The organism is Streptomyces sp. NPDC048258 (genome assembly GCF_043201995.1).
In the GTDB taxonomy this organism is placed as follows: domain Bacteria; phylum Actinomycetota; class Actinomycetes; order Streptomycetales; family Streptomycetaceae; genus Streptomyces.
In genome coordinates this window covers 1-110,758 of the sequence record NZ_JBICZH010000008.1, presented here as the reverse complement: position 1 = coordinate 110,758, position 110,758 = coordinate 1, and the positions used below count along the sequence as shown (strand labels likewise).

Genomic DNA, 110,758 nt, shown 5'->3' with positions numbered 1-110,758 from the left:
TTGCCGTCGGCCCGGTCGAGCCACAGGTGCAGGAAGACGCTGCTGTCGAAGCTCGTCTCGACGAAGCGCAGCACGTGGTAGCCGGTCCGGGTGGTGACGATCAGGTCCTCGACGGGTGGGCCGGCGGACGTCCGGCCGGACCCGTCATCGGGTATCCGCTCCGGTTCCGCCGGGGCGAAGGACTCGTACTCGGCGGCCGCGCGGGCCAGCTCGGCGGTCTCGGCGGCGGTGGTCTCGTGGTCGCCCACGGGCGAGTCCCCCGCGGTGCCGAGGGCCAGTCCGCTGCTCCAGTCGACCAGCGCGGCCCCCCGCGCACCAGGCAGGGCCATGGCTTCGAGCAGGCATTCGTCGATCCCGGGCACGCGGGCTCCCCTCCCGGCCGGACGTGCGGGGTGCACGGTCGTACGGCGCGACAGGAGGGAACTTACTCAACTTCCACACTGCGGAAGGGGGTTCTGGCATTTTCCGCTGGAACATGCACGGATGCACGCGACAGCTTGGCCGGAACCCGTCGACTTTTGATCACGAAGCGAGCGGAAGATCGTCCGCGAGCCGGAACGAGCCGCCCTCGCGCTGCACATAGCCCTCATGGCTGAGGGTGCGCAGCAAGTGGTAGACGGTGGGCAGCGGGATGCCGGTGAGCCGCGCGAGCCGCTTGGCGGTCACCCCGCCTTCCGCGTACATCGCTTCCAGCAGGCGCAGCGCGCGCTGCACGGAACCGATCAGGGTGGGTGTGGTGTCCTTCTGGCTGTGGTGCTCGGTTCCCATGAGTGGTCCCCCTGCTCCGGTACGAGGCCTGGCGAACCCATCAAAGTCCCTCACCAGCCGCAAAACCAGCTGACTCGCGTAAACCTGAGCATAAGATCACCGCATCCCGGCCCTGGTACGGCGGGCGGGGCCCACGGCCGGTCAGCCCGCGGGCCGCTCCGGGAGGAGGCGCTCGGCCATCGTCTCGATGAGGGCGTCCACCGGGTAGGCCTCCAGCAGCGTCGGAACGGTCAGGTCGTCCACGATCAGGCCCAGCATCGCGAGGTAGAGCAGCACCACCCCCTGCCGGTCCCCGGGCAGGCCCGACTCCAGGTGCCAGGTGACGTTGACCTCCAGCTCCGCGCCCTGGAACCCGGCCAGTTCCGCCTGGAGTTCGGGGCGCCGGGTGCCCTCCAGCCGCAGCTCCAGCATCGCGATGTGCACGCTGCGCTCACGCCGCATCCGCTCCAGGAGCTGGCCGAGCAGCACCTTGGTGTCCAGCGGGCCCACCAGGTCGGCCGGGTCCGGGACCAGCCGCTCCCGCGTGCGGTGGAGGATCTGCACGAGCAGCTGGGCCCGGTTGGCGAAGTAGTTCGAGGCGGTGCCCGTCGGCACGCCCGCCTCGGCGTCCACCGCGCGCAGTGTCAGGCCGCGGGAACCCTCGCGCGCCAGGACTTCGATGGCGGCGTCGAGCAGTGCGGCACGGCGCTGCGGATTCTGGCGCATGAGCGGGTCCCTCTCGGGGTCGTCGGTGGCGGGCGGTGCGTCGCTTCGGTCACGGCTGACGGTGAGCGGCGAGCGGTGAGCACTGCAAGTGCAGTGATCCGCTCACGGTAGCGGATGCGTACACAGATCCGGATGCGGCCGGTCCGGGCCCTCCCCAGCGCCCCCTCCCCCGTGTCAGGCTGCCCGTCATGGAGCGGATCATCGAGGAGATACGCGAGGACCTGACCCGCCGGATCGCCGTGGCGGCGGACCGGCTCGCCGACCGGACGCTGGCCGAGGATCCCGCGTACGCCGCCCTGCTCGGCCGGGCCGAGCTGCGCGAGCGGATCCACCACATCCTCCGCCAGGCCGTCGAGGGCCTGGTCCGCAATTCCCGCGGCCTGCCGGTGGAGCTCGCCGACGCCCGGGCCGCCGGCACGCTCCGGGCCGAGCAGGGGCTGCCGCTCGGCTCGCTGCTGCGCACCTACCGCAGCGGCGGGCGGCTGCTCTGGGCGGCCCTCACCGAGGCCGTGGCCTCGCACGACCGGGCGGCGCTGCCCCGTCTGCTGCCGGGTGCGACCGCACTGTGGGACGTACTGGACCAGATGACGGACGCCGCGTCCGAGTCCTACCGGCGCGCGCAGGCCACCCGCACGGACCGCGACCGGGAGCGCCGCGCGGCCCTGCTGGACGCCCTGCTCGGCGGCGCGGGCGGCGCGGGCGGCGCGGGGGACCCGGGCGGCGCAGCCACCCCGGACGGTACGGCCGCCCCGGCCGGTCCCGCCGCCCCGGAGGCCGCGGCGCGGTTGGGGCTGCCCGAGCGCGGCCGCTTCGCGGTGGTCGTGGTGGCCGCCGACGGTTCCGCCCCGGCGGCGGAGAAACCCGGCGCGGTGGAGAGACCCGGCGCGGTGGAGAGACCCGGCGCGGTGGCCGGGGAGCTGCGCGTGCTGTGGCGGGTCCGTGCCGACGGGGAGATCGCCCTGGTGGAGCTGGGCCATCATCCGCTGGAGTCCGTACGGGAACTGCTCGCGCCGCTCCGGGTGCGCGCCGGGGTCAGCCCGGTCGTGGAGGCCCCCGCCGAACTGGCCCGCGCGCACCGGCTGGCCGCCCTCGCGCTGCGTACCGCCCCGGAGTCCGGCGGCCCGCGCACCGCGCTGCTGGACGAAGGACTGCCGGCGGCGCTGGTCGCGGGCAGCGCCGAACTCGCCGGACGTCTGCGGCAGGTGGTGCTGGGCCCGGTGCTGGCCCTGCCCGCGGAGGACCGCCGGCTGCTGCTGACCACGCTGGGCACCTGGCTGGCCTGTCAGGGTTCGACGACGTACGCCGCGCAGCGGCTGTACTGCCACCGCAACACCGTCTCGAACCGGCTGCGCCGCGTGGAGCAGTTGACGGGCCGCTCCCTGTCGGACCCGCGGCACGTGGTGGAACTGGCGCTCGCGCACGCGGCGGTGGTCCAGCGGGCGGCTCCGAAGTGAAGGGCCGGGCGAGCAGTACGGGTTCCCCTGCCCGGGCGGTTCCGGCGCTGCGGCAGATCACTTGGGAGTGACCGCGGCGGCCGGGGTGTCCGCGGACTTCGCCGACTCCAGCAGGTACGGCACGTCGATCACCGCGACCCCCGGGGTGAACAGCAGCCGCGCCTTCAGCCGCAGCGCGTTCTGGTTGTGCAGGGGCTGCTCCCACCAGTGGCCGACCACGTACTCCGGGATCACCACCGACAGCATGTCGGTCGAGCTGTCCGCCGCCAGTTCCTCGACGTGGGTCAGGATCGGGCGCACCACCTCGCGGTACGGCGAGTGCAGGATCTTCAGCGGGAGGCCCGGGTCGTGCTCGGCCCAGTCCGCGCGGAGCCGGGCCGCCTCCTCCTCGTCCGCCGCGACCGTGACCGCCGTCAGCGTGTCGGGGCGCAGGCCTGCGCGTAGCCGAGGGCCTTCAGGGTCGGGGCGTGCACGGCGGCGACCAGGACCAGTACGTGGTGGCGGGCGGGCTTGCGCGGCTTCGCGCCGGGGGCGGCGGCGACCTCCTGGATGACCTGGTCGTAGTGGCGGCGTACGCCCTTCATGCCGAGGAAGAGCAGAGGCATGGCGATGACGACCAGCCAGGCGCCGTGCGTGAACTTGGTGATCAGGACGATGACCAGGACCAGCGCGGTCAGGGTGGCGCCGACCGCGTTGATGGCGAGCCGGCGGTGGATGTGCACCCGCTGCTCGCGCGGGGTGGCGGGCGAGGCGAGCTCTCCGCGCCAGTGCCGGACCATGCCCGCCTGGGAGAGGGTGAAGGAGACGAAGACGCCGATGATGTAGAGCTGGATGAGGCGGGTCAGTTCGGCGTCGAACGCGACGATCAGGGCGATGGCGACGAGCGCGAGGAGCACCACGCCGTTGGAGTAGACGAGCCGGTCGCCCCGGTTGAAGAGCTGGCGCGGCGCGTACCGGTCCTTGGCCAGGATCGAGGCGAGCATCGGGAAGCCGTTGAACGCGGTGTTCGCGGCGAGGATCAGCACTCCGGCGGTGACGGCCTGGAGCAGGTAGAAGAGGAAGTGCCAGCTGCCGAAGGTGGCACGGCCGATCTGGGCGAGGGCGGTGGAGGTCGCGGTGCCGGGGGGCAGGCCCAGTTCGGTGGGGTCGGCCGCGACGTGCACCTCGTACGTCATGGCGAGCGCGGTGATGCCCATGAACATGGTCACCGACAGCACGCCCATCGCGGCGAGGGTGGTCGCCGCGTTCTTCGCCTTGGGCTTCCGGAAGGCGGGGACGCCGTTGCTGATCGCCTCCACGCCGGTGAGGGCGGTACAGCCGGAGGCGAAGGCGCGCATCCCGAGGAGCACGAGCGCGAGGCCGGTGTAGGTGCCGACCGCGGTGATCGGCAGGTCGGCGGACTCGGCGCGGATGGTGTCGCCGGTCGCCAGCCGGACGGCGGCGCAGGCGAACATGAGGTAGATGACGAGGACGAAGCCGTAGGTGGGGATGGCGAAGACGCGCCCCGATTCGCGTACGCCGCGCAGGTTCATCAGGGTCAGCAGCACCACGAACCCCACCGAGAGGGCGACCTCGTGGTCGTTCAGCGCGGGGATGGCCGAGGTGATCGCGGCGACACCGGCGACGACGGAGACGGCGACGGTCATCACGTAGTCGACGAGCAGGGCGCTGGCGGCGGTCAGGGCGGCGGTCTGTCCGAGGTTCTCGGAGCTGACGATGTAGGCGCCGCCGCCTCCGGGGTAGGCGTGGCAGGTCTGCCGGTAGGAGGCGATGACGACCACGAGCAGAAAGACGATGGCGGCGGCCGCGTACCAGGTGAGGTGGAGCAGTGCGACGCCGCCGAGGGCGAGGATCAGCAGGATCTCCTGGGTGGCGTAGGCCACGGAGGAGAGCGGGTCGCTGCAGAAGATCGGCAGGGCGAGCCGTTTGGGCAGCAGGGTCTCGCCCAGGCGCGCGGTGTCGAGGGGTTCACCGACCAGCACGCGTTTCGCATTGATACGCCTCATGGAGGAATGATCGTGCACGTTTTGCACTGATCATCCCTTTTGCGGCCTGTGTCACCCGGCGAGCTCCTCCGCCCGCTGCGCCAGCCACAGGTCGTGACGGGCGCTCGGGGACTGGAGCAGGGAGCGTTCCAGCAGCGCCTCCACGCGGGACAGCCGCTTGCGGGCGCCCGGCACGGAAATGCCCAGCGCCCCGGCGGCCGGGACGAGTTGGGCGTTGTGCGCCAGCCACACGCGGACGGTCTCGCGGGCGCCGGGCGGAGCGCCCGGTCCGGTCAGCGGGCCCAGATGGGTACGGGCCCACGCGGTCAGGCGCGGATCGCGCAGCACCTCGTCGAGGTCGGGGGCCGCCGCCGCGTCCGCGCCCGGCCCTCCGCCCGGTCCTCCCCCCGGCGCCCCGCCCGGGGTCAGCCGCAGCGCCAGCGAGAGCGCCGCCTGGTCCGCGAGGCGGGCCAGGTCCAGGCCGAGCAGCGTCTCGACCAGACGGAGCCTGGCGGCCAGGGTGTTGCGGTGGATCTTCAGCAGCCGGGTCGCGTGCGAGGTGAAGTTCAACCAGGCGTGGGCGGTGGCCCGTAGTTCCTGCGCCCCGGGGTCCTGGGGGCGCCGGGGCGCGTGCGCGTGCAGGGGTGTGAGCAGGGCCCCCGCCCAGCCGGTCCCGGCTCCGTGGGCGGCGAGCGCCAGTTCGGGGCCCGGCCCGAAGCGGGCGTGGCGTTCGCCCCGGCCGCGGGCGACGGCCAGGGCGTGGAAGGCCTGGGTGTAGGCGGCGGGGGCCTCGCGCAGGCCCAGTTCCCCGCTGACCCCGACCGCGCAGTCCGGGGCCACTCCCACCAGCGCCCCGGCGAGGGGGTCGTGGTCGGCCGAAGCCGCCGCCAGGTCGGCCGGGACGAGCACGATGAGGTGGCGTACGTACACGGGGCAGCGCACGATCCAGGCCCGGCCGCCCGTCAGCTCCTCGCACAGCCGGGCCACTTCACCGCGCCGGCCGGTCCGGCATTCCACGACGTACATCCGCATCGGCTCGGGCAGCGAGGGCCCCAGCGCCCCGGCGATCTGGTGGGCGGTGGAGAGCCGGCCGTTCATCAGCAGGTGCAGCACGGCCTCGCGGGCCCGCGCCTCGGCGAGCCCGGCCCGCTCCTCCCGCCGCGCGGCATCCTCGGCGCGCAGTACGAGGGCCAGCGGTACGGCGGCGTCCGCGAGCAGCGTGGCCGCGCCGGGGTGGTGCGGCTGTTCCAGTACGGCGGCCAGCGCGCGCCCGCCGTCCAGCGCGAACAGCAGCGTGGCGGAGCCGCCGTGGTGCAGGACGGCCGACCGTACGCCGCGCGCGCTCATCTCGGCGGCGCCCCGCACGGCGGACTCGGGCCCCCGCCCCCGCTCGTCGGCGTCCACCACACCGGCCCACCCGCCCAGGTGGGCGGCGAGCCACTCCAGCAGCGCGGCCGAGCCTCCGGTGTGGGCGAGCCGGTGGACCTTGAGGATGTCGTCGGACCGGGGCACGGCCGCATTCAACCATCCGCCGCACACTGTGCGCAGTGATACCCGTCTCGCCGCGTCACTGGGCGCAGCGAACCCTGCGCACGGCTCCTCACCCGCGTAGGTTGGGCGTCGAGCGGCTGGATCCCGGCGCGGCGCAATTCGTTGGGCGCGGGGGAAGCACCGGGGTCCGCCGTCGCTCACATCCTGGCGGCGGCGCTGCGGATGGCCTCCCGGATGCGGAAGTACGTTCCGCACCGGCAGATGTTGGCGATGGCGTCGATGTCCTCGTCCGTGGGCGTGCTGGTCCGCTTGAGCAGGGCGACGGCCGCCATGATCTGGCCCGGCTGGCAGAAACCGCACTGGGCGACGTCCTGTTCGAGCCAGGCCTCCTGCACCGGGTGCAGCTCGTCCCCGTTCGCCAGCCCTTCGATGGTGGTCACCGACTTCCCCGCGCAGGCGGAGACGGGCACCACGCACGGCCGGATGTCGGAGCCGTCGAGATGGCTGGTGCAGGCCTTGCAGACGTCCACGCCGCAGCCGTACTTGGGGCCGTTGACCCCCAGCATGTCGCGGAGCACCCACAGCAGGGGCAGGTCGTCGGGCGCGTCCACGGTGACGCTCCGCCCGTTGACGGTGAAGGTGTGGGAGGGCACGGCGTACTCCTGGCTCGGGAACTGTCGGGGGCTGTCGCGGACCGGCGGGGGGCTTATCGCGGGTACGGGGTGAAGTCGACGTCGAAGTCGAGGGGGAAGCTGCGCGGCTTGGAACCGGTCGCCCGCGCCCAGGCGTTGGCGATCGCGCCGACCGCGGCGGGCACCCCCAGTTCGCCCGCGCCGCCCGGCTCCTCTCCGGTGGCCGGCAGTACGTGGACCCGTACGTCACGCGGGGTGTCGCGCTGCCGCGCCCAGTGGAACTGGCTGTAACTGCCCTCCAGCGGGAGCCCCTTGTCCAGGTGCAGGCCGGCGCGCAGGGTGGTGGAGATGGCGTCGGTGAGGCCGCCGATCATCTGGGCCTCCAGCCCGCGCGGGTTGACGGGCAGGCCCACGTCCACGGCGATGACCGCCTTGGTGACCCGGACGTGCTCCGGGTCGCGGGTGTCGATCTCGACGAGGCAGGCGGTGCGGGACTTGTACTCCTCGTGGAAGGCGATGCCCTGCGCGCATCCGGCGGGCATCGGCCGCCCCCACTGTCCTTCCGTGGCCGCCTTGTCGAGCACGGCGCGCTGGGCGTCGGTCTTCAGGAAGGTGCGGCGGAAGCGGTACGGGTCCTTGCCGGTCGCCGCGGCGAGTTCGTCGACCACGATCTCCTCGGCCCCGCGGGTGTTGGCGGAGTACACCGAGCGCCAGGAACCGGTGGGGATGCCGGTCGGCACCTCGGTGAGGGCCTGGGTGGTGAGGCCGAAGTGGTACGGGGACTTCACCGTGGTCAGGAAGAGGGTCTGGGCCAGGGTCGCGTTGCCGATGCCGAGCGGCAGGCTCGCGGCGGTGGCCGTGATGATCTCGCCGAGCCCGTGCCGGAAGTCGGTCTCGGCGGCGGCGACGCGGTGCTCGAAGCTGAGCACCTCGCCCAGGAGGTGGGTGGCCCTGATCTTGTGGTGGGTGGCGGGGCGCATCCGGCCGTGCCGGGTGTCGTCCACGCGGGTCCACATGAGCTTGACGGGGCGGCGGCAGGCCTTGGATATCCGCGCCGCCTCCAGGGCGGCGTCGAAGAAGAGCCGTCGGCCGAAGGAGCCGCCGGCCTGGACCACGTGCACCTTCACCTTGTCCAGCGGCAGGCCGAGGTCGGCGGCGATGGTCTCGCGGGCCACGATGGGGGACTTGAGCCCGGACCAGATCTCGGCGCGGTCCTCCCGTACGTCGGCGACGGCGGAGTTGGTCTCCATCGGGGCGTGGCTGACGAACGCGAAGTCGAACTCGGCGTCCACGTGCGGGGTCAGCAGCGGCGGCACCAGCAGCGGCGGGGTCGCGGCGCGCAGCTTCGTCCGGATCTGCGCGTCGGACAGCGCGTCGGCGGGGCCGGGGCCCCAGGTGACCTGGAGGGCGGCCTTGGCGTTCATGGCCTGGCCGAAGGTCTCGGCGACGACGGCGACCCCGGTCGGGACGGTCACCACGTGCAGGACGCCGGGCATGGCCTGGACGGCGGCGGTGTTGGCGACGGACTTCACGCTGCCGCCGAGGGTGGGCGGGCGGCGCACCACGCAGGGCTTGGCACCGGGCACGTCGAGGTCGAGGGTGTAGCGCTGGGCTCCGGTGACCATGGCGCGGGCGTCGACGCGGCTGGTCGGCCGCCCCACGAGGGTGTGCTTCGCGGTCTTCTTCGGGGTGGCGCCGAGGACGATCAGGCCGGGGTCGGCGGCGGCCGCGGCGAGCGAGCCGTAGTCGGCGGTGCGGCCGTCGGGGGCGCGGACGGCTCCGTTCGCGGTGGTCAGCGTGGCCGCGGAGAGGCCCCAGCGGCGGGCGGCGGCCGCGACGAGGCGGGCCCGGGCGGTGGCGGCGCACTGCCGGACCGGCCCGTAGAGGGAGCGGATGGAGTTGGAGGAGCCGGTGAGCTGGTTGAAGACCAACTCGGGCCGCGCGTCGTCCAGTTCCACACGTACGGCGGCCAGCGGCGCGTCGAGTTCCTCCGCGACCAGCATGGCCACGGCGGTGGTGAGGCCCTGGCCGACCTCCTCGCGCGGCAGCCGGAAGCGGATGGACCCGTCCGCTTCGACGGCGAGCGCCAGCAGGGCGGAGGTGGGCGCGCCGGCCAGGATGAACAGGTCGCCGAGGTCGATGACATCGGCGATGGCGGGCAGGCTCGGCACGACCGCGTGGGCCGGCTGCGGGGCCAGCGCGTCGGCGCCGGCGCGGGTGACGAGGGCGAGGGTCGGCGCCGCGACGAGATAGGTGAGGAAGGAGCGGCGGCTCTGGCCCGCCGGGTGGTTCTGCCCGGTCATGTGTCGTGTCCCCACCCTGCACGGGTCCGCTGAAGCGGACCTTCCCGGCTCGTTACCGACACGTAGGGTAGCGATCAAGGGGTTGAGGGGGAAGCCGTGGGACGCAACCCGGGGTCATTCGTTCGGGGGGTACCGCGCTGGGGCCGTCGATCCGTGCCGTATCGCGCGGGGGCCTCGTACACCTCGGTCGTACGAGCGATCCGGCCCGCACGCAAGGCCGGTTTCCGGCCGCGGGTTCCAGCCCGGTTCGGCCCCCCGGACCCGGCTTCGCGCAGACCCGGGAGGCAGGCGCGCCGGAGCCGATCATGGGGCCCTGACCTCGGCTGACCGGATTCGTTCGCACGCGGGGGCACGACCCCGGAAGGCCTGCGGCATATGCCATGAGCAAGTCCGACGCGGATGTTGCCAAACGTCTTACAGGCCGTCGCCGCCTGTGCAACAGTCGTAACCGGTCCTTCCTTCAGACTTGGCCGTGCCGCGCCTGTATCGGAGTTCTCATGCCGTCCCACTTGTTCGCGGACCGTCCCGCGCAACCGCCCGAGCCGGGGTCGGTGGACGCGCTGATCTCGCAGACCCGGCGGCTTCGGGGTGAAGTGGACGCGGTCCGCCGCGACACCGTCGTCGACGACGACGACGCCCAGGGCCGCTGGCAGCGCGCTCTGTGCGACCTCGCCGTCCACCACCTCGACGACCTCCGCGAGCACCTGGGTCAGCTCAAGGAGGGCCTGCCGCCCGCCGCCGAGACCGTCGAGCTCCCGTCGGCGGCGCCCGAAGCCGGTCCCGACGCGCAGACCCGCGTCGGGAGTGCCGAGTGGAACCTGCTGACCGACGAGGTCAGTTGGTCCGACGAGCTGTTCCAGATCTTCGGCCGGTCCCCCGAGGCGGGCGCGCTCCCGCTCGACGAGCTGGGCTCCACCCTGTTCTCCGAGGACCAGCCGCTGCTCACCGCGTGGGTCACCGCCTGCCTGGTGGACGGCAAACCGATCGACGGCGAGTTCCGCATCGTCCGGGCCGACGGCCGGGTCCGGACCTTGCACATGAGGGCCGAGCCGGTACTCGACTCCGACGGCTGCACGGCCTCCATGTGGGCCGTGCTGCGGGATGTGAGTGAACTGCGCCGGAGCCAGCGGGCGGTGCGCGAGTCCCGTGACTCGCTCCAGCGCCGGCGGGAGATCGCGCAGACCGAGCACCGGCTGGCGGTCGAGCTGCAGGAAGCCGTGCTCCCCCCGTGGCGCGGCTCCCTGCGGTTCCCGCACAGCAGTACGGGCACGCTCGACGTGGCCGCGCACTACCTGCCGTCGGCGACCAGCGCACTGATCGGCGGCGACTGGTACGACGCCCTCGAACTCCCCGGCGGACGCTCGCTGCTGACGGTCGGCGATCTGACCGGGCACGGGGTCACCGCCACCTCCGGGATGGCGATGATGCTCGGCGCCCTGCGCGGGATGGCCATGGCCGGCATCGAGCCGGGCCCCCTCATGGGCTGGCTCAACCAGCTCCTGGAGACCTCCGTACAGCCCGCGCTCGGCTCGGCCGTGTGCTGCCGCTACGACCCCGCGCGCCGCGTGCTCTCCTGGGCGCAGGCCGGACATCCGGCCCCCCTGCTGTTCCGCCGCGGCTCCGGCCGCTCCCTGGCTCCGCCGGAGGGCGTCCTCCTGGGAGCCACCTCCGGAGCCTCGTACGGGCAGGCCGAGGAACGCCTGGAGGTCGGCGACGTACTCGTCCTGCACACGGACGGGCTGACGCCGCGCAGCATCGAGTTCAGCCGGGCCGACGGAACCGAGCGGCTGCTGGCGCTCGCACCCCGGTTCTCGGCGGCGCGGTCGGCGCAGGACTGCGTGCGGATGGTGATCGAGGAGTTCGGCGAGAGCGAGCGCGAGGACGACGCCTGTGTGCTGGTGGCCCGCGTCGGATCCTGAGCGGTGATCAGCCGTACGGGCTTCAGGGCCGCGCCGGAAGGCGCGGCCTTCCTCGTCTCCGTACGCCTTTCGCCACTACACCTCCGTGCCGCGCGGGCTGCGCGGTGCCGGGATGTCGGGGAGGGCCAGTTCGATCTCCTCGCGCAGGTCCTCGATGCGCGCGTACCCCGCGTACTGCCCGGTGAGCCGGTACATCTCGCGCAGCCGGTCCCATGTCCGGTGCGAGGAGGTCTCGTTCATCGACACCAGGGCCAGCCGGGCGTAGCGGTCGGCCTGTTCGGGGTCGTCGGCGATGAAGCAGGCCGAGGCCATCGAGATGTAGTCGAAGATCTGCGAGCGCTGGTAGCCGTCGCCGCGCAGCCGGAGGGCTTCCCTGGCGTGGCGGGCGGCGATCGGCGCCGCCGTGGCGTCGTGGTCGGCGAGGGTGCGGTACGCCAGGGCCTGCATGCCGTGCAGGTCCGCCTCGTCGAAGTGCTGCATCCAGCTCGGCGGCGGTACGTCGCCCTTGTCGGAGACGAACAGTTCCTCCGCCTCGCCCAGGGTGCGGCGCATGGCCTGGCCCTTGCCCATGGCGGCCTGCGCCCAGGCCTCGATGGTGTGCAGCATGGCGCGGGTGCGCGGCAGCGTCTGCTCGCCGGAGCCGGACTGGGCCAGCTTCATCAGGTCCAGGGCCTCGTTCGGCTTGCCGAGGTGGACCATCTGGCGGGCGGCGCGGGAGAGCGCCTCGCCGGCGCGCGGCCGGTCGCCGCCCTCGCGCGCGGCGTGCGCGGCGATGACGAAGTACTTCTGCGCCGTGGGTTCGAGGCCCACGTCGTGGGACATCCAGCCGGCGAGCACGGCGAGGTTGGCCGCCACCCCCCACAGCCGCCGCTGGAGGTGGTCGGGGTGGTGGTAGGCGAGCATCCCGCCCACCTCGTTGAGCTGGCCGACGACCGCCTTGCGCTGGAGGCCGCCTCCCCTGGAGGCGTCCCAGGCGCGGAACACCTCGACGGAGCGCTCCAGCGCCTCGATCTCCTGGGAGCCGATGGGGGCCGCCTCGTAGCGGTCGTAGCCCGCTGGGTCGGCCTGGAAGGACTCCCCGAAGCGCTGGGCCTCCTTGGCGTGGGCGGGGTCGGTGTGGAGCCAGTCGTACATGGCGTTGCTGAGGGCGGAGCCGGCGGTGAGCACGGCGCCCGCGCCCATCAGACCGCGACGGTTGAGCATGAGGTCCATTCCCGTGAATTCGGTGAGGACCGCGGCTGTGCGTTCGGGCGCCCAGGGCATTCCGTCGGGGTTCTCCTGCGCCCCGTCCGGCTGCCGTCTGTTGGTGCGCCGCTGCCGTACGAACCCGAGGTCCTCGATGGTCACGACACGACCGAGCCGCTCGGTGAACAGTGCTGCCAGTACCGTGGGCACCGGTTCGCGCGGGGTCTCCCCCATGTCGATCCAGCGCCGTACCCGCGAGGTGTCGGTGGCCAGCTGGGGGTGGCCCATGGCCGCCGCCTGCCTGTTGACCATCCTCGCCAGTTCGCCCTTCGACCAGCCGGCGAGGCCGAACAGGTCGTTCAAGCGGGTGTTCGGACCTTTGCTCACGTCAAGCCCCCAGGTTCTCGGCTGAGTTGACAGTAACCCGCCGTCAGATGCCCAGGGACTATTCGCCAGGCTTCGCCAGGGCACGCTCGATGATGCGCCACCCACGGCCGGGTGTGTGGTTGGAATGCGCCTCCCCGCCCCGGTTCACCGGCGGAACTCCCCAGGGTGAAGTACGGGATCCGGCGGGGCGGCGTACGTAAATCGTCGGCGCACGAAGGGATCCGTAACGCCATGTACGCAGCAACGTCCTCCGTGTCCGCCCCGGTCCGGCCGCACCGCACGCTCCAGGCGGGCGGCGGCCCCTACCTCGAACCCGGCCGCCCCGCCGCTCCGGCGCAGGGCGCCGTACGGGCACGGCGGATGCCGGGAGCCGGATCGCAGCCGCTCAGTGGAAGAATCGACCTCTCGGGGCCGCAAGGGGCGCAACTGCGCACCGCACTCGCCTCGGTGCAGCGGATCTGTCCGGAGTTCGCGCCGGTCCAGGTGCTGCGGCGCAGCGGCCGGTCGGTCCTCCTGGTGGGCACCACCGGACGGATGACCGCCGTCGCGAAGGTTTTACTGGACCATTCGCCCGAGTGGCGCGAGCGGTACCGGCACGAAATAGTGGCGTACCGGGCGTTCGTCCGGCATCGCCCGCCGGTCCGGGTGCCGCGGCTGATCGCCGCCGACCCGGAGAACTGCGTACTGATCGTCGAGCGGATGGCGGGCCGGGTCGCGGCGCTGCAGCGGCATCCCGTGGAGGCCCCGCCGCGGGTCGACCTGCGGGCGGCCCTGGGCGCGGTGTGCCGGGTCAACCAGTGGCGTCCGCCGACCGATCTGTTCGGGACCCCGCTGAACTATGCGCGGCGGATCGCCCGCGACTACGAGCTGGGCCTGCTGACGGACCGGGACCTCGGTGACCTGCAGAAGCTGCTGCACGGCGTGAAGCTGTCGGGCACGGCTCTGCAGTTCAACCACGGTGACGCGCTCCTGTCGAACCTGCTGCTGTCCCCGGCCGGGCCGGTGCTCCTGGACTGGGAGCACGCGGGCTGGTACCTGCCGGGCTACGACCTGGCCACCCTGTGGACGGTGCTGGGCGACGCCCCGGCCGCGCGCAGCCAGATCAGCCGGCTCGCGCAGTCGGCCGGACCGGCGGTGCGGGACGCCTTCCTGATCAACCTGATGCTGGTGCTCACCCGGGAGATCCGGATGTCGGAGACGGCGGTCCAGCGCTCCATGCTGGCGACCGCTCCGGCCCAGCCCCTGTCGGCGGGCGCCCTGTCGTCCGGCGAGGAGCAGCGGCTGCTGCTGCGCCGCCTGCACGACGACGCCGGGATGGCCCGCGGAGCGATCCGCGCGGCGGTCGGCACCCGCTGACGCGTCCCGCGTCCCCCTACGCGAAGTCCCGTGGCCCCCACCGCCACGGGACTTCGCTCGTACGCAGGTGCGTACGCGGGCTCGTACGCAGGTGCGTACGCGGGCTCGTACGCCGGTGCGTACGCCTCTGGACCGTCCTCGCGGCGGCTGCGTCTGCTACGCCCGCCGGTGCTGTGGGGCCCGCTGCCAGGCGTGGTGACGGTGGCGCACCGGAGGCGGCGACGCCGGATGGCTTGACATCACATGATCCCCCGAACACCTTTTCTGACTCAGCATCAGAATGCTGGAGCCGCCCTCTCCCTCCCCACGCCGCTGGAGCCTGCCCATGACCGCGAGCCCCGCCTCACCCAGCAGTTCCCCCTCCGCGCTCCCCTCCCGCCGGACGGTCCTCGCCGGGGCCGGAGCCGGGGTGGTGGCGGCCACCGTGCCGCCGGCCGCCGCGGCGCGCGCCGCCGGTGCCCAGGACGGGCCCTCGCTCGGTGAGTACGACGTCGTCGTGGTCGGTTCCGGTGCCGCCGGGATGACCGCCGCGCTCACCGCGGCCAAGCGGGGGCTGAGCGTCCTGGTGGTGGAGAAGGCGCCCACCTTCGGCGGGTCCGCCGCGCGCTCGGGGGCCGGGATCTGGCTGCCCAACAACTCGGTGATCCTGGGCGCGGGGGTGCCGGACACCCCGCAGAAGGCGGCGTCGTACCTCTCCGCCGTCGTCGGGCCCGAGGTGCCGGCGGACCGGCAGGCCGCCTTCCTCGCGAACGGGCCGCGGATGCTGGACTTCGTGATGGCCAACAGCCCGCTCAGGTTCCGCTTCATGGAGGGGTACAGCGACTACTACCCCAACCTGCCGGGCGGGCTGCCGAACGGCCGGTCCATCGAGCCGGACCAGATCGACGGGAACGTCCTGGGCGCCGAACTGGCCCGCCTGAACCCGGCGTACATGCCGGTCCCCGCCGGGATGGTGGTGTTCAGCCAGGACTACAAGTGGCTGAACCTGGCGGCCGTTAACGCCAAGGGCCTGGCCGTCTCCACCGAGTGCCTGGCGCGCGGCACGAAGGCGGCGCTGCTCGGGCAGAAGCCGCTGACGATGGGCCAGGCCCTGGCGGCCGGGCTGCGCGCCGGGCTGCAGCGGGCGGGGGTGCCGGTGTGGCTGAACAGCCCGCTGGTGGACCTGGTCCGGGAGGCCGGCACGGGAGGTCCCGTGACGGGGGTGGTGGTGGAGAAGGAGGGCGTACGGGGCACCGTACGGGCCCGGCGCGGGGTGGTCATCGGCTCGGGCGGCTTCGAGCACAACGCGCAGATGCGGGCGCAGTACCAGCAGCAGCCGATCGGCACCCAGTGGTCGGTGGGCGCGAAGGAGAACACGGGCGACGGGATCCGGGCGGGGCAGCGGGCCGGGGCGGCGCTGGCGCTGATGGAGGACGCGTGGTGGGGCCCGTCGATCCCGCTGCCCGGGGAGCCGTACTTCTGCCTCGCCGAACGGACCCTGCCGGGCGGGCTGATCGTGAACGGGAACGGCGCGCGGTTCGTCAACGAGGCGGCCCCGTACAGCGATGTGGTGCACGTGATGTACGAGAAGGACCGGGGCGCGACCGGTTCGCACATCCCGGCGTGGCTGATCGTGGACCAGAACTACCGCAACAAGTACCTGTTCAAGGACGTCCTGCCGACGATCGTCTTCCCGGACTCGTGGTACGAGGCGGGCGCGGCGAAGAAGGCCTGGACGTGGGACGCGCTGGCGGGCCAGATCGGGGTCCCCGCGGCGGCGCTGAGGGCGACCTTGAACCGGTTCAACGCGCAGGCGTGGAACGGGACCGACTCCGACTTCCACCGGGGCGACACGGCGTACGACCACTACTACACGGACCCGGGGGTGACACCGAACTCGTGCCTGGCGCCGGTCTGGGCGCCACCGTTCCACGCCTTCAAGATCGTGCCGGGTGACCTGGGCACGAAGGGCGGCATCGTGACGGACGCGCGGGCCCGGGCGCTGAGGGCGGACGGCTCGGTGATCCGGGGCCTGTACGCGGCGGGGAACGCGAGCGCGGCGGTGATGGGCCACAGCTACGCGGGAGCCGGATCGACGATCGGCCCCGCGATGACGTTCGGCTACGTGGCGGCGAACGACATCGCGGACGCGTGATTCCTGCGGATCGGCCGGATCAGCCCTGCTGGAAGAGCTCGGCGGGGAGCGGCTTCAGGAGGGCGTAGAGGTCATCGGTGATCGGGCGGTCCCAGCTGGCGATGGTGACCAGCACGTTGTCGCTGCGGTCGAACTGGACGCAGGAGATGCGGGACTCCGACAGCTTGATCTTCCGGACGATGAGGAGGTTGTCGCCCTGCATGACGGGGCAGTCCTCGACTCCGGTGACCTCGACGTCCTCGTCGTTCTCGAGGGCGTCGAGGAGCTGGGCCACCTCGAAGGGGATCTGGCCGTCGGCGAGCTCCCGGGCCGGGGAGCCCTCGGGAAGGTTGCCGATGATCATCGCGGGGCCGCGTCCGCCGAACAGGTCGTAGCGGAGGAAGACACCCTGGCAGCTGCCGTCGGGCGCGGGCAGCAGCCCGGCCCCGAGATTGCCCGGCCAGTCCCCCGGGTCCATGGCCAGGACGTCGAAGTCCGGGCCGGCGGGTGTGGCGGCGCGGTGGCGGCGGAGGAAGGACATGCCGCCATGGTACGTGGCCGGGCGAAGATTTCCGGCCCGGGGCCCTCATCCGGCCGCCCGCCCCCGGCCGGGGCGGGCGGCGGGACCGGGGCGGGTCACACGGGCGGTACGAGCGTGAAGTAGTGGGGGAGCAGGGTGGCGTCGCCGGAGACCCGCAGGGCCGTGGCCGGCAGGCGGTGCCAGAGGAAGAGGGCGAGGTCTGAGGCCGCCCCCGCGGCCTCGGCGTCCGCCGGGGCGGTCGAGCCGGGCTCCGGCAGGACCTCGTCGCCGTCGAAGACGACCGTCCAGGTTTCCGGGCCGTCCCTTCGCCGGAAGCGGTACCTCTCCCCCGCTCCCGCCGGGGCCGCCCGCCAGGAGCGGCGTGCGGGGGCCATGACCTCGAAGGTCTGGGCCACGGCGTCCGCCGCCAGGTCCGGATCCAGGGGCGCGGGGATCCCCGTCACGGATTGCGCGTCCCAGCGGTGGAGGGCCAGCTCGATCGTCTGCATCCGCAGCCAGAAGCCCGAGCTCTGCTCCGCCGACCAGGTCCAGACCGGTACGTCCGGCCCGAGCTCGCGCAGGAGCCCCTCCAGGTCCCGCGCGCCCTGCGCGAACCAGTCCGTGAGCCCCTCGGGCGCGGGGCCCGGGTTCGGGGCACGGTCGGGCATCGGCCAGGCGGCCCGTGCCGCCGGGTCGGCGGGCAGGCCGTACAGGGAGAGGTCCGTGGGGTCCGGTGCCTCGGTCAAGCGTTCCCGCAGGACGTGGATGAGGTAGCGGTGCACTCCCCCCAGGTGTCCCACGAGGTCGGAGACCGACCAGCCGGGGCACGAGGGGACCGGTGGCGCCGGCCCGCCGGGGTCGAGGACCTCGCGGACCGCCTTCTCGAATGCCGATGCCTCGCTCTGGAAGTGGGCGAGCCTGGAGTCGTGGTCCATGAGGTCACTCTTCCCGGGCTCCGCCCGATCCCCCCGGCTTGAGCTACGGGCGAACGCCGGCGGCTCGACCGGCGAGTTGCTCCAGGACGGCGACGGCCTCGGCGGCCCGGTCGGCGGCCACGAAGAGGTGGTCGTGGTGGTAGCCGGCGATGACGTTGCAGCTCAGACCGTGTGCACCGAGCTCGGTGGCGAAGGCGGCGGTGAGCCCGACGGCGTCGAGGGCGGAGTGGATCCGCAGGGTGATCCAGCCGGCCGTGTAGTCGTACGCCAGGCCGGCCGCGTCGGCGTCCTCCTGGCGCAGGACCAGGGTGAGGCCCTCGGGCTCCAGGACGGTGGCGACGGGTGCGGTGCCCGGGGGGACGGTGGTGCCGGGGACGGTGCAGAACACGTAGCGGCCCTCGTTCAACTCGGGCCGCATCCCGCTCAGCAGCTTCCACAGGTCGCTCTCTCCGCTCATGCGGCCACCCTAACGGTGATCCGCGTAGAGCCGCCGGTGCCACCAGGCGTACGGACCGCCGCTCCGGTCGGCCCAGTGCGCGGCGGGCGGATCGGGGTCGGGGAAGGTGCGGCGGCGGAACTCCTCGTCCAGCAGGCGCAGTACGCGGCCCAGCGCGCGCCGGGCTTCGGGCGGCAGGGCCCGGTAGTGGCCGGCCAGCTCATCCCTGACGACGGCGACGTCGTCCAGCGCGCAGCCGGGGCAGCCCGGGCACCCCGAGGTGACCAGCCACAGCCGGCGACCGGGCGTGCGCAGAAAGCGCCGGTACATGCTCAGCAGGCCCGCGACGTTTCCCGAGCGGGCGCCCAAGGCCCAGTGGACCTCCGCGCTCGGAGCGGGCGACAGGCGGTCCACGGACGGCAGTTCCCACGCCCAGGCGGGCGGTCGGCGCCCTTCGAACCCTCCTCGCTCGGCGCGCAGCGCGCCGGGCCGCTTACGCGGCATCGCCCTTTCGGCGGATGATCGTCATGAGGGTCATGATGCCGGGGCGCCGCACGCGCGGCAACGGTTTTCCGGAGGGCACGACGACCGGCCCGGAGGGCGCGGCGGCCGCCGTGCTCGGCCGGGCCGGCGCACCACGGGTCGGCGGCTCCGCGCCACCGGTGGTGCGCCGCGCACGGCGCGCGGGCGGGAGCAAACCTAGTGCTGTGACCGGCAAGGTTCACCGGGTCGCGACGCTCCCCCAGCTACCTCCCCCAGACTCCGTCCGGGGGGACCCCCAGGGAGGTACCCCCAGGCACGGCACCTCGCTGCGTTGTCGGACCGCGCAAGTACGTCCAGTACGAGCCGCGGCCCTCCGCCTTGCGATGCACCGCACCTGGGGGCACCTCCCAGCGGTAGCTGGGGGAGCCGCGCCCCGGCAAACCTTTCCGGCCACAGCACTAGGTCAGGTCGAACTCCCCGCCCCGCGCGTCCAGTACGAACCTGCGCCACTCGTCCGGCGCGAAGATCAGCGAAGGGCTTTCGGGGCGCTCGCTGTTGCGCATCGCGATGAAGCCCTCGACGAAGGCGATCTGGACGTCCCCCGCTCCCCGGCTGCTCGACCGCCAGTCCGCCTCGGTGAGATCGAGGTCCGGCTTGCCCCAGCCAGCGAGGGGCTGTGAAGTCATGCTCTCGGCCACGTGCGTGCTCCTCCCGGTACGTCGTCCGGGGGCCAGGTTAACCACCGCGGCGGGTACCGCACAGGGCACGGTGAGTCACCCGTGGCCGGTCCGGCACCCCGCGCGGCCCCGTCCGCGAGGGGCCGTCTCCGTTCAGGACGCGGGCGGCTCGGCCCCCACCAGCCACATCGAGAAGAACTGCGCGCCGCCGCCGTACGCGTGCCCCAGGGCCCGGCGGGCTCCCGGAACCTGGTGTTCCCCGGCTTGGCCGCGGACCTGGAGGGCCGCCTCCGCGAAGCGGATCATGCCGGAGGCGCCGATCGGGTTGGTGGACAGGACACCCCCCGAAGGGTTGACCGGAAGGTCCCCGTCGAGTTCGGTGACCCCGGCCTCGGTGAGCTTCCAGCCCTCGCCCTCCGCCGCGAAACCGAGGTTCTCCAGCCACATCGGCTCGTACCAGGAGAACGGCACGTACATCTCCACCGCGTCGATCTCCCGGCGCGGGTCGGTGATCCCCGCCTGGCGGTAGACGTCGGCCGCGCAGTCCTTGCCGGCCTGCGGGGAGACGAAGTCCTTGCCCGCGAAGAGGGTCGGCTCGCTGCGCATCGCCCCGCCGTGCACCCAGGCCGCGGGTTTCGGCGAACGGGCCGCGCCCTCCCGGTCGGTGAGGATCATCGCGCAGGCGCCGTCCGAGGAGGGGCAGGTCTCGGAGTACCGGATCGGGTCCCACAGCATCGGCGAGGCCTGGACCTTCTCCAGGGTGATGTCGTGCTCGTGCAGGTGCGCGTACGGGTTCTTCAGCGCGTTGCGCCGGTCCTTGTACGCCACCAGCGAGCCGACCGTGTCGGGGGCGCCGGTGCGCCGCATGTACGCGCGCACGTGCGGGGCGAAGAATCCGCCCGCGCCCGCCAGCAGCGGCTGCTGGAAGGGGACGGGGAGCGAGAGGCCCCACATGGCGTTGGACTCGGACTGCTTCTCGAAGGCGAGGGTGAGGACGGTCCGGTGGACGCGGGCCGCGACGAGGTTGGCGGCGACGAGCGCCGTGGACCCGCCGACCGAACCGGCCGTGTGCACGCGCAGCATGGGCTTGCCGACCGCGCCGAGGGCGTCCGCCAGGTACAGCTCCGGCATCATCACGCCCTCGAAGAAGTCGGGGGCCTTGCCGATGACGACCGCGTCGATGTCCGTCCAGCCCAGCCCGGCGTCGGCGAGGGCGCGCACGGCGGCCTCCCGGACGAGGCCGGCGATGGAGACGCCGTGGCGGGCGGCGACGTGCTTGGTCTGGCCGATGCCGACGACGGCCACGGGTTCCTTGCCCGACGTGCTCATGCGGGGTCCCCTTCCAGGACGGCGACCAGGTTCTGCTGGAGGCAGGGGCCGGAGGTGGCGTGCGCGACGGCGCGGTCGGACTCGCCGCGGTGGATGCGGGCGGCGGCCTCGCCGATCCGGATCAGGCCGGCGGCCATGACCGGGTTGGCGGCGAGCGCTCCGCCGGAGGGGTTGACGGCAACGCCGTCGCCGAGCCCGAGGGCCTTGCGGAGCACGACCTCCTGGGAGGAGAACGGCGCGTGCAGTTCCGCCGTGTCCACCGGGGCCTCGAAGACCCCGGCGCGCTCGGCGGCGATCCGGGTGGACGGGGAGTCGGTGAGGTCGCGCAGGCCCAGGCTGTGGGCCTCGATGCGGTGGTCGATGCCGGTGATCCAGGCGGGGCGCCCGCACAGCCGCCGGGCCGTGTCCCCGGCCGCGAGGATCACCGCGGCCGCGCCGTCGCCGATGGGCGGGCAGTCCCCGGTGCGCAGCGGGCGCACCTGGTAGTCGCCCTGGGCCACCGGACCGCTCAGCTGGGCGTGCGGGTTGGCCTCGGCGGCGGCGCGGCTGCGGGCCCCGATGGCGGCCAGTGACGTCTCGTCCGTCTCGCCCGCGTCGATCAGGGCCTGGGCCTGGAGGGCGGCCAGGGCCACCGAGTCGGGCCAGAGGGGGGCGACGTAGTACGGGTCGAGCTGCCGGGTCAGTACGTCGCGTACCGACCCCGGGGAGGACTTCCCGTACGAATAGACGAGCGCGGTGTCGGCCTCGCCGGTCTGGATCTTGACCCAGGCCTCGTAGAGGGCCCAGGCGCCGTCCATCTCCACGTGCGACTCGGAGATGGGCGGCCAGGCGCCGACCCCGTCGAGCGTCATGGTGAAGGAGAAGGCCCGGCCGGCCAGGTAGTCGCTGGAGCCGGAGCAGGTGAAGCCGATCTCACCGGCCTTCAGACCGGTCTGCTCCAGCACCTGGTGGAGGACCGGCATCACCATCTCGACTTCGCTGAGTTCGTCGGTGCGGCGCAGGTGGTCGCTCTGCGCGAAGGCGACGACGGCCACGTCGCGTGCGTGCCTGCTTGTCCTGGGCATCAGATGAGCTCCTTGTACGCGTCGTAGTCCGCGTCCGGCTCGCCGGTGGGGCGGTAGTGGTCGGGGTGGCGGCCGCCCTCGGTCCACACGGGCTCGACGCGCAGGCCCATGCGGACCTGGTCGTACGGGATGCCGCCGATCCGGCCGTGGAGGGCGAGGCCGGCGCCGTCGAGGGCGATGTGGGCGTAGACGTACGGGACTTCGATGTCGAGGCCGCGGGCCTTGATGTTGACGATGCAGTACGTGGTGACGGTGCCGGCCGGGCCGACCTCGACCTGGTCGGTGGTGGCGACCCCGCAGGTGGGGCAGGCGCCGCGCGGCGGGACGTACACCTTGTGGCAGGAGGGGCAGCGCTCGCCGATGGTCTTCTGCTCGGAGAGGCCGTTGATGTAGGCGGTCTGGGCGCGGCCGGGGCTGTACGTGTAGTCCAGGCGGGCTTGGGCGACGATGCCGGTGACGGGCTCCGCGAACACCCCGTCGTGCGGGGCGGCTTCGTGGAGGGCGGGACCCTCGTACGGCTCGAAGCAGGCGATGTCGGTGATCGCCCCGGTGCGCTCGGCGGCCCACCGCACGCGCACCCGCATCCCGGTTCGCACGGATTCGGGGCCGGGGGCGTCGAGGGCGTGCAGGAGGGCGGTGTCGGCGCCGTCGAGCCTGACCAGGACCCAGGCGAACGGCGTGCCCAGGGGCTGGTTCGGGCGGGGCCGGCCGTTCCAGGCCCAGGTGGTGACGGTCCCGGTGGCGCCGACCTCGACGAGCTCGCGGATCTCCTCGGCGGTGACGGGGTCGTACTCGACGGGCGGAACCATCACCGCGCCGCCGGAGGTCTTGACACCGAGCACCCGGCGCTCGCGCAACCCGGTGAGAAAGGCGGACTGCACGGGCCCGAGGGACCGGGTGAACGGAAACTCGACGACAAGTGGTGCGCGGAGCACGTCAGGCGAGGACGCGGTGGCTGTCACGGGTGCTCTCCGATTCTCGTTCTCGATTCGAGGGACGGACGTCTTCCAGCCCGGCCGGCATGTCCAACCCCGCCGGGCGCATCTCAACCCCGCCGGGCCCAACCCAGCCCCGCCGGGCTCAACCCAGCCCCGCCGGCGTTTGAGGCGCGGGGTCCGGGGCGGAGCCCCGATCTTCCAGCCCCGCCGGGCCCAACCCAGCGCCGCCGGCGCTTGAGGCGTGGGGTCTGGGGCGGAGCCCCGATCTTCCAGCCCCGCCGGGCCCAACCAGCCCCGCCGGCGTTCGAGGCGCGGGGTCCGGGGCGGAGCCCCGATCTTCCAGCCCCGCCGGGCCCAACCCAGCCCCGCCGGCGTTTGAGGCGCGGGGTCTGGGGCGGAGCCCCAGCAACGGCGCCGCACCCGAACCCCGCCCCCGGGCCCGGGCCGGCGACGGCCCGGCGGGGGCTACTCCCGCCGATACACCGCGGGCCGCTTCTCGGCAAAGGCCCGCGCCCCCTCCTTCGCATCAGCCGTGTCAAAGATCGGCCACCCCCGCAGCAGCTCGGCCGCCAACCCCTCCCGCTCCGTCAACTCGGCGGTCTCGTAGACCGACGCCTTGACCGCCTCCACAGCCAACGGCCCGCACGCGTTGACCCGCTCCGCGATCTCCAGCGCCGCCTCCAGCGCCGTACCGTCCGGCACCACCCGCCCGACCAGCCCGATCCGCGCCGCCTCCTCGGCGGAGTACGGACGCCCGGTCAGCAGCATCTCCAGCGCGTGCGTACGCGGGATCTGACGCGGCAACCGCACCGTGGAGCCGCCGATCGGGAAGAGCCCCCGCTTGACCTCGAACAGCCCGAAGGTGGCGCCCTCCCCCGCCACCCGGATGTCCGTGCCCTGGAGGATCTCGGTCCCGCCGGCCACGCAGTACCCCTCCACCGCCGCGATCACGGGCTTGCGCGGCCGGTGGTGGCGGAGCATGGCCTTCCAGTGCAGGTCTGGGTCGTCCTTGAGCCGGTCCCGGTACTGGTCGCCGGCCATCCCCTTCCCGGCCAGCGCCTTGAGGTCCATGCCGGCGCAGAAGTCCCCGCCCGCGCCGGTCAGCACCACGGAGCGGATCGCGTCGTCGGCATCCGCCTCCAGCCACCCGTCGTACAGCCCCACCAGCAGCGGCAGCGAGAGCGCGTTCTTCGCCTCGGGCCTGTTCATGGTGAGCACCAGCGTGGCGCCGTGCCGTTGCACGGTCAGGTGTTCCGTCCCACCCATTGCCGTCCTCCCGTCTCAAGACCTAGAACAGGTTGCAGTAGGGGCGGGTGCAGTTCAATAGTTTTCTGACACTCAGTCAGATTTCTTGAGCGGCTCCCTTCCCACTTGCCGTCGGCGGCGCTCTAATGACCGCCGGAGCAGACAGCCATGGGCCCAGCAATGGGTAAGTCCAGGGTCAGGAGGAACGGTGGAGTACAACCTTGCCGACCTGTTCGAGTCGGTCGTGGACGTGGTTCCGGACCGCGAGGCCCTCGTCTACGTGGACCACCCCGGGACCGGCGCCGAGCGCCGCCTCACGTACGCGGAGCTGGACTCGGCGGCGAACCGGATCGCGCACCACCTGCTGGACAGCGGGCTGAAGCCCGGCGAGCACCTGGGCCTGCACCTCTACAACGGGATCGAGTACCTGCAGACCGTGCTGGCCTGCCTGAAGGCCCGGCTGGTTCCGGTGAACGTCAACTACCGGTACGTGGAGGAGGAGCTGGTCTACCTCTACAACGACGCCGACCTCGCCGCGCTGGTCTTCGAGGGCGAGTTCACCGAGCGGGTGGCGGCCGCGCTCCCGCAGACGACGAAGCTGCGCCACCTGATCCGCGTCGGGGCGGCTCCCGAGGGCGCGCCGGAGCCCTCGATCTCGCCGATCGCGTACGGGGACGCCGAGGCGGCCGGCTCGCCGGAGCGCGGCTTCGCACCCCGCTCCCCCGACGACCTGTTCATCATCTACACCGGCGGCACGACCGGTATGCCCAAGGGCGTCATGTGGCGGGCGGAGGACCTCTTCTTCGCCGGGCTCTTCGGCGGCGAGCCGTCGGGCGAGCCGGTCAAGCGGCCGGAGGAGCTGGCGGAGCGGGTCGCATCGAAGGGCGCCGGGCTCACCTTCTTCCCCGCCCCTCCGCTGATGCACGGCACATCCACCCTCACCTCGTTCATCGCCTTCAACTACGGCCAGCGGGTGGTCATCCACCGCAAGTACGCGCCCGAGGAGGTGCTCCGCACGATCGAGAAGGAGAAGGTCTCCAGCGTGTCGCTGGTGGGCGACGCGATGCTGCGGCCCCTCATCGACGCGCTGAACGGCCCGCTCAAGGGGACCGACCTGTCCTCGCTGTTCAGCGTCTCCTCGTCGGGCGCGATCATGTCGGAGACGGTGCGCGCGGAGTTCCAGCGGCTCGTGCCGAACGTGCTGCTCCTGAACAACTTCGGATCCTCGGAGTCCGGATCCAACGGGCGGGCGACGAACGACTCCAGCCCGGAGAAGGGCTTCCGCCTGGAGGTCAACGACCGTACGCAGGTGGTGGACCCGGTGACGCACGAGCCCGTGCCGGTGGGCGAACCGGGCCGCCTCGCGCAGCGCGGCCACGTCCCGCTCGGCTACTACAACGACCCGGCCAAGACCGCCGAGACCTTCTTCCAGAAGGGCACGGAGCGCTGGGTACTGCTCGGCGACATGGCAACGGTGGACGAGCAGGGCATCGTCACCGTCCTCGGGCGCGGCTCGCAGTGCATCAACACCGGCGGCGAGAAGGTCTATCCGGAGGAGGTCGAGCAGGCCCTGAAGTCACACCCGGACGTGTACGACGCCCTGGTCGCGGGAGTCCCGGATCCGACCTGGGGCAGCCACGTGGCCGCGGTGGTACAGGTCCGGGCAGGCGCCCCGTCGCCGACCCTGGACGAGATCCAGTCCCACTGCCGCACCCGCCTGGCGGGCTACAAGATCCCCCGCCAACTGGTCATCACCCCCACCATCCAACGCTCCCCGAGCGGCAAGGCGGACTACCGCTGGGCCAAAACGGTGGCGACGGAGGCGGACACGGCCTGCTGACCGGCACCCCCGGGCCAAACCCAGCCCCGCCGACGCTTGAGGCCCGGGATCCGGGACAGAGCCCCAGACCCCTAAGAGGCTGTTGCCTTTCCGTACTTGATCGCTGACTTTCTGCTGGTCAGGCATGGTGTCGTGGGTTCCGTGGCAGACAGGACACGTCGTGTCGTCTCGGTGGTGGAGGTTCGGGGATGCCGTCGGTAGTCGGTTTGCTGGAGGAGCGGGAGCGGGGCGCCCGGCAGCGGGTTGGGGTGCTGCGTGAGGAAGCCGACCGGATCCTTGCCGAGCTGCGCGACGCGGAGCTCTTCTGGGAGCGGTTCGTTACTGCGCGGGAGGTTCTCGCCGAGGTTCTCGCTGGTCCGGGCAGTGGTGCTGACGCCCGGGAGGCTGCCGTGCCGGTTGCGGAGAACACTGCCCCGACGCCGAAGGGCGGGGCGATGCCGGGGTCGGTGATGCCGGGGTCGGTGGTGCCGGTATGGCGTGAAGGTCTTGAGGTGTCGGCGCTGTCACCGGACTATCAGCAGATCGTCGGGGCCCTGGCCGCCTCGGAGGCGGCGTTGACCTGCGGTGAGATTGCTTCGACGCTCGGCCTGGAGCGCGTGCCGGCGAAGATCGAGGGCGTCCGGTCGAAGGCGAGCCGGATGGCGGACAGGGGCTGGCTGGTCAAGGACCCGTCGGGGCGGTTCACGCTCGCGGCGGGGTTGCGAGGCGGCGGGTCATGAGCATGGTCATCGACCACAGGATCATCGCCTCGCTGGAGTCGGGCCGCCGCTCGTAGTCGCGGGCAAGCCGGCGCGAGCGGAGCAGCCAGCCAGCCAGCCAAAGGTGCGTTCCACCACCCATCGGCGCGGGAGTACGACGAAGCCGGATGTGTCGTCGCTGCGTTTGATCACAGTGACGGCCAGGTGCAGCACGGCCAGGGCCCAGGTGATCAGGGTTCCGGTGTAGCCGCCGTCGGCCCACAGTTTGGTGATCGTGGGGAAGCGCTTGCGCAGGGCGGGCAGCATGTCGGTGGCCGCCTGGCGGTCGGTGACGTCGCCCGCGGTCACGCTGATCATCAGCAGCAGGCCGAGGGTGTCGCAGATCAGGTGTCGCCGCCTGCCCATTGATCCAATGGGCAGTAGATGGAGCCGCTGAGGCATCAGTTCGACGCTGGCCGCCGGCGTCAGCACGACGTCCTGGATCGTGGTCCAAGCCCCCTGCGGGGCCTACCTCTTACGTGCTCGTGAGCCACCAGCTCCGGTCAAGACCGAGGACCCCGCAGGTCGCTGGGGTCATGAACGGCTAATCGGATGTCGGGCCACGGAGCCCTTCCATTAGAGAGACGCATGCCCTGCACGGCTGTGACCAGCCACAACACAAGTCTGATGAGAAGGCGTGAGTCGAGTGAGAGCGTTCTGCGGCATCGACTGGGCCAGTGACCACACGACATAGCCGTCGTCGACGAGACGGGCTCGCTGCTGGCCCGGGCTCGCATCGACGACACGACGGAAGGGCTCGACCAGCTGCTTCGGATGCTCGCCGAGCTCGGCGATGATCCCCAGGATCCAGTCCCGGTGGCCATTGAAACCTCCCGCGGTCTTCTGGTCGCCTGCCTGCGGGCAACGGGGCGCCCGGTCTACGCCATCAACCCAATGGCCGCCGCCCGATACCGGGACCGGCACACGGTCTCCCGCAAGAAGTCCGACCACCTGGACGCCATGGTGCTGGCGAACATCCTTCGCACCGATGCCGCAGCTCACCGCACCCTTCCCGCCGACTCCGAAGTGGCCCAGTCCGTCGCGGTCCTTGCCCGTGCCCAGCAGGACGCCGTCTGGGACCGAACTCAGGCCGGCAACTCGTCGGTGACGCTGCTGCGGCGCCTGAACAACCGGTCGCGGAAGAACCAGATCTACCAGGCGTTCCGAGAGGTCGGGCGTGCCGTACGCACCGTCGTACTGCTGCGCTATTTGTCGGATCCGGCGCTGCGGGAGCAGATCCAGCGGGCCACGAACAAGGCCGAGGCTTACAACGGGTTTACCAAGTGGCTGCACTTCGGCAACGCCGGCTGGCTGGCCAGCCGCGACCCGGAGCTGCAGGACAAGGCGGTCAAGTTCCTCGACCTCGTCGCCGCGAGCGTGGTCTTCTCCACCACCATCGACATGACCTGGACGCTGCGGCGGATGGCCCGCGAGGGCTGGACCCTGAATGCGGCCGATTTGGCGGTTCTCAGCCCCTACCGGCGCGAGAACGTGCTCCGTTTCGGCGACTACACCACCGACCAACTCCACATACCCCCGCCTGCCTACAACCCGACTCTCCACACCACCACCGAGGAAGCGGGCGGAGTCCGGCTGTACACCCATGACGAACTGGCGACAGTGGAGTAGGAGACCTCACCAGTACGAGACCCCGAACTCACACATCCATGTATGAGAGGGCACTCCTGAAGGAGCCCGCTGCGTGCTGGCAGACCACCGTTGCGATGAACGTCTGGGGCTGATTGGTCGGCCAGCGGCGGCAGGGCGGAGCGCAGCCTGTCATGCCGCCGGGGGCGGATGGGACCGCTCGCTGCACTTGGCATCGCCGTTCGGGACCCGAGGCGGGCAAGTCGCCTTACTTCCATCTCCCGTTTAACGGTATATCGCATGGGGGATCTTGCCGCAAGCCCCCCATATCGGGCGAAGATAGCCCTCCGCGTCACGAGGCGCGGCAAGAGTATGGGAGTGAACATGCGGGTGCTGCTGTCCACTATCGGATCGCGCGGAGAGGTCCAGCCGGTGATCGCTCTGGCCGTGCAGCTGAAGGAATTGGGGCAGGAGGCCGTGGTGTGCGCACCTCCTGATTTCCAGGCGTGGGCCAAGTCGCTGGGGATCACCTACGTTCCTGTCGGCCCGGAATTGCACGCCACAGCCAAGCGGCCGGCAGGGGCAGTGCCCACACCCGAGCAGCTGCGACAGATGATCGAGGGCACGGTTGCGGATCAGTTCGCGGCGGTGGGTTCGGCCGCCGAGGGATGCGGGGTGATCGTGGGAGGCGGTGCGCTGGCGATCGCCGCCCACTCGGTTGCCGAGCAGCGAGGTATCGGCTACGTGTACGCCGCGTTCGCACCGATCACGCTGCCCTCGCCGCACCACGCGCCGCCAGTGTTCGGATTGCTGGGAGAAAAGCCGACGGACAGCCCCGTCGACAACCAGACCCTGTGGGCCCAGGACGCACAGCGCTGGAATGTCATGTGGAGCGCGGCACTCAACGCACAGCGAGAGGCTGCCGGGCTCGCCCCGGTGAGCGATGTAAGCCGTCATATCTTCACCGACACCCCATGGCTGGCCGCCGATCCGACCCTGGCACCGTGGCCCGAGCCATCGGAGCTGAACGTGTTCCAGACCGGGGCGTGGACGCTGACGGATCACCGGCCGCTCTCGCCCGAGCTGGAAAAGTTCCTCGACGCTGGCGAGCCACCGATCTACTTCGGATTCGGCAGCGTACGCGCCCCCGAAGGCATCGCCCGGAAGATGATCGCAGCCGCCCGCGCACTCGGCCGCCGCGCGATCCTCGCCCGCGGCTGGGCCGAGCTGTCTCTCGACGAAGCCGCGCCCGACTGCCTAGCAATCGGAGACGTGAACCAGCAAGCGCTGTTCCAGCGGGTCGCCGCAGTCGTGCACCATGGTGGGGCGGGCACAACCACGACGGCCGCCGCAGCCGGGGCGCCCCAGGTGATCGTCCCGCAGATGCTCGATCAGTTCTACTTCGCCCGCCGCGTCGACCAGCTCGGAATCGGCAGCGCCCACGCGGTCAGCGACCCGACGGCCGACTCCCTCACCGCAGCGCTGGGCCGAGCCCTCGCCCCCCAGGTGGTCGAGACCGCACACACTCTGGCAGGGCGGGTGCGCACCGACGGTGCACTGACCGCAGCCCGCCGAATGATCGAGAGGCAGTAGCCCCCGCTCGCGCCCGCCTTCTCCGGCCAGCAGCACTCTCACCCCTATCATCACTGTCCGTATTCAACGGCGGCAAGACGATTCGTAAACAGACCGCTGGGCTTTGGAGGAGATATGCCCGAAGGGCGCCCCCGCGGGGGCGCCCTTCGGGCATATCTCCTCCAAAGCCCTACCTGGCCGCCGCCGGCCACCGACGTGAGGGCATCTACCACCCCATAGCCCGGGCTCTCCTGGCCGCGGCGCCCACCCCACGCCAAGCAGCCAAACTTACCCGGTCCCAGCTGCGGACCGTGCTGAAGAAGGCCGGTCGTAAGAACACCATCGACGGGGAGGTCGAGCGTCTGCACAACGCGCTCCGAGCTCCGCAGATGCACCATCTCCCCCTGGTCGAGGAGGCCATGGGCCGACAGGCACTTGCGCTGCTGCGGCAGCTGGAGGCGGCGTGCGCGAGCGCCGATGATCTCGCCGAAGCCTCAGTGCAGGCGTTCGAAGCCCATGCCGATGCCGAGATCATCACCAGCTTTCCCGGCCTGGGCCCGCTGAGCGGGGCTCGGGTTCTGGCCGAGATCGGCGACGACCGGACCCGGTTCGCCGACGCCAGAGGTCTGAAGGCGTACGCGGGATCCGCCCCGGTCACCAGAGCCTCCGGCAAAAGCGTGTCCCGTCGCGGCCCGCAGGGTCAAGAACCAGAGACTGGCCGGTGTCGGCTACATGTGGGCCTTCTCGGCGATGGCCCATTCGGACGGAGCACGGGCCCACTACGACCGCCGACGAGAGGCCGGAGACCGCCACACGGCCGCGCAGAGAAACCTCTTCAACCGGATGATCGGCTGCCTGCACCACTACCTGTCTCACCGCGTCCCGTTCAACGAGGCCGTGGCCTTCCCGAACGCTCAAGAGCCCCGTCTTGCCCTTGCCGCTTTACGTGTTCTTCGCATCGGATGTCTTCCTCCCGCCGTCGTAGCCCCGACTGCCGGCGCCGACGACCGCGTCGGCCTTCACGGACTGCGAGTCGGTGACCGCAGCCGTCGGCTCCGTTTCCCGACCCACCCTCTCGCGGACCTTCCCGCGCAGCCGGTCGTGGAACTCGGCGATCAGCCCGGTCTCCCGCCATCGGCGGAAGAAGGCGTGACCCGGTCCCAGGCCGGGAAGTCCACCGGCATCGCTCGCCACTTGATCCCGTTGTCCAGGACGTAGAAGACGGCGTCGAGCATCTGGCGGTGGCAGTAGCCCTCCGGACGTCCGCCCCGGCCCTCCAGCCATGCCGGCACCGGCAGCAGCGGACGGATCTCCTGCCACTCGGCATCCGTCAGATCCGTGCCGTACGCCGGCGCCCGGTCGGGCTGATCGGCCGCGTTCCCGAACCGGTGAGCGAGGCAATCGCACGACACGACGGACGAGTTGAGATCCTCGCCCTCGACCGCGTACAACATAGACAACCGGGCCTCCAGGTGCGATCGGCGTCTCAGCAACTCCGAACTGCGCCAGGGGCCCTGTCCTCATGCACGGTCACGACCAGGTTCACTCGCCCCGGCAGCCACTTTCGATCACATCGCACTCAAGATCGATAGGTCAACGCCGCGCTCGTCGTCGAAGCGGTGCGAGTGACGGCGCCGAGACCGCCGCTCGACGGTTGCTGCCGTGACTGTCAGAGCCGGCGTCTAGCCTTCCGGCCATGGGACTTCATATTTCGGTTGGCATGCTTCAGAACATGGCCGGCGTCGAGGAGCACGAGGCGCTCGTACGCTGGCAGGAGAGATTCGACCTTCTCAGCCGGGCCTTGGCCGATGAGGGAATCGTCTGGCAGGAGCCGGCGTTGGACGAGCCGTCACGTCTGCGTTTCATCAGTTTCCCCACCAGCCACCTGCACCACCTGCGCCGCGTCTTCGTGCTGGCGGCCCGGGGCGAGTCCGTCACGCCCGCATCGGCCACCAGCGCTGAGCAGTACGAACGCGACGAGGACAAGGTCTTCGACGAGTCAACGATGATGAGCTCCCACCTGCTGTGCCACTCGGACAGTGCGGGCTTCTACGTGCCGGTCGACTTTGACGATCCACTCTTCCTGCCGGCGGAGAAGCAGGTGGAGGGCGGCGGGATGGTCGGTTCCAGTCAGCAGCTGCTCGCCGAACTGTGCGGCTTCGCTCCCGCCATCGGAGTCCGGCTCGACCGGGACCGGCACCTCTCAGACGAGGAGAGGGCCCGCCTGGACACCGCATCCGATGACCTCTTCGACATGGAGAGGTCCGCCTGGCACCAGCTGTACCAGGTGTGCCGCACGAGCATCGCCACCGGTCGCGCCGTCGTGTTCCACTGACCGGACCGGGGACCGGCGCGGTGGTTGATGCTGCGGTTCCAGTCCCTGCCTGGCGTGAATGTCCTGTCGCGTTCGGCGCTGGTGTGGGCGAAGTGATCGTTTCCGCGGTGAATCCAGCCGCCCACACGGGTGAGTTGGCTGCTCACGCCCTGTCGCAGACCACGAGGGCCGCGCTAGACCCACTCATGTGATCAAGAACCTGATGAGGCGCGGCCTGCCCGCGTTCGTCCTCGCTGTCCTGTCTGTGCTCGGCGCCGCTCCCGCCTCCCACGCCCTGGACGCGCGGCCGGCCGCGGCTGCCACGCCCGTTTTCGACGCAGAACGGATAAGGCTCCCCGGCGGTTGAGCGAGACGTCTGACTCTCGACTCTTCCGCCGGGGAGCCTCGTTGGTGCACGGACCACGAACTCCTGGCGCACTCGAACGCCCTGGGCCGCAGGCTCCCTGCCCGAAGGAGCAGCAATTCCAGCTCTTCCATCGCTTCGGACGATGGGTCTGTCCCGTTGGCTGGACACGCCCGCTGCTCACTGACGGCAACCTCCCGGCGATGCCTTCACCCCCCGTGCGGAGATCGACACCTTGCGGGGTCGTTGTTACTGTGTCTCCCCGTTGAAGGCCCAGATGCTGAACGCTGCTCCCTGCGGGTCGCGCAGCGCAGCCAACGGCCCGACGGGGGTGTCGATCGGACCGTGAACGACGGCTCCGCCGAGTTTCCCGACGCGCTCGACGGCCTCGTCGACGTCCGCGACGCAGAAGTAGACGATCCAGCGAGGCTGGACGCCCTCGCGCTGCGGAGGGATGAGCCCGCCGATCATCTCCCCGCCCACCGTGAAGCCCGTGAAGGGGGTGCCGGCCAGATCGACGGTCGTCGTGGTGAGGCCGAAGACCTGCTCGTAGAACGCCGCCGCCGCCTCCGTGCGGGGGGTCATGAGCTCACTCCAGATGAAGGCGCCGGGCTCGTTGACCACCGTGGCGCCGATGTGGTCCTTCGCCTGCCACAGGCCGACCCCCACTCCGATGACATCCTCCCCGAACGCGACCCGGCCGGATTCCAGGGCATCGACCGGCGGCGTCAGCAGCCGGCCGCCGGCCGCCTCGAAGCCGGTCGCCGTGGCGTCGACGTCATCGACGGCGAGGTAGGTCCGCCAGGTCGCAGAGGTTTCCTGCGTCGCCGTGCCAGGGGCTGGAGAGACCAGGGCGGCGACCACGCCGTCGTTCATGACCGCCACCGAGCAGGCCGAGCCCCCGTACATCGGTCGCTCTTCGAACTCCCAGTGAAACAGCCGGCCGTAGAAGGACCGAGCCCCCTCCGGGTCGGTGGTCAGCAGTTCCACCCAATTGGGCGTGCCCTGGCGATAGGAAAGGCGGCGCGGCATCGCGGCTCCTCGTCGGTGTGGGGAAGCAGCACGGACGCGAACCGGTGAACGTCGGCGAGGAGTTCAGGGTGTTCGCGCGCCGGTGCGGGAGATCTGGGCGTGGAACCCCGGTCGGACCGCGGGGAGATCGGGCGGCGGGACCGGGTATCTGGGGCGTCGGACCGCTCGTTTGCGCAGCTCAAGGGGATAGGAGGAAGGGCGAGCCATGACTCGATCCTTTCATGGAATCGAGTCTCTACTGAACCCGGAACGGTTCACAAAGAGGGGCGGGTCTGCAGGTTGCCCTTGGTGAGGAAGTCGAGGAGGATCTGGCGGCTGGTTTGCGAAGTGAGGCTGCCGTAGGCGTCGTCGAAGGCGTGTTCGGCGAAGGGCAGTTCCTTGAATGTGGTGTCTACGCCGTCGGCTCGGAGTGATGCGGCAAAGCCCTTGATGGTTTCGGGACGGGCGCTGCGGTCGCGGTCGCCCACGACGAGCAGCGTGCGTTGCAGGCCTTTTCGGATGTCGGTGGTCGGGGAGACTTCGCGGTAGCGCTCGGGGTACTGGTCAGGGGTACCGCCGGTGAAGAGTTCTGCGGCCTCGCGGGAGCCTGAAACGTTGTCTTTCCACATCTGGGTGACGTCTGTGCCGGGGTAGAAGCCGACGACGGAGGACGGGGGCGTGGGGGTGGGGCCGTCGGTGGCATGGATCGTGCCGTTCTGGAGGCGGTAGGCGGTGTTCATGGCGAGAGTGCCACCGGCGGACATGCCGCCCATGGAGATGCGGGAGAGGTCGACGCTGTACTCGTCGGCGTGGTCCTGCACCCACCTCAGGGCGGATAGCAGGTCTTGCGGGGCGGCGTTCCAGGTGGGTCGGCTGGGGGTGGCCAGGCTGTAGTCGACGGCGATGGCCGCCACACCGTGGTCGGCCAGCCAGCGTCCCGTACCGCGCAGGTCGCTCTTGTCGAAGGTGCGGAAGCCTCCGGCATGGGCAAGGAGGATGGCCGGCACCTTGCTGTTCCGGCTGTGCTTGGGCAGGTACAGGTCAGCCTTGAGCGCCTGGCCGTCGCGGGCGGCGTACACCTGGGTCGTGTCCGGGGTGGCGTTGGGGTAGGCGAGCTGACTGAAGATCTCGCCGAAGGACACCTTCGTACCCGCCTTCTGTGCGGCACTGAACTGGATGCCGCCGATGGCCAGCGCGGCCACGATGGACAGCGTGGTGACCGCGGTGAGGACGCGGCTCCAGCGCGCCAGGCCGCTGCGCCAGGCCAAGGCTCCCAGGAGGACGCCGACTAGAGCGAGGATGGCTATGTGGAAGGGGTACTGGCCGCCGAGCACTGGACCGATCACACCGGCCTTGGGGATCGCCGGAAAGTATGCACCCAGCATTATCGTGGTGGTCACGAAGGCCACGACGGAAGCGATCAGAGCGACCACGACGCGCAGCGTCCTCTTGACCCTGCCGGGAGGGATGGCCGCCGGCAAAGCGGCCGGGCGTCGGTTTGTGAACATGGTGGTGTTCCTTGGGAATGGGTGTGCGGGAGGCGGACTAAGCCTCCGTGCTGGACACCACGAGATTGGCGTTCCGGGGCAGTCCTCTGCGTCCCCCGCAGGAGCCATCCTGCGGCGTAGCCCTCCAGAACTACGCGGGTCCGGGAGCAGCATGATGGAAATCCCTGAAATTCCGCCGGTTCCCATCACCCATGCGCGGGTGGGGCCTGGATCCGGGATGGCGTGGGCGTGTAGGGGTGCGCACGGGGCAATGCGGCGTTTTCAGCGGGGGGCGTTGCCGGGGGTGATCAGGCCGGTTTCGTAGGCGAAGATGGCGGCCTGGGTGCGGTCGCGTAGTTGCAGTTTGCGTAGGATGCGGCCGAAGTGGGTCTTGACCGTCTCTTCGGAAACGACCAGTTTCTGGGCGATTTCGGCGTTGGACAGGCCCTGGGCCACGTGTGCGAGGACTTCGGTCTCGCGGTTGGTGAGGGCGTCGATGCGCACCCCGGTCGGCCGCTTGGCGGCGGGGCTCACACGGGAGAACTCCGCGATGAGCCGTTTGGTGATGTCCGGGGCCAGAAGGGCTTCGCCCCGGGCCAGTACTCGTACGGCTTCCGCGAGCTGGACTCCGGAGGCGCTTTTGAGGAGAAATCCGGAAGCCCCAGAGCGCAGCGCCTCGTACACATATTCGTCGAGGTTGAAGGTGGTCAGGATGAGGATCTTCGTTGCTGTACCAGGGCGGGAGGCGATCTGGCGGGTGGCCTCGATGCCGTCCATGCCCGGCATCCGGATGTCCATCACGATCACGTCGGGTGTCAGTTCTCCGGCCCGCTCGACGGCCTGAGCGCCGTCTTCGGCGGTGGCGACGACTTCGATGTCGGGCTGGGCGCCGAGCAGGATGGAGAAGGCTTCCCGGACCATGGCCTGGTCGTCGGCGATGACTACGCGGATGGCCACTGGTCGATCTCCTTGCTGGTGGCGGGCGAGGCGGGGTCGGGCAGGGTGGCGGTGACCTCGTATCCGCCGTCGGGGGTGGGGCCGATGGCCAAGTCGCCGCCGAGCATCGCGGTGCGCTCCCGCATGCCGGTGAGGCCGTGCCCGGATCCGGGCGAGGTGCCGGCCGGAAGCGTGGCAGGGCCGTTGAGGACGCGCAGGCACAGAGCGTCCCGCGTATAGGTGAGTTCGATGCTTGTCCCGGCTCCGGGGGCATGGCGCAGGACGTTGCTGAGGGCTTCCTGAATGATGCGGTAGGCCGACAGTTCCACGCCCGGCGACAGCGGGCGGACCGTGCCTTCGATCCGGATGGTGGCGTGCAGACCGGCGGCGCGCACGCTGCCGAGGAGCGCATCGAGCTGTGCGAGGGAGGGCTGCGGGCTGGTGCCGGTCGTGCTGTCGTCGGCATCCGATCGCAGCAGGCCAAGCAAGTGACTCAGTTCAGCCAGCCCCTCCAGTGCGGTGGTGCGGATCGAGGCCAGCTCGGTGACCAGCTCCGGTGGGGGGTTCTGCACCCGGTAGGGCGCGGCATCGGCCTGGATGGAGATGAGCGACATGTGGTGGGCCACGACGTCATGCAACTCGCGCGCGATCCGGGTGCGTTCCTCCAGGACGGTGCGCAGCGCCCGTTCTTGGGCGGTGGCGGCGATCTGCTTGGTGAGGCGTGAATGGTCCTGGCGGCGGCCGCGGGCCACGGCACCGATGAGCACGGCCAGACCGAACAACGAAAGCGCCCCGACGATCACCTTCCATGAGTCGACAGCGCAGCCGGACAGCTTCAGGATCACAGCCAGCAGGGCGCTCAGTACCGCCGCGGTGACTGCGGACAACAAGCACACCCGCAGCGTGAGGAGGAAGAGGACGCCCGCGTGCACCATCCACACGTAAAGCTGCCCGTCTTGGGCAGGCGGATACTCCAGCGTGATGCCGGTGAGGACTGCCGTCGACAGCCACCAGGCGGGTGCCGGCCACCGCAGTGCGACCACCAGCGTGGCCGCATCCGCGCTTCCCATGACCGGAGCCGTCATGTCGGCCGCCGCGGCTATCAGGGTGGCGGTGAGGCACACCAGGATGTGGGGCAGCCAGCGCAGCCAGCGGGGCCAGGCCAGCGGTGGCATGGGACGGGCGCATGTGGTGACCAGGTCGGCTCGCAAGATGCGCAGGCCAGTAGCCGTGTTGACCGTGTAAGGGAGGGTGGGGCGGTCCGCCGTGGGGACGGTCGTCTCAGGCACGCGATCATTGTCGGACATCGTGAGTACTCCGGTGGGATCCGCAAGTCAGGCGTGCAGCAATCGTGCCGGGCCCGAGCCCGGGCTCACGGTGCACGGCCGAAGGCCGAACAGGTGCGTGCCGTTCCGGGGCAGGCGCAAGCGGCATCCACAGGAGCGTGCGAGCCGGATGGCCAGCAGACCCCGGCGCGGCTGGGCAGATCGGTTTCTGCTCGCCCATGACACTTCCCTTCCAGATGGTCGCCAGAGCGACGCTACGGCGGAACTTCCTGGTCAGCATCCTGCTGGAGAGCCGTATCCGATGTAGCTCCCCAGGGGGACGAGGGTGACACGGCGACGTATCGGGGGCCTGGCCCCCGTACCGTCTCGGGGCTACAGCGCAGGTGCCCCCTGTGGTGGGACGCGGGCTACGAGGGCGGGTTCGTAGCGTCGTTGCCGGAAGCCGCTCATGGCTTCGTGCCTGAGGAAAGCCCGGGGATGTTCAGTGCCGTCGCCGGGCGAGGCGGCGGCTCATGACCATGCTCATCGACCACCGGATCATCGCCTCGGCGGTGTCGGTGCGACGCTCGTAGTCGCGGGCCAGGCGGCGTGAGCGCATCAGCCACGCGAACGTGCGCTCCACCAGCCACCTCTTGGGCAGTACGACGAACCCGTAAACGTCGTCACTGCGTTTGACCACCGTCAGCGCGATCCTCAACACGTTGCGGGCGAGGTCGACCAGGTGGCCGGTGTAGCCGCCGTCGGCCCAGACCAGCGTGATGCGCCAGTGCCGCTCGCGCAGCCGGGCCGGCAGCCTCTGACCGGCCTCGCGGTCGGTGACGGACGCGGCGGTGACCATCACGGTCAGCAGCAGCCCGAGAGTGTCCACCACGATGTGCCGCTTGCGTCCGTTGACCTTCTTCCCGCCGTCGAAGCCTCGGCTTGCGGCCGGCACCGACGAGGCGCCTTTCACCGACTGGGCGTCGATGATGCCCGCTGTCGGCTCGGTGTCGCGGCCGGCGGCCTCACGGATCCGGTCGCGGAGCCGGTCGTGCAGTTCACCGGTCCAGCCCTTGTCGCGCCAGCGCCGGAAGAATGCGTAGACGCGGTCCCAGGCGGGGAAGTCCGCGGGCATCGCACGCCACGTGATGCCACCCGCGACCAGGTAGCGGACAGCGTCGAGCATCTGCCGGTGACAATAGCCCTCCGGCTGACCGCCCCGGCCCTCCAGCCACCCCGGCACCGGCAACGCGTCGCGCACGACCTCCCACTCCGCGTCGCTCATGTCCGACGGATACCGGGGCTCCCGGCTTGGACGATCACTCGCGTTCCCGTACATGCGCGAGACAATCACACGACCGGGCAGGCGAGTTGGACTCCGCGGACGCCGACACGGAAGACTGCACCACGCAGGGCCTCCTACTTGCTCTGGACTCGACACCCACGAGCTGTGCGGGAGGCCCTGCTTTCATGCCCGGCTCACCAGAAGATCACCCGACCGAGCCGCCACACCCGAACCAACGTTCGTCGTGATCGATAGGGCAACGGCCTCTAAGACACGCCCACCCAGCCAGCCCGGGCCAAACCCAGCCCCGCCGACGCTTGAGGCCCGGGATCCGGGACAGAGCCCCAGATCCTTAAGGCACGGGCCCCCCCCCCCCCCCCCCCAAAAAAAACCCCCCCCCCCGGGGGGGGGGGGGGGGGGGGGGGGGGGGCCCCCCGCCCGGCGGGGCCCACCCACCCAGCCCGGACAAAAATCCAGCCCCGCCGGCGTTTGAGGCGCGGGGTCTGGGGCGGAGCCCCAGGTCCTTGAGGCGCGCCCGCCCACCCAGCGCAGGAGGCGACGGCGTCAGGCCCCGGACGACAGGAACCGCTCCACCCGGGCCGCGAACCACTCCGGGTCGTCCAGCCACGGGAAGTGACAGGCCCGGGGCTGGACGTCGACCGCGCCCCGCGGGAACAGCGCGGCGAGCTCGGCCGCCAGCGCGGGCCGGGGATTGCCGTCCAGCTCCGCGGCCAGGACCAGGACCTCGCCCTCCACCCGGCGGAGCCCCGCCCGGGTGGCGGGCGGATCGAACGCGCCGGGCCCCGCGAACGCCTCGGCCGCCTTCCCGTTCTGCTGGTGCTCTCCCGCCGCCCAGTGCGCCTGGACCTCCTCGTCCCAGCGGCCGTGGAACAGCGGCGCGGCCAGGTCCCACTCCTCCTCGCCGCGCCCTCCGGGGCCGTCGCCCGCCAGGATCCGCTCGTAGGCCGCGATGGCCGTGTCGTAGGGCTCGCTCCCGGCCCGCAGCCGCGCCGCTTCCAGCCGGTGCTCCGTGGTGACGGGGAGGTCCACCGCCCACGCGGTCGGGGTGACGAGGACGACCCGGCCCACCCGCCGGGGATGCGCGGCCGCGTACAGCTGGGCCAGGTTGCCGCCGGCGGAGTGCGCGAGGAGGTCCATGCGCTCCAGGCCCAGGTGTTCCCGCAGCGCCTCGACATCGGCGACCTGGTGGTCGACGCGGTACGTGGACTCGTCCTCCGGTATCGCGGAGTCGCCCGTGCCGCGCAGGTCGAGCAGGACGAGACGGCGGCTCGCGGTGAGCCCGCCGAGGTCCCCCAGGTACTCCGAGGCGCGCATGGCGCCGCCCGGAAGGCAGACGAGCGGCTCGCCCTCGCCGCGGAGGTGGTAGGCGAGCTCGGTTCCGTCGTAGGTGGTGAACGTAGGCATGCGGGCCATCACATCAGACGATCACTCGTTCGAGTCATTGATTTACCGGGCCAGGTCCTGGCAATCTACCGAATGATCGGTCGGTTGACTCACGATGAGGTGACGGCATGGCGGCATACGCGGATCTCCACGACGAAGGCGAGCGGCTGAGCGGCGACGAACTGGCCGCCCTCCAGCTGACGCGGCTGCGCGCGACCCTGCACCGCGTCTACGACCGGGTGCCGTTCTACCGGCAGGCCTTCGACAAGGCCGGCGTGCATCCCGACGACTGCCGCTCGCTCGCCGATCTCTCCCTGTTCCCCTTCACGACCAAGGCCGACCTGCGGGACCAGTACCCCTTCGGGATGTTCGCCGTGCCGCGCTCCGAGGTGCGCCGCGTCCACGCCTCCAGCGGCACCACCGGGCGCCCCACCGTCGTCGGGTACACCGACGGGGACCTCTCCACCTGGGCGGATGTCGTCGCCCGGTCCATACGCGCCGCGGGCGGCAGACCCGGCCAGATCGTCCACATCGCCTATGGATACGGACTGTTCACGGGCGGCCTCGGCGCGCACTACGGCGCCGAGCGGCTCGGCTGTACGGTCGTGCCCGCCTCGGGCGGGATGACGGACCGCCAGGTCCGGCTCATCCAGGACTTCCGGCCGGAGGTCATCATGGTGACCCCCTCGTACATGCTGACCCTGCTGGACGAGATGGAGCGCCAGGGCATCGATCCGCGCTCCACCTCGCTCCGGACCGGGATCTTCGGCGCGGAGCCGTGGACCGAGGAGATGCGCCGGGAGATAGAGGAGCGGCTGGGCATCGACGCGGTGGACATCTACGGCCTGTCCGAGGTGATGGGACCGGGCGTGGCGCAGGAGTTCGCGTCGAGCAAGGACGGGCTCCACATATGGGAGGACCACTTCTACCCGGAGGTGGTCGATCCGCTGACGGGCGCGGTGCTGCCGGAGGGCGAGACCGGCGAGCTGGTGTTCACCTCCCTCACCAAGGAGGCCATGCCGGTGATCCGCTACCGCACCCGGGATCTGACGCGGCTGCTGCCCGGTACGGCCCGGCCCGCGTTCCGCCGGATGGAGAAGGTCACGGGTCGCAGTGACGACATGATCATCCTGCGCGGGGTGAACCTGTATCCCACCCAGATCGAGGAGATCCTCCTGCGGACGGCCGGGCTGGCTCCCCACTTCCAGCTGCGGCTGACGAGGGAGGGCCGGATGGACGCCCTGACGGTACGGGTGGAGGCGCGCCGGGAGGCGGACGCCGCCCGGCGGGAGGCCGCGGCCGCCGCGGTGGTCCGGGCCGTCAAGGAGGGGATCGGGGTCTCGGTCCGGGTCGAGGTGGTCGAGCCGGAGACCCTGGAGCGCTCGGTGGGCAAGATCAAGCGGCTGGTGGACCTCCGCGGCGCCGGCGAAGGAGAAGGAGCGGACTCACGGCCAGCCGGATGAAACCACCCCTGACCACCCCTTCGGGCCTATTTCGGGGCAGCTCCCGGGAGCGGGCGGGCCCACCCGGGTAGTGCATGAGGCGTGACCTCGATCTTCCGGCGGCTGTACGACCGGCTCCAGGGCTCGGCTGCGGGGCTGGCCTGGAGCCGCGGCCGGGAGATGGAGCTGATGCACCGGGCGATGGGCTTCGCGGCCCTCGGGTTCCTCACCCTGGTGCCGCTGCTGGTGGTCGTGGCGGCCGCAGCACCCGGCAGCGGCTCCGGCTTCGGCCGCTGGCTCGGCCAGGCCCTCGGGGTGACGGAGTCCTCGCGGGCCCGGGTCGAGACGCTGTTCAGCGCGGCGGACCTGGCACTGGAGCGGACCACCGCCTTCGGTCTGGCCGCCCTGGCCGTGTTCGGCCTGACCTTCGGCTCCGCCGTGCAGACCGGCTACGAGAAGGTCTGGGACCTGCCGACCGCCCGCTGGCACACCATGTGGCGGCATGTCGTCTGGCTCGCCCTGCTGGTCTGCTACCTCGCCCTGCTCGTCGCGATCCCCGCGCCGTCGAACGACGCCATCGGCACGATCGTGGGCACCGTGGGCGACCTCCTCGGCACCTGCCTGTTCTTCATCGGCTCGCAGCGGATGCTGCTCGGCGGCCGGGTCCGGTGGCGCGCCCTGGTGCCCGGGGCGGTGGCCACCAGCATCGGCCTGCTCGGGCTGCGCGTCTTCTCTCAGATGGTGTTCTCCCCTCTGATCGCCTCGAACGCCGTGACGTACGGCCCCTTCGGCACGCTGCTGGTCGTCCAGTCCTGGCTGGTCGGGGTCGGCTTCGTCGTCTACGGCGGAGCCCTCGTGGGCCGGCTCCTCCACGAACACTTCACCCTGCGCCGCCTCCGGCGCAGCGGACACCTCCCCTTCGAGGACCCCCCTTCCGACCACCCCTCATGACCCCGGAAGGGGCTGACCGGGCCGGGCCGACGGTGCCAGGATGGGCGGGAACCATCTACGAACACCTTCACCCACAGGGGGATTGATGTCTGTTCAGGACCGGGAGACCAAGGCCGAGGGCCGGGTCTGGCTGATCACCGGGGCCTCGTCCGGCTTCGGCCTGACCCTCACCGAGGCCGTGCTCGCGGCCGGGGACACCGTGGTCGCGGCGGTCCGCCGCCCCGCCTCCCTCGCCGCGCTGGCCGCCGCCCACCCGGAGCGCCTCGTACCGATCGCGGTGGACGTGACGGACACGGCGCGCGCCGACGAGGTCGTCACGGAAGTCGTGGACCGCTTAGGCCGGATCGACGTCCTCGTCAACAACGCCGGGCGGGGTCTGGTCGGCGCCGTGGAGGAGACCTCCGACACCGAGCTGCGGGAGCTGATGGAGCTGCACTTCTTCGGCCCGGCGGCGCTCACGCGGGCCGCGCTGCCGCACATGCGGGCCCGGAAGTCGGGTGCCGTGGTGCAGATGAGCAGCATGGGAGGGCGGCTGGCCTTCCCCGGCGTCGGGGCGTACTGCGCGACGAAGTTCGCCCTGGAAGGCCTGACCGAGGCGCTCGCCGCCGAGGTCGCCGCCTTCGGCATCAAGGCGCTGATCGTGGAGCCCGGCTCCTTCCGTACGGGCTTCGCGGGCGGAAGCGTCCTGCGGCACACCACGGCCCTGCCCGCTTACGAGGACGTCGTCGGCCCGGTGCGCGCGGGGCTGCCGGCCAGTGACGGCCATCAGCCGGGCGACCCGGTCAAGGCGGCCGCCGCGATCCTCGCCGCGCTGGACGCCGAGAGCACACCGCTGAGGCTCGTGCTGGGCAACGACGCGGTCGACTTCATCACGGCCCACGCGGACGCCGCCCGCGCGGAGGCCCTTGCCTGGGAGCCGGTCAGCCGGGGCACGGACTTCGACGCCGTGTAGCCGCCGGCGCGGTAGGCCCATGCCCCGCCGGGTTCGCGTTCCGGCGGTCCCGGACAGCCCGCCCGGGCCCGCCGGAGCATGCCCGGTGGCCGCCCCAGTGCAGCCCCGGGCCGCAACAGCCCGAGCCGCAGCTCGGATCACCGCCGTCCCCGAGGTCCGGGCACGGCGGGTGATCCGCGGTCAGTTCCGGCAACCGGCCGAACGGGCCCGGGGGCCGCAGCCGCACGAGCGGACCCCCGGCCACAACCACCCGAGCCACAGCTCGCATCACCGCCATCCCCGCGTTCCAGACACGGCGGGTGATCCCCGGTCGATCCCGGCAGCCGACCGAACGGGCCGGGGAGCGCAGCCGAACGAGCGGACCCCCGGCCACAACAGCCCGAGCCGTAGCTCGGATCACCCGCCGTCCCCGAGCTCCGCGCACGGCGGGTGATCCGCGGTCAGTTCGGGCAACCGACCGAACGGGCCCGGGGGGCCGCAGCCGCACGAGCGGACCCCCGGCCACAACCACCCGAGCCGCAGCTTGGATCACCGCCGTCCCCGACTTCCGGGCGCGGCGGGTGATCCCCGGTCGGTCCCGGAACCGACCGAACGGGCCCGGGGGGCCGCGGTCGTCGGAGCCGCGCCCCCGGGCCGGACGCCTGAGCGCGGTTCCGGGCCGCGGACGCCCGAGAGCGTTTCCGCCCCCGGGGCCGGAGCCCGGCCGAGAGTGTGCCGGCTGCACCCCCGGGCGGCGCGTCAGCCCGCGAAGCGGTCGCGGAGTTCGCGCTTGAGGATCTTGCCGCTGGCGTTGCGCGGGAGGGCGTCCACGAACAGCACCCGCTTGGGGGCCTTGAAGTGGGCCAGCCGCTCCCTCGCGTACGCCATCAGCTCCGGCTCCGTCACCTCCCCGCGCGGCACCACCACCGCCGTGACCGCCTCGATCCACCGCTCGTCGGGCAGCCCGACCACCGCCGCCTCGGCCACCCCCGGGTGGGTGTACAGCACGTCCTCGACCTGCCGTGAGGCCACCAGCACTCCGCCGGAGTTGATGACGTCCTTCACCCGGTCGACGACCGTGAAGTACCCCTGCGCGTCCCGCACCGCGAGGTCCCCCGAGCGGAACCACCCGTCCCGGAAGGCCCGTTCCGTCGCCTCGGGTTCGTTCCAGTACCCCAGGCACAGCTGCGGCGACCGGTAGACCACCTCGCCCGCCGTGCCGTCCGGGAGGTCCTTGCCGTCCTCGTCGACGACCTTCGCCTCCACATGCCGCACCGGCCTCCCGCAGGACTCCATCCGCCCGTCGTGCTCGTCCGGCCCCAGCACCGTGGCCAGCGGTCCGATCTCGCTCTGGCCGAAGCAGTTGTAGAAGCCGAGTCGCGGCAGCCGCTCCCGCAGCCGCTCCAGTACGGGCACCGGCATGATCGAGGCCCCGTAGTACGCCTTGCGCAGCGCGCCCATCTCGCGCACCGCGAACTCCGGATGGTTGGCCAGGGCGATCCACACCGTCGGCGGCGCGAACAGGCTGTCCGCCCGCCCCGCCTCCACCAGGTCGAAGATCTGCTCCGCCACCGGCGCGTCCAGGATGGTGTTCTCCGCGCCCACCGCCAGGTACGGCAGCAGGAAGACGTGCATCTGCGCCGAATGGTAGAGCGGCAGCGAGTGCACCGGCCGGTCGTCCTCGGACAGGTCCAGCGCCTCGACCGCGCTCTCGTACTCGTGGACCAGCGCCCTGTGCGTCATCATCGCGCCCTTGGGCAGGGCGGTGGTCCCCGAGGTGTAGAGCAGCTGCGCCAGCACGGTCGGGTCGCGGTCGGGCTCGAAGGCGAGCGGCTCGGCCGGCTCCGTCAGCTCCGCCAGGAAGGAGCCGGGTGCGTCGCGCAGCGGCCGTACGGGATACCCGTCGGGGATCCGCCCGGCCAGATCCGGATCGGCGAGGACCAGGGCGCTGGTGCAGTCGTCCAGGATGTACGCGAGGTCCTCGCCAATGAGGTTCTGGTTGACCGGTACGTGCGTGAGCCCCGCCCGGGCGCAGGCGAGGAAGGCCAGCAGGTAGGCGTCGGAGTTGTGGGCGAAGGTGGCGACGCGGTCGCCGTCGGCCAGCCCGTACCGCTCCCGCAGGACGGCGGCCCCGGTGGTGACGGCCGCGTCGAGTTCCGCGTACGTCCAGCTCCGCCCGCCGTAGCGGACGGCCACTCGGCCGGGGACCCGCCGCGCGCTGTCGTGTACCAGTCCGTCGACCGTGTTGTGCCGCACTGCCGTCATGGCGTGATCCTCGTCCCCTCACCGCCCGAGGTCAATGACCGGGATACCAAACGGGATGTTGACAGATCATCGGACTGCCTGCATGAGTGTGGGGGCACGGACGCACCGCCTGTCTCACGGACAACCTTGCGCATCCGCAGGCTACTTGGGAGGTATGTTGCTCCGCACCCGCCCGATGTTCCGCCGCGTCGCCCTCACCGGCGCCGCTCTGCTCGCCGCGACGGCCGCGATACCGCAGGCCTCGGCGGCGACCGGTGACCGGATACCCACCGGCGGCGGTCTGTCCGCCGTCATCCGGTATACCGAGAACGGCATTCCGCACATCCTCGCCCGCGACTACGCGCACCTCGGCTTCGGCACCGGCTGGGCCCAGGCCGCCGACCAGGTCTGCGTCCTCGCCGACGGGTTCGTGACCCTCGCCGGTGAGCGCTCGCGCTGGTTCGGCCCCGACGCCGCGCCCGACGGATCGCTCTCCTCCGCCGCCCGCAACCTCTCCAGCGACCTGTACTTCAAGGGCGTACGGGAGTCCGGCACGGTCGAGAAGCTGCTGGACACGCCCGCTCCGGCCGGCCCCGGCAAGGACCTCAAGGAGCTGATGCGCGGCTGGGCCGCCGGCTACAACGCCTGGCTCGCCCAGAACAAGGTCACCGACCCCGCCTGCAAGGGCGCGGGCTGGGTCCGTCCGGTCACCGTGACCGACGTGGCCGCCCGCGGGTTCGCGGTCTCGGTCCTCGGCGGCCAGGGCCGCGGCATCGACGGCATCACGGCCGCTCAGCCGCCGGGCCCGGCCGGCGCCCGTACGGCGGCCCCGCAGGAGCCCGACCCGGCGGCCGCGGCCGAGGCGGCCGAGGAGTTCTTCGACACCACCCGCTACGACATGGGCTCCAACGCGGTGGCCTTCGCCGGATCCACCACGGCGAGCGGCGGCGGGCTGCTCCTCGGGAACCCGCACTACCCCTGGCAGGGCGGTCGCCGCTTCTGGCAGTCGCAGCAGACCATCCCGGGAGAACTGAACGTCTCGGGCGGCTCCCTGCTCGGCACCGCCGTGGTCAACATCGGCTTCAACGAGAAGGTGGCCTGGAGCCACACGGTGGCCACGGGCACCCCGGTCAACCTGCACCAGCTCACCCTCGACCCGGCCGACCCGACCGCCTACCTGGTCGACGGGAAGCCGGAGAAGATGACCCGGCGGACCGTCACCGTCCCGGTGGCGGGCGGCGATCCGGTGACCCGCACCCAGTGGTGGACGCGCTACGGGCCGGTGGTCTCGAACCTCGGCCCGAGCCTGCCGCTGCCCTGGACGACCGGCACGGCGTACGCGCTGAACGATCCCAACGCGGCGAACCTGCGCGGCTCGGACACCGCGCTCGCCATGGGCAAGGCCCGCTCGGTGGCCGGGATCCAGGACGCCCTGAAGCGCACCCAGGGCCTGCCGTGGGTCAACACCGTGGCCGCCGACTCGGCGGGCGGCACCCTCTTCACCCAGTCCCAGGTACTGCCGCGGATCACCGACGAGCTCGTGGCGCGCTGCTCCACGCCGCTGGGCCGCGCCACGTATCCCGCTTCGGGGCTGGCGGTATTGGACGGGGCGCGCGGCGACTGCGCGCCCGGTTCGGATCCGGACGCGGTGCAGCCGGGGGTGTTCGGGCCGGGGAAGGCGCCGACGCTGCGCGACGCGCCGTACGCCGAGAACTCCAACGACAGTGCCTGGCTGGCCAACGCGGAACGGCCGCTGACCGGTTACGAGCGGATCTGGGGCAATGCCGGCACCCCGCGCTCGATGCGCACCCGTGGCGCGATCGAGGACGTGGCGGCGATGGCGGCGAAGGGCCGGCTGACCGTGGCCGACCTGCAGAAGCAGCAGTTCGCCAACCGGGCGCCGGCCGGTGACCTGGCGGCGGCGGACGCGGCGCAGGCCTGCGCCGCCCTGCCGGGTGGTACGGCGACGGCGGGCGACGGTAGCGCGGTGGACGTCTCGGCGGCCTGCGGAGTGCTGGCGGGCTGGGACCGTACGGCCGACAGTGCCAGCCGCGGCGCGCTGTTCTTCGACCGGTTCTGGCGCAAGCTGACGGCGACGACCCCGGCCAAGGACCTGTGGCTGGTGCCGTTCTCCGCGGCCGATCCGGTACGCACGCCCCGTACGCTCGACCGGTCGGCGCCCGGTATCGGCCGGGCGCTCGCGGACACCGTCCTGGAACTGGGGGCGGCCGGGATCGCGCTGGACGCCCCGCTGGGCGAGCACCAGTTCGTGGTCCGCGGCGGGCAGCGGCTGCCGGTGGGCGGCGGCACCGAGGCGCTCGGCGTCTGGAACAAGATCGAGGCACCGTGGAACGCGGCGGCCGGCGGCTACCCGGAGGTCGTGCACGGGTCCAGCCACATCCAGGCGGTCGGCTGGGACGGCGGCCGCTGCCCGGTGGCGCGCACCCTGCTGACGTACAGCCAGTCCTCGAACCCGGACTCGCCGTACTACGCCGACCAGACCCGGCTGTTCTCGCAGGAGCGCTGGGTGACGTCCAGGTTCTGTGAGCGGGACATCCTCACCTCGCCGCAGCTGAAGGTGGTCGTGGCCCGCGAGCGGCGGTGACCCGCGCCCTCTTCCTGGCCCTCACGGACTGACGGCCAGGAAGAGGTACGCGGCCAGCACCACGAGGTGTACGCCGCCCTGGAGCAGCGTGGCGCGGCCCGGGGCGATGGTGAGGGCGCTGACCACGACGGTCAGGGCGAGCAGCACCATGTGGACCGGGCCGAGGCCCAGCATGAGCGGGCCGGAGAGCCAGATCGAGGCCAGGGCGATGGCCGGGATGGTCAGGCCGATGCTGGCGATGGCGGACCCGTAGGCCAGGTTGAGGCTGGTCTGGACACGGTCGCGGCGGGCGGCGCGGACGGCGGCCAGGGTCTCGGGCGCCAGCACGAGCAGGGCGATGATCACACCGACGACCGCATTGGGCAGGCCGGCGTCGGCGACGCCCTTCTCGATGGTGGGGGAGACGGCCTTGGCGTCGCCGACCACCGCGACGAGCGCGACCAGCAGCAGGCCGAGGCTGATCAGGGCGGCGCGGGCGGTGGACGGCGCGGCGTGGTCGTCGTGCTCGCCGGAGCTGCGCTCGATGTCCACGGGCAGGAAGTAGTCCCGGTGGCGGACGGTCTGGACGGCGACGAACAGCCCGTACAGCGCGAGCGAGGTGACGGCGGCGAAGGTCAGCTGTGCGCTGGAGAACTCCGGGCCGGGCTTGCTCGTCGTGAAGGTCGGCAGGACGAGGCTGAGGACGGCGAGGGTCGCGACGGTGGCGAGGGCCGCCCCGGAGCCCTCGGCGTTGAAGACGGCGACCCGGTTGCGCAGGGCGCCGACGAGCAGGGACAGGCCGACGATGCCGTTGCAGGTGATCATGACGGCCGCGAAGACGGTGTCCCGGGCGAGGGAGGACGTCTTGTCGTCGCCGTCGGCCATCAGCGTGACGATGAGCGCCACTTCGATGACGGTGACGGCGACGGCGAGGACGAGGGACCCGAAGGGTTCGCCGACCCGGTGGGCGACGACCTCCGCGTGGTGGACGGCCGCCAGCACGGCGCCGGCCAGGCAGAGGGCGACCAGTGCCACGACCGGGGAGGGCAGGTCGCGTCCCCAGCTGAAGACGAGGGCGACGAGCGCCACCACGGGGACCAGGACGGTCCAGTCGGTCAGGGGTGATCTGCGCGTTGCCGTACTCATGCCGGCCACGCTGCCATGCGTCCCCGGGGCGGCCCGGCAAGGACGCGCCGCACCGGGAGTCGGGCGGGCAGGCGGTCCTTTCGGGTGTCGCGACGGCGCGCCGCCCCCGGCCGGGCGGGCACGCGCGGGAAGAGTGGCGGGCAGGACCTGGACCCCTTTGTCCGGAACGCGCGCCACCCGCCGGGAGGAAACGCCGTGGACGACTCTCTGCTGACCCACATCGAAGCCGTCGCCCGCACCGGGAAGGTCATCGTCTCGGCGGACGACTGCAGCGTCGTCGAGATGGTCAAGGAGACGATCACCAGCGGCCGGACGGCATCGTTCTACCTGACGGCCGAGCAGGCCAGGACCGTCAAGTCCTGGTACTGGACCCCGGAGCGGATCGAACTCTCGGGCATCAAGGTGGTCACCGACCAGGAGCGGACCCGGATCGAGTCCGAGCTCGGCCTGGAGAACATCGGCTCCTTCCGCTGCACCCGCATCCAGTGCGAATGCGGGCACACCTACGGCGCCTTCGAATTCCTGCAGCAGGGCATCCGCGAGCACGGGGCCGACGCCGTCCGGGCCGTGTTCGCCCTGCGGAACTCCAGCTTCCTGCGCGCGAACCCCGCCCTGCTCGCCATCTGCCCGAACTGCAGTCAGCTCCTGCGCGGCGGCGGCATCGAGTACGACTGCGACGGCTACGGGGGCTGCTGCTACCAGGAGTAGCCCCCGGCCGGGCCGGGCTCAGACCGCGCGCTCGCGGCCCTCCCAGTACGGGTCGCGCAGGCGGCGCTTGTACAGCTTGCCGTTCGGGTCGCGCGGCATCGTCTCGATGAAGTCGACCGTCCTGGGGCGCTTGTAGCCGGCGAGCTGCCGCTCGCAGTGGTGCAGGATCTCCGCGGCCAGGGCGTCGCCCGCCTCGAAGCCCTCCGCCGGTTCGATGACCGCCTTGACCTCCTCGCCCCAGTCGGCGTGCGGGATGCCGAAGGCGGCGGCGTCGGCGACCGCCGGGTGGGTGAGCAGGGCCGACTCGATCTCGGCCGGGTAGATGTTGACCCCGCCCGAGATGATCATGTCGATCTTGCGGTCGCGGAGGAAGAGGTAGCCCTCCTCGTCCAGCAGGCCCAGGTCGCCGACGGTGAAGAAGTCGCCGATGCGGTTCTTCCTCGTCTTGCCCTCGTCCTTGTGGTAGCTGAAGCCGCCGGTGTTCATCTTGATGTAGACGGTGCCCAGTTCACCGGCGGGCAGCAGGTTGCCGTCGTCGTCGAAGACGGCGAGTTCGCTGATCGGCCAGGCCTTGCCGACGGTTCCCGGCTTCTTCAGCCAGTCCTCGGCGGTGGCGAAGGCTCCGCCGCCCTCGCTCGCGGCGTAGTACTCCTCCACGCACCGGCCCCACCAGTCGATCATCGCCCGCTTGACGTGGTCCGGGCAGGGCGCGGCGCCGTGGATGGCGTGGCGCATCGAGGAGACGTCGTACGCGTCCTTCGTCTCCTGCGGGAGCGCGAGCAGCCGGTGGAACTGCGTCGGGACCATGTGGGTGTGCGTGCAGGCGTGGTGGTCGATCAGCCGCAGCATCTCCTGCGGGGTCCACTTGTCCATCAGGACCAGCGGGTGGCCGATGTGCAGGGCGGCGCCCGCGAACTGGAGGACGGCCGTGTGGTAGAGCGGCGAACAGACCAGGTGGACGTTGTCGTCGAAGGGCCGGATGCCGAAGATGCCGAGGAAGCCGCCGAGGTACGTCTCCTCCGGGAGCTTGCCGGGCAGCGGCCGGCGGATCCCGCGCGGGCGGCCGGTGGTGCCGGAGGTGTAGTTCATGACCCAGCCGAGGGTGCGCTCCTCGGGGGGCGTCCCGGGCTGTCCTTCGAGGAGGTCCCCGTACGGCCGGAAGCCCGGGACGGCGCCGACGGCGTACCGGCGGTTCACGGGCAGGGCCGCCTCGTCGGCCGCGGCGGTGGCGGCGTCGGCGAAGCGCTCGTGGGCGATGAGGACCTTGGCGCCCGAGTCGGAGACGATCCAGGCGATCTCGGGGCCGACGAGGTGGTGGTTGACGGGGACGAGGTAGAAACCGGCCTGGGAGGCGGCGAGGTAGGCGGTGAAGAACTCGACGCCGTTGGGGAGGACGACGGCGAAGACGTCGCCCTTCTCCAGACCGGCGGCGCGCAGGCCGTGGACGAGGCGGTTGACGTCGGCGTGCAGCCGTCCGGCGGACCACTCCTCGCCGTCGGGGGTGACGAGGACGGTGCGCTCGGGGTCGGCGGCGGCCTGCGCCCAGAAGCCGTTGGGCCTTTCGGTCATGCTGCTCACGCCCTTCTCAGGCTCGGCCGGCGATGCGGTTGATGCGGTCGATGGCACGTTCGAACCCGCTGGTGAGGTCGTCGAAGACGGCCTGGACGCTGCGTTCGCTGTTCATGCGGCCGACGATCTGGCCGACGGGGGTGCCCAGCAGCGGCTGGACCTCGTACTTCTGGATCCGCGAGACGGCCTCGGCGACGAGCAGCCCTTGCAGGGGCATGGGGAGCGCGCCGGGGCCCTCCGGGTCGTCCCAGGCGTCGGTCCACTCGGTCCGCAGCTGGCGGGCGGGCTTGCCGGTGAGGGCGCGGGAGCGGACGGTGTCGCCGGAGCCGGCGGCGAGCAGTTTCCCGGTGAGGGCACGGGAGTGCAGGTCGGCCTCGGTGGTGGTGAGCCAGAGGGAGCCGAGCCAGGCGCCCTGGGCGCCGAGGGCGAGTCCGGCGGCGATCTGCTCGCCGCTGCCGATGCCGCCGGCGGCGAGGACCGGGAGCGGGGCGACGGCCTCGACGATCTCGGGGACGAGGACCATGGTGGCGATGTCGCCGGTGTGTCCGCCGGCCTCGTAGCCCTGGGCGACGACGATGTCGATGCCGGCTTCGGCGTGGCGGCGGCCGTGTTTGGCGCTGCCCGCGAGGGCGGCGACGAGGACGCCGTGGTCGTGGGCGCGCGCGATGACATCGGCGGGCGGGGAACCCAGGGCGTTCGCCAGGAGTTTGATGGGGTAGTCGAAGGCGACGTCGAGCTGGTTCCGGGCGACCTGCTCCATCCAGCCGGTGATCCGCCAGCCGGAGGCCTCGCCCTCGGCGAGCTCGGGCACGTGGTGCTTGGCGAGGGTGTCGCGGACGAAGGCGCGGTGACCGGCCGGGATCATCGCCTCGATGTCGGCTTCGCTGATGCCGTCGACGGCCTTCTTGGCGGGCATGACGACGTCAAGGCCGTAGGGCTTGCCGTCGGTGTGCGCCTGTATCCAGTCAAGGTCGCGCTTGAGGTCGTCGGGCGCGGTGTAGCGGACCGCGCCGAGTACGCCGAATCCGCCCGCGCGGGTGATGGCGGCGGCGACCGCGGGGAAGGGCGTGAAGCCGAAGATGGCGTGTTCGACTCCGAGTTTCTTGCTCAGCTCCGTCTCCATGGGCGGCAGAATGCCGCAGACCGGCATCCGAGGGAAGAGATTTTCTGATGCAGTGTCAGATTCTTTCCGGTCCGCCAAGTGGGAACGCTCCCCGACGGCCGGGCAGATACCCACTAGCGTGCGGCGCAGTCGGTCGCCTGCGGCGCTGAAACCGGCGCCGCAGGCACATCCAGCCTCGCCGGCGTTCGAGGCGCGGGGTCCGGGGCGGAGCCCTGGGAAACGGCGCCGCAGGCGAACTCGGACAGGAGGGCCGGAACATGGCAGCAGGCACGGGGGCGAGCGGAGGAGAGGCCACGAGTGGGCACGCGCTGAGCAGGCGCCGGCTGGGCGCACGGCTGCTCGCACTCGGCGGAGTGCTCGTCCTGCACGCCGCACTCCCCGGCAGCTCCGCCGGGGCGGCCGGCGGCGCGGCCGAGCGGCGCGCGCTCCAGGGGCTGCGGCTGCGGTACGGGTCCGCGCGTCAGGCCGGGTTGCTGGACAAGCACCTGGAGGGGGTGGCGGAGGAGGCGCGGCGGTTCCTCGGCCCCTCCCCCGAACACCCCTACTACGCGGGGACGGTGGTGCTCGCCGGCCGTGGCCGCACCATCGCGCTGCACCGCGCCATGGGTGACGCCGTGCGGTACGCGGACTACGACGGACGTACGGACCGGGCCCGGGAGTTCCCGGCGGCCGAGCGGATCGCGATGGCCGAGGACACCGTCTTCGACCTGGCGTCGCTGACGAAGCTGTTCACCTCCATCCTGGCCGTGCAGCAGATGGAGCGCGGCCGGCTGGAGCTGGAGGCCCCGGTGCACCGGTACCTGCCCGCTTTCACCGGCGGCGGCAAGGAACTGATCACGGTCCGTCAGCTGCTCACGCACACCTCGGGGCTGCGCTCCTGGGCGCCCTTCTACCAGGAGTCCACACGCGAGGGCCGGCTGAGGCTGCTGTGGTCGGTGCGGCCGCAGGAGACTCCCGGGTCCGTCTACCGGTACTCCGACCTGAACCTGATCACCCTCCAGCTGCTCCTGGAGGAGATCACCGGTCGCACTCTGGATGTCCTGCTCCACGACGAGATCACCGCTCCGCTCGGGATGCACCGCACTCGGTACAACCCGCCGCGCTCCTGGCGCCGGGTCACCGCCGCCACCGAGGTGCAGCGCCCGCCCTGGTCCGGCCTGGACCGCGGCCTGGTGTGGGGCGAGGTCCACGACGAGAACGCGTACGCGCTCGGCGGAGTCGCGGGCCACGCCGGGGTCTTCGGAACCGCCTGGGACCTGGCCGTCCTCGCCCGCGCCCTGCTCGACGGCGGGGTCTACGCGGGCCGGCGCATCCTGCGCCCCGCCTCCGTCGAGCTGCTCTTCACCGACTACAACACCGCCTTCCCCGGCGACGACCACGGCCTCGGCTTCGAGCTCTACCAGCACTGGTACATGGGCGCCATGGCCACCCCGCACTCCGCCGGGCACACCGGGTTCACCGGTACCTCCCTGGTCCTGGACCCCTCCACCGACTCCTTCCTGATCCTGCTCGGCAACTCCGTCCACCCCGTGCGCACCTGGCGGGCCGGCAGCGCCCCGCGGGTCGCCGTCGGCAACCGCTTCGCCCGCGCCGTCCCGGTCCGCACGAGGCACGGCGGCCCTGCCTGGTTCTCCGGGACCACTCCGGGCTCCTCGGGCACCCTGAACCTGCCGCCGATCACCCCGGCGACGGCCGCCGCACGGCTGCGCTGCGCCGTGTGGTGGGACACCGTGCCAGGCGAGGGCGCGTTCCACCTGGAGGCCTCGGCCGACGGGGAGCACTGGGAGCCGCTGCCGTTCACCACGGTCCGGTCCACCGGCGGCGGCGCCGAGTCCTGGCCGCGCGGCTCCGCGGGCGGCTGGGGAGGCCGCATCTGGCACCGCCTGGAGGCTCCCCTCACGGCCGCCTGGTCGGGCCGCGAGGTGCGGCTGCGCTTCCGCCACGCCGCGACCGGCCGCTACGTCGGGCGCGGGGTGTACGTGGACGTCGTGCGCGTGGCGGAACCGGCCCGCCTCCTGTTCGCGGAGGACCGCCCCGCCGACGCCGCCCGCATCGTGGCCATCGGCTGGACCCGCTCGGCGGACTAGTGCTGTGCCCCCGGTTCCCGCGCGTACCGGTGACTGCCGACCGTGTGCGGAGTGTCCCGTTGACCAGTACGGACGGAAGCTGCTGGCCTGCTCGTACGCGCGCCAGGCCCGCTGGCCCGTCCGCAGGAGAGATCCGGGGAGATGGACGCATGAGCCAGGACGATCGGCCGCCGGTCCCAGATCTGCACGCGGCGAACGCAGCCGCGGAGGTGCAGGCTTCCGCCCGCGGCTGGCACACCGTTCAGCTGGCCGTCTTCGGGTTCATCGGAATCTGCGGTGTCCTCAAGAGCGGCGGCAGCTCGGAGGCGCCCCGGGGCATCGAGGAACTGGCGGGGGTACTGGTCCTGGTGGCGCTGGCCGTGGCCTGCTGGGCGACGTATCTGGTCGCTCGCGTCGCCTGGCCCGTACCGGCGTCCGCGGCAGAGGCCGGCGCGAGGCCGGAGGGGAAGAACGGCGTGGACCGCGCCGCCCGACGACTGCGAAGGGGGCTCACCCTGACGTTCCTCGCCGTCGTGCTGGTGGCCACCGCTGCCGCCTCCTCCTGGTGGCCCGCTGCTCCCGCAGCCTCCCAGGGACAGTTCGTGCAGGTCTCGACGTCGGCGGGCACGCTCTGCGGGACTCTGGGCTCGGGCAGCGAAGGAAATGTCCTCCTCCGGACCCAGGGGCAGGACATCGACATCCCGCTCAGCCGGATCGCCGGCCTGACCCCCACCACCACCTGCCCGTAGCGGAACGGGCACCACGGGCCCCGATCCCGTCACGGAGGGTCACCCGCGCATGCCGTCCGGGCTGACGCGCCCGCGCGTCAGCCCGGCCGCTCCACGGCGAGGCCCGGACCCCGCCCGGCGCACACGGTCTACGTGGCGGGGCCCGCGTCTTCCGGCCAGCCGTAGCCCGTACGGGGTGGCCTGGGCACGGCGCCCACCGAGGCCAGGTCCCGGTCGGCGGCTCGCATCAGCTGGCCCGCCAGGTCGCGCATCGCGCGGCTCGCCGCCAGCTCGTCACCGATCGCGGGGATCTCCACGTCCTCGGGATTGCAGCGCGCCGTGCCGCGGCCGACCATCGTCGTCTTGCCGCTCTCGAGCACCGCCCGGGCTTTGGTCGTGCCGTCCTCCTCGATCAGGTAGACGCCCACTTTCCACTCTTCGGCGTGAGTCATCGCGCGCCTCCTCCCGCTCCGGTACCGATTCCAGGATCCCTCCGAGCGGGCGGATCCGGCCATCCCAGTCCCCTGGGCGCCGGCCCCCTCAGCGCTCGGCCAGCACCGGGTCCGCGGAGTCGCGCTGGTGCGGGACCGGTGACGGCCCCCACGGCTGGACCGAGACCGTCCGCGTAGGGGCGGGGATGGAGATGCCCTCGGCCCGGTACCGCTCGTGCAGGCGCTTGATGAACTCGTGCTTGATCCGGTACTGGTCACTGAACTCGCCCACGCCCAGGATCACGGTGAAATTGATCCTGGAGTCCGCGAACGTGTGGAAGCGGACGGCGGCCTCGTGGTCGGCGACCCCTCCGGAAATGTCGGCCATGACGCTGTCGACGACGTCGAGGGTGACCCGCTCGACGTGCTCCAGGTCGCTGTCGTAGCCGACACCCGCCTGGACGAGGAGCGACAACTTCTGTTCCGGCTGGGTGAAGTTGGTCATGTTCGTGCGCGCGAGGCGGCCGTTGGGGATGATCACCAGGTTGTTCGACAGGTTGCGCACCACGGTGTTGCGCCAGTTGATGTCGACGACGTACCCCTCCTCGCCGCTGCTGAGCCGGATGTAGTCACCGGGCTGCACCGTCTTCGAGGCGAGGATGTGCACTCCCGCGAAGAGGTTGGCCAGCGTGTCCTGCAACGCCAGGGCGACCGCGAGACCGCCCACCCCGAGGGCCGTGAGCAGCGGCGCGATGGACACGCCCATGGTCTCGAGAGCGACGAGCACGCCCATGGTCAGCACGACGACGCGCGTGATGTTGACGAAGATGCTGGCCGATCCGGCCACTCCCGTACGGGACTGGGCCACGGACTGCACGAGCCCCGCGACGACCCTGGCCGCCGTGACCGTGGCGATGAGGATCAGCAGGGCGGTCAGCGACTGGTTGACGATCCCCGTGACCCGCGTGGTGAGGGGCAGCGCCGTGGCCGCGGCGGCGGCGCCGCCGATGACGGCCGCCCAGGGAGCGAGGGTGCGCAGCGCGTCGACGATGACGTCGTCCCCGCTCCACGCCGTCCTGCTCGCGTGCTTGCCCAGCCACCGCAGGACGGCGCGCAGCAGCAGCCCGGCCGCGACACCCGCCGCCATCGCGATGGCGGCCACCACCCAGTCGTGCAGGACGAGATCGCGGCTCACAGGATCCCCTCCGGAGCGAAGGGCGCCGCCGAGCGGCGTATGTGTTGTGTCGTCACTTTGTCACCTGTCAGATCGTGCTGTGCGGGGGCCCGTTCGGGCGTGTGTACGCACACGGAACGGGCTGCCATCCTGCCCCATGGCCGGCGGGGCGCCACAGGTGGGCCGGTGTGACCCCGGGCGGCACGGGCGCGATCCGGCCGCACGACGCGCGCCTCCGCCCGGCGGGCCGACGATCTTGCACATTCCTGCGTGGTTCGGCCCGGTTTCGAGCACCTATTGACATGAACCCGGCGCTGCGCTGCACTGGTGCACCCCACACGCTCCGCTCGGCCATACCCGGCTGGAGGCAGCCATGCGTCTGCTCAGATTGCTGATCGCCACCGCGTGCGCGGTGTTCGCACTGGCGATACCCGGCGTCGGCGCCGGCCCCGCCCAGGCGGCCGCCGGGCCGCCGCAGACCATACCGGCCCTGCGTCAATGGACGGCCGGCACCGGTACCTACACCTTCACCGACGCCACCCGCATCGTCGTCGACCCCGCCAACACCGCCCAACTCGCCGACGAGGCAGCCACGTTCGCGCAGGACCTGCAAGCGCTGACCGGGCGCAGCGTGGCCGTCGCCACCGGGAGCCCGGCCGCCGGTGACATCGGCCTCGGCCTCGGCGGCGGCTCCCTGCCCGCCGAGGGCTACCGGATGACGGTCGCAGGATCACTCACCATCCAGGCCGGGACCGACGCCGGCGTGTTCTACGGCACCCGCAGCGTCCTCCAGCTCCTGCACCAGTCCGCCTCGGTGCCGGCCGGCACGGCGGTGGACTGGCCCGCCAAGGCCGAGCGCGGGCTCATGGTCGACCAGGGGCGCAAGTTCTTCACCGTCGACTGGCTCAAGCAGCACATCAAGGAGCTGGCGTACCTCAAGCTCAACTACTTCCACTTCCACCTGTCGGACACGTTCGGATTCCGTCTGGAGAGCTCCACGCACCCGGAGATCGTCTCCGCCGAGCACTACTCCAAGCAGGACATCGCCGACCTGGTCGAGCTCGGCCGCAAGTACCACGTCACCATCGTCCCGGAGATAGACACCCCCGGGCACATGAACGCGATCCTGGCCGCGCACCCCGAACTCAAGCTCAAGAGCAGCTCCGGCGCCGTCAGCAACGACTTCATCGACCTCTCGCTCCCCGGCGCGTACACACTGATCAAGGACCTGGTGGGCGAGTACCTGCCGCTGTTCCCGGCCCCGTACTGGCACATCGGCGCTGACGAATACGTCACCGACTACGGCAAGTACCCCCAGCTGCTCAGCTACGCCCGCGCCCACTACGGCGCGAACGCGACCGCCAAGGACACCTACTACGGGTTCGTCAACTGGGCCGACGACCTGGTGCGGGCCGGCGGCAAGACCACCCGCATGTGGAACGACGGCATCAAGTCCGGCGACGGGACCCTCCGCCCCCACCCCGGCATCATCGTCGAGTACTGGTACACCTACGGCCTCACCCCCCAGCAGCTGGCCGACGCCGGGCACGTCGTGGCCAACGAGTCCTGGACCCCCACCTATTACGTGCTCGGCGGCGCGAAGCCCGACACCAAGTGGATGTACGAGACCTGGACCCCGGACCGGTTCGAGGGCGGCAACACCCTGTCCGACCCCGCGAAGAACCCCGGCTCGGTGATCCACGTCTGGTGCGACAGCCCCACCGCCGAGACCGAGGAACAGATAGCCGCCGGCATCATGTACCCGCTGCGCGCACTGGCCCAGCAGACCTGGGGATCGCCGAAGCCCGCGGCGACGTACGCCGCGTTCACCCCCCTCGTCGCGGCCGTCGGGCACAACCCCGCCTGGCCCGGCCCCGCCCAGCCGGGCAACCTCGCCCTGGGCCGTCCGACCACCGCCTCCAGCACCGAGACGGCGAACTTCCCTGCGGCGTCGGCCACCGACGGCGACCCCGCCACCCGCTGGTCCAGCGCCTACAGCGACCCGCAGTGGCTCCAGGTCGACCTCGGCAGCACCCGGAGCGTCGGCCGCGTCGTGCTGCGCTGGGAGGCGGCGTACGGAAAGTCCTTCCAGATCCAGCTCTCCGACGACGCCGCCACCTGGCGCACCGTCCATTCCACGACCACCGGTACCGGCGGGGTCCAGGACCTGACCGGACTGACCGGATCCGGCCGGTACATCCGCGTGTACGGCACCCAGCGGGGCACCGCGTACGGCTACTCGCTGTACGAGTTCGAGGTGTACGGAGCCCAGCTGGGCGGCACACGTACCCTCACCTCGGGCGGCAAGGCACTCGACGACCCGGCGAGCTCCAGCACGTCCGGCACCCAGTTGATCACCTGGACCCCGCACGGCGGGCCCAACCAGCAGTGGCAGCTGACCCTCAACGGCGACGGCAGCCACACCCTGGTCAACGGCGCGTCCAGGCTGTGCGCGGACGTCTCCGGCGGCTCGACCGCCGCCGGCGCGGCCGTGGTCCAGGCGACGTGTACCGGCGGCGACAGCCAGCACTGGAAGATCACCGCACTCGGCGCCGGCGGCTACTCGGTGACCAACAAGAAGAGCGCCCTCCTGCTGACCACGGCCTCCGGCACGGACGGAGCCCTGGTCACCCAGCAGCCGGCCGACGGCTCGGCCCATCAGCAGTGGCAGATCGCGTAGCCACGGCCAGGTGCTGTGACCGGCAAGGCGTGCCGGTCACAGCACTACTAGTGACGGACCATGCAGAAGGGATGGCCTGCCGGGTCGGCGTAGACGCGCCAGCCCCGGTCGGCCGGGCCCTCGTCCAGCAGGGTCGCGCCGTGCGCGAGCACCTGCTCCTGCGCGCGGTCCAGGTCCGGGACACCGAAGTCCAGGTGGAACTGCTGCGGCCGGACGGGGTCCGGCCACCGCGGGGGCTGGTGGTCCGGCGCGCGCTGGAAGGCGAGGACCAGGCCTGACGGGGTGTGGAGCGTCGTCCAGTCCCCGTCGACCGACCACCGCCGGTCCGGCTGGTCGACGGTTCCGCCCAGCACCGACCGGTAGAACCCGGCCAGCCGCTGCGGCTCGGGACAGTCCAGGACCACGCACTGCAGTTCAGCGATCATGGCCTGATCCTAGGAAGTGGAGAGCGCCGCGTCGATCATGCGGCGGGTGGCGGAGGTCAGTTCGGAGAGGTCCGGGGCCGGGCGGGAGCGGGCCAGGGCGCCGGCCAGGCGGTCGTAGAGGAGGCCGTCGGTCCAGGCCACCAGCAGTTCTGCCGCCTCCTCGGGCCGCTCCGCACCGAGTGCGGCGAGGATCCCCGCCGCCCGGGCCCGCGCCCCCTGGCCCGCCTGGTGGAAGTCCGTCTCCAGTGCGGGGTTGCGGGCCGCCTCCAGGCTCAGTTCGAACCGCGCCAGCTGGCGTTCGCGTCCCGCCGTCAGCCAGCGGTGCAGCAGCGCGGCGAGCGCCGCCGCGGCCGCGTCCCGGTCCGGCAGCGGTCGCTGCGACCCGGCCCCGGCCCCGGCCCCGGCCCCGCCCCCGGTCCCGGTCCCACCGCCGGCCACGTCCGCGTCCACGTCGCCGAGATCCAGTTCGGCCAGTCGCTGGTAGCAGGCGCCGATGAGCGCCGTCCGCGTACGGAAGTAGTACGAGGTGCTGCCCGTCGGCAATCCCGCCGCGCCGTCGACCGCCCTGTGGGTCAGGGCCCGCAGGCCGCCCGCGGCGACCAGGCCGATCGCGGTGTCCGCGATGAGGGTTCTGCGGTCGGCGCCGCGCTCGGTTCCGCGCTCAGGGGTGGGCATGACTTCACTCTACAGCTGTAGAGTGAAGTCACGCCCACCCCCCGCGCGGCATAACACCGTGCCCGTGAGCGTTGGAATTCGTTGCTGAGGTTGTTGACCGTTCAACACGAAGGCAGGCAGAACTCCATGACGACCGAGATCGACTGGGACAACCCGACCGACCCGAGGCCCGGCAGCTGGCAGCTCGACCACGTCAAGCAGTACGTGGCCTCGAAGGGGGCAGAGGGCCAGTTCTGGAACGGTACCCAGACCCTGCTGCTCACCACGGTGGGCAGGGTCTCCGGCAACCCGGTGCGGACGCCCCTCATCTACGGCGAGGACAAGGGCCGTTACCTCCTCGTCGCCTCCAAGGGCGGCGACCCGGCACACCCGCTGTGGTACCGGAACCTGTCCGAGCACCCCGAGGTGCGCATCCAGGTCGGCCCGCGGACCCTCCAGGGCACGGCCCGCACCGCGACCGCCGAGGAACGCGCCGCGTACTGGCCGCTGATGCTCCGGCACTGGCCCTCGTACGACGAGTACCAGGCCAAGACGGACCGCGAGATCCCGATCGTGGTCATCGAACCGGTGACCTGACCCGTCCGCTAGCGGGAGGTCAGTGCCCCAGCACCGCCATCGCCGCGTTGTGGCCGGGGACCCCGCTGACGCCGCCGCCGCGCACCGCCCCCGCACCGCACAGCAGTACGTTGCGGTGGGCGGTCCCCACGCCCCACCTGCCGCCGGTCTCCGTGTCCGCGGCGCCGTACGGCCAGGACAGGTCCCGGTGGAAGATGTGGCCGCCGGGCAGGCGCAGGTCGCGTTCCAGGTCCAGCGGGGTCTTCGCCTCGATGCACGGCCGGCCGTCGGCGTCGAAGGCGAGGCAGTCGGTGAGCGGTTCGGCCAGGTGCGCGTCGAGCTGCGCGAGGGTGGCGGTCAGCAGTACCTCGCGCGCCTGCCGGTTGTCGTGTCCGAACAGCCGGGCCGGGGTGTGCAGGCCGAACAGGGTGAGCGTCTGGTAGCCCTGCTCCACCAGCTCCGGCCCGAGGATCGTCGGGTCGGTCAGCGAGTGACAGTAGATCTCCGAGGGCGGTACGGAGGGCAGTTCCCCGGCCGCGGCCTCCGCGTAGGCCCTGGCGAGCTCCTCGTAGCCCTCGGCGATGTGGAAGGTGCCGCCGAAGGCCTCGCGCGGGTCGACCGCGGTGTCCCGCAGCCGGGGCAGCCGCCGCAGCAGCATGTTGACCTTGAGCTGGGCCCCCTCGGGGGCCGGCTCGGCCGGCTGTGCGGATGCCTCGCCGAGGAGTTCCGCCAGCGCCCGCGGCGAGGCGTTGACCAGGACCGTGCGGCCGACGACCCGCCCTTCGCCGGTCGCCGTACGGAACACCACCTCGGCCGGCGCGATGCCGTCCGTGTCGATCCGCAGCACCTCGTGGCCGGTGGCGATCTCCGCCCCGGCCGCCCTCGCGGCCCCGGCCAGGGCGTCCGTGAGCGCGCCCATGCCGCCGACGGGCACGTCCCAGTCCCCGGTCCCGCCGCCGATGACGTGGTAGAGGAAGCAGCGGTTCTGCGCGAGCGAGGGGTCGTGCGCGTCCGCGAAGGTGCCGATCAGCCCGTCGGTCAGGACCACGCCCCGGACCAGGTCGTCGGCGAAGTGCCGTTCCACCGCCTGCCCGAGGGGCTCCTCGAACAGCATCCGCCAGGCCGCCTCGTCGTCGATCCGGGCGCGCAGCGCCTCGCGGGTGGGCAGCGGCTCGGTCAGGGTCGGGAAGACCTTCCCGGCGACCCGGGCCGTGGTGCCGTAGAAGGCGCGCCAGCTCTCGTACTCCCGCTCCGAGCCGGTCAGCCGCGCGAAGGACTCCCTGGTGCGCGCCTCGCCACCGCCGACGAGGAGCCCGCCGGGGCGCCCGTCGCGCAGGACGGGCGTGTACGAGGAGACGGTGCGCTTGCGGACCTCGAAGCGCAGCCCCAGATCGCGCACGATCTTCGCGGGGAACAGGGAGACGAGGTACGAGTAGCGCGAGAGGCGGGCGTCGACGCCCGCGAAGGGGCGGCTGGAGATGGCCGCCCCGCCGGTGTGCCCGAGCCTTTCCAGGACCAGCACGGACCGGCCCGCCCGGGCCAGGTACGCGGCGGCCACCAGCCCGTTGTGCCCGCCGCCCACGATCACATCGTCATAGACGTCGTGTCCGAAACCGCTGGAGCCCCGCATGTCTGGCATGGCTGTCATGGCTCTTGGTAGCACACCTGGCCGAGTCGCTCCAGACAGTGGGCCTCGTCGGCGTGGGCCAGGGCGGTGTCGGGATGCTCGTCGCCCAGGGACCGCTCGCGGATGCCGGACAGCTCGCGGTAGATGGGCAGCGCCTCCTCCCAGCGGTCCAGGCGGCCGAGTCCGACGGCGAGTTCGCGGCGGCTGACCAGGGTGTCCGGGTGCTCGGCGCCGAGCACCTCGGCGCGTGCGGCGCCCACCTGCCGTGCCTCGGCGACCGCCTCCTCCCAGCGGTCCAGGCGGCCCAGGTTGACGCCGAGGACGTGCCGGGCGCGGAGCGTCTCCGGGTCGGCGGCCCCGTACGCGCGGGTGCGGTCGCGGACCAGGGCGCGGAACAGGTCGAGGGCCTGGGCGGCGCTCCCGGTGCGGCCGAGCGCGATGCCGACCTCGTAGCGCGCGGCCAGGGTGTCGGGGTGGTCGCGGCCGAGCACCCGCTCCCGTACGGCGGCGACCTGACGGAAGCCGGCCAGGGCCTCCTGCCAGCGGTCCAGGCGGCCGAGCGCGTACGCCGCCTCGTAGCGGGTCAGCAGGGTGTCCGCGTGCTCGGCGCCCAGGACGGCCGCCCGGTCGGCGGCGACCTCGGCGGCGGTCGCGTGGGCCTCCGCGAACCGGCCGAGCGCCCCCAGGGCACAGGCCAGGTTGTGGCGGCAGCGCAGGGTGTCGGGGTGGCGGGCGCCCATGGTGCGCTCGCGGGCGACGAGCACCGCGCGGTAGATGCCGTACGCCTCCGCGTGGCGTCCGAGCCGGCCCAGTTCGTACGCGGCTTCCTGGCGCGCCGCGAGGGTGTCGGCGTGGTCCGGGCCGAGTACCTGCGCCCGTCCGTCGGCCACGGCCTCGTACACGGCGAGGGCCGCCTCGGGCCGGCCGGCCCGGCTGAGGGCGAAGGCGCGCGTGTGCCCGGCGGCGAGGGCGTCGGGGCCGGTCTCGCGCGGGCCGGGGACGCGCGGAACCCCGTACGGGGCGGTGAGCCGCGGGTCCTCGGCGGGCGCGGGACGGACGATCCGCTGCCGGCCACCGATGGCGCCGAGCGGCTGCTCGCCGCTGTGCCGCGCCGTCCAGGAACCGGTGAGCACGGCCCATGCGCCGCTCGCGGGACGCGCCTCGATCCCCGCCTTGCGTCCGGCGGTCATTCCGTCGGCCCATGCCGGGAGGGGAGCCTGGGCGCCGGGCAGTCCGCCCGGGCCGACGCGTGCCTCGACGAGCCTCCGGTGCAGGTGGCGGGCGTCGCCGGGGCGGTCCTCGGGGCGCTTGGCGAGGAGGTCCAGGACGGCCTGCTCGAAGTACTCCGGCAGCTCGGGGCGGTGCTCGCGGGGCGGGACGGGCGCGTTGTCACGGTGGCCGACGAGCACGGACCAGGAGTCGCCGAGGTCGAAGGGCGGGGCGCCGGTGGCGATCTCGTACAGGACGCAGCCGAGGGAGTAGAGGTCGCTGCGGTGGTCGACCTCGCCGCCCGCGATCTGCTCGGGCGACATGTAGTGCGGGGTGCCCATGGCCACGCCGCCGCCGGTGAGCTTGGCGGTGAAGCCGATGTCGTGGGCGAGGCGGGCGATGCCGAAGTCGCAGATCTTCACCGTGCCGTCGGTGAGCCGCATGATGTTGGCGGGCTTCAGGTCCCGGTGTACGACGCCCTGGTCGTGGGTGTAGCCGAGGGCGGCGGCCATCTGTTCGGCGATGTCGACGACCACGTCCACGGGCAGCGGGCGGGTCTCGTTGTCCTCCAGGAGCTGGCTGAGGTTGCGGCCTTCGAGGAGTTCCATGACGAGGTAGAGGGGCCCGCCGGCGGCGCTGTCGTCGCCGAAGTCGTGGACGACGGTGACGCCCCGGTGCTGGAGGGACGCGGCGACCCGGGCCTCGCGGCGGAACCGCTCGCGCAGCACCTGGGTGAAGTGGGCGTCCTGCTCAGGTCCGAGCGGTTTGAGGCATTTCACGGCGACCTGCCGGCCCAGCGACTCGTCCCGGGCGCGCCACACTTCGCCCATGCCGCCGCGACCGATCAGATCGAGCGATCGGTACCGCCCCTGGATCAGTCTGGACTCCGCCATGTCTTGAAGTCGCCCCCGTTGTCGTGCCACGCCCTCCCCGGCCGGTCCAGTATGGCCGCTGATGTACGCAGTGTGTACGTCGAGGGGCGGCTCCCGGGGCCCATGCGGCGCATCGCTTTCAAGATGTGACCTGGAGGCAGCTGCCAGCGCAGACCTGCGGGAATGCTGCGCAGGACGCGTCCCGTGAGGCGCAGGCGCCGGGTGACCTCGCGTGGGGCCGGTGCGGGCCGCCCGTACAGCTGGATTGCCCACGCGGGGAGGGAGCCGTAGGCGAGGTCGGCGAGCGGGCGCCACAGCAGATTTCGGCCAGGTACGAGGAGCGGGTGGACGGGTGGGCCGCGCAGGAAGTCGTCCACCGCGTGGGCGTCGGGACCGGCGGCGAGCTCGGGACGGATCTCCTCGAAGTACGCGGCCAGCTGGGCGGTGTCGGCGGGGACGGCGGCCGGGTCGAGGCCGACGAGGCGGGCGTTCACCCGGTTCTCGTCGACGTAGCGGTCGGCCTGGGCGGGGGTGAGGGGGACGCCGGAGCGGAGCAGGACGTGCAGGAAGCTGTCGATCTGCGCGCAGTGGATCCAGAGCAGGAGTGCGGGGTCGTCGACGGGGAAGCGCTCGCCGGTGTCCGGGTCGGTGGCGGACAGCACCCGGTGGATCTTGCGTACGCGGGCGCCGGCCCGCTCGGCGGCCTCGGTGGTGCCGTAGGTGATCGTCCCGACGAAGTCGGCGGTGCGCAGGAGCCGCCCCCAGGCGTCCTTGCGGAAGTCGGAGTTCTCCATGACCCCGCGGACGGCGCGCGGGTGCAGGGCCTGGAGGTAGAGCGCGCGGACGCCGGCGATCCACATCACCGGGTCGCCGTGGCACTGCCAGGTGACGGAGGCCGGCCCGTACAGCCCCGGGTCGGGTACGGCCACGGTGTTTCCCATCCCCGTACCTCCCTGTCGCCGGGGGCACCTCCCAGCGGTGGCCGGGGGAGCGCCCGGCGGCTCCAGGGTACGAGGCGGTCGGCACGGCGGCCAGGGGCGCGAGTGATCCCCAGGGGCCGGGCCGCCGGGCGAAGGCGGCATCCGACGCGACCGGCCGGGCGCCGCATGCCGTGCTCAGTCCGCCTCACCGCCGAGGTCCGCGAGACAGCGCCGTGCGTCCTCCACCAGCGGGTCCTTGAGGGCCTCGAAGATCACCACTGCTTGGGCCAGCGCCTGGCCCGCCTCGGCGGGACGGCCGGCTACGGCGAGTTGCTTGCCCAGTTCGAGCAGCGAGCAGGCCTGTACGAAGCGGTCGCCGACGCGTTGGCATACGTCGACGGCCTGTCGGTACCACTCGATCGCCTCGCTCGTCCGTCCGGCTGTGCGGCACACGTCGCCGAGCCCGTGCAACGCCTTGCCCTCCGTGGGCAGATCGGCCGTCGCCCGCGCTCCGGCGAGAGCCCGCTCGAACTCGGTGTACGCCTGGTCCGGCCTGCCCAGGTCGAGTTCCAGCGCACCGATCTCGGTCAGGGTGATCGCCACGCTGCGCTGCTGATCACACTCCTGGTGGATCTCCAGTGCCTGGCGCTGCTGTTCCAGCGCTTCGGCGTAGCGGCCCAGCAGGCGCAATGTCCAGGCCACGTTGTAGATGCAGGTGGCCTCCCAGTGGCGGTCCTGGATCTCCCGGCTGATCCGTAGCGCTTCCGTGAAATGCCCGAGCGCGTCCTCGTGGCGCTCCAGGTCGGACTCCGCGCCGCCGACGCAGATCAGACTCCAGGCCTCGGCCCACCGGTCGCCCTCCCGGCGGGCCGCGTCGACCGCGATCGTGGACAGTTCGAACCGGTACGTGTCGCGCCTCTGCAGGCGCAAGAAGTAGACCAGCGCCACCGGTAGTTTCCATGCCATGTCGTCGAGGCCGAGTTCGACGGCCTGATGGACGGCTCGGACGAGACTCGGGAGTTCGGAATCGCACCACGCGAGGGCGTCGTCGGGGCCCGAGAACAGCACGGGTTCCTGGTCCGTGTCGGGGTCCAGCGGCACGTGCTGCCGCTCAGGGGCCAGAACACGGTCGCAGGCGTCCACCCTCCGAAGGTAGTACGACAACTCCCGGCGCAGCGCACTCAGTCGCTCCGACGGCGTCTCCTCCTCCTCCACGCGCTCCCGCGCGTAGTCCCGGAGCAGGTCGTGGTACCGGTACCGTCCTCCTCCCATCTCCTCGAGCATGTTGAGGGCGTCCAGCTTCTCGAGGACGCGGCGGGTCTCGTTCTCGGGGCGGCCGATCAGCGCGGCGGCCGCCGGAACGGAGAAGTCGGGACCGGGGTGGAGGGCGAGCAACCGGAAGGCCCGGGCCATCGTCGCGGGCAGTCCCTGGTAGGACCACGAGAGCACCATACGAGCATCCATCCCATCATCCAGTGTGGAGAGTGCGTCGAGTCGGTCACTGTCACGCGCGAGGTCTGCGACCGGCCCGCTCAGAGAGGGGGCAGTGCTCGCTCTTTCAGCCACGATCCTGATGAAGAGCGGCATGCCGCCGCAGCGGACCACGAGTTGAGTGGCGGCCCGCGTGTCCCGGTGACCCGAGAGGTGCTCCACCAGCTGAACCGCCTCGGGAATGTCGAACGGCCTCACGGGCAGGGGCGTGGCCCCGTCCACCGCGGTCAGACTGCCCAGGCGGTTCCTGCTGGTGACGAGCGTGAAGCAGCCCGGTGACGACGGAAGCAGCGGCCGTACCTGGTCCGCACTCCGCGCGTTGTCCGCCACGACCAGCAGGCGTTTCCCGTGGACCAGCGAGCGGAACAGCGCCGCCATGGCGTCCAGATCATGCACGACCCCGTCGGCCGACGCGTTCAGGGCGTGCAGAAAGCCGTGGAGTACGTCCTCGGGCCGCAGGGGGGCCCGTTGGTCGTAACCGCAGAGGTTGACGTACAACTGGCCGTCGGGGAAGGCGGCTTGGCGCTCGTGGGCCCAGTACACGGCGAGGCCGCTCTTCCCCACCCCGGCCGGGCCGGAGATCACGGCGATGCCGTTCCCGGCCGCGGCCAGCTCGTCCAGCCTGTGGAGAACGTCGGTGCGGTCCGTGAAGTGGGTCGCGGCCCGGGGCAGCTGCCTCGGTACCGGCAATGCGCGCTGCCCACTGTTCACGCCGCCGTTGATGTTCCCCGCCAGCACGACGTTCGTGGCCTGTCCGGCGAAGGTGTTGGTGCTGCCGTCTGTGGTCATGGGCCTTCTCTCCGGGTCCGGCTCCTCGTACGTGTCACGCCCGTACCTGGCCGGCCGGCCGGATCGCGCCGTATCCCCGGGCGGCCCTCGGCGGACAGCCGGTCGACGGTGGCCCGCAGGCCGGCCGTGAAGCGGACGCCCGCCGGTTCCATCGGCACCTGGGCCGCCAAGGCGTCCACGGTGATGTCTGCCCGGTCCAGGAACCGTCGGAACGCTGCCGCGGCTTCCTCGCGCTGCTCCGGAGCGGCCGGGCGCGGTATCCCGGTGGAACGCGCGCACCACAGCTCCGCGAGGGCCACGTGTGCGTAGAGATGGTGGAGGGCCTGCCGGGCCGGCAACGGCTCACGCCACCACGGTACCGACACCGAGGCGGCGTCCGCCGCCGCGAAGAAGGCGTACGCGTCCAGCAGTGCGGCCAGCTTGGTGTGCTGGAACTCGCACAGCAGGGCAGCGGCCGGGTCCCCGACGATCCTGCCCTCAGGCCCCCGTCGCAGGCCCAGGCCGACGCCCCCGAACGCCCGCCTCGAAGCGCGGAAGCCGACGCCGTGCTCCGTCACCGCGTCCCGGAGGGGGACGACCGCACGCAGTCCCGCCCTCAGTGTCGCGGCGTAGGAGGGGACCAGCCGCCAGAGTTCGCTTCCCGCGCCGGCCAGCGCGGTCCGCCAGGTATCCCACTCGGGTGCGGAGAGGCGACCGAGAGCGGGCCGGTCCTCTTCGGCGCGGTAGGGGTCGAGGTCCTCGACGGCGACGGGGAGCGAGGTCGCGGTCAGCCGTCTGATCACGATCGGCCGACCACCTGCCGGGTGGCCACCCGCGAGCGAGACGACGGCGGTGGGCCCGTCGCCCCAGACCCGTAACGCGCCCGCGCCCGGCAGATGGACCAGCCCGGCTCTCACCGGTAACGGCAGACTCACGTCCATACCCGCCTGCCGGGCGACGGCAGCCGCGACGCCTGCGATGTGCGCTCTGTCCCGTTCAGCCTCGGCTGCTGCGACGGGACGCCGGCAGCGGTCCGCCCACGCCTGCACGAAGGGGTGGCGCAGGACGTCCCGGGTCTCGGCCGGATGACGGTTCTCCAACTCGATGAGCAGGTCCCAGCCTTCGGAGGCCGCGTCCCCCAGGGGCGACCGGCCGACCGGCCGACCGGCTGTGCCAGCTATCAGCGCCTTCGTCAGGGCGAGTTGCATGTCCTGGAGCGCATGGACGCCTTCTACTGTCCCCGCCCCTGCGGCGAACGCGTCGAACGCGCCGTCCGGCAGGTGGTCGGTGACGCGCTGCCGGCCACCCGGGCGGGAACCGGCGGCCGCGTGCCCCGACTGCGCCGCCGGCACCTCGGTCGCCAGGACCAGGAGATCCGCGCAGTACACCGAAGGGTTGTCGAAGCCGCCCGCGGAGCTGTAGCGGTGGGCGTAGAGACCGCCACCGCACGTCCGCACGACGGGGCAGGCCATGCACGTCGCGCTGAGTTCCGCATGACGCTCGTTCCGCGCGGCGATGCCGGGGTGGGACATGAGGCTGTCCAGGCTGTGGGTGAAGACGGACATGCCGGTGGCGGGTGCGCCCGCATAAGCGGTCTTCAGGGAATCGGCCTGTTCCCACGAGCCGTCGGTGTCCACCACGGCGAGGGTGACCGGTCGGAGCCCTACCGCTTCACTTCCGCTGGGTTCGCCCCGGGACGCGGCCGTCAGGGCGTCGAACAGCCGGATCGGAACCGGCGCCCCGTCGGCGAGCCAGCGGGAGTGGATGCGGCCCAGCCAGGCGGCATAGGGCGCCGGTGATTCTCCGTGCCGCAGCGGCGGATTATCCCAGGTCGCGTGGGGGAACAGGAAGTCCATGCGGGGTGGCGACTCCGCCAGTAATGCTTCGTACACCGCGATCGGGTCGTTCTCCAGATCCACGGTGCACAGGATCCCGCCATAGAGATGACGGAATTCGGACCGCCTCAGCAGCTCAAGTCCCCGGAGGACCCCGGCATGACTGCTGCGGCCGCTCGCATATCGACGGTGACGATCATTGGCCGACCGGTCACCGTCGAGTGACACTCCGACCTGGATGCCGAGTTCGTCGAACAGCCTGCAGAATCTTTCGTTGAGCAGCACGCCGTTGGTCTGCACCTGAAGGCCCAGCCCGAATTCACCACGGATGACGTCTCGCAGCGTTCTGGCGATCTCCCGCAGGCGTTTCGCTCCGAGAAGGAGGGGTTCTCCGCCGTGGAGGCTGATGCGCACCACGGACAGCTGATGAATACGACCGTGCTCCGCGATACGCGCCGCCGCTTGCGTCACCACTTCCGGACTCATCGTCCGTGGTTTGTCGCGCCAGCTCTGATCTGCGTGCTCGTAGACGTAGCAGTGGTCACAGGCCAGGTTGCAGCCGCCGTGTACCTTCAGGACGAATTGGTCGATGGCACGAGGCACTCATCGCCGCCGATTTCAGATTGGAAGGCTGCCATCCGCTCGGGCACATCGGGATGGACGATGTGCGAATCGCCACCGATTTCAGAATTGAAGGCTGCCGTCCGGTCGGGCAGGTCGGGGTGGAAGATCATCTCACGGAATTCAGCAGCCGTGACGGCCGAATCGGAGGCTAGGCTGGCGAGAGTGAGATTCCCGATGTCGGGGAGGGAGCGCCCGGCGGGGTCCATATCGCTCATGATCACCTTTCTATCACAGCGGAAGGCGTGATCCACGAAGGGTGCAGGGCATCAGATTAGCACCGGGCTATGTGCGTTCACAGACTTTGCCGATATTTCTGCTCCCCATCCGCGTACACTGGGGCCGATGAATACCGTATCGACGCAGGGGTCGCAAGTAACTCTCCGGACGGTCGCGGCGGAAGACGAGGAACGATTCCTCGAACTGGCGCGAATGAGTGCCGACCTCCATCACCCATGGGTCGGAATACCGCGCACATCGAGTGGATTCTCGGCCTACGTGGCGAGAACCGACGGAACGGCCGCTGTCGGCATGGTGGTCTGCCTCAACGACGGGGACGACCTGGTCGGAACGGTCAACATCAACGGCATCGTCCGCGAGCCCTACCACCGGGGCGTGCTCGGTTACGCCGCGTTCCTGCCCTACGCGGGCCGGGGCTACATGTCCGAGGGCGTCGCGCTCGCGGTGCGCTACGCCTTCGACCGGTTGGGCCTCCACCGTGTGGAGGCCGACATCCAGCCGGGCAACACCGCCTCGCTGAACCTTGTCCGGCGGCTCGGGTTCCGGAAGGAGGGTGTCTCACCCGGCTTCATCAAGATCGACGGAGTCTGGCGCGACCACGAACGCTGGGCCATCACGGCGGAGATGGAGCTTCCCCCGGTTCCGCCGCGGTGACTCCGCCGCGCGCCGAGGAGCGGGGCGAGCGCGCTTCATTGGATCGTGAACCCGCCATGGATGTCGCGGGTCATGACGACGTTCTTGGCCTGACCTTGGAACGAGTTGGCGGCGCCACCGTTCGTCGCCTGGCTCCACAGAGCCTGGCACTCCTCCCGGAACGCGGGGTCGCGCGCGAACTCCTCGTCCAGGGCGGCCGCGAGCTGTTCCCGGGACTCCATATCGGGCGAAGTGTCGACCGGACGCCCGGCGAAGCGCTCCCTGATCCTCCGCAGAAGGGCCGGAAGGGCGGCCCCGGCGGACTCACCCGCTCCGGTGGCGACACCGGCGGCGAGGGCTGCGGCGATGGCAAGGGACAGAGGGTCCATTCGAGTCCTCCACGGTGAGGGTGGCCCGTCCATCATGAGGCTGAGGCCCGAAGGAAGCCAGAGGGCCTGTACCGCGCGAACTCCCCCTGTGGCGGCCCGGCTTCGCCGGGGCGCCACAGGGGCCGACGGCCGGCGGGGTCATCGGCGGACGCGGGGCATGCCGAGGCCGATCCAGGAGATGATCTCGCGCTGGATCTCGTTGTTGCCGCCGCCGAAGGTGAAGATGACGGCGCTGCGGTAGCCGCGTTCGAGCTCGCCGTGCAGGACCGCCCCGGCGGAGCCGTCCTTCAGGGAGCCGGCCGCGCCGACGACCTCCATGAGCCAGGCGTACGCGTCCCGGCGCGCCTCGGAGCCGTAGACCTTGACCGCGGAGGCGTCCTGAGGGGTGAGGGTGCCGGACTGGACGGCGTTCACCATCTGCCAGTTGAGCAGCTTCATCGCGTCGAGCCGGGCGTGGGTGCGGGCGAGGCGGCCGCGGACCCAGGAGAGGTCGATGACGCGGCGGCCGTCGGCGAGTTTCGTCGCGGCGGCCCAGCGCTGGACGTCGTGCAGGGCGCGGATGGCCATGGTGCCGTGGGCGGCGAGGGTGACGCGCTCGTGGTTGAGCTGGTTGGTGATCAGGCGCCAGCCCTTGTTCTCCTGGCCGACGCGGCGGGTGGCGGGGACGCGGATGTTCTCGTAGTAGCTGGCGGTGGTGTCGTGCGAGGCCAGGGTGTTGATGAGGGTGCAGGAGTAGCCGGGGTCGGAGGTCGGGACGAGGAGCATGGTGATGCCCTTGTGCGCGGGGGCGTCCGGGTCGGTGCGGACGGCGAGCCAGACCCAGTCGGCGGTGTCGCCGTTGGTGGTCCAGATCTTCTGCCCGTTGACGACGTAGGTGCCGGTCTCCTCGTCGCCCTCGCGGACGGCCTTGCACTTGAGCGCGGCGAGGTCGGTGCCGGCGTCGGGCTCGCTGTAGCCGATGGCGAAGTCGATCTCGCCGGAGAGGATGCGGGGGAGGAAGTAGGACTTCTGCTCGTCGGTGCCGAACTGCATGATCGTGGGGCCGACGGTGTTGAGGGCCATCAGGGGCAGCGGCACGACGGCCTGCGCGGCCTCGTCGAAGAAGATGAACTGGTCCATCGGGGACATCCCGCGGCCGCCGTACTCCTTCGGCCAGCCGACCCCGAGCCAGCCGTCGGCGCCGAGCCGGCGGATGGTCTCCCGGTAGAACCGCTTCTGCGCGGCCGGGTCCTCGTAGCGGGCGTAGACGTCCTCGGGGATCAGCTGGGCGAAGTAGGCGCGCAGCTCGGTGCGCAACTGCTGCTGCTCGGGCGTGTATTCGAGGTGCACGGCCCCTCCGGGATTCTCGCGGTCCAGCCGGTCGCTGTGGTGGCGCAGGGCAGACTAGAACCTGTTACAAGAATCCGGAAGGGTCGGACGGGCGGCCTTTCGGCACGGTCGGGGTGCGGCGGGGTGTGCAGGGTCAGGAGAAGACCACCGAGCGCAGCTTCAGGCGGGACGAGCCGTAGCCCGTGTACGGGCGCAGGGTGAAGTAGTCCCCCGTGCAGTCGGGCTCGGTGAAGACCGTCGCGGAGGAGTCGGTGCGGTTGCGCGGCGAGAAGGCCGGCTCGGAGGCCCCCGGGTCCGCGGCCTCGGGGATGGTGATGCACGCACGGCTCTCCGGGTCGACGAGGGCGGCGCGCTGCTCCTGGCCGTCCAGTCCGATGTAGGAGTACGAGAACTGGCCGCTCGCGGCGTGGGCGGAGCCCGGGACCGCGACGAGGAGAGTGAGGGCGCCGGCGGCGGCGAGCGCGGCGTTGCGGAGAGGCGGGAGGCGCAGGAGACGCATGGGGTCCCTTTCGGGGTTACGGAGGGCGACGAGAATCACGTTAAGGGTCACCTGTCGTGACCAAACGGTTCTTCCGGCCTACCGGAAAGGGGGGGTTTCCTGCCTTGTTGACCAGGGAAGCTCGTCTGGATCCCGGCCGTCAGGCGTACAGGAAGACGGCGTCGAACCAGACCAGGTCGCGCGCCGCGTCGAGGAAGTAGTGCCCCTCCACGTGGTCGGCTGACGACGGCGCGGTGTTGATCTCCAGGTCGTGGTCCGGGCTGTTCTGCCAGACGGCGCCCGCCGGGACGAACTTCCGGAGCGGGTCGGGGATGTCCGACAGACCGCCGACGGAGAAGGGGACCGGGCGGGGGCGGCGTATCGCCTCCATCGCCCGCCCCTGCGGCAGACGGGCCAGGCCGACGACGCGGATCCGGGATTCCGGTCCCGGGATCGAGCGGTCGTCGTAGGCGCCCTTGTTGATGTCGTAGCCGAGCCAGTGCGCGTCGGTCATCTCGCCGAAGGAGGCGAACCTGGCGCGCAGCGGCTCGGTGTCGGTCCGGACCCGCTCCGGATCCGGCGGCGGCCCCTCGGGCCACAGGACGTACCCGCCGGCCGCCGCCCCGGTCAGCAGGAGCGCGGAGCCGCCGAGCAGCCTGAGGAGTCCGCGCCGGTCGGTGCGGCCCCGCTGCGCTTCCATGGTCCCCCCGGTGCCCGTCAGTTCAGGGCGCTGATCATAGCCGCGGCCGTCGCCGCCATCGCCGTGCGGGCGGCCGTCAGATAGGGCCTCGGATCCGCCTCGGTGAGGTGGGTGCGGATGGCCTCGGTCATCGCCACGTTCAGCGCGGTCCCGATGTTGACCTTGCGGATGCCGCCAGCGACGGCCGCCGCGAGCTCCGTGTCCGGCAGCCCGGAGGAGCCGTGCAGGACGAGCGGTACGTCCACCGTCTTGGCCAGCCGCGCCAGCAGCGCGTGGTCCAGGGAGGCGGTCCGGCTGGTCATGGCGTGGCTGCTGCCGATCGCGACGGCCAGCGCGTCGACCCCGGAGTCGGCGACGAACCTGCGTGCCTCGTCCGGGTCGGTACGGGCGCCGGGCGCGTGCGGGTCCAGCGGGGCGGCGCCGTTCTTGCCGCCGACCTCGCCCAGCTCGGCTTCGATCCACAGCCCGTTGACGTGCGCCCAGTCCGCGGCGGAACGGGTCGCCTCCAGGTTCTCGGCGTACGGGAGGTGCGCGGCGTCGTACATCACCGAGCCGAATCCCGCGTCGCCGGCCTGGCGCAGCAGCTCCGCGCTCTTGACGTGGTCGAGGTGCAGGCCGACCGGCACCCCCGCCGCCTCGGCGCAGGCGGCGGCCGCGCGGGAGATGGGCAGCAGTTGCCCGCCGCGGAACTTCACGGCGTTCTCGCTGAGTTGGAGGATGACCGGCAGTCCGGCCGCCTCCGCCCCGGCGACGACGGCCTCGGCGTGCTCCAGGGTGATGATGTTGAAGGCGGCGACGGCGCGGCCCGCGCCGGCCGCCTCCCGTACGAGCGTGCCGGCGGGGACCAGGCTCATCGGACCGCCTCCTCTCCGGTGGTGAGGATCACCGAGCGGGTGAGGTGGCGCGGCGTGTCCGGATCCAGCTGCTGGTGGGCGGCGACGGCGAGGGCCAGTCGGTGCACCCGGACCAGCTCGGCGAGCGGGTCGAGCCGCCCGGCCACCCACTGGGCGCCGGTGCCGCGCACCTGCTCGGCGAGCCCGTCGGGGGCCTCGTCGAGCGACCAGGTGACGGTGCCGGGGCCGGAGACGCTGATGGGCCCGTGCCGGTACTCCATCGCCGGGTAGGACTCGGCCCAGGACAGGGAGGCCTCGCGCATCTTCAGCGCGGCCTCGTTCGCGAGTCCGACGCTCCAGCCACGCCCCAGGAAGGTGAACTGCCCCCGGCTCGCAAGCTCGGCGGGCAGCGGCTCGGCCAGCGCCGTGCGGGCATCTGCGACCACGCTCGCGGTGTGCAGCCCCTCATGGGCGCGCAGCAGGGTGAGGGCGGTGGTCGCGAAGCGGGTCTGGACGACGGACCGCTCGTCGGCGAAGTCGAGGACGACGAGCTCGTCGGCGAGGGTCATCACCGGGGTGGCCGGATCACCGATGACGGCGGTCGTGGGCACGCCCGCGTCCCGCAGCCCGGCCAGCAGGTCCAGCACCTCGGTGGTGGTCCCGGACCGGGTGAGGGCGACGACCCGGTCGTACCGGCGGTGGCGCGGGAACTCCGAGGCGGGGAAGGCGTCGGTCTCCCCCTGACCGGCCTCCTCGCGCAACACGGCGGCCGCCTGAGCCATGTAGTACGAGGTCCCGCACCCGACGATCGCGGTACGCTCCCCCGGCTGCGGCAGCATCGCCCGCCGGGCCGGCGCCAGTTCCGCGGCCCGCTCCCAGCATTCGGGCTGCGTGCCCAACTCGTGCGCGACGTGACTCATGCAGGCTCCCTCGTGCGGCAGAACGGGTCTGAATGCGTGTTCCTGCAAGGTAGCTGGCGGTTTCGCGCAACTTCAAGCATCTATGGACGGATCGCCTGAGTTAATGTCGGCGGGTAGGCCAATGGAGAACACGGCAGAAGACGGCAGAACACCGCAGGCACGCTGCGGGAACACCGAAGGGGGCGGCCGATGACCCGCAAGGAGCGCTGGCAGACGCTGCTGGACCTGCTGGTGGAGCGGGGCGAGCTGGAGGTGGAACCGGCCGCCGAGGCCCTCGGCGTGTCCGCCGCGACCATCCGCCGCGACCTGGACCAGCTCGCCGAGCAGCAGTTGCTGGTCCGCACGCGCGGTGGGGCGGTGCTGCACGGGGTCAGTTACGAACTCCCCCTGCGCTACCGCACCTCGCGCCGCGCCGCCGAGAAGCGCCGCATCAGCGAGGCCGTGGCCGCCCTGGTCACCCCGGGCGAGGTGATCGGCCTGACGGGCGGCACCACGACCACCGAGGTGGCGCGGGCCCTGGCCGGGCGCCCGGACCTGGCCTCCGGCTCCCCCGCGCTGACGGTGGTGACCAACGCCCTCAACATCGCGGGCGAGTTGGTGATCCGGCCGCAGTTCAAGATCGTGCTGACCGGCGGGGTGGCCCGCCCGCAGTCGTACGAGCTGACGGGCCCCCTCGCCGAGCAGGTGCTCGGGCAGCTCGCGGTGGACACGGCGGTGCTCGGCGTCGACGGCTTCGATCCGGCGGACGGGGCGGCGACCCGGCACGAGGACGAGGCCTCGGTGAACCGCCTGCTGTGCGAGCGGGCCCGCCGGGTGGTGATCGCGGCCGACTCCAGCAAACTGGGCGTGCGCGCCTTCGCCCGTATCTGTGCGACCTCGTCGGTGGACGTCCTGGTGACGGACACGGGCCTGACGGCCGAGGTCGCCGAGGAATTCGCGGCGGCGGGCGTGGAGGTCATGCGGGTATGAACGACACGACGGGCGTCGATCCCCTCCGCTTCACCGTCCTCGGCAGCGCCACGCCGTATCCGAGTGCGGACAACCCCTGTTCCGGCTACCTGGTGTCCGGCGGCGGCACGCGGATCTGGATGGACGCCGGCAGCGGGACGCTGGGGCCGCTGCAGCGGTACGTCGGGCTGGGCGAGCTGGACGCGGTCTGGATCTCGCACCTGCACGCCGACCACAGCGCCGACCTGCTCACGGCGTACTACGGCCTGCTCTTCGCCGACGTCGAACGTGCGGCTCCGCTGCCGCTGTTCGGCCCTCCCGGCATCGCCGACCGGCTGGCCGGGTTCCTCACCAACGGTGCGGCGCGCAGTCCGGTCGAGTCCGCCTTCGCCGTGCACGAGCTGTCCGACGGACACCGGGCGCGGATCGGGGCGCTCACCCTCACCAGCCGGGCGGTGGCCCACGGCATGCCCGCCTTCGCCGTGCGCGTCGAGGCCGGCGGTCACGCGTTGGTCTACTCCGGGGACACGGCGCCCTGCCCCGCGCTGACGGCCCTCGCCGAGGGGTGCGACGTACTGCTCTGCGAGGCCGAGAGCGCGCGGCGCCCGGCACCGGACGAAGCCGAACACCTACACCACACGCCCGAGGAGGCCGGGCGGACGGCGGCGGCCGCGCGCGCCGGACGGCTGGTCGTCACCCACGTGGGCCGCGGCCTCACCCCGGAGGAGGCGGTGGCCCGCGCCTCCGCGCACTACGGCGGGCCCGTCGGCCACGCCGCGCCCGGTGCCGTCTTCCCGGTCGGCTGACCGGGCAGGATCCGGCGCCCGGGCTCCGGGCGCCGCCGTTCAGGCGCCGCCGTTCAGTGCGCCGGCAGCCGCTCCGACTCCCGGACCAGGGCGGCCAGGACGGGGGCGATGAGCGGGTGGGTCTCGCCGCCGCGGCGGGTCGCGGCGAAGACCCGCCGGGTGGCGGCCGGGCCGGCCACCGGACGGACCTGGACCTCCTTGAGGTCCATGCCCCGCAGCGCCGAGCGCGGTACGAGGGCCACCCCGGCCCCCGCGCCCACCAGCGCCGTCACCGCCCGGAAGTCGTCCGAGGAGTGGACGAACCGGGGCTGGAACCCGGCCAGTTCGCACGCCAGCAGCGTCACGTCGTGGCACGGATTGCCGGGGTACTGGCCCACCCAGTCCGATTCGGACAGGTCCGCCAGCGACACCGCGGGCAGGTCGGCGAGCGGGTGCCCCGAGGGCAGCACCGCGTCGAAGGGCTCCGCGTACAGCGGCAGGACCGACAGCCGGGCGTCGTCCGCGCCCGGCCCGCCCCGGTACTCGACCGCCAGGGCGACATCGGCCTCGCCGTCGAGCAGCAGCGGCAGGCTCTGGTCGCCCTCCGCGTCCCGGACCCGCAGCCGGATCCCCGGGTGGTCCAGCGCGAGCCGGGCGATGGCCGGAGCCAGTACCTCGGCGATTCCGGTGGCGAAGGCGGCCACCGTGACCTCGCCGGCCGAGCCGCCTGCGTACGCCGCGAGTTCGGCCTCCGCGCGCTCCAGCTGCGCCAGCACCTCGTGGGCGTGGCCGAGCAGGATCTCACCGGCCGCCGTGAGCCGTACACCCCTGCCGCTGCGGGTGAGCAGCGCGTGGCCCGTCTCCTGTTCCAGCGCCGCGAGCTGCTGGGAGACGGCCGAGGGGGTGAGGTACAGGGCTGCGGCCGCGGCGGTCACCGTACGGTGGTCCGCCACGGCCCGCAGGATGCGCAGCCGGCGGGGGTCGATCACCCCGCCATTGTCTCAGGATGCGGAGGTCACTCAGGCCCCGCTGGTCGCGAGCGCCGCACGGGCCTCCACGAACGCCGCCACCGCGCGCTCCACGTCGGCCGTCGAGTGGGCCGCCGAGAGCTGGACGCGGATGCGCGCCGCGCCCATCGGTACCACCGGGTAGGAGAAGCCGATCACGTAGACGCCGCGCTCCAGCAGCAGCTCCGCCATCCTGGCCGCCTCCGCCGCGTCGCCGATCATCACCGGGGCGATGGCGTGGTCGCCGGGCAGGATCTCGAATCCGGCCTCGGTCATCTTCGTACGGAAGAGCGCGGTGTTGGCGGCGAGGTGCTCGCGCAGGTCGCCGGCCGACTCCAGCAGGTCGAGGACCTTGAGGGAGGCCGCCGCGATGACGGGGGCGAGGGAGTTGGAGAAGAGGTACGGGCGCGAGCGCTGGCGCAGCAGCTCGACGATCTCGGCGCGCGCCGCGACGTAGCCGCCGGAGGCGCCGCCGAGGGCCTTGCCGAGGGTGCCGGTGATGATGTCGACGCGGTCCATGACCCCGTGCAGTTCGGGGGTGCCGCGGCCGCCGGGGCCGACGAAGCCGACGGCGTGCGAGTCGTCGACCATGACCATGGCGTCGTAGCGCTCGGCCAGGTCGCAGATCTCCGCGAGGGGGGCGACGTAGCCGTCCATGGAGAAGACGCCGTCGGTGACGATCAGCTTGCGGCGCGCGCCGCCCTCGGTGGCCTCCTTGAGCCGGGTCTCCAGCTCCGCCATGTCGCGGTTGGCGTAGCGGAAGCGGCGGGCCTTGGAGAGGCGGATGCCGTCGATGATCGAGGCGTGGTTGAGGGCGTCGGAGATGACCGCGTCCTCGGCGCCGAGGAGGGTCTCGAAGACACCGCCGTTGGCGTCGAAGCAGGAGGAGTAGAGGATCGTGTCCTCCTGGCCGAGGAAGGCCGACAGGCGTGCCTCCAGCTCCTTGTGCACCTCCTGCGTGCCGCAGATGAAGCGGACGGACGCCATGCCGTAGCCCCAGCGGTCCAGCGCGTCCTTCGCCGCGGCGACGACCTCGGGGTGGTCGGCCAGCCCCAGGTAGTTGTTGGCGCAGAAGTTGAGGACCTCTCCCGGGGCGCCGCCCGCGGTCACGGCGACCGCGGCGTTCTGCGGGGTGCCGATGACGCGCTCGGGCTTGTGCAGGCCGGCGGCGCGGATCTCGTCGAGGGTGGCGCGCAGGTCCTCGCGGACGGACTCGAACATGGTGCGGTTCTCCTTGTGCGGTGCGCCGTCCGGCGGAGCGGAGGCAGACGGGAGGGGGCCGGGCCCCGCGGAGGGGGGAGGGTGTGCGGAGCCCGGCCGGAGGGAGATGGTCCAGTAGGGGGAGGGCGGTTACGCCGTCCAGTCCAGGATGATCTTGCCGCTGCGGGCGGTCGCGGCCTCGTCGAACGCGGCCTCGAAGTCGCGGTGCGAGTAGCGGCCGGTGATGACCGGGCTGAGGTCGAGCCCGCCCTCCAGCAGCACCTGCATCGCGTACCAGGTCTCGAACATCTCGCGGCCGTAGATGCCCTTGATCGTGATCATCGAGGTGACGACCTTGGCCCAGTCCACCGGGAACTCCTGTGCGGGCAGGCCCAGCATCGCGATCCGGCCGCCGTGCGTCATGTTGTCGATCATGTCGCGCATCGCCTCGGCGCGGCCGGACATCTCCAGGCCGATGTCGAAGCCCTCGCGCAGGCCGAGCTGCGCCTGCGCGGCGGCGATGGAGGACTCGGCGACGTTCACCGCGAGCGTGGCGCCCGCCTTGCGGGCGATCTCCAGCCGCTCGGGGCTGACGTCGGTGATGACCACGTTGCGGGCGCCGGCGTGCCGGGCGACGGCCGCCGCCATGATCCCGATCGGGCCGGCGCCGGTGATCAGTACGTCCTCGCCGACCAGCGGGAAGGACAGCGCGGTGTGCACGGCGTTGCCGAACGGGTCGAAGATCGCCGCCACGTCCAGGTCCACCGCGGTCCGGTGCACCCACACGTTCTGCGCGGGCAGGACCACGTACTCGGCGAAGGCGCCGTCGCGGCCGACCCCGAGTCCGATCGTGCTGCGGCACAGGTGGCGGCGCCCGGCCAGGCAGTTGCGGCACTTGCCGCACACGAGGTGGCCCTCGCCGCTGACCAGCGCGCCGATCTCGATGTCGCGGACGTCCGCGCCGAGCGCGGCGACCTCGCCGACGAACTCGTGGCCGAGGACGAGCGGGGTCTTGACGGCGCCCTGCGCCCAGCCGTCCCAGGCACGGATGTGCAGGTCGGTTCCGCAGATGCCGGTGCGCAGCACCTTGATCAGCACGTCGCCGGGGCCGTACTCGGGTTCGGGGACGTCCATGAGCCACAGACCGGGCTCGGCCTTGTGCTTGACGAGTGCCTTCATGGGGGTGGCTCCAGGCATGCGGAAGGGGGCGCCGCGAGCGCGGGGGCGCGGACGGCGTCGGTGAACGGAACCAATCTGCCGAGCGGCGCGGTGATCAGTCCATCGAGACTTTCTTAAGCGGGCCGACAGCCCAGCTTCACGCCTATGCTCCTCACGTGACGGGGCAGGGGCAGGGGCCCGGGCCGGCGACGGCTCGGGGAAAAGGGGAGGTGAGGGGCGTGCCGAGTCTGCGCAGCAGGGCGCTGTCGGTGGCGCTGATCGCGGCGGGACGGCGAAGACGGTTCGCGAGCGCCGAGGCGGTACGGACCCGGGTGGCCCAGTCCGCCCGCAGGCCCGCTTCCCATCTGCCGCCGCGCGGGCTGGGCCGGGTCGCGGACATCTCGCGGACCTTCGTCGGGGCCTGGCCGGTGTACGACGTCTCCCCGCGCGGGACCGAGCCGGTGGCCCGGGTCCTGTACGTGCACGGCGGCGCCTACGTCAGCGAGCTGGTCCGCCCGCACTGGGCGATGGTCCGGACCCTGGTCACACAGGCGCGGGCGCGGGTCGTCGTACCGGCGTACATCCTGGCGCCCCGCGGGACGGCCGACCGGACGGTCCCGGTCGCCACCGACCTGCTCAGCGGTCTGATCGCGAGCGGCGGCGCGGGCGGGACGGTGCTCATCGGGGACTCCGCCGGGGCCGGGCTGGCGCTGGCCGCCGCCCAGCGGCTGCGCGAGCGCACCGGGGCGCAGCCCTCCCGGATCGTGCTGATCTCGCCGTGGCTGGACGTCACCGTGAGCCATCCGGACCAGGCGGGCATCGAGGCGGACGATCCGATGCTGGCGCTTGCGGGGCTGCGGGAGGCCGGGCGCCTGTACGCCGGGACCCTGGCCGCCGACGATCCCCGGGTGAGCCCGCTGCACGGGTCCTTCGAGGGGCTGGCGCCGCTGACGGTGTTCACCGGGACCCGGGACGTGCTGACCACGGACAGCAGGGAACTGGTGCGCCGGGCGCGCGCGGCGGGGGTGGAGGTGGAGTTCCACGAGGAGGCGGGGCTGCCGCACGCCTACCCGCTGCTGCCGCTGCCGGAGGGTCGGGCGGCGCGCGACCGGATCGTCGAGCTGATCCGGTCGGCGGCGGAGCTGTGACACCGGCACCACCCCCTAGGCCACGCAGGTCATCAGCGAGCTGATCGGCCAGGCGCGGTACGCCGTCCAGTACGCCTCGTCGCGTACGTGGTCGGCGGGCGGGGTCCGGTTCGGCTGCCAGCCGACGGTGCTGAAGCCCGCCTCGACGGCGGCTTCGGCGAGGTCGGCGTGGGACCACTCGCGGAATTCGAAGGGCACGGGCGGGTCGGTCAGGAAGTGCGCCTTCAGCAGGGGCGCGTCGCCGCTCCGGACCCGGTCGAGGATGCGGACCCCGTACGGCGACCAGTCCACGCGCGGGAACGCGCCGGCGTTCGGCACGATGGCGAGCAGGCGTCCGCCGGCGCGCAGGCTGGCGCGGACCGACCGGAACACCGCGTGCAGCTCCTGGCGGTCGGGCGTGTGGTGGAAGGGGTAGAGGGCGGTGGCGAGGTCGAAGGGGCCGAGGTCGGGAAGGCCGGCGGGGTCGGCGACGTGGTACTCGATGTTCTCGGTGGCCGGCCGGTCCTGCACCGCCTCGTGCTCCCGGGCCAGCTTGATCATCTCCTCCGAGATGTCCACACCGACGGTCCGCCGGGCGCCGCCGCGTGCCAGCAGCCGGGTGTTGAAGCCGTATCCGCAGGCCAGGTCGAGGGCGTCCAGCCCGCGTACCCCGCCGAGCGCGTCGATGGCTCCGTGCAGCGTGTAGGTGTCGGCCGCCGAGAAGGCGGCGGTGGTCCGGGACTCCGCGTAGCGCTCGTCGATGGTGTCGTACTGGAACCGCATGCTCTGCCTTCCGGTGGCCTGCCGGTGGGGTGGGGTGGGACGCGTGCGTATCGTGCCCCGCGGCGCGTCCGGGGTAAGGGCCGTACACCCGTCCGTCCCCCGGACGAGGGATGCGGTCGGCCTATCGCCGCCGCTCGGCGGGGCCTTCGCGTACGGAACGCGGGGCGGGCGCCGGCGCCTCCGTCGACGCGTCCGTCGGCATGTCCGTCGCCGCGTCCCCCGGCACCAGTTCGCGCGTGCAGGTGCGCAGCCAGGCGTGCGCCGGGTCCGCGTCGTGGCGCGGGTGCCATGCCATGCCGAAGGGCAGCGTCGGCAGATCGAGCGGGATCTCGAAGGTCTCCAGGTCCAGCGCGGCGGCGAGCGGTACGGCCTGGGTGGTGACCAGTCCGACGAGGTCGCTCTCGCGCAGGACGAACAGCGAGGTGGGGAAGGTGCCCACGCTGCCCACCACCCGCCGGGACAGGCCCTGTTCGGCCAGGGCGGTGTCCACCGGGCCTTGCAGACGGCCGCGCCGGGAGGCGATCAGGTGCTCGGCGGCGGCGAACCGGCGCGCGGTGATCCGGCCGCGGAGCAGCGGGTGGCCGCGCCGGACCACGGCCAGCATCCGCTCGTCGGCGAGGTGCTCGACGCGCACTTCCGGGGAACGCGTGTCGACGACGCCGAGTTCCAGGTCGGCGACGCCCTCGCGCAGCGCCGGGACGTCCACGTGGCTCTCCCCCAGGAAGCGCAGCCGCACCCCCGGCGCCTCACGGGTCACCCGGGTGAGGAGGGTGGCTCCGTAGACGGCGGTGAAGGCGTCGTTCGCCAGCACGGTGAAGGTGCGGGCGAGGGTGGACAGGTCCACCTGGCCGCCGGTGAGGAAGAGGGCGCGTGCCCGTTCCACGACGGCCCTGACCTCGCCCTGGACGGCGAGGGCGTGCGGGGTGGGCACCATGGTCCGCCCGGCCCGGACCAGGACGGGGTCGCCGAGGGTCTTGCGGATCCGGCCGAGGGTGCGGCTCATCGCGGGCTCGGAGAGGTGCAGCCGGGCCGCCGCCCGGGACACGCTCGACTCCTCCAGGAGGACGTCCAGGGCGACGAGGAGATTCAGGTCCGGACCGGATCCGGTTCCGGCTCGGGTTCCGGATTGCGTCACACGCATTCATCCCTTGCAGAACTTGCACTGGAAAGCAGGTCGCCCCAACTCTACGGTGAAGCAGGGGCCTTGAACCCCTCGCCCTCTCTTCCCCTTCTTCCCCCCTCTCGCCACCGACTCCTAGGAGGAGCCGTGCTCCGCCCTGCCCTGAAACGGGATCCCGCCGCGCCCCCCGCGCCCGCTCCGACCGCCCTCACCCGGCCCGCCCTGCTCGTCCTGTGCGCCTGCGTCCTGGTCGCCCAGGGCATGGTCGCCGCCGTCAACCTGCTCATCCCGCAGCTCGCCGCGTCCGCCCTGCGTCCGAGCCCGGGCGAGCTGCTGTGGGCGGTCGACGCGTACGTCATCGTCTTCGCCGCACTGCTGATCCCGGCCGGGGCCCTCGGCGACCGGTACGGACGCAAGGGCGCCCTGCTGGCCGGGCTAGGGCTGTTCGCCGCGGGCGGGGCCCTCAGCGCCCTAGCGCAGACCCCGGCCGTGCTGATCGCAGGCCGGGGCCTGTGCGGAGCCGGCGCGGCCCTGATCATGCCCGCCACCATGTCCGTCCTGGTCCATCTGAGCCCGCCCGAGCAGCGCGGCCGGGCCCTGGCCACCTGGACGCTGGCCGCGGGCCTCGGGGGCCTGGCGGGCAATGTCGGCGGCGGCCTGGCCGGGGAGTTCCTGACCTGGCGGGCCCTGTTCTGGGCCGTCGTCCCGCTCGGCGCGCTGCTCGCGCTCGCGGTCGCCCGTACGGTCCCCCGTACGCCCTCGCGGCCCGACGCGGCCGTCGACCCCGTCGGCGCGGCGCTGCTCGCGGGAGCGCTGCTCGCGGTGGTCTACGGGATCATCGAGGGGCCCGCGTACGGCTGGGCCTCGGTGCGTGTGCTGACCGCCTTCGCCGCCGGCGCGGGGCTCCTCGCGGCCTTCACCGGCCACGCCCTGCGCGCCGCCCGCCCGCTGCTCGACCCGCGGATCTTCGCCTCGCGCAAGCTGCGCGCCGGGGCGCTGGGCATCGGCACCGCCTTCTTCGGGCTCTTCGCCCTGTTCGTCGTCAACGCCCAGTACCTCCAGTACGCGAAGGGCTTCTCCCCCGCCGAGACCGGCCTCGCGATCGTCCCGCTGACCGTCGGCATGGCCCTGGTGCCCCGGTTCGGCGCCCGGCTCCAGGAGCGGACGGGCCCCCGGCTGCCGGTCGGCGCCGGGCTCGGCCTGATCGGTGCGGGGCTGCTGCTGGTCTCCACCGCCGGCGCGGGCACCCCGTACGCCCTGTACGCGCTCTACCTGCTGGTGCTGTCCGTCGGCACCGGGCTGTGCGCGCCCTCCCTGACCCTGACGGTGGTCGCCGAGCTGCCGCCGCACCAGGCCGGGCTGGGCTCCGGGCTGAACACGGCGGCCCGGGAGATCGGCGCCGCCCTCGGGGTGGCGGTGGTCGGCACGGTGCTGGCCTCCCGGTTCCACGGGAACCCGACGGATCCGGCGCAGGTCGCCGCGTTCACCGACGCGATGGGGGTCGCGCTGCGCACGGTGGCCGTGGTGCTGCTGCTCGCGTCGGCCGCGGTGGTGGCCGGGTACCGGAACGCCGGGCGGGACCGGGCCGGGCGTCCGGGTGCGGGCACCACCGCCGAAGGCGCATGCTGACGGTGTGACGGCGAGACCGGACAGTGGCGGCCCCGCCCCCGATGCCACGGCCCAGGTGCTCGCCAGGGCCTCCGTCGACGCGGTGGCGGCCGTAGGCGGGTACGCGGGCGGGGTGTACCTGCGCTCCGGCACCGAGGGGCTGCTCCGGATGGCCGTGGTCACGGGGCTCCCGGGGCGGCTGTTCCGGCCCTGGTGGCGGATGCACGTGAACCGGCCCTACCCCGTGGCCGAGGCCTACCGCTCCGGGCAGTCCGTGCACCTGCCCGACGTGGAAACGGCCATGCGGCGCTTTCCCCAGCTGATGGCGGGGCTGCCGTTCCCCTTCGGCTCGCTGTACGAGCCGGTGACGGCCGGGACCGAGCGGTTCGGCGTACTGCTGGTCCTGCGTGAGCCGACTCCCGGGGTCCCGGTCGGGGCGGTGGACCGCGAGCGGCTGCGCGAGGCCGCGGACCGGCTGGCCCAGGAGCTCGCGGCGCTGACGGCGGCCGGGGCGCCGGTGATCTGGGACGGCGACCCGCTGCTCGTACGGCCGCCCGGACCGGCCGCGGGCGGCGCCGCCGAGCCGGGCGCGCGCGAGGCCGTGGACCGGCTCGACCAGGCCCTGCTGTCCGTGGACCGGCAGGGAAGGATCGGCTTCGTCAACACCGCCGCCGAGGACCTGCTCGGCCTCGGTGGGCCGGAGCTGCGCGGACAGGTGCTGTGGGAGGCGCTGCCCTGGCTCGGGCATCCCGCGTACGAGGACCACTTCCGTGCCGTGTTCATGTCCATCGAGCCGGTGCACTTCCCGGCCCGGCGCGGCCGGCACCCGCCCGGCGAGTGGCTGTCGGTGGACCTGTACCCGAGCTCCGACGGGGTCACCGTGACGATCGGCGCCACCGAGAGGCCCGCCTACGCGCCCACGTCGATGGTCCAGCCGGGCGCGGGGCTCGGCTCGCCCGCCGACCGGGCCGCCGCGCTGTACCGGCCGGTGGCCCTCGCCATCGCGCTGACCGAGGCGGTCACGGCCCGCCAGGTGTCGGCGGTGGTCACCGACGAGCTGCTGCCGGCCTTCGGCGGCCGCCAGCTGGCGATCTACCTGCTGGACGAGCGGCATCTCCACCTCGCGTGGGAGACCGGTTTCCCCAAGGGCTTCCTGAACCGGTTCGACGGGGTCTCGCTCGATGTGCGGCTGCCGGGCGTGGAGACGCTGACCACGGGCCGGCCGCTGTTCTTCGAGTCGATGGAACACCTGGCCGCCGCCTATCCCGGCATCCCGCTGGACGCCCATACCGGCGCCCGCGCGTTCCTGCCGCTGATCGCCTCCGGCCGCCCCGTCGGCTCGTGCATCCTCGGCTTCGACACGCCCCGCGGATTCAGCCCGGAGGAGCGTACGGTGCTGACCGCTCTGGCCGGGCTGATCGCGCAGGCCCTGGAACGGGCGCGGCGCTACGACAGCGAGGCGGCGCTCGCCCGGGGACTCCAGGCGGCCCTGCTGCCGCACCGGCTACCGGTGCACGAGCACGTGGACACGGTGGGCCGCTACCTCCCCGGCACCCAGGGCATGGACGTGGGCGGTGACTGGTACGACGTCATCGAGACCGGCGGCGGGCGGCTGGCCCTGATCATCGGGGACGTCCAGGGCCACGGTGTGGCGGCCGCGGCGACCATGGGCCAACTCCGCAGCGCTGTACGGGCCTTCGCGCTGACCGGCAGCACCCCGGACCAGGTGGTGCGCGGCACGAACCGGCTGCTCAGCGACTTGGACCCGGGCCAGTTCGCCAGCTGCTGCTACGTGGTGCTCGACCCGGCGTCGGGCTCCGCCCAGGCCGTCCGGGCCGGGCACCCCCAGCCGCTGCTGCGCCACCCCGACGGGCGGACCGAGGTACTGGACCTGGCGGGCGGGCTGGTGCTCGGCATCGACCCGGAGGCCGCGTACCCGGTCACCGAACTACGGCTGGCGGTCGGCTCGGTGCTCGCCCTGTACACGGACGGGCTGGTGGAGAAGCCGGGCATCGACATCGACATCGGGGTGGAAGCGCTGCGGGCGGCGCTGGCCGCGACCGGTCCCGGCCCGCTGACCGAGACGGCCGACCGGCTGATCAGCGAGGCGGGCACCGCCGCGGACCGGCCGGACGACATCGCCCTGCTGCTGGCGTCCCGCACGGGCGGGGCCGCGTAGGGCCGCTCGCGTCCCGCGGTGGCGCGCCGCTACCGCGGGCGCCGGCCGGCCGCCAGGGTGAAGGAGTGGCCCGCCGGGTCGCTGAAGAGGCGGGCGTCGCGGGGGCCTTCGCCGGTGGCGGGCGACAGCGGGCGGGCGCCGAGCGAGACGGCTTCCCGCTCGGCCTCGTCCAGATCCGCGGCGGCGACCAGGATGCGCAGGTGTGCCTGCTGGGAGTCCTCGGGGCGCGGCCAGCTCGGTGGTGCGTAGCCGTGGTCCCGGTGCACGGCCAGGTGTACGCCGGCCCCGCCGACGACCTCGACCGTGTCGGGCCCCTCCCCCGGCCGGACCTCCGCGCCGAGCAGGTCGGCGTAGAACAGGGCCAGCGACTCCGGCTCGGCGCAGTCCAGTACGAGAACGCTCGTCTTCGCGACAGTCATGGACCGCGGATACCCGCGGACTCCGCCCGTACGCCCGCCCGTACGCACGGCCCGCACTCCGCCTCCGGCGTTGTCAGTGGGACTTGGTAGAACTGCTGTCGCACCGTCCGCCCGTCCGAGCGGACCGTTCACCACCAGGAGCAGCGCATGAGCCAGGTCGCACACCTCAAGGAGCTGGGCGGGCTGCCCGCCTTCGACTTCCCGGCCACGGACGAGGAGCGGGAGCTGCCCGAGGCCGGCGCCGTGGCCTGGCGGGTGCGGGCGGACGAGCACAACACCGGGGAGACCTGGAGCGAGGCCTACGCGCGCTTCACGGCCGCCGTCGACACCCGGCAGGTCCGCGCGCTGATCGTGGGCGTCTGGGAGGAGACCTACGAGATCTCCAGCGCCGCCATCGTGTCCACCCTCGCGGGGGCCGCCGCCGACTTCCCGGACCTGCGGTCCCTCTTCCTCGGCGACATCGAGGGCGAGGAGTCGGAAATATCGTGGATCCAGCAGGGGGACGTCACCCCGCTGCTCGAAGCCTTCCCGGCGCTGCGCGAGTTCGGGGTGCGCGGCGGTGAGGGGCTGGTCCTCGCGCCGGTCAAGCACCCGGAGCTGCGGCGGCTGGTGGTGGAGACGGGCGGGCTGCCCCGGGAGGTGGTGCGGGGCATCGCCGCGAGCGACCTGCCCGCCCTGGAGGTCCTCGACCTGTGGCTCGGCACGTCCGAGTACGGCGCGGACACCGAGCCGGAGGACCTGGAGCCGATCCTGTCGGGCGCGCGGCTGCCGGCCCTGCGCCATCTCGCCCTGCGCAACAGCGAGATCCAGGACGCGGTCGCCGTCGCCGTGGCGGGCGCGCCGGTGGTGGCCCGGCTGGAGACCCTGGACCTGTCCATGGGCATCCTCACCGACGAGGGCGCGGCCGCCCTGCTCGCGGGCCGGCCGCTCACCCACCTGAAGCGCCTCGACCTGGACCACCACTTCATCGGCGTGGAGCTCCAGGAGCGGCTGCGCGCGGCTCTGGAGCCGCACGGCGTGGAGCTCGCCCTCGCCCCGGGCGAGGAAGACGAGTACGACGGGGAGATCTACCGGTACGTCGCGGTGTCGGAGTGACCCGACCGTCCCTCGCGGTCGTCGGCATTCCGGGCGGCCGCCGTGTGGCGCTCTTCCAGGACGCCGTCCGCGCCGCCGGACTTCCGGCCGCCCGGGTGGTGCCGTGGCGGGAGGTGCTGACCGGCGGGGCCCGGTTCGGGCCGGGCGAGACCGTACGGATCGACTCTCCGGGCGAGGATCCGGAGGTCGACCGGCTGCTGCGGGGGACGTCCGACCCCACCCGGGTGGAGGGGACCGGCCGCTGGTACCGCCGGTTCACCGGGGCCGTGGAGGCGCTGGCCGCCGAGGTCGCGGCGGCCGGCGGACGGCTGCTCACCACCCCGGGGGACCTGGCCGTGCTGTTCGACAAACGGCTGACCCACCACGCCCTGGAGACGGCGGGAGTCCCGGTGCCGGCCTCGCCGACCTCCGGCCCCGCCGCGGCCCCGGTGCGCGGCTGGGCGGACGTACGGGAGGTGCTCGCGCGGCCCGGGCTGCGCCGGGTCTTCGTGAAGCTCGCCCACGGCTCCTCGGCCTCCGGCGTCCTCGCCCTCGAATCCGGGGCGGGCGGCCGCATCCGGGCGACCACCTCGGTGGAGCGGTCCGCCTCCGGCGGGCTGCACAACTCGCTGCGGGTGCGCCGGTACGAGGACGAGCGCGCGGTCGGCGCGATCGTCGACGCGCTCGCCCCCGACGGCCTGCACATCGAGCGCTGGCTGCCGAAGGCCTCGCAGGACGGCCGCCCGGCCGATCTGCGGGTCGTGGTCGTCGGCGGCCGGGCCACGCACGCGGTGGTCCGCACCGCGTCCGGGCCGATGACCAACCTCCATCTCGGCGGCGCCCGCGGCGACCTCGACGCCGCCGTCGCCGCCGTGACGGCGGCGGGCGGCAGCTGGACCGAGGACGCGCTCGCCGTCTGCGAGCGCGCGGCGGCCGCCTTCCCCGGCACCCTGTGCGTGGGCGTGGACCTGCTCCCGGCCATCGGCTGGCGGCGGTTCGCCGTCGGCGAGGTCAACGCCTTCGGGGATCTGCTGCCCCACCTCACCGGGCTGCCCGGCTCGCCCGCGGCGGGCCTCGACACCTACGCGGCCCAACTGGCCGCCGTACACGCATCCGCACGACAGGAACACCATGCACCCGTCCCCGCCCGCCCCTGACATGAACGAGGTCGTCGGCCGCGACGACCTGCTGCTCGTCACCCTCGACACCCTGCGCTTCGACGTCGCCGCCCGCCTGGCGGCCGAGGGCCGGATCCCGCACCTCGCGGCGCACCTGCCCGGCGGCGTCTGGGAGCGGCGGCACGCGCCCGGGAGTTTCACCTACGCCTCGCACCAGGCGATGTTCGCCGGTTTCCTCCCGACGCCCGCCGGGCCCGGGCCGCACCCGCGGCTGTTCGCCGCCCGGTTCGCGGGCAGTGAGACCACGGCCGGGCGCACCTGGGTGTTCGACACCCCGGACCTGGTCTCGGGACTGGCCGGGGCCGGGTACCGGACGGTGTGCGTGGGCGGGGTCGGCTTCTTCAACAAACAGGCCGCGCTGGGCTCCGTACTGCCGGGGATGTTCCAGGAGAGCCACTGGGAGCCGGAGTTCGGGGTGCCGTCGCCGACGTCCTTCGAGGCACAGGTGGCCTGCGCGGAGCGGGTGGTGGCCGGACTGCCGCGGGACCGGCGGCTGTTCCTGTTCGTGAACGTGTCGGCACTGCACCAGCCCAACTGGTTCCACCTGGCGGGCGCCACGGCGGAAGCCGGGGACTCGTGGGAGACGCACGCGGCCGCGCTGGAGTACGTGGACCGGCACATCGGCCGGCTGTTCGACGCGATGAGCGCGCGGCGCCGCTGCTTCGCGATCGTCTGCTCCGACCACGGCACGACCTACGGCGACGACGGGTACACCGGGCACCGGCTGGCCCACGAGGCGGTCTGGACGGTCCCGTACGCGCAGTTCTTCCTGGAGCCGAAGGAGGCCGTGCGATGAGTGCCTCCCCCACCCCGTACGAGAGTTACGTGTACGCGTACCCGCACAAGACGGCGTACCGCGCGCTGACCGGGCGGCCCGCGCTGCGCGAGCTGTGGGCGGAGCAGCCCAAGCACGCGCTCTCCCTCTACCTGCACATCCCGTTCTGCGAGGTCCGCTGCGGGTTCTGCAACCTCTTCACCCGGATCGGCGCCCCCGAGGGGCTGACCACGGCGTACCTCGACGCGCTGGAGCGGCAGGCGACGGCGGTCCGCGAGGCGCTCGGCCCGGACGAGCCGGTGCGGTACGCGGCGGCCGCCTTCGGCGGCGGGACCCCCACCTTCCTGACCGCGTCCGAGCTGGAACGGCTCTGCGACATCGCGGAGAAGAGCGCGGGCGCCGACCTGCGGGCGGTCCCGCTGTCGGTGGAGGCCTCGCCCTCCACCGCCACCGCGGACCGCCTCGCCGTCCTCGCCGACCGGGGCACGACGCGGCTGAGCCTGGGCGTGCAGAGCTTCGTGGCCGAGGAGGCGCGTACGGCGGTCCGGCCGCAGAAGCGCGCGGAGGTGGAGGCGGCCCTGTCCCGGATCCGGGACGCGGCGATCCCGGTCCTGAACATCGACCTGATCTACGGGATCGACGGCCAGACCGAGGACAGCTGGCGGTACTCGCTCGACGCGGCGCTGGCCTGGGAACCGGAGGAGCTGTACCTGTATCCGCTGTACGTGCGGCCCCTGACGGGCCTGGGGCGCCGGTCGGACGAGCCCACGGCGGAATGGGACGCACAGCGGCTGCGGCTCTACCGGGCCGGCCGGGACCATCTGCTGGCCGCCGGGTACGAGCAGGTGTCGATGCGGATGTTCCGCCGCCCCGGGGCCCCGGCGGCGGGCGCCGACGACTACGCCTGCCAGACGGACGGCATGGTGGGTCTGGGCTGCGGGGCCCGCTCGTACACCGCCGAGCTGCACTACTCCTTCGACTACGCGGTGGACATGCGGGAGATACGGGGCATCGTCGACGACTACGTGGGGCGGTCCAAGGCCGACTTCGCGCGCGCGGAGTACGGCCGGTGGATCGACGCCGACGAGGCGCGGCGGCGTCACCTGCTCCAGTCCCTGCTGCAGGCCGAGGGCATGGCGGTGGCGCAGTACCGGGAGCGGTTCGGCAGCGGCCCGTGGGAGGACTTCCCGGCGGAACTGGCGGTCTTCGCGGAGCGCGGCTGGCTCGCGGAGACCCCGGGCCTGATGCGCCTCACCCCGGAGGGCCTGGCGCATTCGGACGCGGTGGGTCCGGCGCTGTTCTCGGCGGAGGTACGGGCCGCGATGGCCGCGTACGAGCGCAAGTGACGGGCCCGGGGGCCGTGTCACCGGCCATGGACCTGACGCTCCTCTACCGGGGTCCGCTGGCGTCCTGCGACTACGACTGCCCGTACTGCCCGTTCGCCAAGCGGCGGGACAGCCGGGCGCAGCTGACCGCGGACCGCGCGGCGCTGGAACGGTTCGCCGCCTGGGCGGCCGGGAACACGGCCGACCGTCTGTCGGTGCTCTTCACCCCGTGGGGCGAGGGCCTGGTCCGCTCCTGGTACCGGCGCGCGCTGGTGGAGCTGTCCCACCTGCCGCACATCCGCCGGGTCGCGATCCAGACCAACCTGAGCTGCCGCGTCGAGTGGACCGCCGAGGCCGATCCGGACACGCTCGCGCTGTGGTGCACGTACCACCCGGGGCAGACCCCGTACGACCGCTTCCTCGGCCGGTGCCGGGAGCTGGCGGCCGGCGGGATCCGGTTCAGCGTGGGCGTGGTCGGGCTGCCGGAGCACCTCGCGGAGGCCCGGCGGCTGCGCGCGGAGCTCCCGGCGGAGGTGTACCTGTGGGTGAACGCGGCGGAGGGCCGTACGTACACCGACGCGGAGGCCGCCGACTGGTCGGCGCTGGACCCGCTCTTCGCGTACAGCCGCCACCCGCACCGCTCGGCGGGGCTGCCCTGCCGCACGGGCGAGTCGGTGATCTCGGTGGACGGCGACGGCACGGTCCGCCGCTGCCATTTCGTGAAGGCGGAGCTGGGCAACCTGTACGACGGCTCGTACCGGGCGGCCCTGCGCCCGCGCGGCTGTCCGCTCACCGTCTGCGACTGCCACATCGGCTACGTCCACCTGGAGACGCTGCCGCTCTACGACGTCTTCGCGGGCGGCGTCCTGGAGCGGATCCCGGCGTCCGGCAAAGCGGAGGGAAATTCTTCGGCGGGGGCGCTGCGGTTCCCGCACCTGCCACTCGTGCAGCGTTAACACGGTCTTTACGCCGCGAACCGGGGAGGGCAGGGCCCCGGACGACGGAATCCGCAGGTGAACAGCTATTGACCTGCGGATCTCGCAGGGATTGCATGTCGGCCCGGGAGCCACGGAACCACTTGCTCACCACCGCCTCGGAGGCGATACCGCTCCCGCGCTCATTCACCGCACCTGCCGATCGGAACCCCGCACCGATGACTGACACGATCAGCGCACCACAGGCCCTCTCCCCCGCCACCGGGCCCGTCCCGCAGAAGCTCAAGCGTTCCATAGGCGTCGTCGGCGGCACGCTGCTCACGCTCTCGTGCGTGACGCCCGCCTCGACCCTCTTCGTCGTCGTGCCCGACCTGTTCTCCAGCCTCGGCACCTGGACCGCCCTCACCATCGCGATCGGCTCGCTGCTCTGCATCGGCGTCGCGTTCTGCTACTCGGAGCTGGGCACCCTCATCCCCAGCGCGGGCGGCGAGTACGCGATGGTCTCCACGCTGGCCGGCCGGCTCGCGGGCTGGCTGGTGTTCGTCCTCTCCCTGCTGGTCGTCATGATCGTGCCGCCCGTGATCGCCATGGGCACCGCCGACTACCTCGCCCCGGTGATCGACATCCCGGCGCCGGTCGCCGGCGGCGGCGTCATGCTGCTCGCCACCCTCGCCGGTCTCCTCGACCTGCGGGCCAACGCCTGGATCACCGGCATCTTCCTCGTCCTCGAGGTCGTCGCCGCCGCCCTGGTCGCCGTACTCGGCTTCGCGCACGGCGAGCGGGGCGCCGACGCGCTGGTGCACGGCGCGGTGGCCGCCGAGGGCGGCGGCACGTCCACCGTCACCGCGATGATGGTCGTCTCCGGGCTCGCCATCGCCCTGTTCATCACCCAGGGGTTCTCGACCGCCGTCTACCTCTCGGAGGAGCTGGAGAACCCGCGGCGCAACGTGGCCCGCACCGTGCTCGCCACGCTCGCCATCTCCACCGCCGTCATCCTGATCCCGGTCATCGCCATCACCATGGGCGCCCCGGACCTGGAGGCGCTCGCCGCGGGCGATCTCGGCGGGATGGTGACCGCCTGGTCCAACTCGGCCGTCGGCACCTTCGTGAGCCTGTGCGTCGCCCTCGCCATCGTCAACGCGGGCATCGTCATGGTCATCCAGAACTCCCGGGTGCTGTTCGCCTCCGCCCGTGACAAGGCCTGGCCCCGGCCCGTCAACAACGCCCTGTCCAAGCTCGGACGCTTCGGCTCGCCGTGGGTGGCCACCCTGGTCGTCGGTGTCCCGGGCGCGGCGATGTGCTTCGTCAACCTCGACACCCTGTACGGGGTCACCGGCGTCTCGGTGACCGGCATGTACCTGCTGGTGGCGGTGGCCGCGCTGTTCAGCCGGCGCGGGGCGCACCGCGACGCCGCCGCCTGGCGGATGCCGCTGTGGCCGGCCGTGCCGGTCGTGCTGATCGCCGTACTCGCGTACATCCTGACCCAGCAGGAGATCCAGTACCTGCTGTGGACGGGCGGGATCACCGCCGCGGCCACCGTGTACTGGGCGCTGTACCTGCGGCCGCGACGCGAGACGCGCTGGCTGGTCAGTATTCCGGAGGACGGCGAGCACGCCGACGCGTAGGCTCCGGCACAACGGGACCGCGCGGTCCCGCAGGGTGCGGGGCTGTGGCAGAGCGGTCCAATGCACCGTCGGCACCGGAGGTCCCCGGTGCCGACGGCTAGCGGCCCGCGGCCGGACCTGGCCGTCGGCCCCGCGGGTTCGAATCCCGTCGGTCCCGCACCCGGATCCTCAACTCCCCGTCGGGATGCCGACGGCCTCGCCCTGGGCCAGGGTGAGCGCGGTGTTGATCAGGCCGACGTGACTGAAGGCCTGGGGGAAGTTGCCGAGTTGCCGCCCGGCGATGGGGTCGTACTCCTCGGCTAGCAGCCCCACGTCGTTGCGTACCGTCAGCAGCCGCTCGAACAGGGTCCGGGCCTCCTTCTCCCGCCCCGTCAGGTACAGGGCGTCGGCCAGCCAGAACGAGCAGGCCAGGAAGGCTCCTTCGTCGCCGGGCAGCCCGTCGACGGAGGGGCCTTCGGTGGTGTAGCGGCGGACCAGGCCGCTGCGGCCGAGTTCCTCGCGGACCGCGTCGACGGTGCCGATGACGCGCGGGTCGTCGGGCGGCAGGAAGCCGACCCGGGGAATCAGCAGGGCCGCCGCGTCGAGCTCGCTGGAGCCGTAGTACTGGGTGAAGGTGCCCCGCTCTGAGTCGTAGCCCTTCTCGCACACGTCGCGGTGCACCTCCTCCCTTATGGCCCGCCAGCGCTCCACGTCGCCGGGCAGGGAGGGATCGCCTTCCAGGGTGCGCACGGCCCGGTCGGCGGCGACCCAGGCCATCACCTTGGAGTGCACGAAGTGGCGGCGCGGGCCGCGCACCTCCCACAACCCCTCGTCGGGCCGGTGCCAGTTGCGCTCCAGGAAGTCGAGCAGCGCGAGCTGGATCTTCCACGCGTGGTGCTCGGAGGCGAGCCCGGAGGACCGCGCCAGGTACAGGGAGTCGATGACCTCGCCGTACACGTCGAGCTGGAGCTGGTCGACGGCCGCGTTGCCCACGCGTACGGGGGCGGAGGAGGCGTAGCCGCGCAGCCACGGCAGCTCGGTCTCGGGGATCCGCCGCTCGCCGGCGATCCCGTACATGATCTGGAGGTCGGCGGGGTCTCCGGCGACCGCGCGCAGCAGCCATGCCCGCCAGGCGCGGGCCTCGTCGTGGAATCCGGTGGCGAGGAGCGAGCCGAGGGTGAGGGTGGAGTCCCGGAGCCAGCAGTAGCGGTAGTCCCAGTTGCGGACCCCGCCGATCTCCTCGGGGAGGGAGGTGGTGGCCGCGGCGAGGATGCCGCCGGTCGGGGCGTAGGTGAGGGCCTTGAGGGTGATCAGGGAGCGGGTGACCGCCTCCCGGTAGGGGCCCTCGTAGCAGCACTGGGAGGTCCATTCCCGCCAGTCGGCGAGGCTCTGTTCCAGCGCCGCGTACGGGTCGACGGGCTCGGGTCGCGGGTCGTGCGAGGCGTGCCAGGTGAGGACGAAGGCGACGCGCTCCCCCGCGGCGACGGTGAACTCGGAGCGGGTGCTGTTGGCCTCCCCCCACGTGTGCACGGGCGGCTCGCTGCGGAACCAGGCGGAGTCGGGCCCGGCGACGGCGACGCGGTGGCCGTCGCTGCGCCGGACCCAGGGGACGACGTGGCCGTAGTCGAAGCGCAGGCGCAGGGTGCTGTGTACGGTCACCTCGCCGGACACGCCTTCGACGATCCGCATCACATCGGGTGAGACGTCGCGTTGCGGCATGAAGTCGATGACCTTGACCGTGCCGTCCTCGGTCTCCCAGTACGACTCCAGCACCATCGAGCCGTCCACGTAGGCACGGCGGGTGCACCGCTCGGCGGCCTCGGCGGAGGCCGGCGCGATGCGCCAGTGGCCGTTCTCCTCGTCGCCGAGGAGCTTGGCGAAACAGGCCCCCGAGTCGAAGCGCGGCAGGCACAGCCAGTCGATGGACCCGTCGCGGCCGACCAGTCCACTGGTCATCAGGTCACCGATGAGTGCGTAGTCTTCGATGGGTTGTGTCATTCGTGCGCTCTTCCCCCGAATGCCCGGGGCCAATCAGCGCAGGCCCCGGACACCCTCGCGCGGCGCCGGACAGGTGCTAGTTGCGTACGAGGAGCAGCGCGCCGGCGAGGACCACGCCGAGGGCGACGGCGAGGGCGCCGTGGGCCAGGCGGTGGCTGCGCAGCACGGGCAGGAAGCGGTCGACGGCGTACCGGCCGGGGCCGGTGAGGGCCAGCGCCGCGGCGCTGGCGGTCAGCAGCAGTTCGTACTCGATGCCCTCGGGGGCGAAGAACGATCCGGCGCCGTGGACGGCGATGGCGTTGATCAGGGTGCCGACGACGGCCGCTCCGGCGAGCGGGGTGAGCAGTCCGACGGCGAGGCCGAGGCCTCCCAGGGTCTCGGTCAGGCCGGCGAGGACGGCCATGGCGTCGCCCGCCGGGTAGCCGCTGGCGGTGAAGAACTGCCCGGTGCCGCTGATGCCGCCGCCCCCGAACCAGCCGAAGAGCTTCTGGGAGCCGTGGGCGGCCATGGTCAGGCCGAGGACGAGGCGCAGGAGCAGCAGGCCGGCGTCGTGGGCCGGTGTCGAGAGTGCCGGGACGGCGGTGGGCTGGGCGGCGGGTGCGGCGGCCTGCGGCTTCGTCGTGGCGACGGAGGGGCTGGTCATCGGGGGAATCCTTCCGGTCGTGCGGCCCGAGAGGGGGGACAGGGCTGCTCAGGGTTGTTCAAATTCGAACCGCAGGCCTCCGACCCTAACCATTGATTCAAATTGGAACAACCCGTGTAGGCTGGAGCCCATGGCTGAGACGAGATGGCTGGACGACCGCGAGATGCGGGCCTGGAGCGGATTCCTGGCCGCCTCGGCCCTGGTGAACCGCCGCCTCGACCAGCAGCTGAAGGACGAATCGGGCCTCTCGCACCCCCAGTACGAGATCCTCGTACGGCTCGCCGCGGCCCCCGGGCACGAGCTGCGGATGACCGAACTGGCCAACGGCCTGATCAACTCCAAGAGCGGACTGACCTACCAGGTCACCCAGATGGAGAAGGCCGGGCTGGTCCGCCGCCGCAGCTGCCCCTCCGACGTGCGCGGCGTCTTCGCCGTCCTCACCGAGGCCGGCCGCGCCCGGCTGGACGAGGCGGCGCCCGGGCACGTGGCCACGGTCCGGGAGATCCTCGTGGACGTCCTGACCCGCGAGCAGCTCGACGCGCTCGCCGACGGACTGGGCGAGGTCGGCCGGCGGCTGCGCGAGCAGGGCGCCTGAGCGGCGATAGACGGACCCACGGAGCGGGTATAGGGGCGAAATGGACGGAAAGATCTGGCTCACGCTCGCCGCGGTCGTCGCGGCCGGCCTCGCGATCGCGGCGGTGGTACTGCTCGTACGGGTCTTCCGGGCGCGGCGACTGCTCCTCGACGCCGGGATCCCGCTGCGCGACAAGGCCTTGTTCTGGGCGGCCGTGATCTACACCGTCTCGCCGGTGGACCTGATCCCGGACCCGGTGTACCTCGACGACATCGGGGTCCTGCTGCTGGCCCTGCGCTCACTGCACGCGGCAGCGGCGGCGGCGACCCGGCCCGCGAAGACCTGACGCGCGAGGCGGTCAGACGTGCCGGGTGAAGGAGTCGAGCGCGCCCGCGTCACGCCCGCGACTCGGGTCACATGACGCCGCGCGGGCGGAACTGGACGCTGATGCGCGGTCCGACGGCCCGCGCCGACTTGGGCACCGCGTGCTCCATCGTCCGCTGGCAGGAGCCGCCCATGACGACGAGGTCGCCGTGGCCGAGGGGCAGCCGCAACAGGGTGGCCCCGCCGTCGCGGGGGCGCAAGGCGAGGTCGCGGGGGTCGCCGACGGAGACGATGGCGACCATGGTGTCCTCGGTGGACGAACGGCCGGTCCGGTCGCCGTGCCAGGCCACGCTGTCGCGGCCGTCGCGGTAGAGGCACAACCCCGCGGTGACGAAAGGCTCCCCGAGCTCCGCGGCGTAGTGCTGCGACAGCGCCTCGCGGGCCTCGGCGAGGGCAGCGTGCGGAAGGTCATCGCCCTCACCGTAGAAGGCGAGCAGGCGGGGCACGTCGACCTCGCGCTCGTACATCTGCCGCCGCTCGGCGCGCCAGGGCACGTCGGCGGCCAGCCGCTCGAAGAGAGCGTCGGATCCGGTCAGCCAGCCGGGGAGGTGGTCGACCCATGCCCCGGCACCGAGCGCGGTACGCCGCAGGCCCGCGAGCGGGCCGAGCCGGATCTCGTCCCCCTGGTCGAAGAGGGAACCCTGAAGGCCCTGGGCTGCGCGCATGACCCCACCCTAACCCCATTCATCGAACATGTGCACGAATATGGGGGGGCTCACCCCCCTACGACGCTGCGCACGTTCTCGACGCTCCCGCAGTCCGCCGCCAGCTGCCGCTCCCGCTCCCGCAGGAACGCGGCTCCCAGCTCGGCCCTGCGCTCGTCCGGAACGTTCTCCCGGGCACCGTTGAGGATCGTCCGCTCCTCCTCGTCGACGTGGTGGGAGACCGCCTTCACCAGGTCCTCCAGCCGCGCGTCCCATTCGTCGGATCCCACCTCGTCCACTTCGAGCAGCGCCAGCAGCGCCTCGTTGCCCTCGGCGTGCTCCTCGATCCCGTGTTCCACCTCCTCGTTGTCGACGTCCCTGAACCGCTTCAGCGCGCCGTACACCTCGGCTTCCTCCGCCTCGCCGTGCGCGATGAGCAGCGCGGAGAACTTCGCGAGCGCGCCGGCCCGGTCCGCTTCCACGCTCCGCATCCGACGGAACAACTCCTCCATGGTGCGGTGGTCCTTGAGGATCACGGCGACGACGTCCTGCTCCTGGACTCCGGCCATGCCACATCCCTCCTCTGCTGGGGTTCCGGTCATCCTGCGCGTGCTCGCTGAGGGAGGATCCAAACCTCGCCCCCCGGCCCGCGCCGCGTGTCAGAGGGCGACGTCCTCGGCGGTCACGATGTCCGCCGCCATGTTGGTCTCCATCAAGCGCAGGGCGGCTTCCGCCAGGTCCTCGTGGATGTGGGCCACGGCGTCCCGGACGACGGTGACGCCGAGGTGGCGGATGTGCGCGTCCAGGGCGGAGTACAGCACGCACTGCTCGGTCACCTGACCGCAGAGGACGAGCCGGCCGACGCCGAGTTGCGCCAGGAGGTAGGCCAGCGGGGTCTCGTAGAAGATCGAGTGCCGGGCCTTGACGACGAACAGCGAGTCCTGGTCGGGCCGGATCGGGGCGACGAGTCCGGCGTGCGGGCCCGCCAGGGCCATGTCGAGGATCTCGCCGTGGTGCGAACGCCACAGCCCGAAGTTGTCGTTCACGTAGATGACGGGGACCTCCCGCGTCCGGGCGCGCTTGAGCAGCGTCTCGATGCCGGGCAGGGCCTGGTGTGCCGAGGGAAGCAGCAGTTCCGCGTCGGCGTGGTCGTATGCGTTGATCATGTCTATGACGACGACGGCACTGTCGCTCATGCTCCGCACGCCTCCTGTCCTTCTCGCCTCCCCTGCGACCCCCGGCGGCTAGCCCGCGGCGAGCGGGGCGGTGTCCATCCCCGCCCCGGCGCGCAGGCCGGACAGGAACTCCTCGAACGCCTCGACCGAGGTGCGGCGGGGCGTCCAGCCGAGCTCCTCGCGGGCCCGGGAGCAGTCCAGTAGCGGCAGGCGCAGCACCGCGTCGAACAGATCGGGCGAGGCCGGGACCAGGCGCAGCCGCCAGGCGGCGGAGAGCGCCGCCCGGACCGGACCGGCGGGCATCGGCAGGGGCCGCGCGTCGAAGACACCGGCCAGCACGGCGCCGTCCAGGGGCGGTTCGGCCGCCAGGTTGAAGGCCCCGCGGACCGGGCGGGCGACGGCCGCGCGGTAGGCGGCGGCCGCGTCGTCGGTGTGCAGGGCCTGGAAGCGCAGGCCGGGCAGGTCGGGCACGGCGGGGATCAGGCCGGGCCGTACGAGGCGGCCCGGGAGCAGCCGGCCGGCGAAGATGCGGCGCTGCTCCGAGGCCGACTCCCGTTTGAAGAGGAAGGCGGGCCGCATCCGGACCACGCGGATGCCGGGGTGGGCGTGCTCGTAGGCGTCGAGGACCCGTTCCAGATAGGACTTCTCCCGCGTGTACGCGGCCTGCGGCCAGCCGTGCGTCGGCCAGGACTCGTCCACCGCACGGTCCTTGGGGCCGGGTGAGTACGCGCCGACCGAGGAGGCGTACACGAGGACGGGCACGCCCGCGGCGGCCACGGCGTCGAAGACACGGATGCCGCCCAGGACGTTGGTGCGCCAGGTCTGGGCCGGGTGGTGGGTCGGCTGGAACTTCCAGGCGAGGTGGATCACCGCGTCCGCGCCCGTGAAGAGCCGTACGAGATCGGCTCCGCCCGGCTCGATGTCCGCGGCCCGCCACTCGGTCTTCGGGGGCCGCCAGTCGGGCACACGCCGGGCCAGGCCGAGGACGGACCCCACGGCCGGGTCCTCGGCGAGGGCCCGCACCACGCTGGTTCCGACGTTTCCCGTGGCTCCTACGACCACGACACGGGTGCCGTCGCCGTCAGGGCTCGCGGGCTGGTCCGTGGGGCTCCGGTGGTCGGATGTCATCGTGTCGCTCCTGTCCGCGGTCCGCGCACGCCCCTACCCGAAGGGGCTGCTGTCGAGGTGGCCGAGCAGGTCGGCGGGGTGCTCGTACACGGCCCGGGCCCCGGCCTCTTCGAGGTCGCGCCTCGGGATGCCGCCGCACAGCAGCCCCACGCACGTGACCTCGGCCCGGGTGGCCGCCTTCATGTCCCACACCGTGTCGCCGACGAACACGGCGTCGCGCGCGGACGCGTCCGCGAGGCCGAGGGCGTGGAGCACCGGATCGGGAGCCGGTTTGCCCTCCTCGACGTCGTCGGAACTCGCCGTCGCGGCGATGGCGTCGTCGGCGTCGACGGCCCGTCTGAGCGCGTCCAGTTCGGTGTCCTTCGCGGAGGTCACCAGCACGACCCGCCAGCCCCGCCGGTCGAGTTCGCGCAGCAGCTCCGCCGCCGAGTCCAACCGGGGCAGCCGGTCGAAGTACGTGGCGTAGAGGGTGTCGTGCGCGGCGCTGAGCGTGTCGTCCTCGCTCGTGTCACGGTCCTCGCCGAGCAGATGGGCGAGCAGGTCCTCGCCCGGCAGGCCGATCGCGCGGTGGATGTCGTGCATCGCGACGTGGTGGCCGCCCTGCCGCAGCGCCTCCCACCAGGACGTGACGTGAAGGTGGTTGGTGTCGGCGAGGGTGCCGTCGACGTCGAACAGCGCGGCGCGGTTCATGTGCGCCCTCCCTGCCGGCGCTCACGCCGGGAACTGGAACCGCGGGACATGATCACTCCTTGGCCGGTGGCGGTCGTCACGTGGGGCGCCTACCCGGTGCTCCGCGCGGCATTCCACAGCTTTGCACCGGACCGGCCGGGTTTGGGCGGAACCAGACGGGTTAGGCGCATTCCGTGAACCGTCATCCCGCGAAAGCGCCGGAGGGAGTTCCGCCGCCCGACGGGCTGGACCCGCCGGTGCCGGACGACGACGTGCTGCCGAAGGACCACACGCAGGCGATCCTGGAGACCACGAAACACGTGGCGGCCCTGCTCAAGCAGTCCGGGCAGCCCTTCGCCCTCGCCGGCAGCGTGGCCGCCTTCGCCCACGGCCTGCCCGCCCGCTTCCAGCACGACACCGACTTCTGCGTCCGGCCGGAGGACGCCGACGCAGTGGTCAAGGCACTGGAGGACGGTGGCATCGCGATGCGCCGCGCCCCGGAGGACTGGCTGGTCAAGGGCAGGTCGGGCGGCGAGGAGATCGACCTGATCTTCGAGCTCGCCCGGCGTCCGGTCAGTACCGCCCTGCTGGACCGGGCGAGCGTCAAAGCGGTCGATTCGGTGTGGATGCCCGTCCTCGCGCCCACCGACCTGATGGACGCCCGCCTCGCCGCGCTCTGCGATCACTACTGCGACTTCGGCGAGCTGCTGCCCATGGCCCGGATGCTGCGGGAGCAGATCGACTGGGACCGGCTGGACCGGGACCACCGCGAGGCCCCGCTGCCCGACGCCTTCCTGTACCTGCTCGAACGTCTCCACGTCATCGTCCGGCGCGCCCGCCCGGCGGGATCGGAGGGAACCCCGTGACCTCCACCGAGCTCATCGAGTACCGCATCGAGCACCTGCGCGAGCGGCTGGCGCGCGAGGAGCTCGCCGAACTGGGCGTACGGATCGAGCTGCGCGGCTCCCGCGTCGTCATCTGGGGAAGCGTCGCCGATCCGGACTGCCGGTCCGCGCTGCTGCGCATCGCCGGTGAAGAGCTCCCGGACGTGCCCTGGCAGGTGGACCTCACCGTGAGCCGCAGCGGCCCACCCGACCATTCCGAGGAGCTCTCGTGATCCGCGTCGCCGCCGTCGGGGACATCCATCTCGGCCCGGGCAGCGCCGGGCTGCTCCGGCCGGCCTTCGACACCCTCGGCTCCTGCGCCGACCTGCTGCTCCTGGCCGGCGACCTGACCCGTCACGGCACTCCCGAAGAGGCCCGGGTCGTGGCCGGCGAGGTGAGCGGGCTGCCGGTGCCCGTGGTCGCCGTACTCGGCAACCACGACTACCAGAGCGACCAGGAGAAGGCCGTCACCCGGGAACTGACGGCGGGCGGCGTGCACGTCCTGGAAGGCGACGGCGTCCTGCTCGACATCGGCGGTACGCGGGTCGGCGTCGCGGGGACCAAGGGCTTCGGCGGCGGCTTCGCCGGACGCAGCGCCAGCGAGTTCGGCGAACCGGAGATGAAGGCCTTCATCCGCTACACCCGGTCCTGCGCCGCGGGTCTCGGCCGGGCCCTGCGCGAGCTCCGCGACCAGGGCGCCGTACTGCGCATCGCGCTCACCCACTACGCGCCCGTACCGGACACCCTGGCGGGCGAGCCCCCGGAGATCCACCCCTTCCTCGGCAGCTACCTCCTCGCGGAGGCGATCGACGGGGAGGGCGCGGACCTCGCCGTCCACGGGCACGCCCACCTGGGCACGGAACACGGCATGACGGCGGGCGGGGTCCGCGTGCGCAACGTCGCGATGCCCGTCATCGACCAGGCCTTCGCCGTCTACCACCTGTCCCCCGGCCTCCCTCCCGACGAAGGCGGGACGGCCGGGCCCGCGCCACCGCCGCTCCACCACCACCCGGGAGGCACACCGTGACCGCACGCGCCCTCGCCGACCGCACGGCCCCGCCGCTGCTCGGCATCTACCTCAACGACCACCTGACCGGAGCCGGCGCGGGCGTCGAACTCCTGCGCCGTGCGGCCCGCCATCAGCGCGGCACGCCCCGTGGACCCCGGTTGGCCGCGCTGGCCGAAGAAGTCGAGCAGGACCGGGAGCAGTTGCGCGCGCTCATGACGGAACTCGGCATCCCCGCGATGCGCAGCAGAATGGCCCTGGGCTGGCTGGCGGAGAAGGCGGGACGGCTCAAGCTGAACGGCCGGATCGTCTCCCGCTCGCCGCTCAGCGACGTGCTGGAACTCGAGGCCATGCGCCTGGGCGTCGAGGGCAAGGCGTCCTGCTGGCGCTCCCTGCGCTCCCTGGCCGGCACCGACCCCCGGATCGACCTCGGCCGCGTGGACGAACTCCTGCGCCGGGCGACGGAACAGGCCCGCGTGCTGGAGTCCCTGCGCACCGAGCGCGCGGCCCAGGTCTTCAGGGCCGACGCGGAGCGCCGTACACAGGCGCCGGTGTCCTAGATCAGGGTCGTGGATCAGGGGCGTGGACCAGGGTCGTCGGTCAGAGTTCCCGCAGGGCGGGCAGCAGCTTCGTCTCCGCCCAGCCGAGGAAGGGTTCCTGCCGGTCGCCGCCGATCTGGATCAGGGCGATCTCGGTGAATCCGGCCTCGGCGTACGGGCGTACCGCCTCCACGAAGGCGTCCACGTCCTCGCCGCAGGGTACGGCGTCCGCGACGTCCTCGGGCCGGGTGTGCGCGGAGGCCTGGGCGAAGCCCGCCGGGCCCGGCAGTTCGGCGTTGACCCGCCAGCCGCCCAGCGCCCACCGGAACTGCTCGTGGGCCCGCGCCACCGCCGCGTCGCGGTCGGTGTCGTAGCAGACGGGGAGCTGTCCGACGCGCGGCTTGCCCGTGCCGCCGTACGCGTCGAACGCCGTCAGCAGCTCCCGCTTCGGCTCGGTGGCGACCACGAGGTCGCCGTACCGGCCCGCGAGCTCGCACGAGCGGTCTCCGGAGACGGCGATGCCGATCGGGGGCGGCTCGTCCGGGAGGTCCCAGAGTTTGGCGTTCTCCACGTCGAAGTGGGGGCCGTGGTGGCTGACGTACTCGCCGCCGAAGAGGGAGCGGATGATCCCCACGGCCTCCTCCAGCATCTCCAGGCGGACGTGCGCGGCGGGCCAGCCGCCTCCGACGATGTGCTCGTTGAGGTTCTCGCCCGAGCCGAGGCCCAGCCGGAAGCGGCCGCCGGACAGGAGCTGCATCGTGGCCGCCTTCTGCGCGATCACGGCGGGGTGGTAGCGGAACGTCGGGCAGGTCACGTAGGTCATCAGCGGGATGTCGCGGGTGGCCTGCGCGGCCGCGCCCAGCACGCTCCACGCGTAGGGCGCGTGCCCTTGGGCGTCCAGCCAGGGGAAGGAATGGTCCGAGATGACGGAGAAGTCGAATCCCACCCGCTCGGCGCCCACCACATGGGCCACCAGTTCACGCGGCCCGGCCTGTTCGGTCATCATCGTGTATCCGATTCGCACCATGGTGGGCGCCTTGCCGCGATCGCCCCGTTGAAACACGCCCGCCTCGCACGCGCCCCGTGCGGAACGAGGCGGTTCAGGCCGGGTGGCCCGCCTCCAGGTCGCGTACGTCCTCGAGCCGGAGCGGCGCGGGTACAGCTCCCTCGACCGGCGGACAGCGCTCGGCAGGCGACAGCAGGAAGCCGACGTGATCGCCGCCCCCGGCGCCCCCGGCGTCCCCGGCGCGTCCCTCGACGCGGCCGGTGAACCACGTACGCACGTCCGTCAGGACCGGGCTGCCCTCCCGTCCCGGCCGCCAGCCGACCCGCGCGAACTTGTCCACCGTGTCGCCGCACTCGCCGCCGAAGAGCTCCGCCAGCGCCCGCTGGTCGCGGCGGAGCAGGTGCACGGTGAGGTACGGGGCTTCGCGCGCGACCCGGTAGGTGTGGTTCGCGGTGGACAGCCAGACGACGAACCGCGGCGGGTGGATCGAGCACTGCGAGGCGAATCCCACCAGGCAGCCCGCCCGCTCACCGCCGGCCGCGGCCGTGACCACGTACATCGGGCCGTCGAACGCCTCGGTGAAGGGATCCGGTTCGGTCACGGCGCCTCCTCGTGGTCCGGGTGCTCCCAGTACCCCCCACGGGCGGCTACCCCGCACCTCGGCGCCGAACCGCGCGGCAGCCGGGCTACCCGGGGCGGTATCCCGGCGCGCCGCCCGGCGCCCCGCCTCCACAGGCTGTAGGGCAAGGGGTGCAAGCGCGGCGGCGAGGCTTCGGGAGGACGGATGACGTCGGTGGACCGTTCACCGGGAGAGGCGCCGCCCGACGACCGGACCGCGCCCAGGACCGAACGACGGGCCGGCCAGGGGTCCGCCGTACTGGGGTGGCTGACGACCACCGACCACAAGGTGATCGGCAACCTCTACCTGGTGACGGCCTTCGCCTTCTTCCTCTTCGCCGGTGTGCTGGCCCTGGTGATGCGGGCCGAACTCGCCCGCCCCGGGCTCCAGATCGTCTCGAACCAGCAGTACAACGAGGCGTTCACGATCCACGCCACGATCATGATGCTGCTGTTCGCGACGCCGACCTTCACCGGCTTCGCCAACGCGGTCATGCCCTTGCAGATCGGCGCGCCCGATGTCGCCTTCCCCCGGCTGAACGCCTTCAGCTACTGGGTGTACCTGTTCGGGGGCCTCATGGTGGTCTCCAGCCTGCTGACCGCCGACGGGGCGGCGGCGTTCGGATGGTTCGCCTACGCGCCGCTGAACAGCACCACGTACTCCCCTGGAACCGGCCCGGACCTGTGGGCCATGGGGCTGGCGGTGTCGGGACTCAGCACGATCCTGGGGTCGGTCAACTTCATCACCACGATCGTCTGTCTGCGCGCCCCGGGCATGACCTTGTTCCGGATGCCGATCTTCACCTGGAACGTGCTCTTCACGTCGATTCTGGCGCTGCTGGCCTTTCCGGTCCTCACGGCCGCGCTGCTGGTCCTGGAGGCGGACAGGAAGTTCGGCGCGCACGTCTTCGACGCGGCCAACGGCGGCGCCCTGCTGTGGCAGCACCTGTTCTGGTTCTTCGGGCATCCGGAGGTCTACATCGTGGCGCTGCCGTTCTTCGGGGTGGTGAGCGAGATCCTTCCCGTCTTCAGCCGGAAGCCGATGTTCGGGTACGCGTCCCTGATCGGCGCCACGATCGCCATCACCGGCCTGTCGGCGACCGTATGGGCGCACCACATGTTCGCGACGGGGGCCGTGCTCCTGCCCTTCTTCTCCCTGCTGTCGTTCCTGATCGCCGTCCCGACTGGCGTGAAGTTCTTCAACTGGATCGGGACGATGTGGAACGGGTCGCTCTCCTTCGAGACACCGATGCTGTGGTCCATCGGCTTCCTCGTCACCTTCCTGCTGGGCGGTCTGACGGGCGTGCTGGTGGCATCGCCGCCGCTGGACTTCCATCTGACGGACAGTTATTTCGTCGTCGCCCACCTCCACTACGTGCTGTTCGGGACGATCGTGTTCGCCACGTTCGGGGGCTTCTACTTCTGGTGGCCGAAGCTGACCGGACGGATGCTGGACGAGCGGCTCGGCAGGATCCACTTCTGGACGCTGTTCATCGGCTTCCAGACCACCTTCCTGGTCCAGCACTGGCTGGGCGAGGCCGGGATGCCGCGCCGGTACGCCGACTACCTCGCGAGCGACGGCTTCACCCTGCTCAACACGGTCTCCACCATCGGCTCCTTCCTGCTCGGCCTCTCGACGCTGCCCTTCCTCTACAACGTGTGGTGGACCCACCGCTACGGCGTGCGGGTCACCGTCGACGACCCGTGGGGATGGGGCCGCTCCCTGGAGTGGGCGACGAGCTGCCCGCCGCCCAGGCACAACTTCCATGCCCTGCCCCGGATCCGTTCGGAATCCCCGGCCTTCGACCTGCACCATCCGGAGGTGCCCAGTGAAAGAGTGCCCAGCGAGAGACGTGCCCGGTGAGAGAGGTGCCCGGTGAGAGAGGTGCCCGGTGAAAGGTGAGGCCTGGCTCTTCACCGGGACGGCCCTGTTCTTCGCGGTGACCGCGGTCGTCTACGGCTGGTTCTCCCGCGAGCCGGCGGGCACGGCGGCGCTCTGCGTCTCCTTCGTCATGGCGGCCCTCGTCTCCGCCTTCCTCTGGCGCCAGTACCGGCGCGCCGGAGAGCGTCCGGAGGACCGCGGGGAGGCCGAGGTGCGGGAGGCCGGGGGCCGGCGCGCGTTCTTCCCCGCCCGCAGCCACTTTCCCGTACTGGCGGCGGCGGGCAGCGCGTTGATCGGTCTCGGCGTGGTCCAGGGCCTGTGGCTGTGCCTCATCGGGTTCGGTGTGCTGCTGCCCGGGGTCCTGGGGTTCGCGTTCCAGAACCTCGGCCACGAGGAGTAGCCCGAGCCCGAGTACCTCAGCCGTCCTCGGCGGACTCCCGCACGTCCGGTCCGGCGGTGGTCGCGGCGATCTTCCGGTGTTGTTCGGGGGTGGTGGGGTAGGGGACCCGGTCCTGGTAGTACCAGGCACTGATCGCCGACCGCGCCCTGTCCAGCCGGCGTCGCCGGGCGCTGCCGCCGGGAGTGGCGGCCGGCTCCAGCGGCTCGGGCCGTTCCCTGGCGAGTACGGCATACCGCTCGGTCGCCGTGAGGGCGCGGTGCTGCGGCTCGAAACCGCCCTCGACGCTCTGGCGCACCAGGCCGGACGCCTCCCCCTCGGTCAGCAGCCGGCGCTCGCGCGACTGGAGGGCCAGGCACAGCCGCCTGGTGAGCCAGAAGACGGCCGCCGGCACGGCGAAGAAGGAGACGCGCAGCGTCCAGGTCAGCGCGTGCACGGACACGTCGAAGACGAACGCGAGGATGTCCTGGGCCCCGGCGAGGAGCAGCACGGCGTAGCAGGAGAGGGCGGCCACGCCCAGGCCGGTGCGGACGGGCCGGTCACGCGGGCGGTCGCACAGGTGCCGTTCCCCGGTCGCGCCGGTGATCCAGCGTTCGAAGAAGGGGTAGGCGTAGAGGAGCGCGAAGAGCAGGCCCGGCAGGAGGACGGCCGTCACCAGGGGGTTCCACATGATCGTGTGGCCCCACAGGCGGGTTTCCACCCCCGGCATCAGCCGCAGGGCCCCTTCGAGGAATCCGACGTACCAGTCGGGCTGGGCGCCGGTGGAGACCACGTCGGCGCGGTAGGGCCCGTAGGTCCAGATGGGGTTGATCTGCGCGACGGCCCCCAGGACGGCGAGCAGGCCGAAGACGGTGAAGAACAGCCCGGCGGACTTGGCCATGTACTGGGGGAAGAACGGCAGGCCGACGACGTTGCGTCCGCTCCTGCCGGGCCCCGGCCAGTGGGTGTGCTTCAGGACCACGACGAGCAGGATGTGCACCGTGATCAGCCCCAGCAGCAGGCCGGGGACCAGCAGGATGTGCACGGGGTAGAGCCGGGGCACGATGTCCTCGCCGGGATACTCCCCGCCGAAGGCGAAGAAGCTCAGGTAGGTGCCGACGAGCGGGATGGACAGCATGATCCCCTGGGCGATCCGCAGCCCGGTGCCCGACAGCAGGTCGTCGGGGAGCGAGTACCCCGCGAAGCCCTCCAGCAGCGCCAGCATGAACAGGGTCACGCCCAGCAGCCAGTTGACCTCGCGCGGGCGGCGGAAGGCGCCGGTGAGGAACACCCGCAGCATGTGCGCCCCGATGGCGGCGACGAAGACCAGGGCCGCCCAGTGGTGGATCTGCCGGATCAGCAGGCCGCCCCGTACGTCGAAACTGATCCGCAGGGTGGAGAGGTAGGCCTGGGACATCAGCACGCCGTGCAGCGGGCGGTACGAACCCTCGTACGGCGTCTCCCGCATCGAGGGGTCGAAGAAGAAGGTCAGGTACACGCCGGTCAGCAGGAGCACGACGAAGCTGTACAGCGCCAGCTCGCCCAGCAGGAACGACCAGTGGTCGGGGAACAGCTTGCGCAGGCCCGTCCGGAGGACTTCGGAGAGCGGCAGCCGCGCGTCGAGGCCCTCGGCCCCCCGCGCCACCGCACGCCGCGCCCTGCTCCTCGGCCGCGCATTCCGCTTCGAACCGGGCACCGGCACGCACCTCCTGTCCGGACCCTCGCCCTTGGGTCGGGCGAGTCATCCGGAGTGCACACAAAACTACCGATCGCCATGATTCGCTATCAATTCAGACACGGAGTCGTCGACTTCCGGAATCGGGGGCAGGAAGTCCTCGCCCGGCCCGCAGTCATCCGCCCAACCATCGATCCGTCCGAGGAGAGCCCGTGAAGATGCTGATCAACAGTCCGGAGACCGTGGTCGCCGATGCCCTGCGGGGACTGGCGGCCGCCCATCCCGAGCTCGACGTCGACGTGGAGCGG

98 protein-coding genes and 4 pseudogenes (1 of these 102 cut by a window edge) are annotated in these 110,758 nt (G+C 72.2%); 41 read left to right on the top strand and 61 right to left on the bottom strand.

Features of this window, described 5'->3' with window-relative positions; translation table 11 throughout:
• The 3 genes from ACGFYQ_RS19815 to ACGFYQ_RS19805 form a co-directional block, all read right to left on the bottom strand.
• Positions 1 to 362, bottom strand: the 5' portion of a protein-coding gene (locus ACGFYQ_RS19815) for a hypothetical protein (RefSeq protein ID WP_393745529.1). It extends 58 nt beyond the left edge of the window; 362 of the gene's 420 nt are visible here — the first part of the coding sequence; its start codon is at positions 360 to 362; the stop codon falls past the left edge of the window.
• Positions 363 to 522: 160 nt separating this feature from the next.
• Positions 523 to 768: a helix-turn-helix domain-containing protein gene (locus tag ACGFYQ_RS19810; RefSeq protein WP_393745527.1), complete on the bottom strand. Its 246-nt coding sequence runs from the start codon at positions 766 to 768 to the stop codon at positions 523 to 525.
• Positions 769 to 909: 141 nt separating this feature from the next.
• A complete protein-coding gene (locus tag ACGFYQ_RS19805) occupies positions 910 to 1,473 on the bottom strand; it encodes a TetR/AcrR family transcriptional regulator (RefSeq protein WP_393745525.1) in 564 nt (187 codons plus the stop codon).
• A 188-nt stretch (positions 1,474 to 1,661) separates the two neighbouring features.
• Here ACGFYQ_RS19805 and ACGFYQ_RS19800 point away from each other — a divergent pair, with 188 nt between their 5' ends.
• Complete coding sequence (locus ACGFYQ_RS19800; RefSeq protein ID WP_393745523.1) at positions 1,662 to 2,927, top strand: helix-turn-helix domain-containing protein; 1,266 nt, start codon at positions 1,662 to 1,664, stop codon at positions 2,925 to 2,927.
• 57 nt (positions 2,928 to 2,984) lie between these two features.
• Here ACGFYQ_RS19800 and ACGFYQ_RS19795 read toward each other — a convergent pair.
• The 4 genes and pseudogenes from ACGFYQ_RS19795 to ACGFYQ_RS19780 form a co-directional block, all read right to left on the bottom strand.
• Positions 2,985 to 4,933, bottom strand: a pseudogene (locus ACGFYQ_RS19795) (APC family permease).
• 51 nt (positions 4,934 to 4,984) lie between these two features.
• Positions 4,985 to 6,424, bottom strand: coding sequence for a PucR family transcriptional regulator (locus ACGFYQ_RS19790; protein WP_393745521.1), 1,440 nt, complete (start codon positions 6,422 to 6,424; stop codon positions 4,985 to 4,987).
• A 176-nt stretch (positions 6,425 to 6,600) separates the two neighbouring features.
• Entirely contained in the window at positions 6,601 to 7,056 is a 456-nt protein-coding gene (locus ACGFYQ_RS19785; protein WP_393745519.1) for a (2Fe-2S)-binding protein, read from the bottom strand.
• 53 nt (positions 7,057 to 7,109) lie between these two features.
• Positions 7,110 to 9,338, bottom strand: a complete 2,229-nt coding sequence (locus ACGFYQ_RS19780; RefSeq protein ID WP_393745517.1) for a molybdopterin cofactor-binding domain-containing protein — start codon at positions 9,336 to 9,338, stop codon at positions 7,110 to 7,112.
• 497 nt (positions 9,339 to 9,835) lie between these two features.
• Between ACGFYQ_RS19780 and ACGFYQ_RS19775 the strand changes: the two genes are divergently transcribed.
• Positions 9,836 to 11,257, top strand: a complete 1,422-nt coding sequence (locus ACGFYQ_RS19775) for a PP2C family protein-serine/threonine phosphatase (RefSeq protein ID WP_393745515.1) — start codon at positions 9,836 to 9,838, stop codon at positions 11,255 to 11,257.
• Positions 11,258 to 11,332: 75 nt separating this feature from the next.
• Here the strand turns inward: ACGFYQ_RS19775 and ACGFYQ_RS19770 are convergent, their stop codons facing one another.
• Positions 11,333 to 12,829 (bottom strand): hypothetical protein, encoded by a 1,497-nt coding sequence (locus ACGFYQ_RS19770; RefSeq protein ID WP_393745513.1) that lies wholly within the window; start codon positions 12,827 to 12,829, stop codon positions 11,333 to 11,335.
• A 231-nt stretch (positions 12,830 to 13,060) separates the two neighbouring features.
• Between ACGFYQ_RS19770 and ACGFYQ_RS19765 the strand changes: the two genes are divergently transcribed.
• Both ACGFYQ_RS19765 and kstD read left to right on the top strand, forming a co-directional pair.
• Entirely contained in the window at positions 13,061 to 14,185 is a 1,125-nt protein-coding gene (locus tag ACGFYQ_RS19765) for an aminoglycoside phosphotransferase family protein (RefSeq protein WP_393745511.1), read from the top strand.
• A gap of 325 nt (positions 14,186 to 14,510) precedes the next feature.
• Positions 14,511 to 16,319, top strand: coding sequence for a 3-oxosteroid 1-dehydrogenase (gene kstD, locus ACGFYQ_RS19760; RefSeq protein ID WP_393745508.1), 1,809 nt, complete (start codon positions 14,511 to 14,513; stop codon positions 16,317 to 16,319).
• Between the two features lie 19 nt (positions 16,320 to 16,338).
• Here the strand turns inward: kstD and ACGFYQ_RS19755 are convergent, their stop codons facing one another.
• From ACGFYQ_RS19755 to ACGFYQ_RS19715, 9 genes are all read right to left on the bottom strand, one after another.
• Complete coding sequence (locus ACGFYQ_RS19755; RefSeq protein ID WP_393745506.1) at positions 16,339 to 16,839, bottom strand: hypothetical protein; 501 nt, start codon at positions 16,837 to 16,839, stop codon at positions 16,339 to 16,341.
• A 95-nt stretch (positions 16,840 to 16,934) separates the two neighbouring features.
• Positions 16,935 to 17,753, bottom strand: coding sequence for a maleylpyruvate isomerase family mycothiol-dependent enzyme (locus ACGFYQ_RS19750; protein ID WP_393745504.1), 819 nt, complete (start codon positions 17,751 to 17,753; stop codon positions 16,935 to 16,937).
• A 43-nt stretch (positions 17,754 to 17,796) separates the two neighbouring features.
• Positions 17,797 to 18,210 carry an ACT domain-containing protein gene (locus tag ACGFYQ_RS19745; RefSeq protein WP_393745502.1) on the bottom strand — a complete coding sequence of 138 codons (414 nt, stop codon included), beginning with the start codon at positions 18,208 to 18,210 and terminating at the stop codon, positions 17,797 to 17,799.
• Between the two features lie 9 nt (positions 18,211 to 18,219).
• Complete coding sequence (locus ACGFYQ_RS19740) at positions 18,220 to 18,693, bottom strand: hypothetical protein (protein ID WP_393745500.1); 474 nt, start codon at positions 18,691 to 18,693, stop codon at positions 18,220 to 18,222.
• Between the two features lie 437 nt (positions 18,694 to 19,130).
• On the bottom strand, positions 19,131 to 19,358 hold the full coding sequence (locus tag ACGFYQ_RS19735) for a DUF397 domain-containing protein (protein ID WP_393745914.1): 228 nt from the start codon (positions 19,356 to 19,358) through the stop codon (positions 19,131 to 19,133).
• Positions 19,359 to 19,502: 144 nt separating this feature from the next.
• On the bottom strand, positions 19,503 to 20,678 hold the full coding sequence (locus tag ACGFYQ_RS19730; protein WP_393745498.1) for a thiolase domain-containing protein: 1,176 nt from the start codon (positions 20,676 to 20,678) through the stop codon (positions 19,503 to 19,505).
• Positions 20,675 to 21,742 carry a thiolase domain-containing protein gene (locus ACGFYQ_RS19725; protein ID WP_393745497.1) on the bottom strand — a complete coding sequence of 356 codons (1,068 nt, stop codon included), beginning with the start codon at positions 21,740 to 21,742 and terminating at the stop codon, positions 20,675 to 20,677. Before ACGFYQ_RS19725 ends, ACGFYQ_RS19730 begins: the two co-directional genes overlap by 4 nt.
• Positions 21,742 to 22,704 carry a Zn-ribbon domain-containing OB-fold protein gene (locus tag ACGFYQ_RS19720; RefSeq protein ID WP_393745495.1) on the bottom strand — a complete coding sequence of 321 codons (963 nt, stop codon included), beginning with the start codon at positions 22,702 to 22,704 and terminating at the stop codon, positions 21,742 to 21,744. The genes ACGFYQ_RS19725 and ACGFYQ_RS19720 overlap by 1 nt, the downstream gene beginning before the upstream one ends.
• 441 nt (positions 22,705 to 23,145) lie before the next feature.
• Positions 23,146 to 23,946 (bottom strand): crotonase/enoyl-CoA hydratase family protein, encoded by an 801-nt coding sequence (locus tag ACGFYQ_RS19715; RefSeq protein ID WP_393745494.1) that lies wholly within the window; start codon positions 23,944 to 23,946, stop codon positions 23,146 to 23,148.
• Positions 23,947 to 24,133: 187 nt separating this feature from the next.
• Between ACGFYQ_RS19715 and ACGFYQ_RS19710 the strand changes: the two genes are divergently transcribed.
• Positions 24,134 to 25,765 carry an acyl-CoA synthetase gene (locus ACGFYQ_RS19710; protein WP_393745493.1) on the top strand — a complete coding sequence of 544 codons (1,632 nt, stop codon included), beginning with the start codon at positions 24,134 to 24,136 and terminating at the stop codon, positions 25,763 to 25,765.
• Positions 25,766 to 25,953: 188 nt separating this feature from the next.
• The gene (locus ACGFYQ_RS19705) at positions 25,954 to 26,484 is read left to right on the top strand and encodes a hypothetical protein (protein ID WP_393745491.1); all 531 of its coding nucleotides are present in this window, start codon (positions 25,954 to 25,956) and stop codon (positions 26,482 to 26,484) included.
• Here the strand turns inward: ACGFYQ_RS19705 and ACGFYQ_RS19700 are convergent.
• Positions 26,447 to 26,865: pseudogene (locus ACGFYQ_RS19700) on the bottom strand (transposase); the annotation flags it as partial. The gene ACGFYQ_RS19705 and the pseudogene ACGFYQ_RS19700 overlap by 38 nt on opposite strands.
• A 283-nt stretch (positions 26,866 to 27,148) precedes the next feature.
• On the opposite strand from ACGFYQ_RS19700, the pseudogene ACGFYQ_RS19695 reads away from it, so the two are divergent.
• From ACGFYQ_RS19695 to ACGFYQ_RS19680, 4 genes and pseudogenes are all read left to right on the top strand, one after another.
• Positions 27,149 to 27,621 (top strand): annotated as a pseudogene (locus ACGFYQ_RS19695) (IS110 family transposase); the annotation flags it as partial.
• Positions 27,607 to 28,131: a Tn3 family transposase gene (locus ACGFYQ_RS19690; RefSeq protein ID WP_393745912.1), complete on the top strand. Its 525-nt coding sequence runs from the start codon at positions 27,607 to 27,609 to the stop codon at positions 28,129 to 28,131. The pseudogene ACGFYQ_RS19695 and the gene ACGFYQ_RS19690, both read left to right, overlap by 15 nt.
• A 342-nt stretch (positions 28,132 to 28,473) precedes the next feature.
• Positions 28,474 to 29,682 (top strand): glycosyltransferase, encoded by a 1,209-nt coding sequence (locus tag ACGFYQ_RS19685; RefSeq protein WP_393745489.1) that lies wholly within the window; start codon positions 28,474 to 28,476, stop codon positions 29,680 to 29,682.
• 368 nt (positions 29,683 to 30,050) lie between these two features.
• Positions 30,051 to 30,701: a transposase gene (locus ACGFYQ_RS19680; RefSeq protein ID WP_393745910.1), complete on the top strand. Its 651-nt coding sequence runs from the start codon at positions 30,051 to 30,053 to the stop codon at positions 30,699 to 30,701.
• 75 nt (positions 30,702 to 30,776) lie between these two features.
• Here ACGFYQ_RS19680 and ACGFYQ_RS19675 read toward each other — a convergent pair whose 3' ends face one another.
• Positions 30,777 to 31,115, bottom strand: a complete 339-nt coding sequence (locus ACGFYQ_RS19675) for a transposase (RefSeq protein WP_393745908.1) — start codon at positions 31,113 to 31,115, stop codon at positions 30,777 to 30,779.
• A gap of 266 nt (positions 31,116 to 31,381) precedes the next feature.
• On the opposite strand from ACGFYQ_RS19675, the gene ACGFYQ_RS19670 reads away from it, so the two are divergent.
• Positions 31,382 to 31,996: a hypothetical protein gene (locus tag ACGFYQ_RS19670; protein WP_267010215.1), complete on the top strand. Its 615-nt coding sequence runs from the start codon at positions 31,382 to 31,384 to the stop codon at positions 31,994 to 31,996.
• Between the two features lie 592 nt (positions 31,997 to 32,588).
• Here ACGFYQ_RS19670 and ACGFYQ_RS19665 read toward each other — a convergent pair.
• The 6 genes from ACGFYQ_RS19665 to ACGFYQ_RS19640 form a co-directional block, all read right to left on the bottom strand.
• Positions 32,589 to 33,371, bottom strand: a complete 783-nt coding sequence (locus tag ACGFYQ_RS19665) for a VOC family protein (protein WP_361913548.1) — start codon at positions 33,369 to 33,371, stop codon at positions 32,589 to 32,591.
• 254 nt (positions 33,372 to 33,625) lie between these two features.
• Complete coding sequence (locus tag ACGFYQ_RS19660; protein WP_393745486.1) at positions 33,626 to 34,858, bottom strand: alpha/beta hydrolase; 1,233 nt, start codon at positions 34,856 to 34,858, stop codon at positions 33,626 to 33,628.
• A 261-nt stretch (positions 34,859 to 35,119) separates the two neighbouring features.
• Positions 35,120 to 35,758: a response regulator gene (locus tag ACGFYQ_RS19655; protein WP_393745906.1), complete on the bottom strand. Its 639-nt coding sequence runs from the start codon at positions 35,756 to 35,758 to the stop codon at positions 35,120 to 35,122.
• Between the two features lie 20 nt (positions 35,759 to 35,778).
• Positions 35,779 to 37,062, bottom strand: coding sequence for a sensor histidine kinase (locus ACGFYQ_RS19650; RefSeq protein ID WP_393745484.1), 1,284 nt, complete (start codon positions 37,060 to 37,062; stop codon positions 35,779 to 35,781).
• A 478-nt stretch (positions 37,063 to 37,540) separates the two neighbouring features.
• On the bottom strand, positions 37,541 to 38,323 hold the full coding sequence (locus ACGFYQ_RS19645; RefSeq protein ID WP_393745482.1) for an IS5 family transposase: 783 nt from the start codon (positions 38,321 to 38,323) through the stop codon (positions 37,541 to 37,543).
• A gap of 564 nt (positions 38,324 to 38,887) precedes the next feature.
• On the bottom strand, positions 38,888 to 39,748 hold the full coding sequence (locus ACGFYQ_RS19640) for an alpha/beta fold hydrolase (protein WP_393745480.1): 861 nt from the start codon (positions 39,746 to 39,748) through the stop codon (positions 38,888 to 38,890).
• 107 nt (positions 39,749 to 39,855) lie between these two features.
• Between ACGFYQ_RS19640 and paaK the strand changes: the two genes are divergently transcribed.
• The 3 genes from paaK to ACGFYQ_RS19625 all read left to right on the top strand — a co-directional run bounded on the left by paaK (position 39,856) and on the right by ACGFYQ_RS19625 (position 43,072).
• Complete coding sequence (paaK, locus tag ACGFYQ_RS19635) at positions 39,856 to 41,190, top strand: phenylacetate--CoA ligase PaaK (protein WP_393745478.1); 1,335 nt, start codon at positions 39,856 to 39,858, stop codon at positions 41,188 to 41,190.
• A gap of 81 nt (positions 41,191 to 41,271) precedes the next feature.
• A complete protein-coding gene (locus ACGFYQ_RS19630; RefSeq protein ID WP_393745476.1) occupies positions 41,272 to 42,120 on the top strand; it encodes a YhjD/YihY/BrkB family envelope integrity protein in 849 nt (282 codons plus the stop codon).
• An 85-nt stretch (positions 42,121 to 42,205) separates the two neighbouring features.
• A complete protein-coding gene (locus tag ACGFYQ_RS19625) occupies positions 42,206 to 43,072 on the top strand; it encodes an oxidoreductase (RefSeq protein WP_393745474.1) in 867 nt (288 codons plus the stop codon).
• A gap of 738 nt (positions 43,073 to 43,810) precedes the next feature.
• Here the strand turns inward: ACGFYQ_RS19625 and ACGFYQ_RS19620 are convergent.
• Positions 43,811 to 45,316, bottom strand: a complete 1,506-nt coding sequence (locus ACGFYQ_RS19620) for a fatty acyl-CoA synthetase (RefSeq protein ID WP_393745472.1) — start codon at positions 45,314 to 45,316, stop codon at positions 43,811 to 43,813.
• 154 nt (positions 45,317 to 45,470) lie between these two features.
• Between ACGFYQ_RS19620 and ACGFYQ_RS19615 the strand changes: the two genes are divergently transcribed.
• On the top strand, positions 45,471 to 47,900 hold the full coding sequence (locus tag ACGFYQ_RS19615; protein ID WP_393745470.1) for a penicillin acylase family protein: 2,430 nt from the start codon (positions 45,471 to 45,473) through the stop codon (positions 47,898 to 47,900).
• Between the two features lie 21 nt (positions 47,901 to 47,921).
• On the opposite strand, the gene ACGFYQ_RS19610 is transcribed toward ACGFYQ_RS19615, so the two are convergent.
• Positions 47,922 to 49,025 (bottom strand): calcium:proton antiporter, encoded by a 1,104-nt coding sequence (locus ACGFYQ_RS19610; RefSeq protein ID WP_393745468.1) that lies wholly within the window; start codon positions 49,023 to 49,025, stop codon positions 47,922 to 47,924.
• Between the two features lie 195 nt (positions 49,026 to 49,220).
• Between ACGFYQ_RS19610 and ACGFYQ_RS19605 the strand changes: the two genes are divergently transcribed.
• Entirely contained in the window at positions 49,221 to 49,733 is a 513-nt protein-coding gene (locus tag ACGFYQ_RS19605; protein WP_393745466.1) for a hypothetical protein, read from the top strand.
• Between the two features lie 18 nt (positions 49,734 to 49,751).
• Here ACGFYQ_RS19605 and ACGFYQ_RS19600 read toward each other — a convergent pair whose 3' ends face one another.
• Positions 49,752 to 51,302, bottom strand: a complete 1,551-nt coding sequence (locus ACGFYQ_RS19600; RefSeq protein WP_393745464.1) for an acyl-CoA synthetase — start codon at positions 51,300 to 51,302, stop codon at positions 49,752 to 49,754.
• A 16-nt stretch (positions 51,303 to 51,318) separates the two neighbouring features.
• Positions 51,319 to 52,425, bottom strand: coding sequence for an NAD(P)H-dependent flavin oxidoreductase (locus ACGFYQ_RS19595; protein WP_393745462.1), 1,107 nt, complete (start codon positions 52,423 to 52,425; stop codon positions 51,319 to 51,321).
• A gap of 257 nt (positions 52,426 to 52,682) precedes the next feature.
• On the opposite strand from ACGFYQ_RS19595, the gene ACGFYQ_RS19590 reads away from it, so the two are divergent.
• Both ACGFYQ_RS19590 and ACGFYQ_RS19585 read left to right on the top strand, forming a co-directional pair.
• On the top strand, positions 52,683 to 54,512 hold the full coding sequence (locus tag ACGFYQ_RS19590) for a serine hydrolase (protein ID WP_393745460.1): 1,830 nt from the start codon (positions 52,683 to 52,685) through the stop codon (positions 54,510 to 54,512).
• A gap of 149 nt (positions 54,513 to 54,661) precedes the next feature.
• Positions 54,662 to 55,240, top strand: coding sequence for a hypothetical protein (locus ACGFYQ_RS19585; protein ID WP_393745458.1), 579 nt, complete (start codon positions 54,662 to 54,664; stop codon positions 55,238 to 55,240).
• A gap of 128 nt (positions 55,241 to 55,368) precedes the next feature.
• On the opposite strand, the gene ACGFYQ_RS19580 is transcribed toward ACGFYQ_RS19585, so the two are convergent.
• Together ACGFYQ_RS19580 and ACGFYQ_RS19575 are read right to left on the bottom strand one after the other, a co-directional pair.
• Entirely contained in the window at positions 55,369 to 55,671 is a 303-nt protein-coding gene (locus tag ACGFYQ_RS19580) for a DUF1876 domain-containing protein (RefSeq protein ID WP_393745456.1), read from the bottom strand.
• An 88-nt stretch (positions 55,672 to 55,759) separates the two neighbouring features.
• Positions 55,760 to 56,845 (bottom strand): mechanosensitive ion channel family protein, encoded by a 1,086-nt coding sequence (locus tag ACGFYQ_RS19575; protein WP_393745454.1) that lies wholly within the window; start codon positions 56,843 to 56,845, stop codon positions 55,760 to 55,762.
• A gap of 352 nt (positions 56,846 to 57,197) precedes the next feature.
• Here ACGFYQ_RS19575 and ACGFYQ_RS19570 point away from each other — a divergent pair, with 352 nt between their 5' ends.
• Complete coding sequence (locus tag ACGFYQ_RS19570) at positions 57,198 to 59,504, top strand: family 20 glycosylhydrolase (protein WP_393745452.1); 2,307 nt, start codon at positions 57,198 to 57,200, stop codon at positions 59,502 to 59,504.
• Positions 59,505 to 59,551: 47 nt separating this feature from the next.
• Here ACGFYQ_RS19570 and ACGFYQ_RS19565 read toward each other — a convergent pair whose 3' ends face one another.
• Both ACGFYQ_RS19565 and ACGFYQ_RS19560 read right to left on the bottom strand, forming a co-directional pair.
• Positions 59,552 to 59,929: a VOC family protein gene (locus tag ACGFYQ_RS19565; protein ID WP_393745450.1), complete on the bottom strand. Its 378-nt coding sequence runs from the start codon at positions 59,927 to 59,929 to the stop codon at positions 59,552 to 59,554.
• A gap of 9 nt (positions 59,930 to 59,938) precedes the next feature.
• Complete coding sequence (locus ACGFYQ_RS19560) at positions 59,939 to 60,604, bottom strand: TetR/AcrR family transcriptional regulator (protein WP_393745448.1); 666 nt, start codon at positions 60,602 to 60,604, stop codon at positions 59,939 to 59,941.
• Positions 60,605 to 60,730: 126 nt separating this feature from the next.
• Between ACGFYQ_RS19560 and ACGFYQ_RS19555 the strand changes: the two genes are divergently transcribed.
• The gene (locus ACGFYQ_RS19555) at positions 60,731 to 61,180 is read left to right on the top strand and encodes a nitroreductase family deazaflavin-dependent oxidoreductase (protein WP_393745446.1); all 450 of its coding nucleotides are present in this window, start codon (positions 60,731 to 60,733) and stop codon (positions 61,178 to 61,180) included.
• 19 nt (positions 61,181 to 61,199) lie between these two features.
• On the opposite strand, the gene ACGFYQ_RS19550 is transcribed toward ACGFYQ_RS19555, so the two are convergent.
• From ACGFYQ_RS19550 to ACGFYQ_RS19525, 6 genes are all read right to left on the bottom strand, one after another.
• Positions 61,200 to 62,807, bottom strand: coding sequence for a phytoene desaturase family protein (locus ACGFYQ_RS19550; RefSeq protein WP_393745444.1), 1,608 nt, complete (start codon positions 62,805 to 62,807; stop codon positions 61,200 to 61,202).
• Complete coding sequence (locus ACGFYQ_RS19545) at positions 62,804 to 64,888, bottom strand: tetratricopeptide repeat protein (RefSeq protein ID WP_393745442.1); 2,085 nt, start codon at positions 64,886 to 64,888, stop codon at positions 62,804 to 62,806. The genes ACGFYQ_RS19550 and ACGFYQ_RS19545 overlap by 4 nt, the downstream gene beginning before the upstream one ends.
• Positions 64,870 to 65,808 (bottom strand): oxygenase MpaB family protein, encoded by a 939-nt coding sequence (locus ACGFYQ_RS19540; protein WP_393745440.1) that lies wholly within the window; start codon positions 65,806 to 65,808, stop codon positions 64,870 to 64,872. Before ACGFYQ_RS19540 ends, ACGFYQ_RS19545 begins: the two co-directional genes overlap by 19 nt.
• A 174-nt stretch (positions 65,809 to 65,982) precedes the next feature.
• Positions 65,983 to 68,067: an ATP-binding protein gene (locus ACGFYQ_RS19535; RefSeq protein WP_393745438.1), complete on the bottom strand. Its 2,085-nt coding sequence runs from the start codon at positions 68,065 to 68,067 to the stop codon at positions 65,983 to 65,985.
• A complete protein-coding gene (locus ACGFYQ_RS19530) occupies positions 68,064 to 70,484 on the bottom strand; it encodes an FxsB family cyclophane-forming radical SAM/SPASM peptide maturase (RefSeq protein WP_393745436.1) in 2,421 nt (806 codons plus the stop codon). The genes ACGFYQ_RS19535 and ACGFYQ_RS19530 overlap by 4 nt, the downstream gene beginning before the upstream one ends.
• Positions 70,454 to 70,720: a hypothetical protein gene (locus ACGFYQ_RS19525; protein ID WP_393745434.1), complete on the bottom strand. Its 267-nt coding sequence runs from the start codon at positions 70,718 to 70,720 to the stop codon at positions 70,454 to 70,456. Before ACGFYQ_RS19525 ends, ACGFYQ_RS19530 begins: the two co-directional genes overlap by 31 nt.
• 127 nt (positions 70,721 to 70,847) lie before the next feature.
• Between ACGFYQ_RS19525 and ACGFYQ_RS19520 the strand changes: the two genes are divergently transcribed.
• Entirely contained in the window at positions 70,848 to 71,396 is a 549-nt protein-coding gene (locus ACGFYQ_RS19520; protein WP_393745432.1) for a GNAT family N-acetyltransferase, read from the top strand.
• A gap of 35 nt (positions 71,397 to 71,431) precedes the next feature.
• Here the strand turns inward: ACGFYQ_RS19520 and ACGFYQ_RS19515 are convergent, their stop codons facing one another.
• The 6 genes from ACGFYQ_RS19515 to ACGFYQ_RS19490 all read right to left on the bottom strand — a co-directional run bounded on the left by ACGFYQ_RS19515 (position 71,432) and on the right by ACGFYQ_RS19490 (position 76,024).
• Complete coding sequence (locus tag ACGFYQ_RS19515; RefSeq protein WP_393745430.1) at positions 71,432 to 71,764, bottom strand: hypothetical protein; 333 nt, start codon at positions 71,762 to 71,764, stop codon at positions 71,432 to 71,434.
• A 138-nt stretch (positions 71,765 to 71,902) separates the two neighbouring features.
• A complete protein-coding gene (locus ACGFYQ_RS19510; RefSeq protein ID WP_393745428.1) occupies positions 71,903 to 73,093 on the bottom strand; it encodes an acyl-CoA dehydrogenase family protein in 1,191 nt (396 codons plus the stop codon).
• Positions 73,094 to 73,226: 133 nt separating this feature from the next.
• Positions 73,227 to 73,592 carry a hypothetical protein gene (locus ACGFYQ_RS19505; RefSeq protein WP_393745426.1) on the bottom strand — a complete coding sequence of 122 codons (366 nt, stop codon included), beginning with the start codon at positions 73,590 to 73,592 and terminating at the stop codon, positions 73,227 to 73,229.
• Positions 73,593 to 73,731: 139 nt separating this feature from the next.
• The gene (locus tag ACGFYQ_RS19500) at positions 73,732 to 74,271 is read right to left on the bottom strand and encodes a hypothetical protein (protein WP_393745424.1); all 540 of its coding nucleotides are present in this window, start codon (positions 74,269 to 74,271) and stop codon (positions 73,732 to 73,734) included.
• Positions 74,272 to 74,288: 17 nt separating this feature from the next.
• Positions 74,289 to 75,125 carry a ketose-bisphosphate aldolase gene (locus ACGFYQ_RS19495; protein ID WP_393745422.1) on the bottom strand — a complete coding sequence of 279 codons (837 nt, stop codon included), beginning with the start codon at positions 75,123 to 75,125 and terminating at the stop codon, positions 74,289 to 74,291.
• On the bottom strand, positions 75,122 to 76,024 hold the full coding sequence (locus ACGFYQ_RS19490; protein WP_393745420.1) for an SIS domain-containing protein: 903 nt from the start codon (positions 76,022 to 76,024) through the stop codon (positions 75,122 to 75,124). The genes ACGFYQ_RS19495 and ACGFYQ_RS19490 overlap by 4 nt, the downstream gene beginning before the upstream one ends.
• Positions 76,025 to 76,213: 189 nt before the next feature.
• On the opposite strand from ACGFYQ_RS19490, the gene ACGFYQ_RS19485 reads away from it, so the two are divergent.
• Complete coding sequence (locus ACGFYQ_RS19485; protein ID WP_393745418.1) at positions 76,214 to 76,993, top strand: DeoR/GlpR family DNA-binding transcription regulator; 780 nt, start codon at positions 76,214 to 76,216, stop codon at positions 76,991 to 76,993.
• The gene (locus ACGFYQ_RS19480) at positions 76,990 to 77,778 is read left to right on the top strand and encodes an MBL fold metallo-hydrolase (protein ID WP_393745416.1); all 789 of its coding nucleotides are present in this window, start codon (positions 76,990 to 76,992) and stop codon (positions 77,776 to 77,778) included. Before ACGFYQ_RS19485 ends, ACGFYQ_RS19480 begins: the two co-directional genes overlap by 4 nt.
• 53 nt (positions 77,779 to 77,831) lie before the next feature.
• On the opposite strand, the gene ACGFYQ_RS19475 is transcribed toward ACGFYQ_RS19480, so the two are convergent.
• From ACGFYQ_RS19475 to tdh, 3 genes are all read right to left on the bottom strand, one after another.
• Entirely contained in the window at positions 77,832 to 78,746 is a 915-nt protein-coding gene (locus tag ACGFYQ_RS19475) for a LysR substrate-binding domain-containing protein (protein ID WP_393745414.1), read from the bottom strand.
• A 30-nt stretch (positions 78,747 to 78,776) separates the two neighbouring features.
• A complete protein-coding gene (locus tag ACGFYQ_RS19470; protein ID WP_393745412.1) occupies positions 78,777 to 79,985 on the bottom strand; it encodes a glycine C-acetyltransferase in 1,209 nt (402 codons plus the stop codon).
• Between the two features lie 129 nt (positions 79,986 to 80,114).
• The gene (tdh, locus tag ACGFYQ_RS19465; protein WP_393745410.1) at positions 80,115 to 81,143 is read right to left on the bottom strand and encodes an L-threonine 3-dehydrogenase; all 1,029 of its coding nucleotides are present in this window, start codon (positions 81,141 to 81,143) and stop codon (positions 80,115 to 80,117) included.
• Positions 81,144 to 81,361: 218 nt separating this feature from the next.
• Here tdh and ACGFYQ_RS19460 point away from each other — a divergent pair, with 218 nt between their 5' ends.
• Complete coding sequence (locus tag ACGFYQ_RS19460; RefSeq protein ID WP_393745408.1) at positions 81,362 to 82,270, top strand: alpha/beta hydrolase fold domain-containing protein; 909 nt, start codon at positions 81,362 to 81,364, stop codon at positions 82,268 to 82,270.
• Between the two features lie 15 nt (positions 82,271 to 82,285).
• Here ACGFYQ_RS19460 and ACGFYQ_RS19455 read toward each other — a convergent pair whose 3' ends face one another.
• Together ACGFYQ_RS19455 and ACGFYQ_RS19450 are read right to left on the bottom strand one after the other, a co-directional pair.
• The gene (locus ACGFYQ_RS19455) at positions 82,286 to 83,032 is read right to left on the bottom strand and encodes a class I SAM-dependent methyltransferase (RefSeq protein ID WP_393745406.1); all 747 of its coding nucleotides are present in this window, start codon (positions 83,030 to 83,032) and stop codon (positions 82,286 to 82,288) included.
• A 121-nt stretch (positions 83,033 to 83,153) separates the two neighbouring features.
• On the bottom strand, positions 83,154 to 84,173 hold the full coding sequence (locus tag ACGFYQ_RS19450; protein ID WP_393745404.1) for a LysR family transcriptional regulator: 1,020 nt from the start codon (positions 84,171 to 84,173) through the stop codon (positions 83,154 to 83,156).
• A 126-nt stretch (positions 84,174 to 84,299) separates the two neighbouring features.
• On the opposite strand from ACGFYQ_RS19450, the gene ACGFYQ_RS19445 reads away from it, so the two are divergent.
• A complete protein-coding gene (locus ACGFYQ_RS19445; protein ID WP_393745402.1) occupies positions 84,300 to 85,781 on the top strand; it encodes an MFS transporter in 1,482 nt (493 codons plus the stop codon).
• A 4-nt stretch (positions 85,782 to 85,785) separates the two neighbouring features.
• Entirely contained in the window at positions 85,786 to 87,939 is a 2,154-nt protein-coding gene (locus tag ACGFYQ_RS19440) for a SpoIIE family protein phosphatase (protein ID WP_393745400.1), read from the top strand.
• A gap of 29 nt (positions 87,940 to 87,968) precedes the next feature.
• On the opposite strand, the gene ACGFYQ_RS19435 is transcribed toward ACGFYQ_RS19440, so the two are convergent.
• Positions 87,969 to 88,358, bottom strand: coding sequence for a VOC family protein (locus ACGFYQ_RS19435; protein WP_393745398.1), 390 nt, complete (start codon positions 88,356 to 88,358; stop codon positions 87,969 to 87,971).
• A 147-nt stretch (positions 88,359 to 88,505) separates the two neighbouring features.
• On the opposite strand from ACGFYQ_RS19435, the gene ACGFYQ_RS19430 reads away from it, so the two are divergent.
• From ACGFYQ_RS19430 to ACGFYQ_RS19400, 7 genes and pseudogenes are all read left to right on the top strand, one after another.
• Complete coding sequence (locus ACGFYQ_RS19430) at positions 88,506 to 89,453, top strand: STM4015 family protein (RefSeq protein WP_393745396.1); 948 nt, start codon at positions 88,506 to 88,508, stop codon at positions 89,451 to 89,453.
• Positions 89,450 to 90,589, top strand: coding sequence for an STM4014 family protein (locus tag ACGFYQ_RS19425; RefSeq protein WP_393745394.1), 1,140 nt, complete (start codon positions 89,450 to 89,452; stop codon positions 90,587 to 90,589). Before ACGFYQ_RS19430 ends, ACGFYQ_RS19425 begins: the two co-directional genes overlap by 4 nt.
• A gap of 1 nt (position 90,590) precedes the next feature.
• Positions 90,591 to 91,406: an STM4013/SEN3800 family hydrolase gene (locus tag ACGFYQ_RS19420; protein WP_393745904.1), complete on the top strand. Its 816-nt coding sequence runs from the start codon at positions 90,591 to 90,593 to the stop codon at positions 91,404 to 91,406.
• Positions 91,403 to 92,731, top strand: coding sequence for an STM4012 family radical SAM protein (locus tag ACGFYQ_RS19415; protein ID WP_393745392.1), 1,329 nt, complete (start codon positions 91,403 to 91,405; stop codon positions 92,729 to 92,731). The genes ACGFYQ_RS19420 and ACGFYQ_RS19415 overlap by 4 nt, the downstream gene beginning before the upstream one ends.
• A gap of 26 nt (positions 92,732 to 92,757) precedes the next feature.
• Positions 92,758 to 93,666 carry an STM4011 family radical SAM protein gene (locus tag ACGFYQ_RS19410; protein WP_393745390.1) on the top strand — a complete coding sequence of 303 codons (909 nt, stop codon included), beginning with the start codon at positions 92,758 to 92,760 and terminating at the stop codon, positions 93,664 to 93,666.
• Positions 93,667 to 93,863: 197 nt separating this feature from the next.
• Entirely contained in the window at positions 93,864 to 95,270 is a 1,407-nt protein-coding gene (locus tag ACGFYQ_RS19405) for an APC family permease (protein WP_393745388.1), read from the top strand.
• A 38-nt stretch (positions 95,271 to 95,308) separates the two neighbouring features.
• Positions 95,309 to 95,427: pseudogene (locus ACGFYQ_RS19400) on the top strand.
• 11 nt (positions 95,428 to 95,438) lie between these two features.
• On the opposite strand, the gene ACGFYQ_RS19395 reads toward ACGFYQ_RS19400, so the two are convergent.
• On the bottom strand, positions 95,439 to 97,247 hold the full coding sequence (locus ACGFYQ_RS19395; protein ID WP_393745386.1) for a glycoside hydrolase family 15 protein: 1,809 nt from the start codon (positions 97,245 to 97,247) through the stop codon (positions 95,439 to 95,441).
• A 76-nt stretch (positions 97,248 to 97,323) separates the two neighbouring features.
• Positions 97,324 to 97,890, bottom strand: a complete 567-nt coding sequence (locus tag ACGFYQ_RS19390; RefSeq protein WP_393745384.1) for a DoxX family protein — start codon at positions 97,888 to 97,890, stop codon at positions 97,324 to 97,326.
• A gap of 130 nt (positions 97,891 to 98,020) precedes the next feature.
• On the opposite strand from ACGFYQ_RS19390, the gene ACGFYQ_RS19385 reads away from it, so the two are divergent.
• Entirely contained in the window at positions 98,021 to 98,485 is a 465-nt protein-coding gene (locus ACGFYQ_RS19385) for a MarR family winged helix-turn-helix transcriptional regulator (RefSeq protein ID WP_393745382.1), read from the top strand.
• Positions 98,486 to 98,525: 40 nt separating this feature from the next.
• Positions 98,526 to 98,810 carry a YkvA family protein gene (locus ACGFYQ_RS19380; protein ID WP_393745380.1) on the top strand — a complete coding sequence of 95 codons (285 nt, stop codon included), beginning with the start codon at positions 98,526 to 98,528 and terminating at the stop codon, positions 98,808 to 98,810.
• 67 nt (positions 98,811 to 98,877) lie between these two features.
• Here the strand turns inward: ACGFYQ_RS19380 and ACGFYQ_RS19375 are convergent, their stop codons facing one another.
• The 5 genes from ACGFYQ_RS19375 to ACGFYQ_RS19355 form a co-directional block, all read right to left on the bottom strand.
• A complete protein-coding gene (locus ACGFYQ_RS19375) occupies positions 98,878 to 99,513 on the bottom strand; it encodes an alpha-ketoglutarate-dependent dioxygenase AlkB (RefSeq protein WP_393745378.1) in 636 nt (211 codons plus the stop codon).
• A 50-nt stretch (positions 99,514 to 99,563) separates the two neighbouring features.
• A complete protein-coding gene (locus ACGFYQ_RS19370; RefSeq protein WP_393745376.1) occupies positions 99,564 to 100,061 on the bottom strand; it encodes a hemerythrin domain-containing protein in 498 nt (165 codons plus the stop codon).
• A gap of 90 nt (positions 100,062 to 100,151) precedes the next feature.
• Positions 100,152 to 100,688 carry an isochorismatase family cysteine hydrolase gene (locus ACGFYQ_RS19365; protein WP_393745374.1) on the bottom strand — a complete coding sequence of 179 codons (537 nt, stop codon included), beginning with the start codon at positions 100,686 to 100,688 and terminating at the stop codon, positions 100,152 to 100,154.
• Between the two features lie 48 nt (positions 100,689 to 100,736).
• Complete coding sequence (locus ACGFYQ_RS19360) at positions 100,737 to 101,795, bottom strand: NAD-dependent epimerase/dehydratase family protein (RefSeq protein ID WP_393745372.1); 1,059 nt, start codon at positions 101,793 to 101,795, stop codon at positions 100,737 to 100,739.
• Between the two features lie 33 nt (positions 101,796 to 101,828).
• Positions 101,829 to 102,485 (bottom strand): HAD family hydrolase, encoded by a 657-nt coding sequence (locus ACGFYQ_RS19355; protein ID WP_393745370.1) that lies wholly within the window; start codon positions 102,483 to 102,485, stop codon positions 101,829 to 101,831.
• A 173-nt stretch (positions 102,486 to 102,658) separates the two neighbouring features.
• Here ACGFYQ_RS19355 and ACGFYQ_RS19350 point away from each other — a divergent pair, with 173 nt between their 5' ends.
• From ACGFYQ_RS19350 to ACGFYQ_RS19335, 4 genes are read left to right on the top strand one after another with little or no spacing between them, the layout of a single operon-like run.
• Entirely contained in the window at positions 102,659 to 103,330 is a 672-nt protein-coding gene (locus ACGFYQ_RS19350; RefSeq protein ID WP_393745368.1) for a nucleotidyltransferase family protein, read from the top strand.
• Positions 103,327 to 103,581: a hypothetical protein gene (locus ACGFYQ_RS19345; protein WP_393745366.1), complete on the top strand. Its 255-nt coding sequence runs from the start codon at positions 103,327 to 103,329 to the stop codon at positions 103,579 to 103,581. Before ACGFYQ_RS19350 ends, ACGFYQ_RS19345 begins: the two co-directional genes overlap by 4 nt.
• A complete protein-coding gene (locus ACGFYQ_RS19340) occupies positions 103,578 to 104,375 on the top strand; it encodes a metallophosphoesterase (RefSeq protein ID WP_393745364.1) in 798 nt (265 codons plus the stop codon). The genes ACGFYQ_RS19345 and ACGFYQ_RS19340 overlap by 4 nt, the downstream gene beginning before the upstream one ends.
• Positions 104,372 to 104,914, top strand: coding sequence for a hypothetical protein (locus tag ACGFYQ_RS19335; protein WP_393745362.1), 543 nt, complete (start codon positions 104,372 to 104,374; stop codon positions 104,912 to 104,914). The genes ACGFYQ_RS19340 and ACGFYQ_RS19335 overlap by 4 nt, the downstream gene beginning before the upstream one ends.
• A 40-nt stretch (positions 104,915 to 104,954) precedes the next feature.
• On the opposite strand, the gene ACGFYQ_RS19330 is transcribed toward ACGFYQ_RS19335, so the two are convergent.
• Positions 104,955 to 105,920 (bottom strand): LLM class F420-dependent oxidoreductase, encoded by a 966-nt coding sequence (locus tag ACGFYQ_RS19330; RefSeq protein ID WP_393745360.1) that lies wholly within the window; start codon positions 105,918 to 105,920, stop codon positions 104,955 to 104,957.
• Positions 105,921 to 105,993: 73 nt separating this feature from the next.
• Complete coding sequence (locus tag ACGFYQ_RS19325; RefSeq protein ID WP_393745358.1) at positions 105,994 to 106,500, bottom strand: flavin reductase family protein; 507 nt, start codon at positions 106,498 to 106,500, stop codon at positions 105,994 to 105,996.
• Positions 106,501 to 106,683: 183 nt separating this feature from the next.
• Here ACGFYQ_RS19325 and ctaD point away from each other — a divergent pair, with 183 nt between their 5' ends.
• Positions 106,684 to 108,381 carry a cytochrome c oxidase subunit I gene (ctaD, locus tag ACGFYQ_RS19320; RefSeq protein WP_393745356.1) on the top strand — a complete coding sequence of 566 codons (1,698 nt, stop codon included), beginning with the start codon at positions 106,684 to 106,686 and terminating at the stop codon, positions 108,379 to 108,381.
• A 28-nt stretch (positions 108,382 to 108,409) separates the two neighbouring features.
• Positions 108,410 to 108,799, top strand: a complete 390-nt coding sequence (locus ACGFYQ_RS19315; protein ID WP_393745354.1) for a cytochrome c oxidase subunit 4 — start codon at positions 108,410 to 108,412, stop codon at positions 108,797 to 108,799.
• 16 nt (positions 108,800 to 108,815) lie between these two features.
• Here ACGFYQ_RS19315 and ACGFYQ_RS19310 read toward each other — a convergent pair whose 3' ends face one another.
• Positions 108,816 to 110,420 carry a cytochrome bc complex cytochrome b subunit gene (locus ACGFYQ_RS19310; protein WP_393745352.1) on the bottom strand — a complete coding sequence of 535 codons (1,605 nt, stop codon included), beginning with the start codon at positions 110,418 to 110,420 and terminating at the stop codon, positions 108,816 to 108,818.
• Positions 110,421 to 110,758: the final 338 nt, after the last annotated feature.

What these genes read in the sequence shown, in the direction of transcription:
- ACGFYQ_RS19810 (WP_393745527.1), bottom strand. Translation starts at nt 768, where the DNA reads ATGGGAACCGAGCACCACAGCCAGAAGGACACCACACCCACCCTGATC.
- ACGFYQ_RS19805 (WP_393745525.1), bottom strand. Translation starts at nt 1,473, where the DNA reads ATGCGCCAGAATCCGCAGCGCCGTGCCGCACTGCTCGACGCCGCCATC.
- ACGFYQ_RS19800 (WP_393745523.1), top strand. Translation starts at nt 1,662, where the DNA reads ATGGAGCGGATCATCGAGGAGATACGCGAGGACCTGACCCGCCGGATC.
- ACGFYQ_RS19780 (WP_393745517.1), bottom strand. Translation starts at nt 9,338, where the DNA reads ATGACCGGGCAGAACCACCCGGCGGGCCAGAGCCGCCGCTCCTTCCTC.
- ACGFYQ_RS19775 (WP_393745515.1), top strand. Translation starts at nt 9,836, where the DNA reads ATGCCGTCCCACTTGTTCGCGGACCGTCCCGCGCAACCGCCCGAGCCG.
- ACGFYQ_RS19765 (WP_393745511.1), top strand. Translation starts at nt 13,061, where the DNA reads ATGTACGCAGCAACGTCCTCCGTGTCCGCCCCGGTCCGGCCGCACCGC.
- kstD (WP_393745508.1), top strand. Translation starts at nt 14,511, where the DNA reads ATGACCGCGAGCCCCGCCTCACCCAGCAGTTCCCCCTCCGCGCTCCCC.
- ACGFYQ_RS19755 (WP_393745506.1), bottom strand. Translation starts at nt 16,839, where the DNA reads ATGTCCTTCCTCCGCCGCCACCGCGCCGCCACACCCGCCGGCCCGGAC.
- ACGFYQ_RS19750 (WP_393745504.1), bottom strand. Translation starts at nt 17,753, where the DNA reads ATGGACCACGACTCCAGGCTCGCCCACTTCCAGAGCGAGGCATCGGCA.
- ACGFYQ_RS19745 (WP_393745502.1), bottom strand. Translation starts at nt 18,210, where the DNA reads ATGAGCGGAGAGAGCGACCTGTGGAAGCTGCTGAGCGGGATGCGGCCC.
- ACGFYQ_RS19740 (WP_393745500.1), bottom strand. Translation starts at nt 18,693, where the DNA reads ATGCCGCGTAAGCGGCCCGGCGCGCTGCGCGCCGAGCGAGGAGGGTTC.
- ACGFYQ_RS19735 (WP_393745914.1), bottom strand. Translation starts at nt 19,358, where the DNA reads ATGACTTCACAGCCCCTCGCTGGCTGGGGCAAGCCGGACCTCGATCTC.
- ACGFYQ_RS19730 (WP_393745498.1), bottom strand. Translation starts at nt 20,678, where the DNA reads ATGAGCACGTCGGGCAAGGAACCCGTGGCCGTCGTCGGCATCGGCCAG.
- ACGFYQ_RS19725 (WP_393745497.1), bottom strand. Translation starts at nt 21,742, where the DNA reads ATGCCCAGGACAAGCAGGCACGCACGCGACGTGGCCGTCGTCGCCTTC.
- ACGFYQ_RS19715 (WP_393745494.1), bottom strand. Translation starts at nt 23,946, where the DNA reads ATGGGTGGGACGGAACACCTGACCGTGCAACGGCACGGCGCCACGCTG.
- ACGFYQ_RS19705 (WP_393745491.1), top strand. Translation starts at nt 25,954, where the DNA reads ATGCCGTCGGTAGTCGGTTTGCTGGAGGAGCGGGAGCGGGGCGCCCGG.
- ACGFYQ_RS19685 (WP_393745489.1), top strand. Translation starts at nt 28,474, where the DNA reads ATGCGGGTGCTGCTGTCCACTATCGGATCGCGCGGAGAGGTCCAGCCG.
- ACGFYQ_RS19680 (WP_393745910.1), top strand. Translation starts at nt 30,051, where the DNA reads ATGCACCATCTCCCCCTGGTCGAGGAGGCCATGGGCCGACAGGCACTT.
- ACGFYQ_RS19675 (WP_393745908.1), bottom strand. Translation starts at nt 31,115, where the DNA reads ATGTTGTACGCGGTCGAGGGCGAGGATCTCAACTCGTCCGTCGTGTCG.
- ACGFYQ_RS19670 (WP_267010215.1), top strand. Translation starts at nt 31,382, where the DNA reads ATGCTTCAGAACATGGCCGGCGTCGAGGAGCACGAGGCGCTCGTACGC.
- ACGFYQ_RS19665 (WP_361913548.1), bottom strand. Translation starts at nt 33,371, where the DNA reads ATGCCGCGCCGCCTTTCCTATCGCCAGGGCACGCCCAATTGGGTGGAA.
- ACGFYQ_RS19660 (WP_393745486.1), bottom strand. Translation starts at nt 34,858, where the DNA reads ATGTTCACAAACCGACGCCCGGCCGCTTTGCCGGCGGCCATCCCTCCC.
- ACGFYQ_RS19655 (WP_393745906.1), bottom strand. Translation starts at nt 35,758, where the DNA reads ATGGTCCGGGAAGCCTTCTCCATCCTGCTCGGCGCCCAGCCCGACATC.
- ACGFYQ_RS19645 (WP_393745482.1), bottom strand. Translation starts at nt 38,323, where the DNA reads ATGAGCGACGCGGAGTGGGAGGTCGTGCGCGACGCGTTGCCGGTGCCG.
- ACGFYQ_RS19640 (WP_393745480.1), bottom strand. Translation starts at nt 39,748, where the DNA reads ATGCCTACGTTCACCACCTACGACGGAACCGAGCTCGCCTACCACCTC.
- paaK (WP_393745478.1), top strand. Translation starts at nt 39,856, where the DNA reads ATGGCGGCATACGCGGATCTCCACGACGAAGGCGAGCGGCTGAGCGGC.
- ACGFYQ_RS19625 (WP_393745474.1), top strand. Translation starts at nt 42,206, where the DNA reads ATGTCTGTTCAGGACCGGGAGACCAAGGCCGAGGGCCGGGTCTGGCTG.
- ACGFYQ_RS19620 (WP_393745472.1), bottom strand. Translation starts at nt 45,316, where the DNA reads ATGACGGCAGTGCGGCACAACACGGTCGACGGACTGGTACACGACAGC.
- ACGFYQ_RS19615 (WP_393745470.1), top strand. Translation starts at nt 45,471, where the DNA reads ATGTTGCTCCGCACCCGCCCGATGTTCCGCCGCGTCGCCCTCACCGGC.
- ACGFYQ_RS19610 (WP_393745468.1), bottom strand. Translation starts at nt 49,025, where the DNA reads ATGAGTACGGCAACGCGCAGATCACCCCTGACCGACTGGACCGTCCTG.
- ACGFYQ_RS19600 (WP_393745464.1), bottom strand. Translation starts at nt 51,302, where the DNA reads ATGACCGAAAGGCCCAACGGCTTCTGGGCGCAGGCCGCCGCCGACCCC.
- ACGFYQ_RS19595 (WP_393745462.1), bottom strand. Translation starts at nt 52,425, where the DNA reads ATGGAGACGGAGCTGAGCAAGAAACTCGGAGTCGAACACGCCATCTTC.
- ACGFYQ_RS19590 (WP_393745460.1), top strand. Translation starts at nt 52,683, where the DNA reads ATGGCAGCAGGCACGGGGGCGAGCGGAGGAGAGGCCACGAGTGGGCAC.
- ACGFYQ_RS19585 (WP_393745458.1), top strand. Translation starts at nt 54,662, where the DNA reads ATGAGCCAGGACGATCGGCCGCCGGTCCCAGATCTGCACGCGGCGAAC.
- ACGFYQ_RS19580 (WP_393745456.1), bottom strand. Translation starts at nt 55,671, where the DNA reads ATGACTCACGCCGAAGAGTGGAAAGTGGGCGTCTACCTGATCGAGGAG.
- ACGFYQ_RS19570 (WP_393745452.1), top strand. Translation starts at nt 57,198, where the DNA reads ATGCGTCTGCTCAGATTGCTGATCGCCACCGCGTGCGCGGTGTTCGCA.
- ACGFYQ_RS19565 (WP_393745450.1), bottom strand. Translation starts at nt 59,929, where the DNA reads ATGATCGCTGAACTGCAGTGCGTGGTCCTGGACTGTCCCGAGCCGCAG.
- ACGFYQ_RS19560 (WP_393745448.1), bottom strand. Translation starts at nt 60,604, where the DNA reads ATGCCCACCCCTGAGCGCGGAACCGAGCGCGGCGCCGACCGCAGAACC.
- ACGFYQ_RS19555 (WP_393745446.1), top strand. Translation starts at nt 60,731, where the DNA reads ATGACGACCGAGATCGACTGGGACAACCCGACCGACCCGAGGCCCGGC.
- ACGFYQ_RS19550 (WP_393745444.1), bottom strand. Translation starts at nt 62,807, where the DNA reads ATGACAGCCATGCCAGACATGCGGGGCTCCAGCGGTTTCGGACACGAC.
- ACGFYQ_RS19545 (WP_393745442.1), bottom strand. Translation starts at nt 64,888, where the DNA reads ATGGCGGAGTCCAGACTGATCCAGGGGCGGTACCGATCGCTCGATCTG.
- ACGFYQ_RS19540 (WP_393745440.1), bottom strand. Translation starts at nt 65,808, where the DNA reads ATGGGAAACACCGTGGCCGTACCCGACCCGGGGCTGTACGGGCCGGCC.
- ACGFYQ_RS19535 (WP_393745438.1), bottom strand. Translation starts at nt 68,067, where the DNA reads ATGACCACAGACGGCAGCACCAACACCTTCGCCGGACAGGCCACGAAC.
- ACGFYQ_RS19525 (WP_393745434.1), bottom strand. Translation starts at nt 70,720, where the DNA reads ATGAGCGATATGGACCCCGCCGGGCGCTCCCTCCCCGACATCGGGAAT.
- ACGFYQ_RS19520 (WP_393745432.1), top strand. Translation starts at nt 70,848, where the DNA reads ATGAATACCGTATCGACGCAGGGGTCGCAAGTAACTCTCCGGACGGTC.
- ACGFYQ_RS19515 (WP_393745430.1), bottom strand. Translation starts at nt 71,764, where the DNA reads ATGGACCCTCTGTCCCTTGCCATCGCCGCAGCCCTCGCCGCCGGTGTC.
- ACGFYQ_RS19505 (WP_393745426.1), bottom strand. Translation starts at nt 73,592, where the DNA reads ATGCGTCTCCTGCGCCTCCCGCCTCTCCGCAACGCCGCGCTCGCCGCC.
- ACGFYQ_RS19500 (WP_393745424.1), bottom strand. Translation starts at nt 74,271, where the DNA reads ATGGAAGCGCAGCGGGGCCGCACCGACCGGCGCGGACTCCTCAGGCTG.
- ACGFYQ_RS19495 (WP_393745422.1), bottom strand. Translation starts at nt 75,125, where the DNA reads ATGAGCCTGGTCCCCGCCGGCACGCTCGTACGGGAGGCGGCCGGCGCG.
- ACGFYQ_RS19490 (WP_393745420.1), bottom strand. Translation starts at nt 76,024, where the DNA reads ATGAGTCACGTCGCGCACGAGTTGGGCACGCAGCCCGAATGCTGGGAG.
- ACGFYQ_RS19485 (WP_393745418.1), top strand. Translation starts at nt 76,214, where the DNA reads ATGACCCGCAAGGAGCGCTGGCAGACGCTGCTGGACCTGCTGGTGGAG.
- ACGFYQ_RS19480 (WP_393745416.1), top strand. Translation starts at nt 76,990, where the DNA reads ATGAACGACACGACGGGCGTCGATCCCCTCCGCTTCACCGTCCTCGGC.
- ACGFYQ_RS19470 (WP_393745412.1), bottom strand. Translation starts at nt 79,985, where the DNA reads ATGTTCGAGTCCGTCCGCGAGGACCTGCGCGCCACCCTCGACGAGATC.
- tdh (WP_393745410.1), bottom strand. Translation starts at nt 81,143, where the DNA reads ATGAAGGCACTCGTCAAGCACAAGGCCGAGCCCGGTCTGTGGCTCATG.
- ACGFYQ_RS19455 (WP_393745406.1), bottom strand. Translation starts at nt 83,032, where the DNA reads ATGCGGTTCCAGTACGACACCATCGACGAGCGCTACGCGGAGTCCCGG.
- ACGFYQ_RS19450 (WP_393745404.1), bottom strand. Translation starts at nt 84,173, where the DNA reads ATGCGTGTGACGCAATCCGGAACCCGAGCCGGAACCGGATCCGGTCCG.
- ACGFYQ_RS19435 (WP_393745398.1), bottom strand. Translation starts at nt 88,358, where the DNA reads ATGACTGTCGCGAAGACGAGCGTTCTCGTACTGGACTGCGCCGAGCCG.
- ACGFYQ_RS19430 (WP_393745396.1), top strand. Translation starts at nt 88,506, where the DNA reads ATGAGCCAGGTCGCACACCTCAAGGAGCTGGGCGGGCTGCCCGCCTTC.
- ACGFYQ_RS19420 (WP_393745904.1), top strand. Translation starts at nt 90,591, where the DNA reads ATGAACGAGGTCGTCGGCCGCGACGACCTGCTGCTCGTCACCCTCGAC.
- ACGFYQ_RS19415 (WP_393745392.1), top strand. Translation starts at nt 91,403, where the DNA reads ATGAGTGCCTCCCCCACCCCGTACGAGAGTTACGTGTACGCGTACCCG.
- ACGFYQ_RS19410 (WP_393745390.1), top strand. Translation starts at nt 92,758, where the DNA reads ATGGACCTGACGCTCCTCTACCGGGGTCCGCTGGCGTCCTGCGACTAC.
- ACGFYQ_RS19405 (WP_393745388.1), top strand. Translation starts at nt 93,864, where the DNA reads ATGACTGACACGATCAGCGCACCACAGGCCCTCTCCCCCGCCACCGGG.
- ACGFYQ_RS19395 (WP_393745386.1), bottom strand. Translation starts at nt 97,247, where the DNA reads ATGACACAACCCATCGAAGACTACGCACTCATCGGTGACCTGATGACC.
- ACGFYQ_RS19390 (WP_393745384.1), bottom strand. Translation starts at nt 97,890, where the DNA reads ATGACCAGCCCCTCCGTCGCCACGACGAAGCCGCAGGCCGCCGCACCC.
- ACGFYQ_RS19385 (WP_393745382.1), top strand. Translation starts at nt 98,021, where the DNA reads ATGGCTGAGACGAGATGGCTGGACGACCGCGAGATGCGGGCCTGGAGC.
- ACGFYQ_RS19380 (WP_393745380.1), top strand. Translation starts at nt 98,526, where the DNA reads ATGGACGGAAAGATCTGGCTCACGCTCGCCGCGGTCGTCGCGGCCGGC.
- ACGFYQ_RS19375 (WP_393745378.1), bottom strand. Translation starts at nt 99,513, where the DNA reads ATGCGCGCAGCCCAGGGCCTTCAGGGTTCCCTCTTCGACCAGGGGGAC.
- ACGFYQ_RS19370 (WP_393745376.1), bottom strand. Translation starts at nt 100,061, where the DNA reads ATGGCCGGAGTCCAGGAGCAGGACGTCGTCGCCGTGATCCTCAAGGAC.
- ACGFYQ_RS19365 (WP_393745374.1), bottom strand. Translation starts at nt 100,688, where the DNA reads ATGAGCGACAGTGCCGTCGTCGTCATAGACATGATCAACGCATACGAC.
- ACGFYQ_RS19360 (WP_393745372.1), bottom strand. Translation starts at nt 101,795, where the DNA reads ATGACATCCGACCACCGGAGCCCCACGGACCAGCCCGCGAGCCCTGAC.
- ACGFYQ_RS19355 (WP_393745370.1), bottom strand. Translation starts at nt 102,485, where the DNA reads ATGAACCGCGCCGCGCTGTTCGACGTCGACGGCACCCTCGCCGACACC.
- ACGFYQ_RS19330 (WP_393745360.1), bottom strand. Translation starts at nt 105,920, where the DNA reads ATGGTGCGAATCGGATACACGATGATGACCGAACAGGCCGGGCCGCGT.
- ctaD (WP_393745356.1), top strand. Translation starts at nt 106,684, where the DNA reads ATGACGTCGGTGGACCGTTCACCGGGAGAGGCGCCGCCCGACGACCGG.